The organism is Pseudomonas sp. CCC3.1, from assembly GCF_034347405.1.
In the GTDB taxonomy this organism is placed as follows: Bacteria; Pseudomonadota; Gammaproteobacteria; order Pseudomonadales; family Pseudomonadaceae; genus Aquipseudomonas.
This window is the reverse complement of sequence record NZ_CP133778.1, coordinates 2931852-3047194: the sequence shown is the minus strand read 5'-3', so window position 1 is coordinate 3047194 and position 115343 is coordinate 2931852. Positions and strand designations below refer to the sequence as shown.

Annotated in this window: 87 protein-coding genes and 3 pseudogenes (2 of these 90 cut by a window edge); 49 read left to right on the top strand and 41 right to left on the bottom strand. The window is 57.0% G+C overall.

What is annotated here, in order from left to right; all coding sequences use genetic code 11:
• From RHM56_RS13385 to RHM56_RS13370, 4 genes are all read left to right on the top strand, one after another.
• On the top strand, positions 1-229 hold the 3' portion of the coding sequence (locus tag RHM56_RS13385) for a RidA family protein (RefSeq protein ID WP_322232809.1). It extends 170 nt beyond the left edge of the window; only the last 229 of its 399 coding nucleotides appear in the window; its start codon lies off the left edge, out of view; it ends in the stop codon at positions 227-229.
• 84 nt (positions 230-313) lie between these two features.
• A complete protein-coding gene (locus RHM56_RS13380; RefSeq protein ID WP_322232807.1) occupies positions 314-1240 on the top strand; it encodes an alpha/beta hydrolase in 927 nt (308 codons plus the stop codon).
• A 149-nt stretch (positions 1241-1389) separates the two neighbouring features.
• A complete protein-coding gene (locus RHM56_RS13375) occupies positions 1390-2709 on the top strand; it encodes an MFS transporter (protein ID WP_322232805.1) in 1320 nt (439 codons plus the stop codon).
• Between the two features lie 128 nt (positions 2710-2837).
• Complete coding sequence (locus RHM56_RS13370) at positions 2838-3545, top strand: ribonuclease activity regulator RraA (protein WP_322232803.1); 708 nt, start codon at positions 2838-2840, stop codon at positions 3543-3545.
• Positions 3546-3798: 253 nt separating this feature from the next.
• Here the strand turns inward: RHM56_RS13370 and RHM56_RS13365 are convergent, their stop codons facing one another.
• Entirely contained in the window at positions 3799-4584 is a 786-nt protein-coding gene (locus tag RHM56_RS13365; protein ID WP_322232801.1) for an SDR family oxidoreductase, read from the bottom strand.
• A 176-nt stretch (positions 4585-4760) separates the two neighbouring features.
• Here RHM56_RS13365 and RHM56_RS13360 point away from each other — a divergent pair, with 176 nt between their 5' ends.
• Positions 4761-5657 carry a LysR family transcriptional regulator gene (locus RHM56_RS13360; protein WP_322232799.1) on the top strand — a complete coding sequence of 299 codons (897 nt, stop codon included), beginning with the start codon at positions 4761-4763 and terminating at the stop codon, positions 5655-5657.
• Positions 5658-6169: 512 nt separating this feature from the next.
• Here RHM56_RS13360 and RHM56_RS13355 read toward each other — a convergent pair.
• Positions 6170-7756, bottom strand: a complete 1587-nt coding sequence (locus RHM56_RS13355) for an ABC-F family ATPase (RefSeq protein WP_322232796.1) — start codon at positions 7754-7756, stop codon at positions 6170-6172.
• 20 nt (positions 7757-7776) lie between these two features.
• Positions 7777-8082, bottom strand: a pseudogene (locus RHM56_RS13350) (site-specific integrase); the annotation flags it as partial.
• A gap of 246 nt (positions 8083-8328) precedes the next feature.
• Here RHM56_RS13350 and RHM56_RS13345 point away from each other — a divergent pair.
• Positions 8329-9240: a GGDEF domain-containing protein gene (locus tag RHM56_RS13345; protein ID WP_322232794.1), complete on the top strand. Its 912-nt coding sequence runs from the start codon at positions 8329-8331 to the stop codon at positions 9238-9240.
• A 1041-nt stretch (positions 9241-10281) separates the two neighbouring features.
• Here the strand turns inward: RHM56_RS13345 and RHM56_RS13340 are convergent.
• Positions 10282-11199, bottom strand: coding sequence for a LysR family transcriptional regulator (locus tag RHM56_RS13340; protein ID WP_322232792.1), 918 nt, complete (start codon positions 11197-11199; stop codon positions 10282-10284).
• Positions 11200-11330: 131 nt separating this feature from the next.
• On the opposite strand from RHM56_RS13340, the gene RHM56_RS13335 reads away from it, so the two are divergent.
• The gene (locus RHM56_RS13335; protein WP_322232790.1) at positions 11331-11606 is read left to right on the top strand and encodes a DUF2798 domain-containing protein; all 276 of its coding nucleotides are present in this window, start codon (positions 11331-11333) and stop codon (positions 11604-11606) included.
• A gap of 11 nt (positions 11607-11617) precedes the next feature.
• Here RHM56_RS13335 and RHM56_RS13330 read toward each other — a convergent pair whose 3' ends face one another.
• Positions 11618-12118, bottom strand: a complete 501-nt coding sequence (locus RHM56_RS13330; protein WP_322232788.1) for an HPP family protein — start codon at positions 12116-12118, stop codon at positions 11618-11620.
• A 103-nt stretch (positions 12119-12221) separates the two neighbouring features.
• Between RHM56_RS13330 and RHM56_RS13325 the strand changes: the two genes are divergently transcribed.
• From RHM56_RS13325 to RHM56_RS13300, 6 genes are all read left to right on the top strand, one after another.
• Complete coding sequence (locus RHM56_RS13325) at positions 12222-12779, top strand: helix-turn-helix domain-containing protein (RefSeq protein ID WP_322232786.1); 558 nt, start codon at positions 12222-12224, stop codon at positions 12777-12779.
• Positions 12780-12988: 209 nt separating this feature from the next.
• On the top strand, positions 12989-14026 hold the full coding sequence (locus tag RHM56_RS13320) for a zinc-dependent alcohol dehydrogenase family protein (protein ID WP_322232785.1): 1038 nt from the start codon (positions 12989-12991) through the stop codon (positions 14024-14026).
• A 287-nt stretch (positions 14027-14313) separates the two neighbouring features.
• The gene (gene hdeA / locus RHM56_RS13315; RefSeq protein ID WP_322232783.1) at positions 14314-14628 is read left to right on the top strand and encodes an acid-activated periplasmic chaperone HdeA; all 315 of its coding nucleotides are present in this window, start codon (positions 14314-14316) and stop codon (positions 14626-14628) included.
• Positions 14629-14878: 250 nt separating this feature from the next.
• Positions 14879-15337 carry a hypothetical protein gene (locus tag RHM56_RS13310; protein WP_322232781.1) on the top strand — a complete coding sequence of 153 codons (459 nt, stop codon included), beginning with the start codon at positions 14879-14881 and terminating at the stop codon, positions 15335-15337.
• Positions 15338-15503: 166 nt separating this feature from the next.
• Positions 15504-15872, top strand: a complete 369-nt coding sequence (locus RHM56_RS13305) for a hypothetical protein (RefSeq protein WP_322232779.1) — start codon at positions 15504-15506, stop codon at positions 15870-15872.
• Positions 15873-15890: 18 nt separating this feature from the next.
• Positions 15891-17039: a PQQ-dependent sugar dehydrogenase gene (locus RHM56_RS13300; RefSeq protein ID WP_322232777.1), complete on the top strand. Its 1149-nt coding sequence runs from the start codon at positions 15891-15893 to the stop codon at positions 17037-17039.
• A 54-nt stretch (positions 17040-17093) separates the two neighbouring features.
• Here the strand turns inward: RHM56_RS13300 and eco are convergent, their stop codons facing one another.
• Positions 17094-17576 (bottom strand): serine protease inhibitor ecotin, encoded by a 483-nt coding sequence (gene eco, locus RHM56_RS13295; protein WP_322232775.1) that lies wholly within the window; start codon positions 17574-17576, stop codon positions 17094-17096.
• 237 nt (positions 17577-17813) lie between these two features.
• Between eco and pgm the strand changes: the two genes are divergently transcribed.
• Positions 17814-19454, top strand: coding sequence for a phosphoglucomutase (alpha-D-glucose-1,6-bisphosphate-dependent) (gene pgm, locus RHM56_RS13290; RefSeq protein WP_322232772.1), 1641 nt, complete (start codon positions 17814-17816; stop codon positions 19452-19454).
• 65 nt (positions 19455-19519) lie between these two features.
• Here the strand turns inward: pgm and RHM56_RS13285 are convergent, their stop codons facing one another.
• The 3 genes from RHM56_RS13285 to RHM56_RS13275 form a co-directional block, all read right to left on the bottom strand.
• The gene (locus RHM56_RS13285) at positions 19520-20002 is read right to left on the bottom strand and encodes a YbaK/EbsC family protein (RefSeq protein WP_322232770.1); all 483 of its coding nucleotides are present in this window, start codon (positions 20000-20002) and stop codon (positions 19520-19522) included.
• An 82-nt stretch (positions 20003-20084) separates the two neighbouring features.
• Positions 20085-21095 carry an NAD(P)-dependent alcohol dehydrogenase gene (locus RHM56_RS13280; RefSeq protein ID WP_322232768.1) on the bottom strand — a complete coding sequence of 337 codons (1011 nt, stop codon included), beginning with the start codon at positions 21093-21095 and terminating at the stop codon, positions 20085-20087.
• A 54-nt stretch (positions 21096-21149) separates the two neighbouring features.
• Complete coding sequence (locus tag RHM56_RS13275; protein WP_322232766.1) at positions 21150-21446, bottom strand: metalloregulator ArsR/SmtB family transcription factor; 297 nt, start codon at positions 21444-21446, stop codon at positions 21150-21152.
• Positions 21447-21727: 281 nt separating this feature from the next.
• Between RHM56_RS13275 and hemB the strand changes: the two genes are divergently transcribed.
• Positions 21728-22702 (top strand): porphobilinogen synthase, encoded by a 975-nt coding sequence (hemB, locus tag RHM56_RS13270; protein ID WP_322232763.1) that lies wholly within the window; start codon positions 21728-21730, stop codon positions 22700-22702.
• Positions 22703-22771: 69 nt separating this feature from the next.
• The gene (gene surE / locus RHM56_RS13265) at positions 22772-23548 is read left to right on the top strand and encodes a 5'/3'-nucleotidase SurE (RefSeq protein ID WP_322232761.1); all 777 of its coding nucleotides are present in this window, start codon (positions 22772-22774) and stop codon (positions 23546-23548) included.
• Here surE and RHM56_RS13260 read toward each other — a convergent pair.
• Positions 23545-24480, bottom strand: a complete 936-nt coding sequence (locus RHM56_RS13260) for a LysR family transcriptional regulator (protein WP_322232759.1) — start codon at positions 24478-24480, stop codon at positions 23545-23547. The two genes, surE and RHM56_RS13260, sit on opposite strands and share 4 nt — an antisense overlap.
• 267 nt (positions 24481-24747) lie before the next feature.
• Here RHM56_RS13260 and RHM56_RS13255 point away from each other — a divergent pair, with 267 nt between their 5' ends.
• On the top strand, positions 24748-26094 hold the full coding sequence (locus tag RHM56_RS13255) for a Wzz/FepE/Etk N-terminal domain-containing protein (protein ID WP_322232758.1): 1347 nt from the start codon (positions 24748-24750) through the stop codon (positions 26092-26094).
• On the opposite strand, the gene modC is transcribed toward RHM56_RS13255, so the two are convergent.
• The 6 genes from modC to RHM56_RS13225 all read right to left on the bottom strand — a co-directional run bounded on the left by modC (position 26086) and on the right by RHM56_RS13225 (position 30059).
• A complete protein-coding gene (gene modC / locus RHM56_RS13250; RefSeq protein WP_322232756.1) occupies positions 26086-27174 on the bottom strand; it encodes a molybdenum ABC transporter ATP-binding protein in 1089 nt (362 codons plus the stop codon). The two genes, RHM56_RS13255 and modC, sit on opposite strands and share 9 nt — an antisense overlap.
• Positions 27175-27176: 2 nt before the next feature.
• Positions 27177-27857: a molybdate ABC transporter permease subunit gene (gene modB / locus RHM56_RS13245; protein ID WP_322232754.1), complete on the bottom strand. Its 681-nt coding sequence runs from the start codon at positions 27855-27857 to the stop codon at positions 27177-27179.
• Positions 27858-28625, bottom strand: coding sequence for a molybdate ABC transporter substrate-binding protein (modA, locus tag RHM56_RS13240; RefSeq protein WP_322232752.1), 768 nt, complete (start codon positions 28623-28625; stop codon positions 27858-27860).
• A gap of 254 nt (positions 28626-28879) precedes the next feature.
• The gene (gene alkB / locus RHM56_RS13235; RefSeq protein ID WP_322232750.1) at positions 28880-29536 is read right to left on the bottom strand and encodes a DNA oxidative demethylase AlkB; all 657 of its coding nucleotides are present in this window, start codon (positions 29534-29536) and stop codon (positions 28880-28882) included.
• Positions 29537-29542: 6 nt separating this feature from the next.
• Positions 29543-29719: a hypothetical protein gene (locus RHM56_RS13230; protein ID WP_322232748.1), complete on the bottom strand. Its 177-nt coding sequence runs from the start codon at positions 29717-29719 to the stop codon at positions 29543-29545.
• Positions 29720-29756: 37 nt separating this feature from the next.
• Positions 29757-30059: a DUF1883 domain-containing protein gene (locus RHM56_RS13225; RefSeq protein ID WP_016780934.1), complete on the bottom strand. Its 303-nt coding sequence runs from the start codon at positions 30057-30059 to the stop codon at positions 29757-29759.
• Positions 30060-30249: 190 nt separating this feature from the next.
• Between RHM56_RS13225 and RHM56_RS13220 the strand changes: the two genes are divergently transcribed.
• The gene (locus RHM56_RS13220) at positions 30250-30603 is read left to right on the top strand and encodes a hypothetical protein (RefSeq protein ID WP_322232746.1); all 354 of its coding nucleotides are present in this window, start codon (positions 30250-30252) and stop codon (positions 30601-30603) included.
• A 38-nt stretch (positions 30604-30641) separates the two neighbouring features.
• Positions 30642-31026, top strand: a pseudogene (locus RHM56_RS13215) (c-type cytochrome); the annotation flags it as partial.
• A gap of 70 nt (positions 31027-31096) precedes the next feature.
• Here the strand turns inward: RHM56_RS13215 and RHM56_RS13210 are convergent.
• Entirely contained in the window at positions 31097-31378 is a 282-nt protein-coding gene (locus RHM56_RS13210; protein ID WP_322232744.1) for a hypothetical protein, read from the bottom strand.
• A gap of 26 nt (positions 31379-31404) precedes the next feature.
• The gene (locus tag RHM56_RS13205) at positions 31405-31593 is read right to left on the bottom strand and encodes a hypothetical protein (RefSeq protein ID WP_322232742.1); all 189 of its coding nucleotides are present in this window, start codon (positions 31591-31593) and stop codon (positions 31405-31407) included.
• A gap of 284 nt (positions 31594-31877) precedes the next feature.
• Between RHM56_RS13205 and galU the strand changes: the two genes are divergently transcribed.
• Together galU and gorA are read left to right on the top strand one after the other, a co-directional pair.
• Positions 31878-32717 (top strand): UTP--glucose-1-phosphate uridylyltransferase GalU, encoded by an 840-nt coding sequence (gene galU / locus RHM56_RS13200; protein ID WP_322232740.1) that lies wholly within the window; start codon positions 31878-31880, stop codon positions 32715-32717.
• Positions 32718-32852: 135 nt separating this feature from the next.
• Complete coding sequence (gene gorA / locus RHM56_RS13195) at positions 32853-34211, top strand: glutathione-disulfide reductase (RefSeq protein ID WP_322232738.1); 1359 nt, start codon at positions 32853-32855, stop codon at positions 34209-34211.
• 85 nt (positions 34212-34296) lie between these two features.
• Here gorA and metH read toward each other — a convergent pair whose 3' ends face one another.
• Positions 34297-38007 carry a methionine synthase gene (gene metH / locus RHM56_RS13190; RefSeq protein ID WP_322232736.1) on the bottom strand — a complete coding sequence of 1237 codons (3711 nt, stop codon included), beginning with the start codon at positions 38005-38007 and terminating at the stop codon, positions 34297-34299.
• Positions 38008-38159: 152 nt separating this feature from the next.
• Between metH and RHM56_RS13185 the strand changes: the two genes are divergently transcribed.
• On the top strand, positions 38160-40469 hold the full coding sequence (locus tag RHM56_RS13185; RefSeq protein WP_322232735.1) for a fatty acid cis/trans isomerase: 2310 nt from the start codon (positions 38160-38162) through the stop codon (positions 40467-40469).
• Between the two features lie 111 nt (positions 40470-40580).
• Positions 40581-41165, top strand: coding sequence for a Fe-S biogenesis protein NfuA (nfuA, locus tag RHM56_RS13180; RefSeq protein ID WP_019409695.1), 585 nt, complete (start codon positions 40581-40583; stop codon positions 41163-41165).
• 148 nt (positions 41166-41313) lie between these two features.
• Here nfuA and cobM read toward each other — a convergent pair whose 3' ends face one another.
• From cobM to RHM56_RS13165, 3 genes are all read right to left on the bottom strand, one after another.
• The gene (gene cobM / locus RHM56_RS13175) at positions 41314-42060 is read right to left on the bottom strand and encodes a precorrin-4 C(11)-methyltransferase (RefSeq protein ID WP_322232733.1); all 747 of its coding nucleotides are present in this window, start codon (positions 42058-42060) and stop codon (positions 41314-41316) included.
• A gap of 76 nt (positions 42061-42136) precedes the next feature.
• Positions 42137-42598 (bottom strand): cobalamin biosynthesis protein, encoded by a 462-nt coding sequence (locus RHM56_RS13170; protein ID WP_322232730.1) that lies wholly within the window; start codon positions 42596-42598, stop codon positions 42137-42139.
• A gap of 42 nt (positions 42599-42640) precedes the next feature.
• A complete protein-coding gene (locus tag RHM56_RS13165; RefSeq protein WP_322232728.1) occupies positions 42641-43027 on the bottom strand; it encodes a response regulator in 387 nt (128 codons plus the stop codon).
• A 187-nt stretch (positions 43028-43214) separates the two neighbouring features.
• Between RHM56_RS13165 and RHM56_RS13160 the strand changes: the two genes are divergently transcribed.
• From RHM56_RS13160 to RHM56_RS13140, 5 genes and pseudogenes are all read left to right on the top strand, one after another.
• Complete coding sequence (locus RHM56_RS13160; RefSeq protein ID WP_322232726.1) at positions 43215-46685, top strand: response regulator; 3471 nt, start codon at positions 43215-43217, stop codon at positions 46683-46685.
• Positions 46686-47494: pseudogene (locus RHM56_RS13155) on the top strand (CheR family methyltransferase).
• Entirely contained in the window at positions 47491-48099 is a 609-nt protein-coding gene (locus RHM56_RS13150; RefSeq protein WP_322232724.1) for a chemotaxis protein CheB, read from the top strand. Before RHM56_RS13155 ends, RHM56_RS13150 begins: the two are co-directional and overlap by 4 nt.
• Entirely contained in the window at positions 48090-49286 is a 1197-nt protein-coding gene (locus tag RHM56_RS13145) for a hybrid sensor histidine kinase/response regulator (protein WP_322232722.1), read from the top strand. The genes RHM56_RS13150 and RHM56_RS13145 overlap by 10 nt, the downstream gene beginning before the upstream one ends.
• Positions 49287-49352: 66 nt before the next feature.
• Positions 49353-49730 carry a response regulator gene (locus RHM56_RS13140; RefSeq protein ID WP_095000393.1) on the top strand — a complete coding sequence of 126 codons (378 nt, stop codon included), beginning with the start codon at positions 49353-49355 and terminating at the stop codon, positions 49728-49730.
• Positions 49731-49823: 93 nt separating this feature from the next.
• On the opposite strand, the gene RHM56_RS13135 is transcribed toward RHM56_RS13140, so the two are convergent.
• The 4 genes from RHM56_RS13135 to mexE form a co-directional block, all read right to left on the bottom strand.
• On the bottom strand, positions 49824-50879 hold the full coding sequence (locus RHM56_RS13135; protein WP_322232720.1) for a tetratricopeptide repeat protein: 1056 nt from the start codon (positions 50877-50879) through the stop codon (positions 49824-49826).
• A gap of 322 nt (positions 50880-51201) precedes the next feature.
• Positions 51202-52611 (bottom strand): TolC family protein, encoded by a 1410-nt coding sequence (locus RHM56_RS13130; protein WP_322232718.1) that lies wholly within the window; start codon positions 52609-52611, stop codon positions 51202-51204.
• Positions 52608-55787: an efflux RND transporter permease subunit gene (locus RHM56_RS13125; RefSeq protein WP_322232715.1), complete on the bottom strand. Its 3180-nt coding sequence runs from the start codon at positions 55785-55787 to the stop codon at positions 52608-52610. The genes RHM56_RS13130 and RHM56_RS13125 overlap by 4 nt, the downstream gene beginning before the upstream one ends.
• Positions 55788-55802: 15 nt before the next feature.
• The gene (gene mexE / locus RHM56_RS13120) at positions 55803-57047 is read right to left on the bottom strand and encodes a multidrug efflux RND transporter periplasmic adaptor subunit MexE (protein ID WP_322232712.1); all 1245 of its coding nucleotides are present in this window, start codon (positions 57045-57047) and stop codon (positions 55803-55805) included.
• A 370-nt stretch (positions 57048-57417) separates the two neighbouring features.
• On the opposite strand from mexE, the gene RHM56_RS13115 reads away from it, so the two are divergent.
• Entirely contained in the window at positions 57418-60348 is a 2931-nt protein-coding gene (locus RHM56_RS13115; protein ID WP_322232710.1) for an RHS repeat-associated core domain-containing protein, read from the top strand.
• An 87-nt stretch (positions 60349-60435) separates the two neighbouring features.
• On the opposite strand, the gene RHM56_RS13110 is transcribed toward RHM56_RS13115, so the two are convergent.
• From RHM56_RS13110 to RHM56_RS13095, 4 genes are all read right to left on the bottom strand, one after another.
• Positions 60436-64785, bottom strand: a complete 4350-nt coding sequence (locus tag RHM56_RS13110) for a SpvB/TcaC N-terminal domain-containing protein (protein WP_322232708.1) — start codon at positions 64783-64785, stop codon at positions 60436-60438.
• Positions 64782-69575 carry a neuraminidase-like domain-containing protein gene (locus RHM56_RS13105; RefSeq protein WP_322232706.1) on the bottom strand — a complete coding sequence of 1598 codons (4794 nt, stop codon included), beginning with the start codon at positions 69573-69575 and terminating at the stop codon, positions 64782-64784. The genes RHM56_RS13110 and RHM56_RS13105 overlap by 4 nt, the downstream gene beginning before the upstream one ends.
• Positions 69576-69609: 34 nt before the next feature.
• Positions 69610-72513: a Tc toxin subunit A gene (locus RHM56_RS13100; protein WP_322232704.1), complete on the bottom strand. Its 2904-nt coding sequence runs from the start codon at positions 72511-72513 to the stop codon at positions 69610-69612.
• Between the two features lie 134 nt (positions 72514-72647).
• Positions 72648-74837 carry a TonB-dependent siderophore receptor gene (locus RHM56_RS13095; protein ID WP_322232702.1) on the bottom strand — a complete coding sequence of 730 codons (2190 nt, stop codon included), beginning with the start codon at positions 74835-74837 and terminating at the stop codon, positions 72648-72650.
• A gap of 137 nt (positions 74838-74974) precedes the next feature.
• Between RHM56_RS13095 and RHM56_RS13090 the strand changes: the two genes are divergently transcribed.
• The 5 genes from RHM56_RS13090 (at position 74975) to RHM56_RS13070 (ending at position 82872) form a co-directional block, all read left to right on the top strand.
• A complete protein-coding gene (locus tag RHM56_RS13090; RefSeq protein ID WP_322232701.1) occupies positions 74975-76000 on the top strand; it encodes an alpha/beta hydrolase in 1026 nt (341 codons plus the stop codon).
• Positions 76001-76568: 568 nt separating this feature from the next.
• On the top strand, positions 76569-78704 hold the full coding sequence (mtlD, locus tag RHM56_RS13085; RefSeq protein ID WP_322232699.1) for a bifunctional mannitol-1-phosphate dehydrogenase/phosphatase: 2136 nt from the start codon (positions 76569-76571) through the stop codon (positions 78702-78704).
• A gap of 126 nt (positions 78705-78830) precedes the next feature.
• Positions 78831-79367 (top strand): sigma-70 family RNA polymerase sigma factor, encoded by a 537-nt coding sequence (locus tag RHM56_RS13080; RefSeq protein WP_322232697.1) that lies wholly within the window; start codon positions 78831-78833, stop codon positions 79365-79367.
• A complete protein-coding gene (locus tag RHM56_RS13075) occupies positions 79364-80344 on the top strand; it encodes a FecR domain-containing protein (protein WP_322232695.1) in 981 nt (326 codons plus the stop codon). The genes RHM56_RS13080 and RHM56_RS13075 overlap by 4 nt, the downstream gene beginning before the upstream one ends.
• A gap of 104 nt (positions 80345-80448) precedes the next feature.
• Positions 80449-82872 (top strand): TonB-dependent siderophore receptor, encoded by a 2424-nt coding sequence (locus tag RHM56_RS13070; protein ID WP_322232693.1) that lies wholly within the window; start codon positions 80449-80451, stop codon positions 82870-82872.
• A gap of 39 nt (positions 82873-82911) precedes the next feature.
• Here RHM56_RS13070 and RHM56_RS13065 read toward each other — a convergent pair whose 3' ends face one another.
• Together RHM56_RS13065 and RHM56_RS13060 are read right to left on the bottom strand one after the other, a co-directional pair.
• Entirely contained in the window at positions 82912-84297 is a 1386-nt protein-coding gene (locus tag RHM56_RS13065) for an ATP-binding protein (RefSeq protein ID WP_322232691.1), read from the bottom strand.
• Positions 84294-85004 (bottom strand): response regulator, encoded by a 711-nt coding sequence (locus RHM56_RS13060; protein ID WP_322232689.1) that lies wholly within the window; start codon positions 85002-85004, stop codon positions 84294-84296. The genes RHM56_RS13065 and RHM56_RS13060 overlap by 4 nt, the downstream gene beginning before the upstream one ends.
• A 189-nt stretch (positions 85005-85193) precedes the next feature.
• On the opposite strand from RHM56_RS13060, the gene RHM56_RS13055 reads away from it, so the two are divergent.
• Genes RHM56_RS13055 through RHM56_RS13035 form a run of 5 tightly spaced genes read left to right on the top strand, consistent with a single transcriptional unit; the run spans position 85194 to position 91262 of the window.
• A complete protein-coding gene (locus RHM56_RS13055; RefSeq protein ID WP_322232687.1) occupies positions 85194-87584 on the top strand; it encodes a TonB-dependent siderophore receptor in 2391 nt (796 codons plus the stop codon).
• A gap of 24 nt (positions 87585-87608) precedes the next feature.
• Positions 87609-88289, top strand: coding sequence for a Fe2+-dependent dioxygenase (locus RHM56_RS13050; protein ID WP_322232685.1), 681 nt, complete (start codon positions 87609-87611; stop codon positions 88287-88289).
• Positions 88290-88345: 56 nt separating this feature from the next.
• Positions 88346-89431: an ABC transporter substrate-binding protein gene (locus tag RHM56_RS13045; RefSeq protein ID WP_322241771.1), complete on the top strand. Its 1086-nt coding sequence runs from the start codon at positions 88346-88348 to the stop codon at positions 89429-89431.
• The gene (locus RHM56_RS13040) at positions 89428-90489 is read left to right on the top strand and encodes an iron ABC transporter permease (protein ID WP_322232683.1); all 1062 of its coding nucleotides are present in this window, start codon (positions 89428-89430) and stop codon (positions 90487-90489) included. Before RHM56_RS13045 ends, RHM56_RS13040 begins: the two co-directional genes overlap by 4 nt.
• Complete coding sequence (locus RHM56_RS13035; RefSeq protein ID WP_322232681.1) at positions 90486-91262, top strand: ABC transporter ATP-binding protein; 777 nt, start codon at positions 90486-90488, stop codon at positions 91260-91262. Before RHM56_RS13040 ends, RHM56_RS13035 begins: the two co-directional genes overlap by 4 nt.
• A gap of 6 nt (positions 91263-91268) precedes the next feature.
• Here RHM56_RS13035 and RHM56_RS13030 read toward each other — a convergent pair whose 3' ends face one another.
• Entirely contained in the window at positions 91269-92429 is a 1161-nt protein-coding gene (locus tag RHM56_RS13030; protein WP_322232679.1) for an MFS transporter, read from the bottom strand.
• Between the two features lie 122 nt (positions 92430-92551).
• Here RHM56_RS13030 and RHM56_RS13025 point away from each other — a divergent pair, with 122 nt between their 5' ends.
• The gene (locus RHM56_RS13025; RefSeq protein ID WP_322232677.1) at positions 92552-93454 is read left to right on the top strand and encodes a LysR family transcriptional regulator; all 903 of its coding nucleotides are present in this window, start codon (positions 92552-92554) and stop codon (positions 93452-93454) included.
• A gap of 82 nt (positions 93455-93536) precedes the next feature.
• On the opposite strand, the gene RHM56_RS13020 is transcribed toward RHM56_RS13025, so the two are convergent.
• Positions 93537-94256, bottom strand: coding sequence for a murein L,D-transpeptidase catalytic domain family protein (locus RHM56_RS13020; RefSeq protein ID WP_322232675.1), 720 nt, complete (start codon positions 94254-94256; stop codon positions 93537-93539).
• 143 nt (positions 94257-94399) lie between these two features.
• On the opposite strand from RHM56_RS13020, the gene RHM56_RS13015 reads away from it, so the two are divergent.
• Positions 94400-95956, top strand: coding sequence for a L,D-transpeptidase family protein (locus RHM56_RS13015; protein ID WP_322232673.1), 1557 nt, complete (start codon positions 94400-94402; stop codon positions 95954-95956).
• 198 nt (positions 95957-96154) lie between these two features.
• Entirely contained in the window at positions 96155-97240 is a 1086-nt protein-coding gene (locus tag RHM56_RS13010) for a nitronate monooxygenase (RefSeq protein WP_322232671.1), read from the top strand.
• Here the strand turns inward: RHM56_RS13010 and RHM56_RS13005 are convergent.
• The 6 genes from RHM56_RS13005 to RHM56_RS12980 all read right to left on the bottom strand — a co-directional run bounded on the left by RHM56_RS13005 (position 97213) and on the right by RHM56_RS12980 (position 103268).
• Complete coding sequence (locus tag RHM56_RS13005) at positions 97213-98526, bottom strand: MFS transporter (protein ID WP_322232669.1); 1314 nt, start codon at positions 98524-98526, stop codon at positions 97213-97215. The genes RHM56_RS13010 and RHM56_RS13005 overlap by 28 nt on opposite strands.
• 76 nt (positions 98527-98602) lie before the next feature.
• The gene (dmpG, locus tag RHM56_RS13000; protein WP_322232667.1) at positions 98603-99625 is read right to left on the bottom strand and encodes a 4-hydroxy-2-oxovalerate aldolase; all 1023 of its coding nucleotides are present in this window, start codon (positions 99623-99625) and stop codon (positions 98603-98605) included.
• Positions 99626-99635: 10 nt separating this feature from the next.
• Positions 99636-100565 carry an acetaldehyde dehydrogenase (acetylating) gene (locus tag RHM56_RS12995; RefSeq protein WP_322232665.1) on the bottom strand — a complete coding sequence of 310 codons (930 nt, stop codon included), beginning with the start codon at positions 100563-100565 and terminating at the stop codon, positions 99636-99638.
• A gap of 21 nt (positions 100566-100586) precedes the next feature.
• Positions 100587-101378 (bottom strand): fumarylacetoacetate hydrolase family protein, encoded by a 792-nt coding sequence (locus RHM56_RS12990; protein WP_322232662.1) that lies wholly within the window; start codon positions 101376-101378, stop codon positions 100587-100589.
• Between the two features lie 117 nt (positions 101379-101495).
• Positions 101496-102269: a glucose 1-dehydrogenase gene (locus RHM56_RS12985; RefSeq protein WP_322232660.1), complete on the bottom strand. Its 774-nt coding sequence runs from the start codon at positions 102267-102269 to the stop codon at positions 101496-101498.
• Positions 102270-102287: 18 nt separating this feature from the next.
• Positions 102288-103268 (bottom strand): flavin reductase family protein, encoded by a 981-nt coding sequence (locus RHM56_RS12980; protein ID WP_322232658.1) that lies wholly within the window; start codon positions 103266-103268, stop codon positions 102288-102290.
• Positions 103269-103448: 180 nt separating this feature from the next.
• Between RHM56_RS12980 and RHM56_RS12975 the strand changes: the two genes are divergently transcribed.
• The 7 genes from RHM56_RS12975 to RHM56_RS12945 all read left to right on the top strand — a co-directional run bounded on the left by RHM56_RS12975 (position 103449) and on the right by RHM56_RS12945 (position 114322).
• Complete coding sequence (locus tag RHM56_RS12975; RefSeq protein WP_322232655.1) at positions 103449-104897, top strand: coniferyl aldehyde dehydrogenase; 1449 nt, start codon at positions 103449-103451, stop codon at positions 104895-104897.
• 116 nt (positions 104898-105013) lie between these two features.
• The gene (locus RHM56_RS12970) at positions 105014-106579 is read left to right on the top strand and encodes an amidase (protein ID WP_322232653.1); all 1566 of its coding nucleotides are present in this window, start codon (positions 105014-105016) and stop codon (positions 106577-106579) included.
• Positions 106580-106982: 403 nt separating this feature from the next.
• Complete coding sequence (locus RHM56_RS12965) at positions 106983-108170, top strand: acyl-CoA dehydrogenase family protein (RefSeq protein ID WP_322232651.1); 1188 nt, start codon at positions 106983-106985, stop codon at positions 108168-108170.
• Positions 108171-108288: 118 nt separating this feature from the next.
• Positions 108289-110034: an FAD-binding protein gene (locus RHM56_RS12960; protein ID WP_322232649.1), complete on the top strand. Its 1746-nt coding sequence runs from the start codon at positions 108289-108291 to the stop codon at positions 110032-110034.
• Entirely contained in the window at positions 110031-111725 is a 1695-nt protein-coding gene (locus tag RHM56_RS12955) for an FAD-binding protein (protein ID WP_322232647.1), read from the top strand. The genes RHM56_RS12960 and RHM56_RS12955 overlap by 4 nt, the downstream gene beginning before the upstream one ends.
• Before the next feature lies 1 nt (position 111726).
• On the top strand, positions 111727-112758 hold the full coding sequence (locus tag RHM56_RS12950) for a ferredoxin--NADP reductase (RefSeq protein WP_322241651.1): 1032 nt from the start codon (positions 111727-111729) through the stop codon (positions 112756-112758).
• 19 nt (positions 112759-112777) lie between these two features.
• Positions 112778-114322 (top strand): FadD3 family acyl-CoA ligase, encoded by a 1545-nt coding sequence (locus RHM56_RS12945; RefSeq protein ID WP_322241649.1) that lies wholly within the window; start codon positions 112778-112780, stop codon positions 114320-114322.
• 484 nt (positions 114323-114806) lie between these two features.
• Here the strand turns inward: RHM56_RS12945 and RHM56_RS12940 are convergent, their stop codons facing one another.
• Positions 114807-115343, bottom strand: partial view of an enoyl-CoA hydratase gene (locus RHM56_RS12940; protein WP_322241648.1) — the 3' portion only. The gene runs 249 nt beyond the window's last position; 537 of the gene's 786 nt are visible here — the last part of the coding sequence; the start codon falls outside the window, past its right edge; the stop codon is at positions 114807-114809.

The window sequence follows — 115343 nt, the reverse complement described above, 5'->3', positions numbered from 1 at the left end:
GGCCACGCTGGATAACCTTGCAAAAGTGCTGGAAGAGGCGGGCACCTCATTGAGCAATGTCGTAAAGATCACAGTCTATCTGACGGATTTGACGCTTTTTCCTAGGTTTAACGCCGCCTACGGCTCTAGGTTTCTAGGCTTGAAGCCTGCGCGTACAACTGTTGAATGTGGACTTCAAGGTGTACTAATCGAAATCGACGCGGTGGCCTACGTTGGGACTGGCGACTAACCCTCATACATCGACCGAATTTAATGACTGTGAAAAGGCGGTCTGCACCGTACCCGACACGAGGCAAATTCAAAGGTAGAAAACATGACATTGATCGATAGCGACACCCACTCTATCCCGTTTGTGGATTGGCACAGTTTCTGGCGAACGTTCAAACATGGCACGGCTGTCGTCAACGGTACTCAACTTCACTATGTGGAAGGCGGCAGCGGAAAGCCAATCCTGTTGATCCCTGGATGGCCACAGAGCTGGTATGCCTGGCGCTATGTGATGCCGCGTCTGGTTGCTGAAGGTTATCGCGTTGTGGCGGTCGATCCGCGAGGTATGGGGGATTCGGATCATCCTCTGGAAGGCTACGATCTTACGACTCTTGCCTCGGATATGCATGGTCTGGTCGAAACATTGGGTTTGACTGCCGATGGGCCTATTCAAGTAGCTGGCCATGATATAGGCACGTGGATTGGCTACGCGTGGGCGGCTGATTGGCCGGATGATATCGCCAAGCTGGCGGTCATGGATGCTCTAGTCCCGGGGATCTCGTCGCCGCGAACAGATCTGGACGCAGAAGAAGCTAACTTGCGCAGTTGGCACTTCGGCTTCAATCGCCTCGACGACCTACCAGAAGTCTTGTTGCGCGGGCGGGAAGCTTTGTTTCTGACATGGCTGTTTCGGGCCAAGTCCATGCGGCCGTGGGCGATTGGTGCGCAGGCGATAGAAGAGTACGCGCGTCAGTTGGCTGCACCAGGTGCCATACGCGCTGTGACCGCCTATTACAAAACGGTCTTCGAGCCCGAGGGGTTGGAGAAAAACCGTCAACGTGCGAAAACCCCTCTCACCATCCCGGTGTTGGCATTGGGGGGAGAGCGTGGCTACGGCCCTCATCTGGTGAGTGCCATGCGCGCAGTCGCGAACAATGTGACGGGAGGAGCTGTACCTGGAGCGGGTCATTACCTACCCGAGGAAGCCCCTGATCAAATCAGTGATGAGTTGATTCGCTTTTTTGCTGACTGAATATCTCTTTAAAAAGCTATCACCGCAGTAGTTTAAAAATAATAAGGACTCCTTGATTTGGCCAACCGCCCAATGGATGGCCAATCAACAAATTTGACCTTATCGACTGCCCTTTAAAACTACAATTCTATATATGGGAGCTAGATAAAATGATCGACCAAGGCATCGTTTCGCCCTCAGAAATCTCGACCGAACCTCGTGATCGTGTTTATAGAAGAGTTGCACTGAACGTAGTGCCATTTTTGATGCTTTGCTATGTTGCCGCGTACTTGGATCGCATCAATGTGGGATTCGCTAAGCTGTCCATGCTTGATGACTTGGGCTTCAGCAATGCCATATACGGACTCGGAGCTGGGTTGTTCTTTGTTGGCTATCTAATATTCGAGGTTCCTAGCAATTTGTACATGCTTAAAGTAGGGGCTCGTAGAACAATCTCCCGCATTATGGTGCTGTGGGCGGTCATCTCAGCCTGCTTTGTATTTGTCCAAACACCTACTCAGTTCTACATCGCACGCTTCTTATTAGGTGCTGCCGAAGCCGGTTTTTATCCAGGCGTCATGCTGTATCTGAGCTTGTGGTTTCCAGGTACGCACCGAGGTCGAATCATTGCGCTTTTCGCTAGCGCGATTCCATTATCCGGACTGATCGGCGCGCCATTGTCGGGAGCTATCTTATCCGCAACCCATGGCGCATATGGCTTGTCCGGGTGGCAATGGATGTTCCTGCTGGAGGCATTGCCTTCGCTCGTGTTGGGTCTGCTGTGCTTGAAGCTGCTAGTAGACAAGCCGCAAGACGCCACTTGGCTATCGGCGTCAGATAAAGCGCTGGTAATCAGTGATCTGAAGCAAGAGTGCGCAGCAAACAGTGATGACGCCACTGCTCATTCGCTGGGTGCCACTTTAGGAGATAAGCGTATCTGGTGGATGGTTGCCATCTGCTTTTGTCAAGCTGTCTGCACCTATGGAATATCATTCTGGCTACCCACTTTGGTACAGCAGCTTCATGTAGGTGATGCATCGATGGTGGGTTATGTGACGGCCATTCCGTTCCTTGCAGCAATCATTGTTATGAACCTGACAGGCCGCAGCTCGGACAAGCGGCGTGAGCGCCGCTGGCACCTTGCCGTGCCGTTCATGTGCGTTGGCACCGGGCTGACTGCAAGCACCTTATTCGGCACATCCATTGGTATGTCGTTACTGTGCCTGTCATTAGCCGCTGCTGGAGCGTACACCACAACGGCCATTCTTTTTTCCATCCCTGGGCTGTTTCTAACCGGCGTCGGTATGGCGGCCGGTATTGCCATGATCAACTCGCTTGGCGGGGTGGGGGGCTTTATCAGCCCTTATATCGTTGGGCTTGTTAAAGATGTCACGGGTAGTACGGATTATGGTGTCTATCTAATTTCCGGTATTGCGCTGATAGGTGCTTTGTTCACACTGATGTTGCCAAAAAGTCTTGTAAATAGATAACAGGTTTATTGTTGTCGGTAGGAAAGTCTGATTTGCGAACAATATTTAAGCGTTCTTTTTTGTATAACGTGCAGGCCAACCCGTCTGCGCGAATTTAGTAATTGGATAGTATTGCAAGGTGCACTTTCATGGAAAATCTACGACCTAAAGAAATAGAGATGTTGACCCAAGTGTCTACGGCGACTTACACCACTGTTTTGCTCAAGATGGGCTTGCGCAATGTTTGGATTCGCCATGCCAAGCCACTCGTATCAGACTGCCGGCGCATCGCCGGGCGTGCCTTCACGGTGCGTTTCGTTCCTGCGCGCGAAGATCTGGCGACTCCAGCTTCGTGGGCTTCGCCAATCTCCAGCAGAGGCGCAATCGAGCAAATGCCCAGCGGCTGTATCGCTGTAGTTGACGCTATGGGAGTGACAGATGCTGGCGTGTGGGGCGACATCCTTTGCGAGCGTATGGTTTATCGCGGTGTAGCAGGCATGGTGACAGATGGGGCAGTTCGCGACCTCGCCGGCGTTCAGGGCACGGGCTTGCCAATATGGGCAGCCGGTACAGCTGCTTCGCCCTCAGTTGCTAGCCTCACCTTCGCTGATTGGCAGCTGCCGGTGGCTTGTGGTGGTGTAGCCGTGATCCCGGGAGACGTTATCGTCGCAGATATGGATGGCGCGGTGGTTATACCGGCAGCTCTGCTCGATGAGGTGCTTGAGTTAGGCCTAGAACAAGAGCGGCTGGAAGGTTGGATGATGCAAGAGGTGGGACGGGGTGTTGCACTCCCAGGGCTCTATCCTCCGAACGAGGCAACCCGTGAGCGCTACGAAGCATTCAAGGCTTGGCAGTAACGCTTGGAAGATCGTTGCTGCATGATTAATCCTGCGCTGGCCTTTTGATCAAGGTCAGCGCTTTTTCCGTTTCAATCCGGCATGCGAGCACGAACTTGCGTACGGCGAGCCCACCTCCTGTTCGTCGGTTCGCAATGTGTTGGGCGGAGCGATCATGACCCCGGCAGCGCCCTGAGCCATTACCTCGTGGGTCAGTGCGCGCATGGCTGAAAAAGCAGCCATGTGAGCATGGCTGCGCGGAGGCCAGGGGAGGTCAGATGCTGCTGATCAGTCCGCCGTCGATGCGGATTACGGAGCCGGTTAGATAGCCAGCCTTTGCACTGGCGAGAAACGCTACTACGTCGCCATATTCATGCGGCTGACCATAACGCCCCACGGCAATCGCTGCGGTGCTTTCCTTGCTGACTTCCTCCACGGAGCGCCCCTCCCGTTTTGCCTTGGCTTCGTCCAGAAAGGTAATTCGGCCGGTTGCGATTCGACCTGGCAATACGATATTTACAGTGATGCCATCCCCGCCTACTTCACGCGCCAAGGTTTTAGACCATCCTACAAGTGCCAGTCGCAACGAGTTCGAGATACCGAGATTCGGGATGGGAGACACCACGCCGGATGAGGTGCTAGTGATGACTCGTCCCCAGCCGCGTTGACGCATGCTTGGAAGCACTCTGTCCGTAATCTTTATCACGGACAGAACCATGCTATTGAATTGCTCTGACCAGAGGCCCGCATCTTGACTATGAGAGGTTGTGGGAGGCGGCCCTCCTGTGTTGTTCACCAGAATATCGACCGGGCCGTACTCTGCTTCGATGGCCTTGATATTGGGATCAATAACATCCAGGTGCGCCAGATCCCAGGCCAACGCGAAGGCTTGAAAGCCGGCTTCAGTAATCAGCGCTACCGTTTTCTGCGCTGCGTCCAAACTGATGTCGGCGACCGCGATTCTTACCCCTTCCTTTGCCAGTGACAGTGCAATGGCACTGCCCAATCCACCGCCGCCACCCAATACAAGCGCGGTTTTGTTACTCAACTCCAGATCCATTTCATTGCCCTGTTTCAGACTCGATTATGAGCCAAGTGAATCGGATAGTGATCGGCCCGAACATGATGTGCTCTGCTCAAACCCACTACTTTCATGCGATGCACTTCAATGTAACGCCGTGGAGTTGATAGGATATAATCAAATTTTTCAGTGCTAATTGATAGAAAGGATCGATCATGCGGTTGTCGTTACAGCAAATTGAAACCTTCTACTGGGCTGCGCGTCTTGGTGGCTTTCACGCAGCCGCGCGACACCAGCACCTTACACAACCGACCATCTCGGCTCGCATTCAGGAGCTTGAGGCGCAATTGGGCGTCAAGCTTTTTGATCGAGAGCGCGCACGTAGCGGCTTGACCCTCATTGGGCATGAAGCTCTCGCTCAGGCGGAGCAGATTCTCAATCTGGCAGACAAGTTCAGTCGTCTTGCCGAAATCAGCGATCCTATGCGCGGGCTGCTGCGGGTGGGCGTGAATGAGAGTGTTGCGATGTTTGGTCTGTCCGAAATTCTCACTCAGGTCAAAGCTCGATACCCAGACCTGCACATTGAAATCACTGTGGATGTAGGTGCCCACTTATCTCGCAAAATGGCCGCGCGCGAATTGGACATCGCCGTACACAACAACCCCTCCAACGTCAGACATGTGGTAGAACGCACTATTGGCACCTCAAATCTGCACTGGGTGGCCTCCCCAGCCCTGGTTTCTGGCCATGCAGTAGCTCCAGAGCAACTGGCTACACTCCCAGTTATTACGGTGTCGGAGCCGTCCACCAATCATGCTCTGGTCATGAAGTGGTTCCATGACGTCGGAGTTGTGTGCCGGAACGTCAGTTCGTGTAATTCGCTGTCCACGATGCTACAGCTTGTGGCAGGGGGTCATGGAGTGGCCGTAATGTCCTCCGCATTCCTTTCCCAACCGCTGAGTGCTGGTGAGGTACGAACTCTCAACCTCAAACAGAAATTGAAGCAGGAAAAGTTTTTGGTGGCATATCAGGAGGAGCGCTCGGGGGAGGGGGTTGATTGGATGGTCGGGATGATCGAGGAGGTCTTGAAAAAGAGCGCTGTGGTGCTTTGAGTGGCTCGGTAGCTAGGCTGCTAAAAGTGCTGCTTAGGCACTGTACGAAATTTCGCGAATGGACTCAATCAGAGGGGCTACTAACTTTTCGTAGTCAACACGCATGTGTTTTGTGTCTTCGCGAACTAATTGCGGGTAAACCTTAGCCATTATCTTAAAGCGCATTTTTATTACTCGGTCAAAACTTCAAATAATTAACAAAGACATGTGCTGCTGATATAACTCAGCGCTGCGTATATTGACTTGTTTGTGATTTTTCAAATACCACGAGTGTTAAGTGTTCAATTTTTTTGGTAGTCAGTCGGGCTTCAATAGATTTATGCAGGAGGCTGTCAGTTATCTCGTACTGAGTCGCGAAGTCTGCCAGATCCTTGAGAGATCGGTGTTTACTCTGTTTTAAGCTAACGCCAATGACGTAGCCCGCGCAGGCAAGGCACAGAAACGAAAAACCCCGTCACCAGGGCGGGGTTTCTCGTTAAGACGTCTGACTCAGCGATACGCGGTGTCTGAAATCAGAACACGACGCCTTGGCTGCGCAGGTAGTCATCGTATGTGCCGCTAAAGTCGATCACACCGCTTGGGCTCAACTCGATGATGCGAGTGGCCAGCGACGATACGAACTCGCGGTCATGGCTGACGAAGACCAGAGTGCCAGGGTAGTTCTCGAGCGCCAGGTTCAGCGCTTCGATGGATTCCATGTCCAAGTGGTTGGTTGGTTCGTCCATGATCAGCACGTTTGGCTTTTGCAGGATCAGCTTGCCGAACAGCATACGGCCTTGCTCACCACCGGAAATCACTTTGACCGATTTCAGGATGTCATCGTTCGAGAACAGCATGCGGCCCAAGGTGCCTCGAATCATTTGCTCGCCTTGAGTCCATTGCCCCATCCAGTCAAACAGGGTTACGTCGTCTTCAAAGTCATGAGCGTGATCCTGAGCGTAGTAGCCCAGTTCAGCGGACTCAGTCCACTTGATCGTGCCGGCATCCGGTGTCAGCTCATTGACCATGGTGCGCAGCAAGGTCGTTTTACCGATACCGTTCGGGCCAATGATTGCGACGCGCTCACCGGCTTCGACGGTAAAGCTGAAGTCTTTAAACAGCGTCTTTCCATCAAAGCCTTTAGCCATGCGTTCAACAATGACGGCCTGGCGGTGCAGCTTTTTAGTCTGCTCGAAACGGATGAACGGGCTGACACGGCTCGAAGGTTTGACCTCGGCCAGCGTGATCTTGTCGATCGCCTTGGCGCGGGAGCTGGCCTGCTTGGATTTAGAGGCGTTGGCCGAGAAACGGCTGACGAACGCTTGCAGTTCGTTGATCTGAGCTTTCTTCTTGGCGTTTTCTGACAGCAGTTGTTCGCGTGATTGGGTCGCGACAGTCATGTACTCGTCATAGTTGCCCGGGAACAGGCGCAGTTCGCCGTAGTCCAGGTCGGCCATGTGCGTGCAGACGCTGTTCAGGAAGTGTCTATCGTGAGAGATGATGATCATCAGGCTGTTGCGCTGAGTCAGAACGTTTTCCAGCCAGCGGATAGTGTTGATGTCCAAGTGGTTGGTCGGTTCGTCGAGCAGCAGCACTTCAGGATCGGAGAACAATGCCTGAGCCAGCAGAACACGCAATTTCCAGCCGGGCGATACTTCGCTCATCGGGCCGTTGTGTTGCTCAATGCCAATACCCAGACCCAGAAGCAACTCGCCTGCACGGGATTCAGCGGTGTAGCCGTCCATTTCAGCGAACTCGGTTTCGAGTTCGGCAACGGCCATGCCGTCCTCTTCAGTCATTTCTGGCAGCGAATAGATACGATCGCGCTCAGCCTTGACCTTCCACAACTCTTCGTGGCCCATGATCACGGTATCGATCACGGTGAATTCTTCGTAAGCGAACTGATCCTGGCGCAACTTACCCAGACGCACGTTCGGCTCCAGCATGACCTGACCGCCGGACGGTTCAAGGTCGCTGCCGAGGATTTTCATGAAAGTAGACTTGCCGCAGCCGTTGGCACCGATCAAACCATAACGGTTACCTGCGCCAAATTTTACTGAAACGTTCTCGAATAGCGGCTTTGCGCCGAACTGCATCGTGATGTTAGCTGTAGAGATCAATTACTTTACCTATCAATAGCTTAGAAAGCGCGTATTTGGGCTGGGATCATTTTGATACCCATTTGGAGCTTTTCAAGCTCACTCCAATCTGAGCTTGAGTTGATCCATCGCGCATAACTCGACAGCAACATTTGGACGCTGTGGCCAAGCTGCTGAGAAATAAATGCGGGGTTCATGCCAGACATGGCGCGCATTGTCGCATAGGTGTGACGACAGTTGTATGGCGGTCGGTGCCGGATAGTGAGTAACTTGAAGATCGTTGTCCCTTGTTTGGGAAGGTCGAACATCTGCTTTACGTACTCTGCGTTCGTTGTCGGGCGGAAAACAGCAGCCATCGAGAGCAAGTCCGATCCCACAGGGGATGTGCGTTAACTGACTGGCATTAGCCTTTGTGGCTGCTTTCCTTTGCCATTTTTCCGACGCTCTGCATGTATTCATGCCAATTCAAGCGCCTGCGATGCTCGCGACAAAGGGCGTCGAACGGCAGTCACTGCGGCTAGAGCAATCATTCTATGAGTGATGGCTAAATGGTATCGTTGGCATTGTTCGCCACTCATTCTACGGTTCCGACGATGAGCTTAATGATCAGCTTTGAGCAAATGGCTTTAATCCTTGAAGCGTTACCTGATCCGGCATTTATTTTGTCGCGCACTGGACGATACGTTGCGGTGCTTGGTGGGCGTGATGCGCGCTATTACCACGATGGGACCGGACTGGTCGGCTTGTATATTTCAGATCTGATCAAGCCTGAGAAGGCTAACTGGTTTCTCGAACAGATTGCTAAGGCGCTGGCCTCTCAAACGCTACTGGTGGAAGAGTACGAGCTGAGTAATCAGGATGTTAAAGGGCTGCCAGATGAAGGTCCCAAGGAGCCGATCTGGTTTGAAGGGCGCATTCAGGCCCTGAGTTTTCTCGTGAACGACGAGGAGGTGGTGCTCTGGGTCGCGAGTAATATTTCGGCCCGGCACAACCTGGAGCTCAAACTGAGGGAACTCAGTGATACCGATCAGTTGACCGGCCTTTATAACCGAAGAAAACTCGAGCATGACCTGGCGCTCCACTACGAGTCATTAGCGCGGTTTTGCATACCGACTTCCATCTGCATGTTTGATCTGGATAACCTCAAGCAAATCAACGACACAAAGGGGCATCACGTAGGGGATGAGATGATCCAGGCGGTCGCCAATATTTGTCGTTCGACGCTGCGCAAAAGTGACACGGCATGCCGCTTTGGGGGGGATGAGTTTGTGGTTGCTCTGCCCAATACAGGGCATGAGCAGGCTCTGCAGTTCGCCGAGCGTATGCATGATCGCTTCAATCAGGAGCTAGGGCGGTTTTCATTGGAAGCGACAGCCGTCACCGCGAGCATTGGTGTTACAACGATGATGCTCGAAGACCGATCCTATGAGGACGCGCTCAAACGAGCCGATCTTGCCCTGTACAAGGCTAAGAATATGGGCAAAAACAGAATTGTCTCGACCTGACGCTTCGTCGTCAGTCATTACCTGTCCTGCCTGTGAGCTGAGCGATTAGGCCCTGTACGACATGTATCTGCGCCAGGTTATGAAGCATTTTTGTGGTCTAAGGCTGTTTTTTAGTGCGTTATTGACGACTGATAGTTTGTCAGTAGTCATTTATGGCTGTGTCGTTTTATTGATTTAGATCCCGTACGAGTAACTCAAAAGTGCCTCTGTTAGAGCGATTAATGAATAGTGGCTTTCAAAGGGTTATAAAGCCAAAAGCGCAGGCGCGTGGTGTGCGCTATTTATTAGTGTATACACACTAAATTGTGTTTTTAACCAAGAAGCACCGAGTGTTAAACATCTGAGTTGAGCGTTTTTAGGGTCGTTGATAACGACTGTCAGCCAATAGCATTCGGTAAATACGATGGCGTCTAAAGGCTGAAAGAGGCTGTTTTCTCTGGCACAGCTTGGTTTTTTTCTGGGCCGGCAATCGTTAAAACACGGGGTTTCATCAGTATGAAGCAGCAAAAACGGGGCGAACACGGTCAAGCTTCGTCACATTCTTCAATGGGGCCGATAGCTGCATGCCTATGTTGTTACGTGTGAGGGCTGGCCGATTTTAGTGGAACTTATCGACGAATACGGTTTTTCTGCCAACTAATATTGCTGTGAAATGTTCCCGTATCGCCTCTCAAAACATAGAGTGTCGCTCTGTAAATGGCGGTAAGTCTGGAGCATTGTAAGCTGCGGATTTTGCGGTAGGCCCATACCCAACCGCGTTTTGGTTTGTTCTGCATTTTATCTGTCTCACAAGGACATTATCGTTTGCTCAGATGCTAGCGCCGGAAGATTACACTTATTGGTGCGTGTCAATCCAGACTTTAGCTATCTTTACAAAGTGATGGTGTAATAGCTACGTTATATATTGTCTGGCTTGTTCGGCGGCAACTAATTAGGGCTGTTAGTTGCTCTAGTCTTGAATGCTATTAGCAGTGACCAATATGTGAGATTTCAGCGGGTTAAGGCGTGAATGAACTGAGCATTCAAATACCGTCAAAATAGTTATCCAGGCCAGCGCATTTTCAGGTGTTCGGTCAGGTAGTTGATGAAGGCGTTCACTTTTGGGGTCATGGCAGCGCGATCTTGCACGCAGGCATAGATGTCGAGGGGCTCAGCCCCGGATTCTGTCGGCGCATGGCTGTGCAGCAGAGGGATCAGTTGGCCCGATTCAATGTACGGCGCTGCGATGTATTCAGCCACGCGCGCAATGCCTGCACCGTGTACGGCCATCTGTGCGAGGGCATCGATGTCGTCGCTGATAGCCGTTATGTTGAGTGCCGCGTAATAGTGTTGCCCATTGTTGAAAAACCCCCAGCGCAGAAATCGTCCGTCCAGAGGGTAGCGAAACCCAAGGCAGGCGTGTTGTTGCAGTTCTTCGGGGGAACTGGGCCAGCCAGCGCGTTCGAGGTAAGCGGGGGAGGCGCAGACGATAAACGGTACTGATGCGATTTTGCGCGCAATGATTGCGTCTTCCAGTTGTGGCTTGATGCGCAGGCTTAGGTCTATGCCGTCCTGGATGTGATTGATTCTATTGTCGGTGGTGCTGAGTTCGATTGTCAGGCGCGGGTAGCGTGTCGCGAAGCCTGCAATCAGAGGCGCCAGTACGTGTCGGCCAAAAGCTGTGGTCGATGCGATGCAAAGTCGTCCTTGAAACTCGGCATCGTTGTGGCTGATGGCTCTGTGCGCGGACTCCAGATCCGAAGCGATGTGCTGCACTTTTGCGTAATACACCGCACCGTTTTCGGTGAGCGCCATGCTACGGGTGGTACGTTGCAGCAGACGCGTTCCCAGGTGTGTTTCCAGGCGATTGAGGGTCTGACTGACGGCGGCGGCACTGATGCCCAGGTTTTTTGCGGCCCCTGCGATAGAACCCGCTTCAACCACTTTGATAAAGCTGGTAATTGCCGCGAACAGATCCATGTTTTGATCCCCAAATAAATGTATTCGTAAGATCTGCTTTATAAACAAACTGGAAATGGCCGTCTAGTTCAGTGTTTTTGATCTTGTTATGGTGGAGCTTCCCCGAAAAACAAAGACTCAAAAGGCCTGAAATGGACTCTAAAAACACCTCAAACACCCTGTTGTCTAGCCGGCCACGGCTTTCCGTTCGAACATCTCCGTATGTCTTTGCGTTTTACATGTCCGCCATCATGGCCTTTTTGATGTCGCTGGTCATTACGGCCGCAAACACTGGGATTGATGCGGATTACCTAAGCAATACGTTGAATGCCTATCGGCTGGCGATGCCTGTCGCTTTCCTGTGCATTCTTGTGGTGCGTCCCATCGTTGTCAGGCTTGTAACCATGACGGTTCATCCGCATCGTTAAACGGTGTTGTTTTAAAGCCAATATTTGGGATAGCTGCCCTTGTTGCGTGCGTTGTTCAGGCACACAGCAATGGCAACTATCACGATTGAGCCGACCAATACGGGTGTGATCAAAAAGCTCCAGGGCGCACCGGCTGTGATAACGACCAACGGGTTGGCTCCAGCGGGGGCATGCACTGTGCGTGTTTGCTGCATGGCAACCAACGCCAGCCCCACGGCCAGTGCGCAAGCCCACCATTCATTACCCAGCGTGTGTAACACCGCTAACCCGACCACTGTAGAAATGAGGTGCCCGCCAATAATGCTGCGTGGCTGGGCCAAGGGTGAGTCAGGCACGCCGAAGGCAAGCACGCAACTGGCGCCAAAAGAGGCCATCAACCAAGGTGTCCCGCTAATCAGGCTAAGCCAGCCTGTTGCGCCAATGGCCATGACTACACCCATAAATGAAATAGCGCTGAATCGCAGGCTAGGCGCTGGCGGTGCGCTTGATTTAGGCAGACGAATGATAGGCATAGCAGTGACTCGCTGAGGATGTTGCACAAGGATACCGATCGGTTTACCTGCAAGTCAACCGTTCGGTATACACTCGGCGTACTTACTTGAAAGGGATGGCGTCATGAGCACTTCAGATGTGATCACCAGGGCAGCGCTGGCGTTGTTCTATCAGCAGGGGTTTCATGCCTCAGGGGTGGAACAGTTGAGTCAGGTGGCAGGCGTTACCAAAAAGACCTTGTATCGGCATTTTCCAAGCAAGGAGCACTTGGTTGAAGCGGCTTTGCAACTGCGTCATGTGGAGTTTATGGGCCAGATGCGAAACGCCGTAGAGTCAGCGCCGGCACTGGAGCAGCCGCAGGCCTACATTGACTACATTGCGAACTGGGTTGAGTCGTCAGGCTTTAATGGCTGTGCTTTTATCAATGCCTCAGCCGAATACAGTGCTCATGCCGCAGCCCCTCACTTGTTGGCCAGTCAGCACAAAAAAGAAGTACTGGCTTACTTGGAGGGTGTTTGTTCGCAAGCAGGTTTAAATCAATCGCCTCAGGTTGCATTGCAACTCTTTATCATTGGCGAGGGTCTGATTGTTGCGACACAAGTGAGTGGCATATCGCCAGAACGGCTGTCGGCGGCGAGAGAAATGGTAGCGCTGCTGTGCCACAGGGCGTCGGCTAAGTAATCTTTCTGGTTCGATGAACAGCTAAAAACCTCTGCCGTGGTTGATTCAATAACGGCCTGCTGCCTGTCGGTTACAGGCATTTTTTGACCTGCAACAAGAGCGCTTCAGTAAAAGGCTGCTTAACTGCTTCAAGTAATTTGAGGGCTGCTGGTCACGGAGTACTGATTGGTAGCCGCTGCTGATTCTTGAACTGCTAAAGGAAGGCTGTCATGAAAGCGCTCACCTATCAGGGCCCCGGCAAAAAAGACTGGGCCGAGATCCCAAAACCAGTCGTCGATAAACCCACCGACGCCATTATCCGCATTGTGCACACCACTATTTGCGGCACTGATTTGCATATTCTCAAGGGCGATGTGCCTGAGGTCACGGCGGGCAGGGTTTTAGGGCATGAAGGGGTAGGGATCGTAGAAGAAGTGGGCTCTGCGGTTCGCAACTTTAAAGCCGGCGACCATGTGCTGATTTCTTGTATCACCTCGTGCGGCAGTTGTGCCAATTGTCGCCGTCAAATGTACTCGCACTGCGCCGATGGCGGCTGGATCTTGGGGCATTTGATCGACGGCACCCAAGCCCAATATGTGCGTATTCCTCACGCGGATAACAGCTTGTACCCGGTCCCTGCGGGTGCCGATGAAGAAGCGCTGGTCATGTTGAGCGATATTTTGCCAACCGGTTTTGAGATTGGCGTTCTGGCGGGCAAAGTCAAACCGGGCGACAGTGTGGTGATTGTGGGGGCAGGGCCGGTAGGCATGGCTGCTTTGTTGACGGCACAGTTTTACTCGCCTGCGACCTTGATCGTGGTGGACGGTGACGCCAACCGGCTTGAAGTTGCCAAGCGGTTTGGGGCCACGGATGTCATCGATATCAATACAGAGAATGCCGTTGAGCGGATTTTCGAGTTGACTGACGGTGTGGGTGTCGATGTGGCTATTGAAGCCGTGGGCATTCCCGCTTCCTTTGACACATGCCAATCGGTGATTGCACCAGGTGGCAGTATTGCTAACGTCGGTGTGCATGGCAAAAGCGTTGAACTGCACCTCGAAAAGCTGTGGATCCAGAACGTCACTATCTCGACCGGCCTGGTGAATACCAACACCACACCCATGCTGTTGAAGACACTGCAGTCGGGCAAGATTGATGCGGGGCAGCTCATCACGCATCGCTTTGAGCTGAACGACATTCTTAAGGCGTACGAAGTGTTTGGTAATGCGGCCAAGGAAAAAGCCATGAAGGTGATCCTGACTCAATAACCCTTCAGGTTCACGCCTTTAATAGTGTTTGGCTTTTATATTGAAGGTGTGAGCCCGTGGAGAGGTAGAGGCCGTTTAATTATTAAATCGGGTGATTATTTAGTTGCCGGTTTAACGGTGCTTGGCAACTATTAATGGATTGTTTTATCGGCTTTCCAGTGCTTTGTTTTATATGGGTTTTAGGCAGTATTAATGGCCATCGGTTTGACAGATTCGGTATCGGAACCTATGGTTTTCGGCGGCAGAACACACGTAACTTTCATCTTTGAAAATAGGGAAATATTCATATGAAAAAGCACATTCTGATGATTGGCGCAGCCGGTTTGGTAGCGATGTCGACCTTGGCTCAGGCGGATGCCAAACAACCCGTCTCGAAGTGGACTTGCGCCGATTTTCTGGCCATCGATGAAAGCTTCCGACCTACCGCTGTGGGCTTGGGCGAAGCCGTCAACAAAAGCGGCAAGGTAGAAGATGCTGTGCTGGACGTTGATGGCGTTGCAAAAATCACCCCGCTGGTGGTCACTGCTTGCGAGAAAGACAAGAGCACAGGCTTTGTGCAAAAGCTGAAAGAAGAGTGGAGCAAGGTCAAAAAAGACGTCTGACATCCTCTCAGCCTGCACTTTCCTCAAGTGCAGGCTCCTTCCTCTGTCGGCCTGAACGCTCGCTCGAGCCAAAAACATCGGCACTTTTCTTGAATTTCCTGCGCTGCTCGCCCTCTACATAAAAACCTGACCGCATTGTGCGGCCGGATGACGTAGTAGACTGCCTTCGTTTTATCTCTTTTTGTTGGGGAATCTTATGTTAATCAGGTCATTAGCCGAGCTTGATCGCATTCGTGACGAATGTAAGTCCATGGTCACCAAACGCTCGGCCGTTTCGGCTGGGGCTGCGGCTATCCCGTTGCCGGGCCTTGATCTGGGCACCGACGTGGCGTTGCTGGTGGAGATGCTGCCCGCGATCAACAGCAAGTTCGGTCTGACCCCGCATCAAATCGAGCAGATGGACTCGCGCTCAAAGCGTTTGATTGTGGTGGCGGTCAGCAGCATTGGCAGTGAAGTGATCGGCAAGTTCATCAGCCGCACGCTTGTCATGTCATTGGTGAAAAAAATGGGCACCAAAGTGGCGACCAAGTCAGTGGTTCGCTTCGTCCCGTTTGTGGGGCAGGCGGTGGCTGCGACCATCAGCTTTGGGGTGATGAGAATGGTCGGCAACGGCCATATCGAGGACTGTTACCAGGTTTGCCGCCAAGCCTTGCTGGAAGAGGCCAGGCAGTCGACCGTGATCGTTATCGGGCCTGAAACCGACGACTGATCAGGGCGGGGCAACTTCAGGGCGGTGTTAACTGGCCGTTGCCGCCGTCCGGCAACAAGATGTGACATTTAACTCTTCGTGTATTGCATGCTCGCTGGATTAAAAACGAACCGGATTGGCAAACTGCACTCCAAGCCGTACAGGTTTTCTGGAAATGGAGCATGTGATGATCCGCTCGCGATTCAGTGTTTTAGGGCTATTAGTACTGTCTGGCCTGGCCGTTCACGCAGTGGCTCAAGTGCAGCCAGACGTTTTTTCAGGCCATGACCGTTTGCCAGCCACAGTCTTGCTCGCGCAGAACGGGTTAACGCCCGGTGTGACGCCAAACGACACTGCAATTCGGCGCATAAACCCCAACAGTCGGCAGGGCACCGGCCCCGATCCGGCCACTGTGCCCGGGCTGCCTACCGTGCCACGTGCGGCCAGGCCTTCTATCGAGAACGGGCAAATCGGCAATGGTTACCCGCGAAACCCTCCCATCCCCAAAACCCTTCAGCCCACGGCACCTTCGTTACAGCCCAGAGATCAGCGTTAATCGAAAAAGGACAATCGGATGTTGAAAAAGACCGTTCTGGCCACGTTACTGGCTTCTTCTTTAATAACGCTCACGGCTCACGCCCAGACAGGGGCTGAGCAGTCATTCAAGTCGGACCTCGGAACCGTTACCGCCACCACCGTGGCTCAAGGGCTTGATCATCCTTGGGCGCTGGCTTTTTTGCCCGGCAGTCAGGGCATCTTGGTCACTGAGCGCCCCGGCAATCTGCGCTGGGTGAGCCCGCAAGGCAAAGTCTCGGCTCCCTTGTCGGGTGTGCCTCAGGTCTGGGCCAATGGTCAGGGTGGTTTGCTGGATGTGGTCTTGTCCCCGGATTTTGTTAAAGACCGGATGGTGTATTTGTCGTTCGCCGAGGGCGGCAAAGACGGTAAGGCTGGAACCGCCGTTGGCCGGGGGCGTTTGTCTGCCGACTTGAGCAAACTGAACGACTTTGAAGTGATCTTCCGCCAGGAACCCAAACTCTCGACCGGCAACCATTTCGGTTCTCGGCTGGTATTTGATCGCGATGGTTACCTGTTTATTGTCTTGGGGGAAAACAACCAGCGGGCGACAGCCCAAGACCTCGACAAACTGCAGGGCAAAGTGGTGCGCATTTACCCCGACGGGCGTATTCCGGATGACAACCCTTTTGTCGGTCAGACGAATGTGAAGCCCGAGATTTGGTCGTATGGTCATCGCAACCAGCAGGGGGCGGCCCTGAATCCCTGGACCGGCACGCTCTGGACGCATGAGCACGGCCCCAAGGGCGGTGATGAAATCAATCTGATCGAGCGCGGCAAAAACTACGGCTGGCCGCTTGCTACCCATGGCATTGATTATTCCTCTGCGCCGATCCCGGAAGCGAAAGGCAAAGAGGTCGAAGGTACTGTCGGCCCCCATCATGTCTGGCAGAAGTCGCCCGGCATCAGCGGGATGACGTTTTACGATGGAGACCGCTTCAAGCCTTGGCAGCACAACCTGTTTATCGGTGCCTTGGCTGACAAAGATCTGATTCGGCTACAACTGGAGGGGGACAAGGTGGTGCACGAAGAGCGCTTGCTCGGCGGCTTGAATGCGCGTATCCGCGATGTTCGGCAAAGCCCGGACGGTTATGTGTATGTGCTGACCGATGAAGACAATGGCGCGTTGTATCGCATTGGCTTGCAATAGACGGTGCTGAAAGCGGCCAGACTGCTGCCTGGCCGCCCCGCGGATTTACACGGGTTACTCGCGGGCAGCCTGTTTGACCTGCTTGGAAGCCGACCAGATCCGATAGCGCACCTCAATGTCCTTGGGGACGTAGAGCACAATCGGCAACTTGCTGTTGTAACGCAGCATAAAGCCATCACCGACCACCGGTACAAAATCCGGGTGTGGCTTGCCATCCGGGCAGGCCATCATGGTACTTAGCGGCCCGCTGACTTTATTGAGGCGGTACATCGGGTAGCCCCAGCCCTTGAGCGTCTTTTCTTCCAGCTTGCCGCTCAAACGCTGCTGATTGCAGTCAACCTGGAGTGTTTTGCCCGCGATGATCTGGACCTTGTAGTCGTCTTCATTCTTTTGCGAGGGCAGGTGAATGACCTGGCGGCTGAAGCCCGCCTCGGCTTTAGGGTAGGGCGCCACATCTTCCAGTTTGGCGGCGTTGGCCACGCTGCACAGCGTACTCAACGAGAGTGTCAGGGCCGCGCTGATAACGAGTGGTTTCATGCTGCTTCCTTTTTCCAGAGCTTAAAAATACGCATCCTTTGAATCATTGCAGACGCACTGAATTGACGCATTTTTGCCATGAGCGGGAACAGGATGCAAATTCCGCCGTCAGACAAACCAGAGAAATCTGACAAGAATCAATTGATACGTAGTGTCAGGACAATTGCTTCGCGCCAATCTCGAAGTGCCAGTAAACTGCGTTTTTTCCTCCGAATCATTTATTTCCCGAGGTTTTGCATGACACTCAGTCCTCTTGCGGGCAAACCGGCTCCAGTTCAACGGCTGGTAGACATTCCGCGACTGGTGACCGCTTATTACACCGGTCAACCCGATGCAGCGATCTCCACTCAGCGTGTCGCCTTTGGGACCTCCGGGCATCGTGGCACTTCGTTTGAGCTGAGTTTCAATGAGTGGCATGTGCTGGCCATCAGTCAGGCCATTTGCCTGTACCGTCAGTCCAAGGGTATCAATGGGCCGCTGTTTGTCGGCATCGATACCCACGCACTGTCGACGCCGGCAGGTGCTAGCGCGCTGGAAGTGTTTGCCGCCAATGGCGTCGACACCATGATTGCTGCAAACGACGAGTACACCCCGACTCCGGCCGTTTCTCACGCGATCATCTGCTACAACCGTGGCCGCACGTCAGGGCTGGCCGATGGCGTGGTGATTACCCCGTCGCACAACCCGCCGGAAAGCGGTGGCTTCAAGTACAACCCGCCCAATGGTGGACCGGCGGACACCGATGTCACCAAATGGATCGAAGCCAAGGCCAACGAACTGCTGGCGGCCAAGCTCGCCGGGGTTAAACGCATCAGCTATGAGCAGGCTTTAAAAGCCAGCACCACGCATCGCCACGACTACCTGAACACCTACGTCGCTGACCTGAAAAACGTAATCGACATGGACACCCTGCGCGGTGCCAACTTGCGCCTGGGTGTTGACCCGCTGGGCGGTGCAGGTGTGCGTTACTGGTCTGCCATTGGCGAGCAATACGGCCTGAATCTGGAAGTGGTGAACACCTCGGTCGATCCGACGTTCCGCTTCATGTGCATGGATTGGGATGGACGCATCCGCATGGACCCGTCCTCCAGCTATGCGATGCAAGGCCTGATCGGTCTCAAGGATCGTTTCGACGTGGCTTTTGCCTGCGATCCGGACCACGATCGCCACGGCATCGTGACACCATCGGGAGGGCTGTTGGCACCGAACAACTACCTGGCGGTGTCGATTGACTACCTGTTCCAGAATCGCCCGAACTGGCGCGCGGATGCGGCTGTGGGCAAAACCGTGGTCAGCAGTGGTTTGATTGACCGTGTGGCTGCGCGTTTGGACCGTCGCCTGTACGAAGTACCGGTGGGTTTCAAATGGTTTGCCGATGGTCTGTTCGACGGTTCGCTGGGTTTTGGCGGTGAAGAAAGCGCTGGAGCCTCGTTCCTGCGTCTGGACGGCAGCGTCTGGTCGACTGATAAGGATGGTTTGATCCCGTCGTTGCTGGCCGCAGAAATGACGGCGCGCACAGGCCGCGATCCTTCGCAGCTGTATCAGAAAATGACCGAAGAGCTGGGCCTGCCGTTCTCGACCCGCGTTGACGCCAAGGCGACGGCGCAGCAGAAGGCCTTGCTTGGCAAGTTGTCACCGGAGCAAGTCAAGTCGACGACGCTGGCAGGTGAAGCGATTACCCAAATCCTCAGTCATGCGCCGGGCAATAATCAGGCGATTGGCGGGCTTAAGGTCATGACTGAGAACGGTTGGTTTGCTGCTCGTCCTTCGGGCACCGAAGACATCTACAAAATCTACGCCGAGAGTTTTATCGGCGACGAGCACCTCGGCCGTCTGGTTGAAGAAGCTCAAGTGCTGGTCGATAAAGCCATCAGCTAAGGCAACGCCTTAAAAGACTGGCCCCGCAATGGGGCCAGTCCGGCTTTATCCCGATCAGGCTCGTGCTACACCGCGCACGGCGCTTCGATTTCCTGACAGGCATCCACCCACTGCGCATTAACCAGCTCTGCCATACGCATCGGACTAATTCGCACAGCCGTGTGAGTGTCGCCCGCAGCGGGCATCACTTCAGTAAAGGCTTGCAGGGAAATATCGCAATACACCGGCAGGTCAGTGGCCAAACCAAATGGGCAGACGCCGCCGACGGGGTGGCTGGTCAGCGCGACGACGGTTTCGGCATCGAGCATCTTGGCTTTGCTGCCTAACGCGTTTTTGATTTTCTTGTTATCAATGCGCGCATCGCCGCGTGCCACCAGCAGCACATTGCGCTCACCGACACGAAAAGCCAGGGTTTTGGCAATTTGCCCGGGTTCAACCCCATGTGCTTCAGCCGCCAAGGCAACGGTCGCCGTGCTGGTAGTCAATTCGATGATGTGCAAATCAGGGGCGTTGGCGTTGAAGAACGCGCGTACCGATTCAAGGCTCATTGGGGTCTGCTCGCTGGGCAAAACCTTGAATCTAGTAAAGCTGATGGCGCACTGTCAATGCGCCATCGGGTGGGGGCAGGTTTTAGATGTCCAGTACGATCTTGCCGAAATGCTGGTTGGTTTCCTGGTATTGGAACGCCGCAACAATCTCGGTCAGCGGGAAGTGACGATCAATGACCGGGCGCATGCCCGTGGCATTGATGGCACGCACCATGTCTTGTTGCTGGCTGCGGCTGCCGACCAAGACGCCTTGTAGGCGTACTTGCTTGATCAATGCGGGTACGAAGTTCATTTGGCCTGCCACGCCGCTCAAAATGCCAATGATCGAGATATGCCCGGCGACGCGCACGGCAATCATCGACTGCTCAAGCGTCGAAGGGCCGCCGACTTCAATCACGTGATCCACGCCGCGGCCGCCAGTCAGTGCGCGGGCAGTCTCGCCCCAGTTCGTGTCTTTGCGGTAGTTGACCACGTGATCAGCGCCCAATGCTTTCAGGCGCTCGAGTTTCTCGTCGCTGGAGGAGGTGGCAATGACTGTCGCACCTGCCATTTTGGCGAACTGCAACGCGAAAATCGAAACACCGCCCGTGCCTTGGACCAGAACGGTGTCACCCGGCTTGAGCGAATCATCGGACATCAGCGCACGCCAAGCGGTGAGGCCGGCGGTGGTCAGCGTGGCGGCTTCAGCATGGCTGTAACCGATTGGCGACAAAGTGAAAGACGTGGCCTTGGCCGTCACCTGTTCACGAGCGTAGCCGTCAATGCCGTCACCGGGCACGGTGACAAAACCTTCGACCAGCGGCGTGCCATCAATCCACTCCGGGAAGAAGGTGCTGACCACCGAATCACCGACCTTGAATTCGCTGACCTCAGTGCCGACCGCAATCACTTCGCCCGCGCCGTCAGCCATGGGAATGCGCTGCTCAGTCGGGCCCCACATGCCGCTCACAACAGCGAAGTCATGGTAGTTCAGCGAGTTGGCGTACAGGCGCACAGTGATCTCGTCACTCGCTGGGACACGTACTTCACTGTTGCCGACCACAACATTGTTATAGCCGCCGCCAGGTTGGACGAAGATAGTTTTAGTGCTCATGGGGCTTCCTCATATTTTTACATTGCGCGAAATAACGAAATGATTGGTTAAAAATTACAACTCGATTTTCAGCCTAGCGGCAAAGTCAGCTATCGCCTGTTCATTACGTCGGTAGTAAGTCCATTTGCCGATGCGCGTCGTCAGCACGAAGCCGGCGCGTTGCAAAATGGCCAGGTGTGCAGAGGCGGTAGAAGGGGATAGCCCGGCTTTGTGCTGCAAATGGGTCACGCACACACCAATCGCCGGATCACCGTGATCCTGAGGCGGGAAATGACTGAGCGGGTCTTTGAGCCACTCCATCATTTGCATGCGAGTGTCATTACCCAGTGCTTTGAGCTGTTCGAGAATCATGGGTGGCGATATTACGCTTTTTTACGAAATGATCAACCCGCGATGCTGCCAGGCTCTTTGTAGCCGCTGCCGCAGGCTGCGATAAGGGCCGCAGGGCCTTCGCTTTTGAGGGCTGTTCCCCACCTCAGCAACGATTACCTTTGCCCGCGACAACCCGCCGCAGGTGGGCCGCAAGTTTTGCAATTGCAGGATCAATCCTGTATTTGTGGCGCCATTGAGCCTGGGTCAAGGCTCGTCTGCTTATGCCGTTCGTTTTATGAACCTGCCCATCAGGAACCATGATGCCTAACCAGTTCCCTTCCGTTCGTCCCCGCCGTCTGCGCCGTACCCAAACCTTGCGCGACCTGTTCCAGGAAACCGAATTCAGCCTGAATGACCTGGTGTTGCCGATTTTCGTTGAAGAAGAAATTGACGACTTTGTGCCGATTACCAGCATGCCGGGTGTGATGCGTATTCCTGAGTCTAAGCTGGCTGGCGAAATTGAGCGTTATGCCCGCGCTGGCATCAAGTCGGTCATGGCGTTCGGGGTATCGCATCATTTGGACGCGACCGGTAGCGACTCATGGCGCGAAGACGGTCTGGTGTCGCGCATGGCGCGCATCTGCAAAGATACCGCCCCGGAAATGATCGTGATGAGCGACACCTGTTTCTGTGAGTACACCTCTCACGGCCATTGCGGCGTGATGCACGACCACGGCGTGGACAACGACGCGACCCTGATCAATCTGGGCAAGCAAGCCGTGGCTGCAGCAGCGGCGGGCGCTGATTTCATTTCGCCATCGGCGGCCATGGACGGTCAGGTGCAAGCGATCCGTAGCGCCCTGGACGCAGCCGGATTTATCGACACCTCGATCATGGCGTACTCCACCAAGTTTGCTTCGGCGCTTTACGGCCCGTTCCGCGAAGCAGGCGGCAGCGCACTCAAAGGTGATCGCAAGTCGTACCAGATGAACCCGATGAACCGCCGCGAAGCCATCCGCGAATCGTTGCTCGACGAGCAGGAAGGCGCAGACGTGCTGATGGTCAAGCCTGCTGGCGCGTATCTGGACATCATTCGTGATGTACGCGAAGCCTCGCGCTTGCCATTGGCGGCGTATCAGGTGAGCGGTGAATACGCGATGATCAAGTTCGGCGCATTGGCCGGTGCCATCGACGAAGACCGTGTGGTGCGTGAAAGCCTGGGCTCGATCAAGCGCGCTGGTGCTGACATGATCCTGACGTACTTTGCGATGGACCTTGCGCTGCAAGGGATTTGAAATCAGCAGCAAGTACCCACGGCGCTGCGGCGTGAGTCGCAGCGCCATCCCTAAACAAGGAGATTAGGCATGCAGAGCGCTCGACTCGAACGTATTTTGATCACCAATGACGATGGCATTGATGCGCCAGGGCTTGAAGCGCTTGAGGCAGTGGCTCGAGAACTGGCAGACGAAGTCTGGGTGGTTGCACCCGATCATGACCAGAGCGGTATTTCCACGGCCATCAGCATTCATCACCCGTTGCGGGTGACGGCGCGCGGCGAACGGCGCTTTTCGGTCTCCGGAACACCTGCCGACTGTGTCGCTGTAGCCTTGCGTCAACTGATGGATACACCGCCGCAGTTATTGCTTTCGGGCATTAACAAAGGCGCCAATCTGGGGGTTGAAACCCTGTTCTCCGGAACCGTGGGGGCCGCGATGACCGGTCTGTTGATGGGGGTTCCTTCAATCGCCCTGAGCCAGTTTTTTACCCGCCGCGATTCCGTGCGCTGGGACACGGCACGTACGCTGGCACCCGGGGTTATTCGTCAGTTGCTAGGCAAGGGCTGGGAGCAATCGGCCTGCCTGAACATCAACTTTCCAGACGTGCCGGCCGCCGACGCCGGGCCGTTGCAGATAACCCGCCAGGGTATTGGCCGCATGGACGGGGTGAATGTGCATGAGCGCGAGGACTATCGCGAAGCCTACTACTATTGGCTCAACATCACTCGCCATGGTCATCCCGAAGCCCAGGACACTGAAACCCAAGTGGTCACCCAAGGCGGTATTTCAGTGACCCCCCTGGAGTTCGATCGCACCGCCTTGAGTTTGCGCGAGCAACTGCAACAGGCCATTAAACCTGACTAAGCCCAGTGTGCCGGGTCATCTGCGATGGCCTGGTGCTGTTCCAGCATTTGCGGGATTTCGGTTTTCAAAAATTCGACCCAGGTTTTGACTTTGGCATCCAGAAAGCGGCGCGAAGGGTAGAGCGCATAGATGCTTTTTTCATGCAGGCGGTGATGGGGCAGCAGGCGTACGAGCGCGCCGCTCAGATAAGAGCCCATGGCCACATAGTCGGGCATCAGGCACACACCAAGCCCGGACTCTGCTGCTTTGGCCATGGCCTCGGCAACGTTGACGCGAAACACCTCGCCCGGACGAATCGATTGCTCGCCTTGTTCCGTGCGAAACGTCCAGCTGTCCGTGAACAACGGGTCAACCAGATGCAGACAGCGGTGCTCGCTTAGCTCTTCGGGTGTCTGCGGAATGCCGTGCTTGTGCAGATACGAAGGGGCGGCACTGATCACGCTGTAAATACTGCCCAGTTGCTGGCCTACCAACTCAGAGTCGGGGAGTTGGGCAGACAGGGTAATCACCACATCATGGCCTTCCTCCAGCAAGTCGGGCTGACGCTGAGACAGGGTCAAGTCGACGTTGACCTGAGGGTACAAATCCGCGTACTTGGCTATCAACGGTGCCAACAGCTGGATACCGATACCGGTGGTGGACTGCACGCGTAAATGACCGCGTGGAATCAGATGTGCGCCACCGGCTTCGGCGTTGGCATCATCGACCTCTCCCAGAATCAGGCGGCAGCGCTCCAGGTAACGCATGCCGACTTCGGTCAATGCCAAACGGCGTGTGCTGCGCTGCAACAGCCGCGCTTGCAGTGAAGATTCCAATTCAGACAGTAAACGCGAGGTTTGGGCGGTGGAGTATCCCAGCGCCTGAGCGGCTGCGGTAAAACTGCCCGTTTCGACCACGCGCACGAAAACTCGCATTGCCTGAAAAATATCCATGCTTATTGTTACTCCACACGTAAGCGTGTTGTTGTGTGAGGGCGATAATTACACAGACTGCAGAAACGCCATGATTATTCTTTTACATTCTGTAATGAACTTTATGGAAAACAATAGGTTAGGGGCGTGTTTTGGTCGGATCAGCTTTGCACGTTGTTCTAGATGCCTTGATTTATCCATCGTATGTGCTTGATTCTTAAGCGCTGGGATCTTTTCCTACGCGGATTTGTCAGAAATCTACACTAAGATGGCCAGTGTATTAACCTCATGCAGTGTCAGAGTGCAATTGGCCAGATGTTCAACTCACAAGGCGACTATTTTTTGAAAAGCAGTGAACGTCCGCAGTCGAGTCCCTCCAGCTCTGAAATTGATCTGTTAGATCTGTTCCACTCCTTTTGGCAACAAAAAAAGCTGATCGCTGGAACCATGGCGGTCGCAGGCGCCATTGCCTTGGGCTACGTGTTGATCAAGCAACCCATCTACCAAGCCAGCACGGTATTGCGTCCCGCAGAGATTAATGAGTTGGATGCACTGAACCGCTCTGAGGTTTACAAGCTGCCGCCAGCAGAGGCTTTGCTGAAAGTGGGGGCCGCGCTCGATTCTTATGGGATTCGACTCGATTTCTTTCGCAGCCATCAAGAATTGTTTAAGCCGTTGGAAAGAAGTGGTCTGTCACCAGAGCAAAGCTTTGAGGTGTTTAACCGCGACGCGATCAACTTGACGCAAATCGACCTAAAAAAACCGGAGGCTTTAAGTCCGTCTCTCACGTTAGAACTGACCTACCCGAGCTCAGTTAACGGCGTCGAGATCATCAATGGTTTTGTTGATTATGTGATCAACAACCAGCGCGAACAGATCAGCTCTGACCTCAAGGTCATCATTAATAATCGTCAGAAAGAGCTCAAAGAAAAAATCAATGCCGCGCGTCTGGGTTATCAGTCAGACAAAGAGGCTAAAATTGCAGCGTTGGTAGAAGCCGACGCTTTGCAGCGCGTCACGTTGACGGATGAGTTACAGGCGTTGCGCCTGCAACTCAAGGCTGCGCGAGAGGCGCGTATTGATGAGCTTAACGAAGCGATCACCATTGCGAGTTCATTGGGCATCACCCGTCCGACAACACCCTCTGCAATGGGCGATGACCGTACCGGGTCTAATCGCGTCATTCGCACCGAAATAACCTCGCAAGATGCGCCGTTGTACTTTTTGGGTACTCAGGCCCTTCAAGCCGAACGTGCGGTGCTGCTAGCGCGGACTTCTGACGACTTTACCGATAAAAGGGTTCAGGCGATCAATAAAAAGCTCAAACTGCTTGAGGTCAATCGCCAGGTCGAAATGCTCGGTAAGCGCTCAAACGAAGACGTCTATCTCAAGAACATCGAGCCCTTGCGTGCAGAAATAGTGCGTCTGGGCAATCTGGACACCGACATGAGACACCTGGGGCTGGTCAGTATCGATCGCATGGCCCAGCCCCCAATCAGTCCGATCAAGCCCAAAAAGACCCTGACAGTGGTGCTGGGCTTGTTCTTGGGCGGCTTGCTGGGGCTGGGCATTGCCACCGTGCGTTACTTTAACAGTCGACGCCGTGAAATCGTTCAGGCCAAGCGCTCAAGCTAAAACAGCGACTGATTTGATCTGCAGCCAGATGATTTGTCCGGGCTGCAGAGCTAGCTGGTCACATGAATAGCGGGTGATTCGGGCCAGCAAGGCTGTACCGGCGATGTCGAAGCGCACCAGTACGTGGGCTTGATTATCGGCCGCTGTTTCACCGATCACAGTGGCCTGCAAGCTGTTGAGAATGCTGCTGTGCTCGTTGCGGTTAAGGCTCAGGCTGATGTCGCGGGCCTGTACTTTCACGCGCAAGGTTTTGCCGATGGTCAACGGCGCATGGGCAACCCTTATGCGTTGAGCGCTGCGCGGCAGTTGCAGGGTCAGCAACTGGTAATGCGCATCGTAGTCACAGACTTCGCCTTCGATCACCACGCCCGCATCGTCACCTTGCGACAGCGGCAAGTCCAGCCGGGCCAAGGTTTCGCCGGTGGGGCCGCTCGCCAGCACCTTACCTTCGCTGAGCAGCACAATATGGTCGGCCAAGCGTGCCACTTCATCGTGTGAATGGCTGACATACAACACCGGAATATCGAGTTCTGCGTGCAGACGCTCCAGATACGGCAGGATTTCAGCCTTTCGCTGACTGTCCAGTGCGGCCAAGGGTTCATCCATCAGCAATAGTTTCGGGCTGGTCAGCAAGGCGCGGGCGATTCCGACCCGCTGGCGTTCACCGCCTGACAAGTGATCAGGCGCGCGCTCCATCAGATGAGTAATGCCGAGCAAGTCAGCGGCGTGCGCGAGCTCAACACGTCGTTGTTGACGCGGGATACGCCGCAGCCCGAACTCAAGGTTGGCGCGCACCGAGAGGTGAGGGAACAGGCTCGCCTCTTGGAAGATGTAACCCAGTGAGCGCTTGTGAACCGGGACAAACAGATGGTTTTGGCTGTCTTGCCAGACTTCGTCATTGATCTGCACGAATGCCTGACTGGCGCGTTCCAGGCCCGCAATGCAGCGCAAACAGGTGGTTTTGCCTGAGCCTGAATGGCCAAACAGCGCGGTCACGCCTTTGCCAGGTAACTGCACGTCCAGGTCCAGTGAAAATCCTGAGTAACTGAGCTGCAGCCGAACAGTGATCTGCGAGCTCATCTTCAACTCCATGTGCTTTGAGATTTACGGCTTGAGTACAGCGCCAACAGTACCAGAAATGAAAACACCACCATTGCACCCGCCAGCCAGTGAGCTTGCGCGTATTCCAGTGCCTCAACGTGATCGTAGATTTGCACCGATACCACGCGTGTTTTTTCCGGAATGTTGCCGCCGATCATCAGCACCACACCAAACTCGCCGACGGTATGGGCAAAGCCCAGAATCGCGGCGGTGATGAAGCCAGGGCGTGCCAGCGGTAGAACCACGGTAAAAAAACAGTCCCACGGATTGGCCCGCAAAGTGGCCGCGACCTCAAGTGGTCTGGGGCCGATGGCAGTGAATGCGTTTTGCAAAGGCTGTACGACAAAGGGCATGGAATAAATCACCGAACCGATCACCAGTCCGGCAAAACTGAAGGTCAGCGTCCCCAAGCCCATGGCCTGGGTCAGTTGGCCGACATAACCATGTGGCCCCATTGCCAGCAGCAGGTAAAAACCAATCACCGTAGGAGGTAGCACCAGCGGCAGCGCCACGATGGCCCCGATGGGGCCGCGCAACCGAGAGCGGGTATGCGCGAGCCACAGGGCTATCGGAGTGCCGACCACAAGCAAAATGGCCGTGGTCAAGGACGCCAGCTTGAAGGTCAGCCAGATGGCGGCAAAGTCAGCACTCGAGAGCGGCATTTACAGCTGATAACCATAGGATTTGATAATGGCGGCCGCCTTTGGCCCTTTGAGGTATTCAACCAGCGCCTTGGCAGCGGGGTTGTTTTCGCCTTTCTTGAGAATCACTGCATCTTGCTTGATCGGATCGTGCAGGGCATCAGGGACGATCCAGGCGGAACCGCTGGTGAGTTTGCCGTCTTTGTAAATTTGCGACAGAGCAACAAAGCCCAGTTCTGCGTTACCCGTGGAGACAAACTGATAGGCCTGAGTGATGTTCTGGCCCTCGACGATCTTGCTTTTGACCTTGTCAGTCAATCCCAGCTTTGCCAGCACTTGGGTGGCTGCCAGGCCGTAAGGCGCCGCTTTGGGGTTGGCGATGGACAGGTGCTTGAACTGGTTTTCCTTCAGAACTTGGTCGGTTTTATTGATGTAGCCGACTTCAGCCGACCACAACGCCAGCGTGCCGATGGCGTAGGTGAAACGAGAACCCGGGACACTGTTGCCTTCCTTTTCGAGCTTTTCGGGCGTGGTGTCATCGGCGGCCAAAAAAACTTCAAACGGGGCGCCGTTTTTAATCTGGGTATAAAACTGGCCAGTGGCACCATAGGCGGCGATCAGCTTGTGCCCGGTGTCTTTTTCAAAGTCGCTGGCGATCGCCTGAATCGGCGCAGTGAAGTTGGCTGCCACGGCCACCTGCACGTCATCAGCCTGAGCCGCTGTAAAAGCAAAGCATCCGATCAGTGCTGCGAGCGCGGAAGGGGCAAAGTGTCGAGCGCGAAGATTCATGGCATAACTCCATTTCCATTAGAGGCGAGGGCTGGCCCGTCTTTATTGATTCACTGTTGTTCGGGCGCCAGGGTCTGTACGAAATGTTTTCGAGCGAAGGTTAGGCAAGGCGAAAACAGGCGAGGAAGCGGAGTTTACGGGCTGCAAATGAGCATTCCGAGCCTGTTTTCAACGCTGCATAACCGAGCGCAGATACTTGTCGTACAGAGCCTAGGAAGATAATCGGTATATAAAAAAATATACAGCCCTTTGCCTCAACCGGCCTTGCGCAAGGTGATGTTGATGCGTTGCTCGCCCAGCACGGGATGTTGTCCAGGTTTTATCGGGAGTACGCCATGGAAGCGCAAGCGATCAACGCCGCCCCATACCACGACATCGCCATGAAACAGAGAAATACGCTGTGTCGGGTCACTGCGCTCAAAACCGCCAAATTGGAAAATGGCGGGCAGGCCCAGCGAAATAGAGACGATAGGAGCGTCGTAATTGCGTTCGTTTTTATCCTGATGCAACGACATTTTTGCGCCGGCAGCATAGGTATTGATCAGCCCTGCATCCGGTACGAACCCGTTGAAGCCTGCAGCGCTGGCGGCCGCTTCGGCTAATGCCAGAAAAGCGGCCGGCATGCGTGGCCAAGGCGTGGTGCTCAATGGATCAAGGGGGCTGTAACGGTAGCCGTTGCTGTCAGAGGTCCAGCCCAAATCACCGCAACTACTTAAACGCGCCGACATGGTGAAGCCGCCGGGTGTCTGCATGTGCCGAAAGGGTGACTGGATCAAAATGGCGTCCAGGGCGGCTAACAGCGCCCCGGCCCAAGGCAGGGCAAACCCGCGAAGCACAAACGTCTGGGGGCAGATGCGTTCGGCCCGGGCGGGTTGTTGCAGGTCTTCTTCGCCAAACAGATCGAGCGTCATGGAGGCTTAGAGCGCTTTGCTGACCTTGATGTCGGTGATGACCTCATTCTCAGCATGCAGCTTTGCCAGCGCCGCGCGGGCTTCTTCTACGGAGCTGGTCTGCAGTTGGGCAAACTCAAAGCGCCGCTCGCCGTCGAGCTTGTAATTGATGACGTATTTGGTGGTATTGCCTGTAGTGTTCACAATAATTCCTGTCTGTGAGAGGTCGCAGGCGTCAGTTTCAGCGCAGTTTCGAGCTTGAACGACGCACGATCTTGATGGTCGGCTTGAAGGATGGCTTGCGGGTCACGCTGATGGCGCGCGTGGTCACGGTATCGATGGTGATATTCCAGAAACCGGTGCTTGGTGCCGTGATGCGGGCCGGGAAATCTTTGAATGCGCCACCGTGGTAGGAGTGACGGCCGCCGTTTTTGAAGCTGCGAAAGTGTGCATCGCTCATCAGGCGGATGTTGCAGGGCTGGGAGCATTCGATAACGACAATGTCGTCTTCGTTAAGGTGCTCGCGCTGGTGGATAAACTTCATGGGTGCTCCAAAAGGGGGGCTTTTGCCAAAAAATCAGCAAGATAGCAGGTGCTTGGCCGGTTATTATGCCGTCATGAAGGTGAGTCTGACGCAAAAGGCAGATAATTCGCCACAATTGAATATTTATTCCCTCTGATCGGGGAGAAATCTTGGAGATCTACTGTCGTAGGATCTTTAGCGGAGGAATTGTATGAAGTGGGGCGTTTTGGTGGCGATGCTGGTTTTGGGCGGTTGTGCTTCAGTGACAGACATTGAAAAGACCCTGCCGACCCTGAGTGTCATCTCGGGCAAGAAGCCTGATGTCTACGCGCAATGCTTGGTTGCGCAACTGTCCAAGACTCGAAAAGCACCACAGATTGAGCCGCATAAAGATGGCTTGAGGATTATCGTCCCGCAGAAATTGACCTCCAATCCCACGGCGGTCATTGATATTGAAGAGCGCTCCGGTGGCAGCAGCATCAAGGTTTTTGAAAGCATGTCCAATGTGCCTGTTCGCCCGGGCGACATTCGCAAGGCCGCAACACACTGTATTTCAGGTGAATAGCGCAACGGCTTGATCGTCCCGCGCCACCTGCTGCTGACTACAACGTTAAGCGTGGCGCGCTGGTGTACAAAGATCAGTGCGCGATTTGCCATGGCGACAATGGCCAGCGGCAAAAGGTGGGGATGGATTACGTGATGCCGCCATTGTGGGGCAAAGAGTCTTACAACTGGGGCTGGCATGCACAGCATTAATACCGCCACCTCATTTATCAAACACAACATGCCGCTGGGCCAAGCCAACAGTTTGACCGATGAGCAAGCGTGGGATGTTGCTTCGTACATCAATACCCATGAGCGGCCGCAGGCCCCGCGTCTGATTGATGGCTCAATTGAGAAACCCCGGCTCAAGTTTCATGCCAATGATGGTGTAAATGCATACGGGCATACCATCGATGGCGTGTTGATAGGGGTGGGTACCCCTTAAACAGGGTTTGCAGGAGCGAGCTTGCTATTCAGATCGCGCAGTTCGCTCCTGCAGTTGTAAGAGGCCAGAATTACTTGCAGACCACGGTAATGGCTCTGCTGTTGAAGTTTCCAACATCAACGCCCAGCGTCTTGTCCCGATCCATCACCGCAGGTGAGCCATCGGATCCTACGATGGTGTACCCCGTTCCGGCACAAGAAGCGTCGGCCTTCTCGTAGCATTTACCCCATGACATGGCTTCGCCAGAACAGTCTATGCTCAGTCCCTGCTGGCCATCGGCCAAGTAAGTATTGGACGCTGTGGCACAGCCACCCAGCGCCAGAAGTGCAAGCAAAGCCAAGTATTTGTTCATGCGGGCAGTCTTCGCGAAGTTGAGAATCAGGATTTACTGTTGCGACGGCGTGCGGGTGGTTCAGGTTGATCCTGAAAAACCGAAGCCACCTCAATCACGGTTTGTTCTGAGGTGAAAGGGCCGGCCACTTTTTCTTCTGATGAGTCGACAATCCACCATTCGCCTGGGCTGACATTTTTTATCAGATAACCGTTGGTACTGTTTGTGGCTGACATCGAAAGTGAAACCTTAGTAATTGAAAAACGGCGGCAATAATAACGCCAATCAAGGTCTTTAGGCTCGTGATATGGCAGTTTGCCTCAACTCTTGCAGAAGACCGGCGGACGCATTAATAGGTTCATTTGAGTCATCAGGTATTTGAAAAGTACGCAATTAATGAACTTGTTGGCTAAAAATTTATCTAGGTTGGCATCAGTTTGCTATCCGGGGCATTGTAAGCTCGATGCCGCCTGATTAGACTGCGCCAAAATTCGAACGTACAGCCCTTTTAAGGACTCATATGATCAAGAAATGTTTGTTCCCAGCAGCCGGTTACGGCACTCGCTTTTTGCCAGCGACCAAGGCCATGCCCAAAGAAATGCTGCCGGTGGTAAACAAGCCACTGATCCAGTACGGCGTTGAAGAAGCACTGGATGCTGGCTTGACCGAAATTTCCATCGTTACCGGACGCGGCAAGCGCGCACTGGAAGACCATTTCGACATCAGCTATGAGCTGGAAAACCAGATCAAAGGCACAGACAAGGAAAAGTATCTGGTCGGTATTCGTCGCCTGCTGGATCAGTGTTCGTTCTCGTACACTCGTCAAACCGAAATGAAAGGCCTGGGCCACGCCATTCTGACTGGCCGCCCGCTGATCGGCGACGAGCCGTTTGCTGTAGTCCTGGCAGACGACCTGTGCGTCAACCTGGAAGGCGACGGCGTGCTGATGCAAATGGTCAAACTGTACAAGCAGTACCGTTGCACCATCATCGCCATCCAGGAAGTTGACCCACTAGAAACCAACAAGTACGGCGTCATCGCTGGCGACCTGATTGGTGACGACCTGTACCGCGTGCGCAACATGGTTGAGAAGCCAGCACCGGAAGATGCGCCTTCGAACCTGGCGATCATTGGTCGCTACATCCTGACCCCGGACATCTTCGACTTGATCAAACAGACCGAGCCGGGCAAAGGTGGCGAGATCCAGATCACTGACGCACTGATGAAGCAAGCTCAGAACGGCTGCGTGATTGCCTACAAATTCAAAGGCCAGCGCTTTGACTGCGGCGGCGCTGAAGGCTACATCGAAGCCACCAACTTCTGCTTCGAAAACTTCTACAAAACCGGCAAGGCTTACTGATACAGCCGGTCTGTAAAACGTTTCAAGACAAAGCCACCTTCGGGTGGCTTTTTCGTTTTTTTGCCTTCAGCAAACGCTCAGCGCTGGTCAATCGCGCTGGAGCGATTATGCTGTTGGCCTGCCTAGGAGAGAGAAATGGCCTACGAATTTGATTTGTTTGTGATTGGTGCGGGCTCGGGTGGCGTGCGTGCTGCACGCTTTGCTGCGGGTTTTGGTGCCAAGGTCGCGGTGGCTGAAAGCCGTTACTTGGGCGGTACCTGCGTCAACGTCGGTTGTGTGCCTAAAAAGCTGCTGGTGTATGGCGCGCACTTTGCCGAAGACTTCGAGCAAGCGTCGGGTTTTGGCTGGAGCCTGGGTGAAGCGAACTTTGATTGGGCGACCCTGATCGCTAACAAAGACCGCGAGATTAATCGCCTGAACGGCATCTACCGCAATCTGCTGGTAAACAGCGGCGTGACGCTGATCGAAGGTCACGCCAAGCTGACCGGGCCCAACGAAGTTGAAATCAATGGTCAGCGCCACACGGCCAAACACATCTTGATCGCCACGGGCGGCTGGCCGCAGATCCCTGAGATCCCGGGCCACGAGCACGCGATCAGTTCCAACGAAGCGTTCTTCCTCAAAGAGCTGCCAAAACGCGTACTGGTTGTGGGGGGTGGCTATATCGCCGTGGAGTTCGCCGGTATTTTCCACGGCTTGGGCGCTGAAACGTCCCTGCTGTATCGCGGTGATATGTTCTTGCGTGGCTTCGATGGCGCGGTGCGCAAGCATTTGCACGAGGAACTGACCAAGCGCGGCATGGACGTGCAGTTCAATGCCGACATTGCGCGGATCGACAAACAGGCCGATGGCAGTTTGAAAGCCACGCTCAAGGATGGTCGCGAGCTGATTGCCGACTGCGTGTTCTACGCCACAGGTCGTCGCCCGATGCTCGACAACCTGGGGCTGGAAAACACCGGCGTCAAACTCGACAAGCGTGGTTTTGTTGAAGTAGATGATCTGTACCAGAGCGCCGAGCCGTCGATTCTGGCGATTGGCGACGTGATTGGTCGTGTGCAACTGACGCCGGTGGCCTTGGCCGAAGGCATGGCCGTTGCGCGTCGGCTGTTCAAGCCTGAGCAGTATCGCCCGGTCGACTACCGCATGATCCCGACGGCGGTGTTCAGCTTGCCGAACATCGGTACGGTCGGATTAAGCGAAGAGCAGGCGATTGAAGATGGGCACACCGTGCAGATTTTCGAAAGCAGCTTCCGCCCGATGAAATTGACGCTCACGGAGTGTCAGGAACGCACGCTGATGAAGCTGGTGGTAGATGCCGACACCGACAAAGTGCTGGGCTGCCACATGGTCGGTCCGGAGGCGGGAGAAATCGTGCAGGGGTTGGCAATTGCCTTGAAAGCAGGCGCAACCAAACAGCATTTTGACGAAACCATTGGCGTACACCCAACGGCGGCAGAAGAGTTCGTCACTATGCGCACCCCGTCAAAATCCTAAATCCCTTTGTAGGAGCGAGCTTGCCTCGCGATCTTTTAAACAATCAAAAGATCGCGAGACAAGCTCGCTCCTACAGGGTTTTTACTCAGTTGTCGTAACCCAAGTTGGGTGCCAACCAGCGCTCTGTCACGCTCAGCTCTTGGCCTTTGCGCGCTGTATAGCTGTCGATCTGGTCCTTGTCGACCTTGCCTACGGCAAAGTACTGCGCTTGTGGATGCGCGAAATACCAGCCGCTCACAGCGGCTGCCGGGAACATGGCATAGCTTTCCGTCAGGAACACGCCGCTTTTGCCCGCTCGCATTTCTTCGGCTTCAGGGTCGAGCAATTTGAACAGCGTTGCCTTCTCGGTATGGTCTGGGCAGGCCGGATAGCCAGGAGCAGGGCGGATACCGCTGTATTGCTCTTTGATCAGGTCCTCGTTGCTCAGGTGTTCGTCCTTGGCATAACCCCAGTAGTTGGTGCGCACTTGTTGGTGCAGCCACTCGGCACAGGCCTCGGCCAGGCGGTCAGCCAGCGCCTTGACCATGATCGAATTGTAGTCGTCGCCCGCATCCTGATAAGCCTTGGCCACTTCTTCAGCGCCGATACCGGCGGTGGTGATGAAGCCACCCACGTAGTCGGTTACACCGCTGTCTTTTGGCGCAACAAAGTCGGCCAGTGAGAAGTTGGGCTTGCCGTCGGTCTTGATGATTTGCTGGCGCAAGTGATGCAGTCGGGCCAACGGCTTGCCGTCGTCACCGTACAGTTCCAGATCATCATCGTTCACTTGGTTGCTCGGCCAGAAGCCGAAGACCGCCCGTGCACTGATGAGCTTTTCATCGATCAGTTTTTTGAGCATTTCCTGTGCGTCGGCGTACAGCGCGGTTGCGGCTTCGCCTACTACCTCGTCGGACAAAATGCGCGGAAACTTGCCGGCCAAATCCCACGAGATAAAGAACGGCGTCCAGTCGATGTACTCGGCCAATACCTTGAGGTCAATGTTGTCCAGCACCTTGGTCCCGGTAAACGTCGGTTTGACCGGCTGGTAGCTGGCCCAGTCGAACTGCGGTTTTTTGGCAATCGCTGCGGCGTAGCTCAAGCGCTCGGTACGCGCACTGCGGTTGGCGGTGCGTTCGCGAACCTCGACGTATTCCAGACGGGTTTTCTCGACAAACCCGGCTTTCAGTTCCTTGGACAGCAACTGCGTAGCCACGCCCACGGCGCGTGAGGCGTCGGTGACGTAGATCACGGCATCATTCTGATACTTGGGCTCGATCTTGACCGCCGTGTGCGCCTTGGAGGTTGTGGCACCGCCGATCATCAATGGCAGGTGGAAGTCCTGACGCTGCATTTCACGGGCCACGTGAACCATTTCATCCAGCGACGGGGTAATCAGGCCGGAAAGGCCGATGATGTCGCACTTCTGTTCTTTGGCCACTTGCAGAATCTTCTCGGCAGGCACCATCACGCCCAGGTCGACGATGTCATAACCGTTACAGCCCAGCACCACGCCCACAATGTTCTTACCGATGTCGTGAACGTCGCCTTTGACAGTAGCCATCAGGATCTTGCCCTTGGCCTCTGGTTTATCGCCTTTTTCCAGCTCGATAAACGGAATCAAGTGCGCCACAGCCTGTTTCATCACGCGGGCGGACTTGACCACTTGTGGCAAGAACATTTTGCCTGCGCCAAACAAGTCGCCAACGATGTTCATGCCGGACATCAGCGGGCCTTCGATCACTTCGATCGGGCGGCTGAACGAGAGGCGCGACTCTTCAGTGTCTTCAACGATGTGGGTGGTTATGCCTTTGACCAGCGCGTGTTCAAGGCGCTTGTTCACTTCCCAGCCACGCCATTCTTCGGTCTCGGCTTCCTTGACGCTGCCATCACCCTTGTACTTGTCGGCAATCGCCAGCAGGTTGTCGGTGGCGTCAGGCGTGCGGTTGAGCACCACATCTTCGACGGCATCACGCAGTTCGGTCGGGATCTGGTCGTAGATCTCCAACTGCCCGGCGTTAACGATGCCCATGGTCAGGCCGTTACGGATGGCGTACAGCAGGAACACGGAGTGAATGGCCTCACGCACCGGGTTGTTGCCACGGAACGAGAACGACACGTTGGACACGCCACCGGAGGTCAGGGCATACGGCAGCTCATCGCGGATGTAAGCGCAGGCGTTGATGAAGTCCACAGCATAATTGTTGTGTTCTTCAATGCCGGTGGCCACGGCGAAGATGTTCGGGTCGAAGATGATGTCTTGCGGCGGGAAGCCGACTTCATTGACCAAAATGTCGTAGGAGCGTTTGCAGATTTCTTTTTTACGCGCCTCGGTATCGGCCTGGCCGGCTTCGTCGAAGGCCATCACCACGACCGCCGCACCATAACGCTTGCACAGCTTGGCGTGATGAATGAACTGCTCGACGCCTTCTTTCATGCTGATCGAGTTAACGATGCCCTTGCCCTGGATGCACTTGAGGCCAGCTTCGATCACGTCCCATTTCGAGGAGTCGATCATGATCGGCACGCGCGAGATGTCCGGTTCACCGGCAATCAGGTTGAGGAAGGTGACCATCGCCTTCTTCGAGTCCAGCATGCCTTCGTCCATGTTGATGTCGATGATTTGCGCACCGGCTTCAACTTGTTGCAGGGCCACTTCCAGGGCTTCGGTGTAGTTGTCTTCGCGGATCAGGCGGGCGAAGCGGGCCGAACCGGTGATGTTGGTTCGTTCGCCGACGTTCACGAACAATGAGCTGCGATCGATGGTAAACGGCTCAAGGCCCGACAAGCGGCAAGCCTTTGGAATGTCCGGGATCTGGCGCGGCGCATAAGGCGCAACGGCCTGGGCAATGGCGTAGATGTGATCCGGGGTGGTGCCGCAGCAGCCGCCGACAATGTTGAGGAAGCCGCTTTGAGCGAACTCTTCAATCACCTTGGCTGTTTGGGAAGGCAGTTCGTCGTACTCACCAAATTCGTTAGGCAAGCCAGCGTTGGGGTGAGCAGAAACAAACGTGTCGGCCTTGTTCGACAGCTCTTCGAGGTACGGGCGCAATTCACTGGCACCGAGCGCGCAGTTCAGGCCGACCGAAATCGGTTTGGCGTGGCTCACGGAGTTCCAGAACGCTTCGGTGGTCTGGCCCGACAGGGTGCGGCCGGAGGCGTCGGTGATGGTGCCGGAAATCATGATCGGCAACTCAACGCCCAGCTCTTCGAACACGCCTTGTACGGCAAAGATTGCGGCTTTGGCGTTCAACGTATCGAAGATGGTCTCGATCAGAATCAGGTCAGCACCGCCTTCGATCAGGCCTTTGGTGGCTTCAGTGTAGTTCTCAACCAGCTCATCGAAGGTAACGTTGCGGTAGCCGGGGTTGTTTACGTCCGGCGACAGCGAGCAGGTGCGACTGGTAGGGCCAAGCACGCCCGCCACAAAGCGAGGTTTTTCCGGTGTTTCGAGGGTCTTGGCGTCAGCCACCTTGCGCGCCAGACGAGCGCCTTCTACGTTTAATTCGTAGGCAAGGGCCTGCATGCCGTAGTCAGCTTGTGAAACTTGGGTGGCGTTGAAGGTGTTGGTTTCAAGAATGTCGGCGCCGGCATCCAGGTAGGCTTTTTCAATCGAGCCAATCACGTCCGGACGGGTGAGGATCAAAAGGTCGTTGTTGCCTTTGACGTCGCTCGGCCAGTCAGCAAAGCGTGTGCCACGATAGTCGTGTTCCTCCAGACGGTAGCTTTGGATCATAGTACCCATGCCGCCATCGAGAATCAGAATGCGCTCTTTGAGGGCTTGCTGAAGTGCTTGGATACGAGCGCTGCGGTCAGACATAGGACTACCTGTTAAAGCCATGCAAAAGATGTCAGATCATAACAAACCTGCGCCGGATTTGAGCGTTGGAAGATTTGCATGAATTTCGCTCATGTTTAAGGGCGTGTAGCGCAGGTAGAATCTCGACATGTTTAATATCAGGACAATGGCACATGTTTTTTCGCCTACTCACCGGCGCCGTGACGCTGGTGATGTGCAGTACAGCGCTGGGACAAACCCCGCTCGCCAGTCCGGCTATCTCTCCCACTGTTTCTTATGTGCGAGACATTCAGCCGATCCTTACCGAAAAATGCGTAGCCTGCCATGCCTGCAACGACGCCGCTTGCCAGCTCAACCTGGGGAGCGCAGAGGGCGCGACCCGCGGTGCCAGCAAAGTGCCTGTTTATAAAGGTGATCGCACTTCTCCCGTTGCGCCGACGCGGATTTTCTACGATGCCAGTGGCCCGGATGAATGGCGCCGCAAAGGCTTTTACTCGGTGCTCGACGCGCAAGGTGCGCAAGCAGCTCTGATGGCGCGGATGCTTGAACTGGGCCATAACACGCCACTGACGCCCAATGCCAAGTTGCCTGAAGAAATCGTCCTGGGGCTCAATAGAGAGAACTCATGCCCGGCGCCGGGTGAGTTCGATGCCTACGCACAAAAGCACCCCAAGGAAGGCATGCCCCTGGCCGTGACTGGCCTCACCGACAAGCAATACCAAACCGTGCAGACTTGGCTCAAACAAGGTGCCCCGGTTGACCAGAACGCCATCAAACCCAGCGCAGGCGAAGCCGCGCAGATTGCTGAATGGGAAGCGCTGCTCAATCGTCCGGGCTCAACAGAGGCTTTGGTTGGGCGCTGGCTGTTCGAACACTTGTTTCTCGCCCACACCTATTTTGACAACGGTGTCCCAGGGCATTTCTTTCAGTGGGTACGTTCTCGTACACCGAGCGGTCAGCCGATTGACCTGATCGCCACCCGCCGTCCAAATGATGATCCGGGCACCACGTTCTATTACCGGCTGATGCCGGTGCAAGGCGTGATCGTGCATAAAACCCACATCACTTACCCGATGGGCAAGCAAAAGCTCGAGCGAGTCAAACAGTTGTTCTATAGCGGCAACTGGCATGCCGCTTCGCTTCCGGGTTACGGGCCGCGCAGCCGCGCCAACCCGTTTGAAACGTTTGAAGCGATCCCGGCCGTGGCGCGCTACCAGTTCATGCTCGATAACGCCGAATATTTTGTGCGCACGTTTATTCGCGGACCGGTGTGCCGCGGGCAAATCGCCACGGACGTGATTCGAGACAACTTCTGGGCCATGTTCCAGGAACCTGCGCATGATCGCTATATCACTGATGCCGCTTATCGAGGCGAGGCAACGCCGCTACTGGCAATGCCGGGGCAGATTGATGACGTCGGCAGCATTCTCTCGCTGTGGCACAGCTTCCGTGACAAGCGCAATGAATACGCGAAACTGCGTCAGGACACCTACGCCGATATGCCGCCACCTGGCTGGGCCACTCTGTGGGCGGGCAATGACAACGCGTTGCTGACGATCTTCCGGCACTTTGACAGCGCCAGCGTGACCAAAGGCTTGATCGGCGAAGTACCGCAGACGATGTGGCTGTTCGACTTCCCGTTGCTGGAACGTACCTACTATCAGTTGGCGGTCAATTTTGATGTGTTCGGCAACGTCTCGCATCAGGCCCAGACGCGTTTGTATTTTGACTTGATCCGCAACGGCGCTGAGGTCAACTTTTTGCGCCTGATGCCGGCAGATTCGCGTGCCAGCATCCTCAGCGACTGGTACCAAAACAGCGGCAAGCTGAAAATGTGGCTGGACTACCAGAAAATCGACACCAGCACGCCCACCGGGATGATCCTCGATCCGGCTGATCCCAAGCGCGACTTTGCACTCAAGTTGATCGAGCGGGCTGGCACCCTGAATGCGAACCCGGATCCGATCAACCGCTGTACCGGTGCTTATTGTTCGCGGCCACATATTGCTCAGGCGTTCCAGTTTGCCGAGCAAGCGCTGAGCCGCCTGGCGTCGCGTCCGGCAGCAGGTCTGGCAGTCATCAATCAATTGCCTGAAGCGACGATGCTGCGCATTGAAGGCACTGACGGCCAGCGCGAGATGTACAGCATGTTGCGCAACCGTGCCCACAGCAACGTGGCCTTTATGCTCGGTGAAGCCTACCGCCTGCAACCCGGGCTGGATACGCTGACTATCTTCCCGGGCGTGCTCAGCAGTTATCCGAACTTTATGTTCAACATTCCGGCAGATCAGGTCGAGGCGTTTGTCGAGGCGATGGAGCAATGCAAGGATCAACAAGCCTTTGATGCCATTGTCGAGCGCTGGGGTGTTCGGCGCAGCAACCCTCATTTTTGGCAGTACTTCCATGACATCGGCCAGTACATTAGCGAAACCGACCCGGTTGAAGCGGGCGTGCTGGACATGAACCGCTACGAAAACCTGTAGTCGGTCCGGGAATTTTGAATAAGAAAGGGCAGGTTTCCTGACAAAAATACTAGGACTTTGTCAGGCGCGCCGATTGGCGTAAACTGCCCCACATGTCTGCGAGGAGATTCCATGAGCGCCATAACCATTACCGACGCCGCCCACGATTACCTGGCTGATCTGCTATCCAAGCAGAACACGCCGGGCATCGGCATCCGCGTCTTTATCACCCAGCCCGGCACCCAGTACGCTGAAACCTGCATAGCCTACTGCAAGCCGAATGAAGTGAAACCTGAAGATACCGCCATCGGCCTTAAAAGCTTTACGGCGTGGATCGATTCGTTCAGCGAAGCGTTCCTGGAAGATGCGGTGGTGGATTACGCCACTGATCGCATGGGTGGTCAGTTGACCATCAAGGCGCCCAACGCCAAAGTGCCGATGGTCAATGCGGATAGCCCGATCAACGAGCGCATCAACTACTACCTGCAAACCGAAATCAATCCGGGTTTGGCCAGCCACGGCGGTCAGGTCAGCCTGATCGAAGTGGTTGAAGACGGCATCGCCGTGCTCAAGTTCGGTGGTGGTTGTCAGGGCTGTGGCCAGGCCGACGTGACCCTGCGCGAAGGCATCGAGCGCACGCTGCTGGAGCGCGTGCCCGAGCTCAAGGGCGTACGTGACGTGACCGACCACTCGCAGAAAGAAAACGCCTACTACTGAGTCATCAGTAACAGGGTGTTCACTGCGCAGTGAATGAAAAAACGGTGCCCCGTGAGCACCGTTTTTTTATGCCTGCACTTTGTAGGAGCGAGCTTGCCTCGCGATCTTTTGATCTTTTAAAGGGCCCATCCCTACAGTGCGGGCGGGCTCAAGGCCGATACAAATGCGCATGCCCGGCGCGATACAGCGACGAATCCGAAAAAGTGTCACTGGCCAGCACCCGACCCACCAGAATCAGCGCCGTGCGCTTGAAACCCTTGGCCTGAACTTTTTCCAGAATGTCCTCCAGCGTGCCTTGCACCCAATCCTGATCCGGCCAACTGGCACGATGGATCACTGCAATCGGGCAATCGCTGCCGTAATGCGGGGTGAGCTCGCGAATGATGTTTTCAAGGTTTTTAACCCCGAGGTGAATCGCCATGGTCGCTTTGTGCTGCGCCAGACTGGTCAGTTCTTCACCCGCAGGCATCGCCGTTTTTTCTGCGTAGCGGGTCAGAATCACTGTTTGCGAGATGTCCGGTAGGGTCAGCTCTGCACCCAAAATGGCTGCGCAGGCGGCGGTGGCTGTGACTCCGGGGATGATTTCAAACGCGATGTTCAGCTCGCGCAAGCAGCGGATTTGTTCGCCAATCGCGCCATACAGGCTCGGATCGCCGGAGTGCACGCGGGCAACGTCCTGGCCTTCTGCGTCAGCGTCTTTGATCAGTTCGATGATTTGTTCAAGGTGCAACTCGGCGCTGTTAATCACCTGCTCGGCACGATGGCCTTGCAGAACCGCTGCGGGAACCAGCGAGCCGGCATAGATAATGACTGGGCAACTGCGGATCAAGCGCTGGCCTTTGACAGTAATCAGCTCTGGATCGCCGGGCCCGGCGCCGATGAAGTAAACAGTCATGGCAGTCTCTGGAAAAGGTCGAAATAGAGCGTCTCTTGAAAAGCGCTCATAGTGAAGCGAGGGATTATCGCGTTATTTACCCGCCGCAAGCCAATGCAAAGGTCGCCACTGACGATTTTTGTCGTGTGATCAGCAGTCGTGCAGGTCCATTACCCAGTTGTTCGGCGAGGGCCAATGCCACACTCTCGGCGACGCCCCAGCAACCCGAGTGCTCAAATGCGATGGCTGAGCGATGGCTGAGACGGGGCTCATAGGCCGCAAGTTCATCGGCGCGAAATACCGCTAACGGGATGCCTAGACTGGCCGCTAACTGAATCAATCCCGGCTCGTTTCGCTTGATATCAAGGCTGGCCACCGCGCGAACATCGCTCAATGCAAGCCCGGCGCTCGCCAGTGAAGGGGTAATCAGAGCCAATAAGTCTTCGCAGCTAGAGCCTTGTCGACAGCCCAAGCCAATCACCAGCAGTGGCGCTGGGTATTGACGTGCAGATTGACGGCAGTCAGGCGCAACGGCGCAGTGGTTGGCGCGAATGGGCATAGCCTTGCCTCTGAATTGACGATGGGCATTTTAAACCCAAGGTCAATTGACGGCTACGGTGGATGGGGCCGGGTCAAGCATGCTGTTCACCTTCTCGCGCAATTGATCAATAGAGAAGGGCTTACCAATAACCGCCATGCCATCAGGAATCACCATGGTATCGGCGTAGCCGCTGGCAAACAGAATGGGCAAATGTTGATGCAGCTCACGGGCTTTTTTCGCCAATTCCTTGCCGTCTATATCTGGCAACCCGACATCGGTCATGAGCAGGTCAATGCGCTGGCTCTTGTCTTCAAGCAGTTCCAGTGCGCGTTCGCTGCCTTCAGCTTCAAGCACGTTGAACTCCAGCTCTTCCAGAACGTCAACGATAAGCATACGAACAATGTCATCGTCTTCGACCACAAGGATGGTGGAGGGTGTTGCGGACATAATCATGCTCTCGCTAAAAATTTAAAACTGCGGCCAGTAACACCTGCGCCAATGGGTAAGGATAGCGTTGCACTACTTTTGTGTGCGTATTTTTGTAAGAAAAATCTTTATTTGATGCAAGAAAATACAACTATTTAGCTGGATTCCTTCAAACTCCACTCATTTATGACGTCCACAGGCCAGAAATATGAACGCACCTGCATCCATCGATGAGCGAAGTTTTCGCAAGCTACTGAGTCGTAACGTTGGCTTGCCCTTGGCTGTCGGTGTGCTGAGTGCCGTGTTGTTTGTGGTCATGATCAGTTACTTGCTATCGGTCATTAAGTGGGTTGAGCACAGTGATCGGGTGATCAGCAACACCAACGAAGCGGTCAGGCTGACGGTTGATCTGGAAACAGGTATGCGCGGTTTTCTGATCACCGGCGACGAGCATTTTCTGGACCCGTATGCGGTGGCCAAGCCGCAGATCCTCGCTCAGCTTCAGGGGTTGCAAGAGCTGGTCATTGATAACCCGCAGCAGGTTGATCGCCTCAAGCGTATTGAAGCCTTGCAAAACGAGTGGGCGACATATGCCCAGGCGATGGTCGATATGCGCCGTCAGGCTGGCGATTACCGTGCAGCGGTACAGTCCGGGCGTGGCAAGAGCCTGACTGACCAGATTCGCCAGGAATATGCCGACTTCATACAACTTGAGCAGCAACTGCGGGTTGCTCGCAACAAAGAAGCCAGCACCACGACGTTTATATGTGTCGGTCTTTATCTATTCTTTGTCTTGGGTTTGAGCGGCTTTTTGGCGTTTGTGGGGCGCCGGGATTTAATAAGCCTTTCAAAGAGTTATCAGCATAACTTCGAGTTGCAGGTGCAAGCGGCGCAACGGCTGGAGCGCCAGGCATGGCTGCGCAACGGGCAGACAGAACTTGCAGAGCAAGTGCTCGGGCGTCTGACCCTCAACATGCTGGGTCGCAATATCTTGCAGTTTTGCGCCCAGTACCTGGGCTCAGTGGTCGCTGCGGTGTATGTCCGTGAAGACCACGGCGGCCTAAGACGTATTGCCAGTTATGGGGCTTCGCGTGAACAAGAAGCCCGTAATGAGGTGATCCACGATAACGAAGGCATTGTCGGGCAAGCCGCTCAACAAGATCAGCTGATTCGTCTGGACAATGTGCCTTCGGACTACTTCTTTAAAGTCAGCTCCGGGTTGGGCGAAGGCACCCCCCATAGCGTGCTGGTGATACCGACCAGTGACGATGATCGGGTTAACGGGGTGATCGAGCTGGGCTTTCTCAGGCCGCTTGAAGACCGTGATATCGAGTTGTTCGAGCTGATTGCCGACAACATCGGGACCTCCATCGAGGCCGCGCGTTATCGCCAGCGTTTGCAAGAGGTATTGGCCGAAACGCAGCAACTCAATGAAGAGCTGCAAGTTCAGCAAGAAGAACTCAAAACGGCTAACGAAGAGCTTGAAGAGCAGTCGCGGGTGCTTAAAGAGTCGCAGACCAGCCTTGAGGCGCAGCAGGCAGAGCTTGAGCAGACCAATGAAGCGCTGGAAGATCAGCGCGATGCCATGAACCGCAAGAACAGCGAGCTCAATCAGGTTCAGGTGCAGCTTGAAGAGCGCGCTGATGAGTTGCAGCGTTCCAGCAAGTACAAGTCTGAGTTCCTGGCCAATATGTCTCATGAACTGCGCACGCCGCTGAACAGTTCATTGATTCTGGCCAAACTGCTGTCAGAAAATCCGCAACAAAACCTCACAGGCGAGCAGGTCAAGTTTGCCGAGTCGATTTACTCGGCGGGCAACGACTTGCTCAACCTGATCAACGACATTCTGGACATTTCCAAGGTTGAAGCCGGCAAGCTTGAGGTTCGCCCCGAGAACACCAGCGTGGCGCGCATGATCGACGGGTTGCGCGGTCTGTTCCAGCCACTGGCGACCGATAAGTCGCTGGATTTGCAGGTCGAGGTGCAACCGGGCACGCCATCCTTGATCTATACCGACAGCCAGCGTTTGGAGCAGGTGCTTAAAAATCTGCTGTCCAACGCGATCAAGTTCACTGAAAAAGGTCGGGTAAGTCTCACGGTTTCGCGCCATCCGGGAAATGCGATTGCGTTCACGGTGGCCGACTCCGGGATCGGCATTGCCCCGGAACAACAGGACAGTATTTTCGAAGCGTTCCGTCAGGCAGATGGCACCACCAACCGCCGTTATGGCGGCACCGGGCTTGGCTTGTCGATCTCGCGGGACCTGGCGACCTTGCTCGGGGGTTCCATCAGCGTCAGCAGTGAACCGGGGCAGGGCAGTATCTTTACCCTGATCATGCCGGAGCAGTTTGTTGAAAACGCCGAGCCGCACGCACCGCTACCGGCCAGTGCGGCAACCCACGCTGTGCCAGCCAAGCCGCTGGCATTGCTGCCCTCTGATGCCCCGCTGGAGATTCCGCGCTTTGCAGATGATCGGGAAAAAGCCCCGTTCACCACGCGTTGTATTTTGGTGGTTGAAGATGAGCCCAATTTTGCACACATCCTCTTCGATCTGGCCCATGAACTGGGTTATCACTGCTTGGTCGCCCATGGTGCGGATGAAGGTTTCAGCCTGGCTGCGCAGTTTATTCCCGATGCCATTTTGCTCGACATGCGCCTGCCCGATCATTCCGGGTTGACGGTGTTACAGCGCTTGAAGGCGCTGGCGCCGACCCGGCATATCCCGGTGCATGTGATTTCGGTGGAAGACCGTGTTGAAGCCGCGATGCACATGGGCGCCATCGGGTATGCGGTCAAACCGACCACCCGAGAAGAACTCAAGGACGTCTTTGCGCGCCTGGAAGCCAAGCTCACGCAGAAGGTCAAACGTGTCCTGCTGGTCGAGGACGATGATTTGCAGCGCGACAGCATTGCCCGCCTGATTGGCGACGATGACATCGAAATCACGGCTGTGGGCTTTGCGCAAGAGGCGCTGGACCTGCTGCGCAGCACTATTTACGACTGCATGATCATCGACCTCAAACTGCCCGACATGCTGGGCAACGACTTGCTCAAGCGCATGTCTACCGAAGACATTTGCTCGTTCCCGCCGGTCATCGTCTACACCGGGCGCAACCTGACCCGCGATGAAGAGACTGAGCTGCGCAAGTATTCGCGCTCGATCATCATCAAGGGCGCGCGCTCGCCGGAGCGCTTGCTGGACGAGGTGACATTATTTCTGCACAAAGTTGAATCTCAGTTGTCCCATGAGCGCCAAACGATGCTCAAGACCGCCCGCAGCCGCGACAAAGTCTTTGAGGGCCGCAAGATACTGTTGGTGGATGACGATGTACGTAACATTTTCGCACTCACCAGCGCGCTGGAGCACAAAGGCGCGGTTGTGGTCATTGGGCGAAACGGGCGAGAAGCGATAGAACGCTTGAACGAAGTCCCAGATATCGATCTGGTGTTAATGGACGTGATGATGCCCGAGATGGACGGCTACGAAGCCACTGTCGAAATTCGCAAGAACCCGCGCTGGCGCAAGCTGCCGATTATTGCGGTCACGGCCAAGGCGATGAAGGACGATCAGGAGCGCTGCTTGCAAGCGGGCTCGAATGATTACCTGGCGAAACCGATTGATCTGGATCGACTGTTCTCACTGATCCGGGTTTGGCTACCGAAAATGGAACGACTCTAAGTGCAACGAAACACCGACATCGAGTTACGGCTACTGATCGAAGCGATCTACCTCAAGTACAGCTATGACTTTCGCGATTACTCCGGCGCCTCGATCAAGCGCCGGGTGCAGCATGCCTTGCGCCAATTCGACTGCAAGACCATTTCGGCCTTGCAAGAGCGGGTGCTGCATGACCCGACGGCCTTTATGCAACTGTTGCAATTGCTGACGATTCCGGTGAGCGAGATGTTTCGCGACCCCGAGCACTTTTTAGCGATTCGCCAGGAAGTGGTACCGATTCTCAAGACCTACCCGTCGCTGAAAATCTGGATCGCCGGGTGCAGCACCGGCGAAGAGGTGTACTCGATGGCCATTTTGCTGCGCGAAGAAGGGTTGCTTGATCGCAGCATCATCTATGCCACCGACATCAACCCGCGCTCGCTGGAAAAGGCCAAGCAGGGGATTTTTTCGCTGGAAAATATTCGCGCCTACACCCACAACTATCAGAAATCGGGTGGTCAGCGCTCGTTTACTACACGGCCGCTTATGACTACGCGATTTTTGACAAGAGCCTGAGCGAAAACGTGACCTTTGCCGATCACAGCCTGGCAACCGATAGCGTGTTTTCAGAGACTCATTTGATTTCGTGTCGTAACGTTTTGATTTATTTCAATAAAACCCTGCAAAACCGAGCGTTTGGGCTATTCCATGAGTCGTTGTGCCATCGTGGTTTCCTGATGCTGGGCAGTAAGGAAACCCTGGATTTTTCGGATTACAGCAAACAGTTTTCGCCTTTGCTCCAGCAAGAACGGATCTATCGAAAGCTATGACAGTCAAAGACTTTGAAATCGCCGTCTTGCGGCCCGTGAACGCTGTTGTTGTAGGCGCTTCGGCGGGAGGTGTGGAGGCATTGCTGGCGATTTTCGCTGATCTGAAGCCAGGTTATCGGCTGCCAATTATTGTGGTTCTGCACTTGCCGGACGAGCGTCGCAGCCAGTTGGCCGCCGTGTTTGCCCGGCGCCTGCCGATACCGGTCAAAGAAGTTGATGACAAAGAGACGATTGAGCCGGGCACCTTGTATTTTGCCGCTCCCGGTTACCATGTTTCCGTGGAGCACGATCGCAGCTTTTCGCTGAGTCGGGAGGAAAGGGTGCATTACTCGCGGCCCTCGATCGATTACCTTTTTGAATCCGCAGCCGACGTGTATCAACACGCACTGGCTGCGGTCTTACTCACGGGTGCCAATCAGGATGGTGCGCAGGGGCTGGAAACGGTCAAGCAGCAAGGCGGTTTGACCATCATTCAAGACCCTGACGAAGCACTGGTATCGACCATGCCGCAAGCGGCGCTGGATCGCTTCCAGCCGGACTGCATCCTTCCTTTGCGCGGTATAGCCCGTTTGCTAGTTGAGCTGGAAAGAATCAAATGCAACTAAGTGATATTCAAGCCAAGCTGCTGATCGTTGATGATCTGCCAGAAAACTTATTGGCGCTCGAAGCGCTGATAAAACGCGAAGATCGCACGGTGTATAAGGCCTTGTCTGCGGACGAGGCGCTTTCGTTGTTGCTCCAGCATGAGTTCGCAATGGCCATTCTGGACGTGCAGATGCCGGGCATGAACGGCTTTGAACTGGCCGAGCTGATGCGTGGGACAGATCGCACCAAGAACATTCCGATCGTCTTTGTCAGCGCCGCAGGGCGCGAGATGAACTACGCCTTCAAGGGCTATGAGAGCGGCGCCGTCGACTTTTTGCACAAGCCGCTCGACATTCACGCGGTTAAAAGCAAGGTCAATGTCTTCGTTGATCTGTATCGGCAAAGCAAGGCCATGCAGCAGCAGGTCGAAGCGCTGGAGCAAAGCCGCCGCGAGCAAGAAACCTTGCTCGCCCAACTGCAACTGACTCAGGTTGAACTTGAACATGCCGTGCGCATGCGTGACGACTTTATGTCGATTGTCTCGCATGAGGTGCGAACGCCGCTCAACGGGCTGATTCTGGAAACCCAATTGCGCAAGATGCACCTGGCGCGCAATAACGACGCGGCGTTCACCATGGACAAGATGCACGCCATGGTTGAGCGTGATGAACGTCAGATCCAAAGCCTGATTCGTCTGATTGAAGACATGCTCGATGTGTCGCGCATACGCACCGGCAAACTGTCGATTCGGCCAAGCGAGTTTGATCTGTCACGAGTTGTTGCCAATCTGCTGGAGGTTTTTTCTCCGCAAATCAGTGCTGCGCAATCGAGCGTCAATTTCAGCGCCGATCAGCCAGTGGTCGGGCAGTGGGATGAGTTCAGGATTGAACAGGTCATTTCTAACTTACTGACCAATGCCTTGCGTTATGGTGCTAAAAAGCCGATTGATGTTGCGGTCTATACCGAAAATGATTGTGCCGTGGTGGCGGTGCGCGACCAGGGCATTGGGATCAGTCAAGACAATCAGCAACGGATTTTTCAGCAGTTTGAGCGGGTTTCCGGTAGCCATGTGGTGGCGGGACTCGGGTTGGGGCTGTTTATTTCGGAGCAGATTGTCGCTGCCCACAGTGGCAAAATTACCGTGCAGAGCGAACTGGGCGAGGGTGCCTTGTTCACCATTCACCTGCCGCTGGTACAAAAGACATAAATAGGCCGCAACCTATGACCCTGGCCGCGGTCGTATTGGCAGCAATTGTCCGGATTAAGGTTTCCCATGAGTGAAGATGCGCAAGATGTTGTTTTGATTGTCGAAGACGATCCCTCGATCCTGATGGTCCTGAGTGCCTACCTTTCAGGGGAAGGCTATCGAGTGTTGCAGGCCGAAAATGGTGAACAGGCATTCGAAATTTTGGCGAGCAAGCCGCACCTGGATCTTATGGTCACTGACTTCCGTCTACCGGGTGGCATTTCGGGGGTTCAAATTGCCGAACCCGCCTTGAAGCTACGGCCCGATCTCAAAGTGATTTTTATCAGTGGTTACCCGGCAGAGATTCGTGACACTGGCAGCCCTATTACGCTCACCGCCCCCATTCTGGCCAAACCGTTCGACCTCGATACCTTGCAAGCGCAGATCCAGAAGCTGCTTGCGTGAAAGCAATCGTTATGTAGGAGCGAGCTTGCCTCGCGATCTTTTAAAAGATCAAAAGATCGCGAGGCAAGCTCGCTCCTACAGGGGAAGGGTTTGTCACAATCCTTGTTGCAGCGCCGGGTCATCCGGGTTTTGTTGCTCCAGTTGAGCCAACAGAACTTGTACATTTTGTAGCTGCCCGGCTTCTTTCCAGTAGCGGATCAGTAACAGACGCGCTTTGCGATTGGCCGGCTGACGTTGCAGCAACTCTTCTAGCTGACGCTGCGCCGGTTCCAATTGCTCAAGGTCATGCAGAGCGATTGCCAGTCTGTAGCGGTATTCGCTGTTTTCCGGCTCCAGCTCAACGGCCTTGGCCAGGCCCAGCAATGCATACTCCGTTTGCCCGTGGTTGAGCAGCCAAATCCCTAAAGCATGTTGCAAGTAAGCAGAGTCTGGGTGTGCTTCTAGCTGCCTGGCCAGGAGTTCACGTGCCTGGTCGGTTTTACCGCGCTTGTCCAGCAGGTCAATTTGGGCGACCACGGCTTTGAGGTTTTCCGGGTCCAGTGCCGTGACTTTCTCCAGTGCCGCCTGCGCTTCGTCCAGTTGCCCTTCATGCAGATACAAACGCGCCAGCTGGCCTTGAGCTTGCGGGTCGTCGGGCTGGGTCTTGAGGTTGCGCTCGTACTCGTCGACCACTTGCTGCAATGGGCCGAAATACAGGCCTTGCTCATCGGGGGACAAACCCAGCAGCGCGCTGGCGGCGGCAAAACGCACGCTTTGTTCGGGGTCTTCGAGCAATGGGCCGAGCAACAGCGTGCGTTGCGCGTTGGGCACCAAGCCCGCAATGCTCTGAATCGCCGCCTTGCGCACGAGAGGCGAGGCATTTTGCAAATCTGCATCTGCCAGCTTCAGCGCTTGTGGGCTGGGGTAGTTGGGCAATTCGGCATGCAGGCTGGCGCGGCGAATATCTGACAGATCAGTACGCGCCAGTTGTTGGTACAGAACCCGCGCGGCGCCAGGCAGGCCGTTATGCGCTTGTTCAAGGGATTTGGCATAGCTGTGGTTGACGGCGGGGGGCGTCACGGTCGGGGCAGGGCGCATCCAATACCAAAGGCCGACTGCGATGAGTGCAGATAACAGGCTGACAGCGAGGTAACGGCGAGGCTGGGACATGCAATATCCAGAAACAGGCGTACGGATGAAGTGCAAGATTGGGACAGTCGGCGTCTTGAGTCAAACCTGATGCGCAATTGGCCCAAAACCCGTAACCGCTGCCGCAGGCTGCGAGAAGGTCCGCAGGCGCTTGGCTTTAGATTCAAAAGCAGGGTCGCTGCGCACCCCATCGCAGCCTTCGGCAGCGGCTACAAAGTGACCCGCGTGCAGTCATTCGGGCAAAAAAAAGCCCCGCGACCGAATGAGCGCGGGGCTAAAAATTGGCTGGATGCGACCAACCAAAGGAGCTCGTTAAATCATGCTGCTAGATCATGTATCTGGATCAGTGTGCGCTAGCGACGGTCTCGGCTTGCCAGCCACCGCCCAATGCTTTGTAGATCGCAACTACGCCTTGGTACATCTCAACCTCGGCCTGAGCCTGGCTGTCTTCGGCGGCCAAACGTTCACGCTGGGCGTCAAGCAGAACCAGGAAGTCAACGGTGCCTTCGCGGTAGCGAATCGCTGCCAGGTCGGCTGCGGCTCGACTGGACTCACTTTGACGAATCAGCGAGACCAGGCGCTGCTGACGTTTGCCGTAGTCGCTAAACGCGTTTTCTGACTCTTCAAGGGCCAACAGCACTTGCTGCTCGTAGCTGGCCAGTGCGCCATCGGCTTCGGCGTCGGCACCGCGCAAACGTGCCCGCACGCTGCCCAGGTTAAACGCCGGCCAGGTAATGCTCGGGCCCAGCGCCCAGGCATTGGCGGCTGCCGAACCGATTTGCGATCCACGTCCGGCGGTAAAGCCGAGAAAGCCGCTGAGGCTGACCCGAGGGAACAAATCAGCTTTGGCCACGCCAATACGGGCTGTAGCCGCTGCCAGTTTGCGTTCGGCACTCATGATGTCCGGCCGCCGTTGCAGCAAGTCACCCGGGTTGCCGATGTTCAGCGCCTTGGCGATAGCTGGCAATTTGGCCGGGCTCAGGTCAACGCTGAGTGTGTCAGGGCGCTCGCCCAGCAAGGTGGCGATGCGATTGCGCTCGCGCACCTGCTCGGCTTGCAGTTGCGGCACGCTGGCCTCAACCGCCGCCAGGCGGGCGTCAGCGCGCATCACGTCCAGTTCGTCGCCGACGCCTGCATCACGCAGGCTTTCGGTGATGGCTTTGGAGTCCTGCTGATTTTTCAGGTTGTCGAGTGCGATGTGCTCGCGAAGTTGCGCACCGCGCAGTTTTCCGTAAGCGTCGACCAATTCGGCAATCATCGTGACTTGCAACTGGTACAGGTCAGCAGCAGCGGCTTGTTCGTCAGCGTCGCTGGCTTCCAGTTCGCGCTGGATGCGACCAAACAGGTCGACTTCCCACGCCATATCCAGGCCCAGGTCGTAGCGCTCACTGTTGACGCGCTTTTCAGTGGTGCCTGGCACCTGGCCTTTGCCTACATTGCTGCTGGCACGGCTGGTGATGGTCGGCATGGTCTCGGTGCTGACGTCATCACGAATGGCCCGGGCTGCGCGCAGACGGGCAAAGGCCACGCGCAGTTCACGGTTGCCCGCCAGTGACTGAGTCACCAGCTGGTTCAGGGTCGTGTCGTCAAACTGCTGCCACCAGATCCCTTCAAAATGTGCCCGGTCAAAGCCCTTGAGGTTGTCAGCGCTGATGTTTGCCGGTTCTGTGGCCGGAGTTTTGTAGTCCGGGCCAACGGCGCAGGCACTCAAGGCCAGCACCAGCAGGCTCGGGAGGAAAACTTTCAGGCTCATTGTTGCGACTCCAACTTGAGGTGCTTGGCCGCTTTGCGCGCTTCACTGCGCTCCACATAACGACGGATCAACACATAGAACACGGGCGTCAACAGCAGGCCGAAGAAGGTCACCCCAAGCATCCCGGAGAACACCGCAACACCCATCGCGTGGCGCATTTCAGCACCGGCACCGCTGGACAGTACCAAAGGCACCACACCCATGATGAAGGCGAAAGAGGTCATCAGGATCGGCCGCAGACGCAGGCGGCAGGCTTCCAGTACGGCCGCCAGCGGGCTCATGCCTTCTTCCTGCTTATCCTTGGCAAACTCGACGATCAGAATCGCGTTCTTACAGGCCAGTCCCACCAATACGATCAAGCCGATCTGGGTGAAGATGTTGTTGTCCCCGCCTGAAGCAATCACCCCGGTGATGGCCGACAGCAAGGTCATCGGTACGATCAGGATCACCGCCAATGGCAGGCTCCAGCTTTCGTATTGAGCGGCCAGTACCAGGAAGGCCAGCAATACGCAGAGCGGGAACACGAACAGTGCGGTGTTACCCGACAGGATCTGCTGATAGGTCAGGTCGGTCCATTCGTAGGTCATGCCGTTCGGAAGTTCTTCCTTGAGCAGTTTCTCGATGGCTTTTTCGGCCTGGCCAGAGCTGTAGCCGGGGGCTGCTGCACCGTTGATTTCAGCGGTGATGAAGCCGTTGTAGTGCATCACGCGGTCCGGGCCCGAGGTATCGCTGACCTTGATGAAGGTCGCCAGCGGGATCATCTCGCCCTTGTTGTTACGCACTTTCAACTGACCGATCTGATCGGGCTCAAGGCGGAACTGTTGCTCGGCCTGAACGTTGACCTGATAAGTACGGCCGAAACGGTTGAAGTCGTTGGCATACAGCGAACCCAGATAAATCTGCAGGGTGTCGAAGATGTCACTGACCGCCACGCCGTGGGTCTTGGCTTTTTCGCGATCGATAGCCGCATCGACCTGTGGCACGTTCACGGTGTAGCTGGTGAACAACCCGGCCAGTTCTGGCACGTTGTGGCTCTTGGCAATGATGTTCATGGTTTCTTTGTACAGCTCGTCGTAGCCCAGGTTGCCCCGGTCTTCGATTTGCAGGCGGAAACCACCGATGGTGCCCAGACCTTGTACCGGCGGCGGTGGGAAGATCGCCATGTAGGCCTCTTCAATCCCGCCGAACTTGCCGTTCAATGCACCGGCAATCGCGCCCGCCGACATGCTCGGGTCTTTGCGCTCATCAAAAGGCTTGAGCGTCACAAACACGATGCCGGAGTTCGGGCTGTTGGTGAAACCGTTGATCGACAGCCCCGGGAACGCCACCGCACTTTCCACGCCTGGCTGTTTAAGGGCCAGGTCAGACATGCGCTTGATCACGTCTTCGGTACGGTCCAGGCTCGCGGCGTCAGGCAGTTGAGCGAAAGCCACCAGGTATTGCTTGTCTTGCCCAGGCACGAAACCGGTCGGCGTGTTGGAGAAACCGAAGAAGGTCAGCACCATCAAGCCTGCGTACACCAGCAAGGCGATACCACTGCTGCGGATCACTCGGGCAACAGTCGCCACATAGCCATGGCTGGCGCGCTCAAAGAAACGGTTGAACGGACGGAACAACCAGCCGCCAAACAGTTTGTCGAGCACCTTGGAAAAGCGGTCTTTCGGTGCATCGTGGCTCTTGAGCAACACCGCCGCGAGGGCGGGCGACAGGGTCAGCGAGTTGAAGGCCGAGATGACTGTCGAAATCGCAATGGTCAAGGCGAACTGTTTATAGAACTGCCCGGTCAGTCCGGAAATGAACGCGGCCGGGATAAACACCGCACACAGCACCAGCGCCGTGGCAATGATCGGGCCGGTCACTTCACGCATGGCACGCTTGGTCGCGTCCACCGGGTTGAGCCCGAGTTCGATATTTCGCTCGACGTTTTCGACCACCACGATCGCATCGTCGACCACGATCCCGATGGCCAGTACCAGTCCGAACAGCGACAGGGCGTTGAGCGAGAAGCCAAACATGTGCATCACGGCAAACGTACCGATCAGCGACACGGGTACAGCGACCAGCGGAATGATCGATGCACGCCAGGTTTGCAGGAACAGAATCACCACCAGCACCACGAGAATCAGTGCTTCGAACAGGGTGTGAACCACCGCCTCGATGGAGCCGCGGACGAAGATCGTCGGGTCATAAACGATGCTGTAGTCCATGCCCTGCGGGAAGTTCTTCTTCAGCTCGTCCATCTTGCCCCGAACTTCGTTCGAGATTTGGATGGCATTGGAGCCTGGACGCTGGAAGATCGGGATCGCCACTGCTGGCTGGTTGTTCAGCAAGGAGCGCAAGGCGTACTGGCTGGAGCCCAATTCAACGCGAGCAATGTCTTTCAAGCGAGTGATCTCACCGTCATCGCCTGCGCGAATGATGATGTTTTCAAACTCTTCCTCTGAAACCAGACGCCCTTGAGTGTTGACTGACAGCTGGAAGCTGGTGGCATTCGGGGCAGGGGGCGCGCCCAAAGCACCGGCCGCGACCTGGCGGTTCTGCTCGCGAATGGCCGTGACCACATCAGTGGCAGTCAGGTTGCGTGAAGCGGTTTTATTCGGGTCCAGCCATACGCGCAACGAGTAGTCGCCCATGCCGAACAACTGCACGTCGCCCACGCCGCCCAGGCGTGCCAGCTCATCCTTGATGTTGAGGATCGCGTAGTTGGACAAGTACAGCATGTCGTAGCGCTGGTCCGGGGAGGTCAAGTGCACCACCATGGTCAGGTCGGGCGACGCCTTGTCCACGGTGATACCAATGCGCGTCACTTCCTCAGGAAGCTTGGGCTCGGTACGGGTCACGCGGTTTTGCACCTGCACCTGCGCGTTGTCCAGGTCGGTGCCCAGGGCAAAGGTAATGGTCAGGGTGATCTTGCCGTCAGCGGTGGACTGCGAAGACATGTACAACATGTTTTCAACACCGGTGATGGCTTGCTCCAGTGGCGCGGCTACCGTTTCGCCGATCACTTTAGGGTTGGCACCCGGGAAGTTGGCGCGCACGACCACGGTCGGCGGAACCACTTCCGGGTATTCACTGATGGGTAATTGGAACAGCGAAATACTGCCCGCAATCAAAATCAACAGCGAGAGTACGGCTGCGAAAATCGGCCGCTGAATGAAGAACTGGGAAAAATTCATCGGAGTTTTTGTCCCTTAACCGCGAGGAGTCGCAACGCTGGCCAGCTTCGCCGCAGAGTTTGCGGGCGTAGCAGGGGACAGGTTGCTGGCTTCCAGCGCTTGACGTTGTTGTGCCAGTGCGGCGAGGGTTTTTTCAGTGGCCATCGGGATCACTTCAGGGGTGACCGGTGAGCCTGGACGAACCCGTTGCAGACCCTTGACGATAATCGTGTCGTCTTTGTTCAGGCCACTGCGAACAATGCGCAGGCCTTCGATTTTCGGACCCAGGTCCACGGTGCGGTAGGCGGTGTTGTTATTGCCGTCCATCACCAGCACGAATTTTTTGCCCAGGTCGGTGCCGACGGCTTCGTCATTGATCAAGACTGCGGCGTAGGTGCCGCTGCCGACCAGCTTGAGACGTGCATACAGACCTGGGGTGAAACTGCCGTCGGTGTTATCGAACACCGCGCGACCACGAATGGTGCCAGTTTTAGGGTTGACCTGGTTGTCGACGAAGTTCATCTGGCCCAAGTGCGGGTTGCCGTCTTCGTTGGTCAAGCCGAGGTAAACCGGAGTGGTTTGACCCCGTTTGCCATCGCGGGCGAGTTGGCTGTACTTGAGGAACACGCGCTCGTCAGCATCGAAGTAGGCGTACACCTTGTCAGTCGAGACCACGCTAGTCAGCGGTGTCACATCAGCAGTCACGATGTTGCCCGCGGTGATTTCAGCGCGGCTGACGCGGCCACTGATCGGTGATGTGACGCGGGTGAAGCTCAAGTTGAGCTTGGCCAAATCAAGCTGGGCCTGAACGGCAGCAACACCGGCGCGGGCAGCTTGGGAGGCAGTGGAACGCGAGTCAGCCAGTTCGGCGGAGATCGCATTGCTTTGGCGCAGACGCTCGCCGCGCTGGGCTTCGTTTTCACTGCGGGTTGCGTTGGCGCGGGCTTGTTGAAGTTCGGCTTCAAGTTGACGGACTGCCGCCTGGAACGGGCGCGGGTCGATCTGGAACAACAGATCGCCTTTTTTTACCAGCGCGCCGTCGGTAAACGCGACCTGGTCAATCTGGCCTGACACGCGTGGACGAATTTCAACAGTTTCCGGCGCTTCAAGGCGGCCGGTGAATTCGTCCCACTCGTTGACGGGCTGTTCAATGACTTTTGCCACGCTGACTTTGGCAGCCGGCGCTGGAGCAGTCGCTTGTGGAGTTTTGCCGCATGCGCTCATCACTACGATGGCCAAGGCCGCGAGTGGAAAACGCAAATGTTTAAGTGACTGTTCCATGGGGGGGCGTCCGCCAATCTATTGAGATGGGGCGGATAATGCTGGCGCGCGTGTCGGGGCACGAATCGAACCTGACGAAGGTTAATATCATTCAGAATGATACAAAGCCTGGCCAAGCCCTCTAGCCTGCGCTTTTTGTTAGGGCGCTATCAATTGAATTTGTGTTCACAACGCGTGAAAGTCTGTTGCGTCAAAGGTAATTATTGCTGACCGATGTAGGTGCTCGCAGTGTTACAGGTAGGTTTTGCCTCCTTGGACAACGGCAAAAGCACTGCACTTGTTTTGATACACATAACCGCGAACATGCCTGCCTATCTCAAAGCCTGATCACTACGCTTTTTGAATCATTGTGTAAATCAGGTCACCTTTTATGTCGTCTTTACATCAATACACCCCGTCATTAATGGCCATCGACCCACGGGGGCTAACCTTGCGCACTGTGGGCTATCACCGAGTCCGCGAACAAGATGAGTCACGTGCTCGCGTTCAACGCCAAGTGTTTGGTACTACCGGTTTTTTGCAACATCAATGGGACGCCCGGTTGCAGGCTTTGCATGAAATGGACAGCAGCGTGCAGGCCAATAAAAGTCAGCGCCATAGCCTGACGGGGCGCGTGCTGCGCACTCGCAGCGTAGATGCCGGATGGCGCGTTGCTCTGAGCGGAAATGCAGGTCAGGTGTTGCAAGGCTGGGATAGTCGCGGGTCACAACAACGCTACGAATTTGACTCATCACTCAGGCCGGTAGCCGTGTTTGAACAAGCCGTCGATGAGCCCCATGAGCGTTGTATCGAGCGCCTGAGCTATGCCGGGATGAATGCCGAGCACGCGACTCACAACCGATGCGGGCGGCTGATTCGTCACGATGACCCAGCAGGCTCCGTGATGCATGAGCAATACGGGTTGTCGGGTGCCATGACCCAGCACGTCCGTGTATTTTTACGTCCGGATGTGACAACTGACTGGTCTGAGGACACACGCCTGCGCGAGGCGCTGCTGGAGACTGAACGCAATGTCAGCGCTTGGCACTACGACGCCTTGGGCGGTCTGCTGGAGCAAACCGATGCCAAGGGTAACCGCCGACAATCGCAGTACGGACCTGAGGGCGAACTGACCCAGACTGTTCTAGTGTTCAAAGGCGGTGCGCGCAAGGCATTGCTAGACCAACGACGGTACAACGCACAAGGGCAGGTCGAGTCCGAGCGGGCGGGTAATCAAGTGCTCACGGAGGCGACCTATTCGTCTCTTGATGGGCGTTTGCAACGGCTGGTGGCACACACTGGCGGGCAGAAGAAGACTGTCCTGCAAGACCTCACTTATACCTATGATCGTGTCGGCAATGTGATCAGCATCCGGGATGCCGCGCAGCCGACTACGTGGGCCAGCAACTCTAAAATCGAAGCCACGGCCACCTTCGGCTACGACACGTTTTATCAGTTGATCAAGGCGACGGGCCGGGAAAGCGCTCAGCAGGCCAACGGCCCGGCGTTGCCCGCGCTGGCGCTCTTTGGCGCAGCGAACAGCACTCTGATGCGCAATTACACCCGTCACTATCAGTACGACGAAGGTGGCAACTTGATGCAGATGCGGCATGTTCCCTCTACGGGGCTGGGTTATACCCAGACCATGAACATCGCGGCTAACAGTAATCACAGCGTGCAGGACGGGCTGGGTACGCTTGCAAGCCTGGGCAATAGTTTTGATCAAAACGGCAATCTGCGAGCCCTTGCTCGTGGACAGACCCTGAGTTGGAATGTGCGTAATCAACTGGCACGGGTTACGCAAGTGATGCGCGAAGACGGTCATCACGACGAAGAAACCTACCGCTATGACGGTGCCGGGCAACGGGTGTTGAAGTCGCGCGTGAGCCAGGCAAAAGCGCAGCAGTTGCGTGCTGAAGTCCGCTATCTGCCAGGGCTGGAATTGCACCGAAATCATGTCAGCGGCGAACAGTTCAACGTGCTGTCAATCGAGGCGGGTTACATGCGCGTCAGAGCGTTGGTGTGGGAGCACGAGCGCCCCTCTGGGGTTGCCGACGAGCAACTGCGCTTCAGCCTTTGCGATGCAACGGGCAGCAGCAGTCTTGAGCTTGATGAGCAGGCTGCGCTGCTGAGTCAGGAGGGCTATTACCCGTATGGCGCGACAGCGTGGTGGGCGGCAAAAAACCAGGTCGAAGCGACATTCAAGACGGTGCGATATTCCGGCAAGGAGCGTGATGCAACCGGGCTTTACTATTACGGCTTCAGGTATTACGCGCCGTGGTTGTTGCGCTGGATCAGTGCTGATCCGGCAGGCGATGTCGACACGCCCAATCTGTATGTGATGGTCAGCAACAACCCCGTCTCACTGGTTGATCCCTCGGGGATTGTACAAGTCGGCATGCTTGAGCGTGCCGTGTTGGGGCTTGCGGTTACCGGCATGCTTGCCTTTTTAGGGTTCGCCGCAGGTTGGGTGCTCGATTCTTCGGTGGAAGGAGCGGTGGGGGGGGCAATGATTGGTTTTGGGTTGACGTTCATGGGGTTGCTCGAAGGGTATGGAAACTACCGACGCCGTGCGCAGCAGCCCACCGCCGACGAACTTGAGCGCCGCAGCGCCGAATGGCTCACACATGAAGCGATAAGTCTTGCCGAGCGTCGGGGGTTGAATAGAGGCGAAACTGACGCTCTGGTTAATTTCTTTTATGCACATCGTCATCAGTACGCCGATGAAGGCTTTTCAATTCGGACCTACAACACCCGTTCTGGCGCCATTTTTGGGTATGTTGGCCCTGAGAGGGCTGAAAGACGGTTAGCCGGTCTTATCGAAAAAGGGACCCCTACGCTCAAGGAGATAAGGCGCTTGGGGTACAGCACTATCGAGCTTCGCCCCCCTGAGCGCACGCGAGTGTCAACCCCTTCAGTGCCGATGCAAACGTCAGCTTCGGGCATAGCCAGTCAATTTGAAACACAGGCAACGACACAACTGACAAGGCGCAAAACAGGCAGCACAGGGTCACCAGAGCAGGGTGGCGAGCCTTCAGCCTTGACGGTAGCGGTGCCCGAGGCGCGTTTCAACATTGACGAAACAGCGGTTGGGCATTTGATGCAGGGCCGTGAAGGTATCAGCATTGGTATTGCAATCGGCCATGTCATGGAAGGCCGGTTTGCCGCTGTTCGATGGCATCAGCATCGTGATCGACTCTGGTCTGCGGACTTGCCCGGCTATCCAGGCTCGACCGGGCGAGGTGCTCATCGGCTTATGTTCGAGCACTTGGGCGGGCGTGCTTACCGAGTCGTGGGTGTCCGTGACCCCCATCGACGCTGACAAACACTCATTAAACCTGCGGGCGCTGGTGAACCAGACGCCCGCAGGTGTGTCTCCAAGGCTACGGTCTTGTTTCGCGAATGCTCATCAAGGCGCAGTGGGTGGAGGTTCGTAAGTATCGTTTTCGTCTTCGCTGATGGTGTACCACGTGCAATAGGTTTGGCGGCTCATATCGCCGCTGGCATTTAGGGTTTTTGTGAGTCGCCCCAGTGGGTCGTAAAACAGCTGGTCGCTATAACCCCCTTCGCGCAGTGACGCGTCGTTGATCGAGTGCCAATGATCGGCAAAGTAGGGGCGATAGTTACGAATCGCCAGGCCCTTGTTGTTGTATTCGACTCTGGCGCTGACTCGCCAGCGTTGGTTGCTTTCAAGCGTGAGTGGTTTTCCCGTGGCGTCCAGTCTCAATACCCCGCCAGGGTCGACCTGATAAGCAGGTCCGGGCACTGTCTTCTGCTTGTTTTGCAAGACTCGCCCGGAGCCGTCGCTGGAGGCCACGCTGATTCTGATGATCGGTTCAACACCATCCGTATCTGTGGGGTAACGATCTGCCTGCAACACGGCGACATGCACCGGCTCGCGTTTTTGCATCCAACTGAAGGGGGCGTAAAAACAGGCGCTGGCGGCTTTCATCAAGGCGCTCGCGGGGTTGGCGATGGCCGTCTCAGGGGTGTCGTTGGCAGGGCGAACGTAGTTGTCGAGTGTCTCGAATCCAACCGCTTTACCCTCTTCGTGCCCGTAAAAGCTGGTCGCTAATAATTGGCCAAAAGCGTTATAGCGTGCTTGCTGTACGGTGCCTTGTGCATCGGTAATCTGTATCGGCATCAAGGTTCGATAGTCGTACACCGCCGTGGTTGTACAGCCATCAGCCGTCTTGACCGAGCTCATCAAGTATTTATATCGGTCATGCGCGACCACAGTGACGCCATGGCACTCAGTGGCACGAAAATAGTTGGCTCGATAAAACTCGGCGGCATCGTCATACACCGCAAATCCCTGTTTGAGTGACCACAGGGTAGTTTTTGCGTTCTGCTCGGGCACGCTCGGCTCAGGGGCTGGCAGGAACAGGGTCATGGGGTGATAGTGCGCACGGGGCAGTTCTTTCTCCAGGTCAAATGGCTCGGCTCCCGGCATCTGGGGCACATCGTCATAGACTGCCAGCGCGGGCTCATCCAGTTCAGCGCTTTCAACATGGTGAGGCAGGGCCTCAAAACTGGCTTGGCCAGCAGGCAATGGGTCAGCACTTTGCGCAAGGCAGTAATGTTGCACCGATGCGCCCGCCAACACCCATCCAGCATTCACCCCCACGGGGTTGTTCGGCGTGCGGGCAATGAAATGCTCATAGCTGATATGGCCAAGCGTGCCTTTGTCTAGCACCAGCGCGTTACTGCGCTGGCGATAAGGCAATTCCAGACGCCAGCGCTGAGGGGCGTCCAGATGTATGGCTTGAGCCCGGATCTCCGTTATGTAGTCAGCCTGTTGCGCCGCGTCATGGGTGTCTCGCCACCATTTTTGCTGATGCGGATCACTGAATGGCGGCGCATCCGTTGCTCGCTTGCGACGTGCGCAATTAACCGTCATGCCATGCACAAGGCTGCCGTAAGCATCCCTGATCAGGTTGAGGGTGTGGCTACAGGCCGGGTCGTCAGGCTCGCGCTCATATCGATAACTCACCGACTCAAGGGGCAACAACAACACGGAGTCAGTTGATTCAAGCTGCCGTACCAGATAGCGCTGTTGACTGACTGAGTAAGGCACGGCAGTGGCCGCGGGATCGTCAGCGGCGTAGATTTCCTCGCGCAGGGGTGAGCCACTGAGGGCTTTTTTCATGGCGCGCAAGACCGTTGCGCTGGGTGCCTGGATTAACGTGTCGTGCAGATTGCCAGGCTCCAGACGGCCCAACAGCGTTAGCCCAAGCGTTTTGGCACTTTTATCGGACTGATTGTAGTCCGAGCGAGGCATGTCGAGGTCTTTGCCGGTGTGAAACCAGGATTTGCGCAGCAGCGCTCCGGTATGGCCAGCATCAAGCGTATCGTCTGGGCTGGTTTGGGCATCGGTCTCGAACAACAGCCCAAATCCCTGGAATTTCCGTTCCCGAGGGTCGTAAAAGCCTTCGCGGTACTGGAACCGCTGCGCGATTTGGTTGCCGCTGATCAAATCGAACTGCTGTTGCCGGGTGACCAAGTGCAATGGGAAGGGTAAGCCGCTGACCTGTGGCTTATTGGCCTGCTGGCGTTCACGTTTTTCATCCAGCCATTCCTGAGCGCTGCTGCGGTAATTCAACTCACCTCTGGCCCCCATGTTGTTCTCGGTGGCAGTCAGCAAATAAGGCTTTTGGCTGACGAAGTCGTAACGCCAATGCCGCGTTGTCCCTTGCGAGGTGGTCATCACAAGGCTTGAGCAGCCAAGGCCTTGCAAGTCCGCAGTCGTGACTTGGCAGAAACGGTCATAGCGCACTCCGTCAGGCCACTTCAATGGGACTGGAGGCTGTAATCCGTGCCCAAAACGGCTCATGAAGATCAGTACCTTGTCGGGTTCCAGGTACAACAGATCGCTGGCGCCAGAGCCGTCCAGGTCTGCAAGGAGAATGCGTGCAGGGTCGAAGCTGGCGTAGGAAAACGGCAGCGAAGCAAACTCAAATCCCTTGCCAAAATGCCCGCCCCCCAAGTTTGGCCAACATTGGATATGGTCATGACGGATACGGATCAAGTGTTGCTGGCCGCTGCCCAATATGTCGCTGAAGGCCACCAGCTCGGTTGCGGTGCTTCCTGGTTGCGGCAGCGCAGTTTCGGCGGGTATGTGCGGGATCACTTGGCCTGCTGCAAAGCCTTCTGTGCCCTGATTAATGTAGATCCGCACACTGTGGCTGCCGATCAGTGCAAGGTCGTAGATCCCATTGCCCATCAAGTCGACCCATTGGCTGGCAGGGTGAAAAAACTCTTGGGGGAATGCCGCAAATGGAACAAACCCCGACCAGCTTCGATCGCCCTTGAGGGTGAAAAAACCGCTCATGCCTGGCCGTGCAAGGATCCAGTCCAATTGGCCGTCGCCGTTCAAGTCACTCAGTGTTTGCACGGCGGTCTGGTTTTGATCGGCGACCGGAATGTTGGCCAAGAGTTGTGTCTCACCGTAGTCCACAGCATCCCCCTCGGCGGGTAGCGGGGCTCTTGTCGGCTCGCGGTAATACCAGCTTTTCTCTGCGCGGCTGAGCACGCCAGGCAGTCCATCGTTGTACAGGTCGACCAGTTGATAGCCCGCAGCATTGCCTGGAACGTTCAGCGCTTCGAAAGGCTGAAATTTCTCCGGCGCGGCCTCCAAGGTGAAGGGGCTGTACGTCAGTACCATGGGTGGCCACTGAGCAGGGGCTTCACCTGCGTCAAACGCCTGGCTAAGCAAGGCGCGTAACAAATTGCCTGCACCCTCTGTCCATCGGTATTGCAGCAGCAGGCGTCGGACCAGCACCGGATCAGGTCCCATGGCGGCTTCATCGGGGAAATAGTGAAACATCAGCACTTGGCGGCACAGGTACTGATTGCCCAGTTCAAAACCATAGGCATAACTGAAGAAAGGGTCCTTGCGTGGCTGCCAGGGCCTCAGCTCGGCATAACCGGGTTTTTCGAGACGTCTGTATGTGCGCTCCCCATAGTCGAGCACTAACTCAAAGTGCCACTGCTTGTCTGCTGGGGTATCAGTCGTCCAGAGCATCAACTGCGTTTGAGCCCGAAGGTTGGCGTAGCACACCCGTGCCAGATAACGCTGGGCACGAAAGTCACGGATTGCGGGCTGCGAACTGTGTTGTTCGGCGCTTTTGTAATGGTAGTAAATCTGCTCACCATGGGCAGTCAGGCTTTCTTGAAGGAGCCATTGCGCGACATGCTCGGGTGCAGCCGGATCTGCACAACGCCCTGCTGTGGTTTTGCCAAACAGATGAGTGCTGCCATCCGGGCTCTGGACCAGCCAGAAACCCGCTGGATCTTCGGTTGTGGACCAATGCTCGATGCGCTCGAACGTGCTCTCGACACGTGGTAAATAGCGCACAACGGTGTGGGCTGCACGCAGTTGCACACCGTTGTAGTGACTCACTGTGGTTGTGTTAAGAGCCCCTTGGGCTGTGCGCTCGGGGATCAACTCTGAGCCGGTATGGCTAATAAATTCGTCCTTATCGGTATAAGTCGGCACGCCCTTGAGGGTATTGCGAACAATGGCGCCTGCCGATAAATCCCAGCCAATGCCAAATGGCCCATTGCCTAACGTGCTGCGATAACTGAGGCTCAACGCAGGGGTAAACGTGCGACCTGGAGAAAGAGGCAGCGGTACATCGAACGATGCCTGACCTGTCATGCCGACTGCGCCCCAGCCGGTACCGATGCTTTGAATGGCGCCACCGCCCTTGGGCAAGGACGGGGTGATCACCTCGGTGTTGTTGGCCTGGGTTGTCATGCCTTGGCTCCGGCGCTGGACGTATAGTGCACGTGCACAATGATGTCGGTCAGTGACTCAAGCATGGAGAGCTGAGCGTTATGATTAGGGAAAAACAGCTGCCAGCGGGACACCGCACCGGTGTATTCGAAAGGTAAATAACGTGAATCGTTGTCGAAACTGAGCGTAAACAGGCCGCTGTCATTCACCCCGGACGAAAGTGCTATCTGCTCGCGCACGTGCAGGTTTTCAGTGCTTTCGTCCGGCTGTTCGCTGTGCTGGATCTTGTTGTAGGTTTGCGTCAACGTCGCCCTGATGTCCTCGTATGGCCCCAGCGTAGCGGGCAGTGACACGCTGATACTTTTGATCCGGCGCAGGTGATGCCCAGGGTAGTCAGCATCAAACAGCGCCTGGGTGAACTCGAAATTCACGGTGCCGCTGCTTATCAGATCGGTTTTCAAGACGTCCCACTGTTTGTTCAACGTGGCGCTGCTGTCTTTATCGGGCAGTTGGCGCAGTGACACGGTTTTTCTGATCTCCAGTGCGCGCGCATTGTGCTGCAAGTACGCAGCATCCATTTGCAGCAGGTTCAACTTGAGTGCTTCACCCGCAGAGAGCCCCCTGTATTGATTGTTCCAGTGGCTGCTTTGGATAAAAGTCTTCTTCCAGTCTGCGCGTTCGTATTGCCAGCACGCTTGAGCGGCCAGACACAATGAATGGGTGACGTCATAGGCCAGAAAATAAAACGCCGACAGCTGGCTGTTCAGCCATTGATAGAGCTGTGAATTAGAGAAACGTTTACTGAGTATTTCGTAGCTCGACATGGCTTGGGCCAATGCCGTTTCGGTGTGGCGCAGTTGCAGGCGGGTGTTGGTCACTTGCTCGGCATAGGTTTCAAGCTGTGCATCTATTTGACTGAGCTCAAGTCGGGCTTGATCCAGAGAATATTCCCACTCTTGATTTCGGCGGTTGAACTGCTCTGTGCGATCAAGGTGGGCAGCGCTGGCGCGTTTTTCGTGGGCTACGCCCTGGATGATTGCTTGTACGGCATACATTGAGCCTTCTAGACGTATACCGCCATTTGAAGTGCCGAAGATATTGGGCAGCATCATTAACGCCCCGGCAGCGGCTTGAGCGCCATAGGCACCAATTTCCAGATTGGCACTGTCCTGAAATTGCTGACTGGCCTGGGCTTCTCCTTGGTTGATACCTTCCAGAAGTTGTTTTGAGAAGTACTTGACCCGTGCTTCGACGGATTTGCGTCCAGCGCGCAATGCCGCCTGGTTTTTCTCATCGATGAGCAACGCTTGAGATTGCTGTTCCACCGAAATTTTGCTCAGATCCCACGCTTGTGCGTGTTGAAGTGCCATATGTTCAGACTGATCTTTGCGTTCAATCAGCGACAGCAAGGTCGTGCCGAACTGAATCAGGTTTTCGGTCGCGGCCATAGCGTGCGCCTGGATCACATGAAAACGGTAATGGCTGGCTTGGGCTTGTAATGAAGCCGCGGATGGCGTGTTGCCCACATTGCCTCCTTGTAACGCTCGGGCAATAAAGGCATGGGGGGAGAGTGGCGATGCAAACAGCGAAACCTGGAGAGGTTTGCCGACCAGATCCAGGTGATGGCGCAGGTTGTGCAAACGGCTATCGATTTTGTCCCATCGGGCCATCAGGCTCGGGTTTAACGGTCGACGTAAATACGATGTGTCGGCCATGAGTGCGGCCAAATTCTCAACCGAGGCCAGGCGGGTGACGAGGACCAGTGCTGAGTCTTGATTGCTCGCCTGACGCTCCAGGTTGCGCAGTTCGCTGGACGGTGCCGCGCTGAGTTCCCCGAGGGTGATGCTGGTCCATGGGTCAATCGAGGTCACCGTTGGCCGTGGTCCGAGTAGACTTTTGACGCGCACGTACCAGAGCTTGGCTTCCGCGAGGCTATCTGCGGTTGCTTGTCGGTAGGCGGCGTCACCGCGGTTGATCAAAATGTCCAGGTACAACTGGAACAAAGCCCGACGAAAGTGAACCGGAGCGCTCAGTGCGATCTGATTCGGATCGTGAGGGTTGTCCTGTGCGTAGCTGAGGTCAGACAGTGGCGCACTCAGTACATTCAGCCGCCAGTGACGCTGGGTTTCATGGCTAACGGTAGCGTTATGCGCCGGATCAAACAGGTAGTGCATCCAGGCCTGGGCCTCGGCATAACGTTGCTCCAGGTTCAGGCGATGAGCAACAAGCCAGGGCAGGTACAGGAACAGCTCCCAATAGTACTTGCCATGGGCTCCGTGAAAATCCAGGGGCTGATCTGGGCCGCCTTCGATTAGCGAGGGTTCTAGCCATGCTGTCGGGGTCAGGGTGAACAACGTATCGAGGCTGACGCTGGCTGCTTGAGTGAGTTTTTCGGCAAAACTGGTGTTCATCCGGATCGGCGCGCGCAGCTTGTTTTGTGCGGAGGCGTCGCTGTGTTTAATCGCGGACTCGCTGAAGTCAATACATTCAGCAGCACCATTGTTCTTCGATGCGATGCGCTTCAGGCGTGGGGCCAGAGGAATGAGGGGGTTGGCATTTTTGTTCAGCGTGATCTGTGAAGATTTGAGGGCGTAACCCATAAGGTGAGAGATGTCGCCTTGAACATCGGTGTCATGGATTATCACGCCGTGCAAAAGGGTGATGGTAGAAAGCGAGGTCTGCTCGTCTGAAGTTAACGCTTGCTCAATGTTCGGGCGCAGTGTCTTGGGGTTTATCTGTAATTGAACGGTTATTTTCTGTGCAGCCTTAAGATCAGAAGCGCTACCTCGAATATATCGACGGGAGAAATCCGTTGCGCCAAGAATCAGGGTGTTACTGCGCAGGATACGTGGTGGTGTGGGGTTTTCTTGATCAAGTAGAAGAAGGATGACTTGTTTGTAAGAACGCTCCATTGGCGTGCTGACGACCTTCTCAAATGTCAGTGTCTGGTTATCGTTCAGATTGACAGTAATCGTGTACGACGGGTTTTGGGCGTAGAAGAATTCATTGAATGTATCTATATCAATTTTATTGTCCGTTAGCTTTTGCGTGGCTTCATGGCCTTTATCTTCAATGGAGCCGTTGGACGATACGTTGAGCTTCGATGAAAACTGTGAGAATGACACAGATGTGCCGTTGTTAGAGATCGATATGCTGGAGATACTTTCGGGGGGCGTTTTTAGGTGCCTTAAAGTGATTAACGACTCTGAGTGAAAATCAACAAGTTGCGTGGTAGACGATGCCAGATTGAGCGCCAGTTTCATTTTTATTTTCACGCCGTTGTCATTGGCTTCGAATGACAAACTCTGGTGCTTGTTGAAGTCTGCGGTCAAGGTGGACGATATTTCAAGGGCGGAGGTGGTGGTGTTGAATTTAATATCCTGGTTTTTTACAAGATCACTGATGCGGATTTGTTGGTTGTCATAGTTCCAGTGATGGTGGTTGGTGTGTGGCTGTGTATTGGTCAACGCATGAATGTCTGAAAACTCGCTACGAGGCGCATGAAAGTTAAAGTTTAAATGGTTGTGCATGACAAAAATGGACCAGTGGCGCTCGGCGACTGCTCGCTGATGAGGCCATGTTAAATAGTCCTCAACTGTTCCAGAGGAAAACAAACGTTCGATTCCAAACTGCAAGTCGAGCCGTACTGCTTGGTAAAAATCGCTGGAGAATATGTTTTCGTTGTGTTTGGTGTTGTTCTGGTTTTTCTGGATGCTTAAGCCCAGAAAAAGTGAGCCGGGCTGTGTGGTTGAGTCCAGTGTGGCAATAGTGGTAGTGGCGGCATTTATTTCATCAGTGCTCATTCTGAGCGCGCAGTATTCATCGATGCAAACTTGCGGCATGCTCCAGCTGCCATCATATTTCTGGAAAATAAAATTTAAACTGACCCTTGTAAAATTTGATTTTAGATAAGGCTCCAAGCGCATTTTATAGAGCTTTTCATCTTCGTCTATTTCACGTCCGGAGAATACGGTGTTTTGGCTGGCGGAGGACGTAGGGCTAATGATTTGAGCCCAGGTGATAAATACACGGTTATTGAAGTAGACGGGGCGAATGCTGCGGTCTGGTATGTTGGCCGACGCCGGGATGGGAATGCTTTTCCAGTCCGACCAGGCAGTCGCTTCTGGAGCGTCTTGCTTGAAGTTGCTCAGGTCGTGTGTTGCCGGATACAGGGCGCGCTTGGACATATCCAGTGAGCGCCAGTAGTAAGTGTTTTCGGCTCTGGATTTACCCACGAAGTAATACATGCTGTCGGCCATGCTATTGATGTCGCCATCAATGTAACCGCTCAGTGTTGTCAGATTGGCAATATCCTCAAAGCGATTCAGGTAGTTCTGAACGGCGGACAAAATGGTACTGGGTTGGATGCGACATTGATTAATATCGTTTTCAAGTTTTTGGAAGTTTTCTGTCTTGTGACTGCGTAATTCAGGGCTTAAATAGGTAGAGGGGAAATAGCGAACCTGCTGGCTGGCGTGCCAAACCGAGTAGTTATGCAGCGTGTTATGCCATTGATCAAGTTGCGTGCGCGACATGCCCTCCGTTTCATATCCGGGTTCAAGGCCCAGTGTGATTGCGTTGATATATTGTTGCAGGCTGGCTATGGCGCAGGCCACTCGGCTGGTAGGCACCGCTTCACTGACCAGTACGTCCAACAACCAATACGAATAAAGCTCATCGGCTGTTTTGATACCTCCGGCCTGCTTCACGTTCGACAGTACGGGGTCTGAGGGCACCGCGTGGGTCAAATAGAGTGCCAATTGCGCATCGCGCAGTTTTTCATTGAGTTGTTGATCGAGTGTTGGGGACATGGTCATTCCTTGATCCGTTCAGAGATAAAAAACATCATTGTTTTTGTGTCGCAATAACGGCTTTGCCGACCAGACCCCAATCATCATTGGCAATTTCGGCATGCAAATCGGTGGCGGTCAGTAGCACTTTGGCCGACAGCCCCGTGGTATTGGCGGTTTCATGGCAACGCATGAGCCAATCCAGCTCCACCATTGAGCGCACCCGTTTGGTTTCAAGGCGATTAACCAGCAGCTCAATTTCTCGAGAGTCCCAATTGAACATGGCACCCAGTAACGCGTTGGTGGACGACGATAGATCGCTTGACTCGCCAGCGATGGCTTTGGGATTTGATGTTTCGAAGAAGCCCAACAGAATATCTTGAGTGAGTCCATAGACGTTGATGCACTTGTTGAACTGCGTGAACAGATACAAGGTACTGAACGTTAACTTGAGCAGTGAACCTGGCGTCTGTTTATCATCCAGCCAACGAGGATTGAGCAAGAATTTATGCAGCGCCTGACGGGATAAAGGCAACTGCAACGTATTTTCAGCATCGGTCAGCAATAACAGTAAGTGCTTTAATTCGTGGGAGGAACTTGGACTTCCGAGTGCTTTGCCAAACTGGCGGCTGACATGTTTGGTGGTGTGCCTCAACAAAAGTGGAGTTTGAGAAACGTGGGACGTGTCTTTGAACAGGTGTTCGACCTTGTCTTTAAACGGTTGCAAAAGCTTATAAGCCTCTAGCAAAAGTCGTTCAAGTTTGTGTGTGATCTCGGTTTTAAGCTGTTGGTTGGTATCCGGTTTATTGCTCATCGTTACATAGTTGTTGATCGCCTCGGTCAGACCTTGCTTCAGTGCTTCTTCATTTACCTCGAGGGGCAGTTGTGAATGGGCTTTCAAAATTCCCTTGGTAATTAATACACGCCATGAATACGGCAAAGGAGGGGCATCTGTATCGGGTTGGGGAAGGTCAAGTGCGTCAATCTCCGCTTGAGGTATGAGCCGATTCTGCAGGTCGTCAAACAGCGCGTTTATCTGAGCCAATTGCTCACTGACGATGGCTTTTTGCGGGGCGTTGTCGAGCAGTAAATGATGATGGATCTGCTGCACACTGCTGCCGCTGGCGTTAATCCAGTTGACCGCCCAGTCCATCTGCATCAGTACATCGAGAAAGTCCGCCGGGGCATTCTGACCCGAGCCTCGCAGGGAGGGTTTCACCAAGTATTCCAGGTAGGTGCCATCGCCAAGCAACTCAAGGAGGTGTACGCACTCCATCACCGAAAGGCCGAATAGGCTGGCAATCCGAGCCTGTCGGTAAAAGGATGAAAATGTTTCCAGATTTCTGCTCAGCGGCCCAATGAATTTGCGCGTTTGAGTCGCCACCAGACCGAGTGAGTCAGTGGTCGGGCTCAGACCTAGTGCCGCACACACCTGGTACACCGTGGTGTGTGTTGAAGAGTCGGCTGCATCCGGGTCCAAAGGGCTGCCATCCAGTTGCAAGGGGTGGTTGAGTAACTGCCTGCTGTTGAAAACACGATCAAACAAAGCGTCGCTATTGCCACAGGCGTGCACGGGCAATTGGTACAGCAAGGCCGAGAACTCGTCAGCCTTGAGGCCGTATCGCAGGTTCAGATACCGGTAAACGCCCAGCATTCGCAGGGTGTTGTCATTGATCAGAAGCTCTCGGTTGGTGTTTTTCTCACAATGCATGGCACTCCATAGCAGGGTGTCCAACTGCGTAAACGAGATACCTAGCCAACGTTGGAGGCGGATCATTCGCTGTAGCCGGTCAAAGCGCGCAGGTGAGGTGTTGAGCAGTACAACTTTGCCATTGTCGTCGGTTTTAAGGCCCAAGCGCTGAGGGGTATCTGCGTGCGGACCATTAACGTAACGCGCGCCGCCCGGTTCGTTTGCAGGGCGCTCCGAGGTATTAAGGTTGATATGCCCGCTCATTCTGGGCTGGTATTTGTCCCGGGCCAGCAGTTCATCCACCTGATCGGTTGTCAGCCCTGTTTGCAGCATGAAGTGCGCGAGCTTTTTCAGGGGTTCTTCGTGACTGGCATAGTGGGTTTTGAAAAGTGCTTTGCCGGGGATCCAGAGCGGTGCATTCAACAGGATTTGTTGTTGCGGGCTTAGCCCCGATAACAACCGTTGCGCCTCGTACGCAGGGTGCTGAATCACGCCGTAAACGTTTTTTGAAAGGTTTGCGAGTGGCAGTTTCAGACTCAAGCGGTAGTTCAGCTCACCCAAGGCGGGTTTATCGCCTGTCAAACCCAGCAGGCATTGCTGATGCGCCAGATCAAAAGGCAGTTCGAAGGGGAAAAGAGTGACCGCCAGCACCTCATTCACCGACTTGTTTTTGTAAATATCGGCGTTCTGGCTGATGTAGTCCTCAAGATGCTCGTTCAAGGTTTCATTGACGATGCTCAGTAGCGGTATTTCTCGGGTCAGGCTTTGATTGTCGATAATCAGATTTTTGAGCAAGGGACGTCGAATATCTAACGTGATACGCCTGGAGGTGCCTTGTCCGGTGCTCTCGACCTGTTGCGCAAACAAGTACAAAGCCCGCAGGTAGGCCGCCGGTGAGTCAAGCGCGGCAGGCGATGCGGCAGCGCAGTAGGTGTCCCAGTTTTCTTCGAAGAGCGCGGCGTAGGTAGGCCCTGGATGCAAGTCGGCCGCCGGGGTGCGTTTGACGGGCTGATTGTCAGAATGTGAACGGTCTTGCTCGCGATGCAGAAAATCAAGCTGGGCCGCATAGCCCACGGCCAGGTCGTAGGCCTGGGCGCCATCGTCATCGCAGTGCACCGCCAGTTGCTCAACAAATTGGTTTTTGGAGAGACGGATGACGTCAAATACTGACGTAAGGTTGAGCAACCCCATGGCTGCTTTAAAGTCGACTTTCCCTGAAACGGGCAGCTGGCCGGGGACCGCCAGTGTGTGCAGCAAAGGTTGAGGCATGTCGATAACTCCTGAGCGCCGGGTGGTCATCCACCGGGCTTTCAGAAGCTAACAAGGCCTGGATCCGTTATCGGCCAGACCAGGCCCATTGAGTACTAGGAGATATCGCTAAATGTTGAGGGGAGGGTGCACGATCAAAAGTTGATCGACGCACTCAGACGGGCTGTCAGCGGCGCGCCCTGGAACAGATAGTTGTCCCCCATGTATTCGCCTACATCACGCCAATAGCGTTTATCAAACAGGTTGTCTACGGTCAGCCGAAACACCGTGTCGTAGCCCTCGATACGGGTGCTGTAGCGGCTGCCGATGTTGAAGATTGCGTAGCTGTCTGCTTGAGCGTCGCCTGATTGGCTAGCGTATTTTTTGCCACTGTATTGCACCCCCCCCAGCAGTGACAGGCCGTCGACCCAGGGCAGGGCATAGTCACCGTACAGGCTTGCGCGCAGGGTCGGGACATTGAGGGTCTGGTGTCCTTCGTAGTCCGCAGTACCGCTGCCGGTGACCCGGGCACGAATCGCCGCCACACTGGCTGAAATCTGCAAGCGCTCACTGGCCCAGCCATTGGCTGCCAGCTCCAGACCGGTATTTTTCTGCTCGCCCTGCTGTTCATAGATGAATGAGCCATCGGCTTGCGGGCGCGAGTACTGATACCCCTGACGAATCTGGAACAGGGTGGCGCTGAGGCTCATGCGGCGCCAGTCGTACTTGATACCGGCCTCGATCTGGCGCGACACCGTGGGCGCGAGAATTTCAAAGGCATTGCTGGCGAACCATGGCGCTTCACCCCCCAGCGACAAGCCTTTGCTGTAACGGGTGTACAACGAAACATTCTGCACCGGTTTATAGATGAGTGCGGCTTGGGGCAGGAACTCATAGCGTTGGGTATGGCGGGTGGTATCGCCCTGGGCATCGAACGTGCGTTCATCCAGGCGCACTTCACGCCCGCCCAGAACGGTCTGCCAGTGTTCGTTAAAGGTGATCCGGTCATTGAAAAACAGCCCGTACTGACGGCTGTCGAGGCGACGATAACTGTCAGTGACCGGGCCGTCGTAACGCGCAAAGTCTTCGGGCTCACGGTTGATATTGCCGCTGCCGATCATCTCGTTGATCAGCTCTCGCTGGTCCACTACGCGCCGGAATGCGCTGGTGCCAACGGTTAATTCATGGCCAATGCCGCCGGTGTCGAATTGCCCGCTTAGAGCGGCCTGAACCTCATCATTACGACGGGTGTCATCCGGGCTGCGGAAGTCATAGATGTCGTAGTTGCCTTCCGGGCTGAAGTAATTGGGTACGGCCGCATTGGCGCAACTGTCCGAGCCATAACACCCCCAGGCAAACGAGCTGTAGTCGTCGATCACAACCTTGCTGCGCGAGGCGCTGAGGCTGCCTTTCCAGTTTTCGCTGAAACGGTACTCAAAATTACCGTTGAGGTTGAGCGAATCAATGGTCACCGGTTTGGAGCCACTCTGGTGAGCCAGCAACTTTTTCGGTGAGGCGTGGTGGGGCAGTTCAGTGCCACCGAGCAGTTGATAGCCCGGCACTGAGCGCTGTTCCTTGTTCTGGTATTCGACATCCAGTTGTAACAGCGCATTGGGGCTGATGTTCCAGTCGAACGCCAGCGACACGAAATCGCGCTGGCCATTGGCGTGTTCGACGTAGGAATGAATGTCTTCATGGGCGACGTTGGCGCGCAGCCCGAATTGCTGTTCGCTGCCAAACCAGCCACCGACATCGGCAGCCATGTAGCCACTGCCGCGATCATCGGTCGAGACCGTCACAGAGCGCACATCGGCGGCCCGTTTGGTGACGTAATTGACCACGCCGCCCGGCTCGGAGACACCGCTTTGCAGGCCGGACAGGCCCTTGAGCAGTTCAACCTGCTGTTTGTTTTCCAGGCCTGTGTTCTGTTCGCCGGTGATGGTACGGCCATTGATCTTGTAGCTGCTGGCCGAATTCAGCGAAAACCCGCGCACCACAAAATTTTCGTAGTAGCCGATGGGCGCGTAGCTTTCGCCCACCGAGGCGTCATTTTTCAACACATCGCTGAGCAAGCGGGCCTGTTGGTCCTTAATCAGGGTGTCATTGAACACCGAAATCGCTGCGGGCGTGTCAATCAAAGGCGCGGGCTCGAAGCCGCCGACCCAAGCGGTGTCAGCCTGATAATCGCGCTTGTCGCTGCCCGTCACGGAAATCGCCGGCAGTTCGGTTTCAGCCGCATCGGCCATCGACACGGCGCTGCCGAGCAACAAGCCGAGGGTCAGTGCATTGAGTGCGAACCGGGGTGCGGACTCTCCCTCGTTGACAGTCCGGTAAAGCATGTTCATGCAAAGCTCCTAAACAATGGCTGACCCGTGATAGACGTAAATCCCCGGGGCTTTTTTATGCGCGCCATCATACAGGTGGCTATTAACCTTGGGTTAATCGTGCAATGTGACGCTCCAGAACTTTTGAGGAGCGGCCTATGTCATTTATTAAGCGATCGTATGCAGGCCTGTTGGTTGCGTGTGCCTTGCCGTTACTGGCAGTTGCTGCGCCCGAGCCGTCCACCCCCAGTTATGGCGAACAGCTGCAAGGCTTTGAATACCCATATCCATTGCATCATTACAATTTCCAGTCCCAGGGCCAGTCGTTACAGATGGGCTACATGGACGTAGCGCCCACCGGCGCAGCCAATGGCCATACGGCGGTGTTGCTGCATGGCAAGAACTTCTGCGCAGCGACTTGGGGTGACAGCATCAAAGCCTTGAGCGCAGCGGGCTATCGAGTCGTGGTGCCGGATCAGATCGGCTTTTGTACTTCAAGTAAACCGGCGAATTACCAGTACAGCTTTCAGCAGTTGTCGGCCAACACCCACGCTTTATTGGCCAGTCTTGGTATCGACAAGGCCAGTGTCATCGGCCATTCCACAGGTGGCATGCTGGCCACACGCTATGCACTGATGTACGCGCCGCAGACCGAGAAACTGGTGCTGGTCAATCCCATCGGCCTGGAAGACTGGAAAGCCCTGGGCGTGCCATGGCGCAGCGTCGACCAATGGTACGAACGCGAGTTGAAACTGGACGCGGCAGGCGTGCGCAACTATGAACAAAGCACCTATTACGCCGGGCACTGGAAGCCTGAGTACGACCGCTGGGTCGACATGCTCGCAGGGCTCAACAAAGGCCCGGGGCACAAGCGAGTGGCGTGGAACTCGGCGTTGATCTACGACATGATCTTCACCCAACCAGTGTTCTACGAGCTGCCAAACCTGAAGGTGCCAACGCTGTTGCTGATAGGCGACGCAGACACCACAGCCATCGGCAGCGACATCGCGCCGCCGGAAGTCAAAGCCAGGATCGGTCATTACAACGTGCTGGGCAAACAGGCCGCTGCACTCATACCAGGTGCCAAACTGGTTGAGTTTCCGGGCATGGGCCATGCGCCGCAAATGGAAGATCCGGCAGGGTTTAACCGGGTATTGATCGAGCAATTGAAGCCGAGTGACTGACACCTGTGGGAGCGGGCTTGCCCGCGATTGAATGGATGCAGTGTTCACTGTCCGATCGATCCGTTTGCATCGCGGGCAAGCCCGGCTCCCACAAGACCGCGCAAGGCGCTCACTTTAGGTAATCAACGCCTCAGGCGCATGCGATCTCGCGTGTCGGCCCCCTCGACGCTGCATAGACAAACCTTGATCTAGAGCCTCCAAGTGCGTTATAGCTAAAAAGGCATTCAATCGTATTACAGGAAATGACAAGCCCATATGGATGGAATCACACGTATCAATCGCCAGTTCGGCTCACAGCCCGCATCCCTGATTGCGAGCTGTGGGCCTCACGTCAAACGCCGCGTCAGCGCATCCACAGGGTTTATTTCTCGTCTCTTTGCAAACGTTGCTTTACCCCAGTTGATCCCGTGCTTCTCGGGTAACTGCGCCAATTGGCGCCACTGTTACATCCCTCCGCCTGATTGATTCCGATAACTCGCCCAACCGGCGCGTCCACTGTGCGTGTTCAACAGTGCGTTCTGCTGCCCGGCTTTTTTATCTGAACCTCGCGGTACAAGGAGTAACACCCATGATCTATTTCCAGGGCAAGAGAATTTTTAGTGCCATCTTCGACATGGATGGCACCATGTTTGACACCGAACGCCTGCGTTTTAAAACCCTGAAACAAGCGGCCATCGAAATTTTTGGCACACCCCTGAGCGAAGAAACCCTCATCGGCTCACTGGGTTTGAGTGCCAAGAAGGCCGAGGCATTGGCCAAGGCGAATCATGGCGAAGACTTCCCCTACGCCGAAGTCCGAAAGCGCGCTGACGAGCTGGAGTTGGCCTACGTGCGTGACCATGGCGTGCCGATCAAGGATGGCTTGCTCGAAGTGCTGGAGCGCTTGCGCAAGTACGGCTTGACCATGGCCGTGGCCACGTCCAGTCGGCGCGCGATTGCCGAGGAGTACCTGATCAATGCCAATGTCTTGAAGTATTTTGATGTCACTGTGTGCGGAGATGAAGTGACTCAAGGCAAGCCGCATCCAGAGATTTTCCTGGCGGCGGCCAGCGCACTTAATTGCCTGCCACAGCACTGCCTGATGCTTGAGGACTCTGAGAACGGTTTGCTATCGGCGATTCGTGCCGATGGTCAGCCGATTCTGATCGAAGACATCAAATCCCCGGCGCCTGAGGTCAAGGCGGGAGCCTTGAAGGCTTATCAAAGCATGCATGGGTTTCTGGGTGATTTGAACGACTGCATGCCCGACCTTGGCACGCCTGAGCTGACCGAGAGTTTCCCGCAGGCCCTGAACCAGTTCAGTGTCGGCATTCATGGGTTTGGTGCCATGGGCGGCGGTTACCTGACGCAGATTTTCTCGCACTGGGATGGCTACACCCGGCCGTGTGAAATCATTGCGGCGACCCGCTCGCGGATGTTGCGTGAAACCATTCAGGCGTTCGGCCGATTCAGCGTGCGCTATGGCGCCACCTCATTCGACCAGACCATCGAAAACCTCAGAATGATCGACATGGACGACGCCGACGCGGTGATTCGCATGTACGACACGGCTGAAATCGTCGGCCTGAGCCTTCCGGAACCGGCCATACGCAATCAGGCACCGGTGATTGCCAAAGGCCTGATTCGCCGCTTCGAGCGTCGTGGGCGCGAACTGACCATCCTGATTGTGCTGAATAAAGTCGGCGGGGCGGATTTTGTTCGACGTCACGTACAAGCGCAGTTGGAGCTGCTGGCGTCGCCGCAGATCGCACAGAAAATTCTCGATAACACCCACTTTGCCGAAACGGTGGTGAGCCGCATCGTCTCCAAAATCTCCAACGAGGCGCTGGTGCGGCAGTTGCGGATCAAGTCGAATATTTTTCAGAACAGCTTGAGTGAGCAACCCGCCGTCCGCAAAACCTCGCCCAAGGTACCTGTGCCAGAGTACGAGCGTCTAATCGCTCGATTTCGACCTTTCGCCCAGTCGAGCAACGCCCTCAGCCAATTGCACTTGATTTTGTTCAACAGCGAGTCGGACATGCCGTTGTATGCAGAGCGTTGCAGCAACCTGCTGGAGCGCCTGCGCCAAGTTAAAACCGTAGACGACATCACACAGACGCAGGTCATCAAGAACCTGCTGTGGAACGGCCCGCACGCGATCATTGCCTGGTACGCCAGCCTGTTGGGTTATTCATGGTTGGGGCAGGGCATGGGTGACCCTCGGGTCAGTGCCTTGGCGGAACGACTGATTCGCCAGGAAGTCGGTCCGGCGCTGGTGGCTGAGAACCCGCAACTGGCCGACGCCGTGGCTGACTTCTCGAAAACCTTTCTGGAGCGTTGCAACACCTCATTCAAGGACCCGTGTGCGCGTGTGGGGCGTGATCCGCTGCGCAAACTGCAACGTAATGAACGGATATTTCGCAGCATCGATATGGCCAAAAAACACGGAATTGACAGCAGCGCCCTGGAGTTTGGCAGTGCTCTGGCCCTGCATTACGCACTGAAGTGCACAGACAAAAAAGACCAGGAAAGCCAATTGATCCGCACGGTGTATGAGGAAGCGGGCAGCATAGAAGCGGTGTTGACCTACACCGGAAACTACAACGGACGGCCGTATCCGGGGTTGGACCCGGTCAAGGATGCGGCCCTGGTTGCGGCGATCAGCGAGCAGTTTCAGCGCCTGCATGAGCTTGGTCCGCAAAGCCCCGAGCTGGCAATTGCCTGAGTAATGGCCGTCAGGGAGTGCCACCTTTAAGTAATCAGTGACGGTCGGGCAAGTCGAGCAGACGGGTTGTGGCCTTTTGAGTTACAAATTATGATTGGTAACAATTATCATTTGTTAAATATTCTCATGCCTCGATCTAGCGAACCTGTTGCTGACCCGTGCAACGTCGGCGGCCTCTACACGACCCACCATGGGTGGATACGCAGTTGGTTGGCCCGCAAACTGGGCAATACCAGCGATGCCGCCGATTTGGCTCACGATGTGTTCGTGCGCCTTCTGATTCAGCCGCGGGCTTTTACCAGCGAGGGGCATGCGCGGGCTTACTTGAGTGCGATGTCACGTCATGTGTTTGTCGACTTCTGGCGGCGCAAGCAGGTTGAACGCGCCTGGGTTGAGGTACTGGGCAGTCGCGATGAACACTGTTTGCCGTCCGAAGAGCACCGTGCGCTGGTGCTTGAGGCACTGCAACAGTTGCAGGCCATGCTGGATCGTTTGCCAGGCAAGGTCGCACAAGCGTTTTGCCTGGCTCAGCTCGAAGGGCTGAACTATCGACAGATCGGTGTACGTCTGGGCGTGAGTGAACGCACGGTGACCAAATACATGGCGCAGGCCATGTTGCAGTGCGCACTGCTCGAAGCTGAACTCGACGGTGCGCTGCGGTGAAGCGCCAGGATACCCCGCTGGACTACGCCACGCTGCAACAGGCAGCCGACTGGTTCGCCCGATTGACTGGCGAGCCCCATGCGGGTGACCTGCACGAAGCCTGGCGCCAGTGGCATGCCTTGAGCGAACAAAATCGATTGGCCTGGTGCTATGTCGAGCGCGTCAGCCAGCGCTTCGCGCCCTTGCAAGAAGACGTTGCGGGCGCTGCCAAAACGCTGGAAAACCTTCGTCATACCCAACGTTCCCGGCGTCAGGTATTGCGCAACCTGTCGGTAGTGATGGGCGGCGCGATGCTTGGCTGGGCCAGTTGGCGTCAACGCTGGCTCCCGGATTCATTGACTGCCTGGACGACCGACTACCACACCACGACCCAGGTGCTTGGCGAGCAACGCTTGGCCGATGGCACCCGGTTATGGCTGAACAGTGGCACTGCATTGGATGTTGATTTCAGCCCGCAACAGCGCACATTGCGGCTCTATAGCGGCGAAATACTGATCAACACCGGCAGCGACTCCCGACCTTTTTTCGTTCAAACCGAACAAGGCTTGTTACGCCCATTGGGCACGCGATTCAGCGTGCGAGAGGGTGAGGGCATTACCCGGCTCAACGTGTTTGAAGGCAGTGTTCAAGTGACCTCGACTGCAAGTGCCCAGACTCGCGTGGTACCTGCCGGGCAGGGGGTTGCGTTCGATCGTCAGCAGGTGTTCGCCACTCAGCCAGCGCAATCCGGTCGCGAGGCGTGGGCGCAGGGTTTGTTGTTGGCCAACGATACCCGTCTTGGCGACTTCATCCGTGAACTGTCGACCTATCGCCATGGGCATCTGGGGATTGACCCGAGGGTGGCTGGTTTGCGAGTGATGGGCACTTACCCGTTACGTGATACCGATCAAGTGCTCGCCATGCTGGAGCAGGCGTTGCCGATCCGCGTCGAACGGCATTTCCCGTGGTGGGTAACCGTGGTCCCGAGAAGCGCGTGAAAATTTTTTGGCTGAAAGCTTCCGGTTTTTAATTCTCATTCGAATTAACAGGTGACTACGGCTTTATGCCTCCTCTCGACCGGGACTCATCAATGTCACTACGCATGCCTGTTTCACCACACTCTGCGCGCCACGACCGCGCACGCCCCTTGGCGCTAGCCATCGCTTTGGCCATTGGCTCGCCTTTGTCCATGATCATGGCATCGGCAGCACTGGCCGCCGAACAGGTGCAAAGCCGCCACTATGACTTGAGTGCGGGGCCTCTGGCCAACCAGCTCAATCAACTGGCGGCTGAGGCGGGTGTGTACCTGGCCGGTGATGCGGCCTTGACCGCCGGTAAATCGAGCCCGGCGCTGCACGGCACCTACACGGTGGAGCAGGCATTGCAGGTGTTATTGGCCAATAGCGGTCTCATCGCCGTGCCGACCGCAGAAGGGCGCTACCAGTTAATCGCGCAGCCGCAGGCTTCTGCTGGCGGGGCGCTGGAACTGGGAAGCACGATGATTTCCGGCAAAGCGTCGGGCTCAACCACCGAAGGCACCGGTTCTTACAGCACCTATTCGTCCAGCAGCTCGACGCGCTTGAACCTCGCACTCAAAGACACGCCGCAGTCGATTACCGTGATGACCAGCCAGCGCATCAAGGATCAGAAGCTGGCCAACCTCACGGATGTGATGGAAGCCACGCCTGGGATTGCCGTTTCACGGGTGGGCGTTGGCGCCGAAAACGACACCTATTGGTCGCGTGGTTTCATGATCAACAACTTTGAAGTCGACGGCGTGCCGACTTCGGCGCGGTTGGCGAACTTCTCGCAGAGCACCGCCATGTATGACCGGGTCGAGATCGTGCGCGGCGCCACGGGTTTGATCAGTGGTTCGGGGACGCCCTCGGCAACCGTCAACATGATTCGCAAGCGCCCGACCTCCGATCTGCAGGCCAGTGTCACCGCCGAAGCCGGGAACTGGGATCGCTACGGCCTGGGCCTCGACGTGTCAGGCCCGATGACCGAAACGGGCAATGTACGCGGGCGTCTGGTGCTCGATTACAAGAATCAGAACTCGTGGGTTGATCGTTACAAGCAAGACAACCAATTGGTCTATGGCATCACCGAGTTTGACCTGAGCGAATCGACACTGCTGACCGCAGGCTTTAGCTACCTCAAGACTCAGGCGGATTCACCCTTGCGCACCGGGTTCCAGGTGTTTTTCGCTGATGGTGAGAAAACCCATTTCAAGCGCTCGGCCAACAGTGCGCCGGACTGGTCTTACTACGACGTCGCCAAAACCAACCTGTTTGCCTCGCTGGAGCATCGTTTCGACAGCGGCTGGAGCGCCAAGGTTGAAGTCGGGCATACCGAATACCAGTTCGATGAACTGATCAACTACATGAACGGTGAAATTGATGCCGCCACCGGCTCCGGCGCCTACATGTTCCCCAATCGCTGGTCGGGCACCCCGCGTGAAAATACCCTGGACGCCTACGTCACCGGGCCTTTTACCCTGTTGGGCCGCGAGCATGAACTGATTACCGGCGTGACTCTGTCGCGCTACCGCGAGAGCGTGCCCGAGCATGGCGGCTGGTATGGGCCGTGGACCGGATATGACGGCACTATCGATAACATCTTCATCTGGAACGGTAAGGGGCCGCAGCCCGATACCACGGCGCAGGGCAAGAACTTGATCGTTGAAAATCAATACGCGGCCTATGCCACCACGCGGCTGAACGTGACGGATGACCTGAAAGTGATTCTTGGCACGCGGGTCACAGACTGGAAGCGCAACAGCGAAAGCCGTTCATACGCTGGCGCTGGCAGCCAGAGTGATGAAACCCGCAACGGCGTGTTTCTGCCGTATGCCGGTGTGGTGTACGACCTGAACGAGACGTGGGCGCTGTACGCCAGCTACACCAAAATCTTCAACCCGCAGGCCTATGGCGTTAAAGATAAAAACGGCAAACCACTGGACCCGCAGGAAGGCACGGGCTACGAGACCGGGCTCAAGGGCACGTTTCTCGACGACCGCCTGAACGCAAGCCTGGCGCTGTTTCGCATCGAGCAAGACAACCTGGCGGTGTATGCCGGTGAGTTCGACACCTATACGGCAGAGCAGGGCACCACCACTCAGGGCCTGGAGATCGAACTGAACGGCGAACTCAATGAGAACTGGCAAGCCTCGGCGGGTTACGCCTACAGCGTCAGCACCGATCAGGACGATCAGCGCATCGTGACCAACATCCCTCGTCACAGCCTCAAGACCTTCACCTCCTATCGCTTGCCGGGTGCCTGGGACAAAGTCACGGTCGGTGCGGGTGCGAATTGGCAAAGCAAAATTGGTCAGGACTTGCATGCTTTCGAGCAAGGCAGTTATGCGCTGGTCAACCTGATGGGCCGTTATCAGGTCAATGATCACGTGAGCGTTGCCCTGAACGTGAACAACCTGTTCGACCGGACTTACTACAGCTACGCCGACAACTGGAGCGTCTATGGAGCGCCACGTAACCTGATGACCAGCTTGCGCTACGACTTCTGACGATGTGCCTAATCCTGTAGTCGCTTCGCTCCTCAGCGACTACAGGTGCGTGCGTAAGGTCAGCACGGCGTCCAGCCCGCCTTGCGTGCGGTTGTGCAGCACCAACGTCCCGCCATGCGCGGCCGCCACGGTCTGGGCGATGCTCAGGCCCAGGCCGTAACCTCCGCTGGCGTTATTTCGCGAGGCTTCCAGCCGGTAAAAGGGCTCCAGCACGTGCGTCAGTTGCTCGGGCGCAATGCCGGGGCCACTGTCGCGGACTGTAATCGTCAGGTGCTCGGGCTGTTCATCAATGATCACCTGCACATCACGGGCATAACGTACGGCGTTTTCCAGCAGGTTTTGCACGCAGCGCTTGAGGCTACGGGCATAGCCCGACACTGGGCGTGTCGCGCGACCCACCAGGGTGACGTGTTCACCGATGTCTTCCAGGTCAGCTTGCAGGCTTTGCAGCAGGGCGTTGATGTCGATGTTTTGTCGGATTTCGTTTATTTCACCACTGCTGACGAATTCCAGCGTGGTCGACACCAGCCCTTCCATGTCGGTCAGGTCTTTGCGAAAGCGCTGCTTTTGTTGCTCGTCATCAAGCATTTCAGTGCGCAGCCGCAAGCGGGTGATGGGCGAGCGCAGATCATGCGATACCGCCGCCAGAAATCGCGTGCGCTCAGCCAGACTGTCCAGCAGGCGTTGCTGCATCAGGTTGAACGCCTCGGCAGCGCGCCGCACTTCAACCGGCCCTTTGACGTGCAGAGGTTTACGCCGAATATCGTTACCCAGCGCTTGTGCCGCCTGCGCCAGTTCATTCAAGGGGCGGATGGCCAGGCGCACCGCGAGCAAGGCGATGATTGCCAGCACAATGATGCGCACCAGATAGATACGCCAAAAGTAGTCGAGCATCACGTCGGCGGGCGACAAACTGGTCCAGCCCTGATCTTCACGGGCTTGAACATGCAGCCAGCGACCATCTGCAAGGCGTAACTCCAGGGTGAACTGACCCACCACCGGGCTGGACCCGAACAAGGTGTCGACCCCGGCTTTTTGCCCTTGCTCATCGAGCAGGGTCAGGTTGAGCAATCTCAGTGGTGTCTGGGTGCCGGTCTTTTCATTGATCAGGTTTTTCAACAGGTTTTCAGTTGCCAGATCCTCGGGCGTCAACCTGGGTTCTGCGCTGGCGGGTGTGCTGTGTAGCTGCAATTGGAAAACGGGGGTGCTTAAGCTGTTCAGCACTAGATCGGTGTTGTGCGGGTCGGTCTTTGACACGCGCACAATATCGGCCAAACGGCTGGCAATCAGCCGGGTCGGGATCTCCAGTACCTGGCTGTGACGCACGTCATACCAGATGCTGCTGGTTGCCACCTGCGCAGCCAGCATTCCGGCCACCAGAATGATCACCAGCCGCCCATACAGGGTGCGGGGTATCAGCCTCATGCTTCGTTTGTCACGTTGATTGAGGTGAGCATGTAGCCTTCGTTGCGCACGGTTTTGATCAGCTCAGGTGTCAATTGCTGGCGCAAACGGCTCACGCACACGTCAATCGAACGGTCAAAAGGCGTGCTGTCTTTGTCGAACACATGATTGAGCAAAAAGTCTCGGCTCAGTGGGCGGTTGGGGTGCTGTAACAGCAAGCGCAGTACGCGATAGTCCGAGTTGCCCAAGCTGATCACCACGCCGTCCGCCGACAACACCTGCCGGGCGCGGGTGTCGAGGCGCCAACCGTCGAAGTTCACAAAAGGCGCTTCATCCACGCGGGCACGCTCTGGAAAACTCTGCGCCCGGCGCAACACCACTTTGATCCGCACCAGCAATTCACGTGGGTCAAAGGGTTTGGGCAGGTAATCGTCCGCACCGATTTCCAGCCCGACGATGCGATCAATCAGGCTGCCGCGGGCCGTGAGCATGATCACTGGGGTATTGGAGGTCACCCGTAGCGTGCGGCACAGGCTCAGGCCGTCTTCGCCGGGCAGCATCAGATCGAGGACGATGAGGTCGATGACGTTCATTTCCAGACGCCGGTGCATTTCCTTGCCGTCGCAGGCCGTCGAGGTCTGATAGCCCGCGTCGCGCAGGTATTCAGCCAGCAGTTGGCGGATGTCGGGGTCGTCATCGACGATTAACACATGATCTTGCTTGGACATGGGGGTTCGAATAGGCCTCAGGATTTGCAGCAATAGCGGATTTCACAGGGTGGAGACAGACAAAATGTAATGAAATGTTGTGGGTGATGTTTTTCGTGCATCAGCAATACAAAGTCCGGCGATCCGTTGCTATGACGCTCTTTAGAATGGCGAATCTAAATGCGATTCATTGTAATTAAGGAAAGTCCGATGCCATCGTCACCCGAGGCGGCTGTAGTTCGCAATACCCCTTATGCATTGAGCAGTACGCTGGCGCCCGTGGTCGGCATGATGGCGCTCGGGGTTTTCAGCCCGGGTGCCCATGCGGCAGAGCAACCGGCAGCGGGTCAAGGCACGACGCTGACCCTGCCGGAATCGAATGTTCAGGGCACCTACATCTCGCCGTTCAAGGTTGACGAGGTGTCATCGCGCAAAGTCATGACGCCGCTGCTGGATGCGCCGCAAAGCATCACCATCGTGCCCCAGCAAGTGCTTAAAGAGCAGAACGCGCAGAGCTTGCAGGACATTCTGCGCAACGTGCCGGGCATCACCTTTATGTCCGGGGAGGGCAATCTGGGCTGGGGCGACCTGTTTTCGATCCGTGGTTTCTCGTCCGAGCAAAGCCTGACTGTCGATGGTGTGCGCGATGCGGGCATGTCAAGCCGCAACGATACCTTCAACTTGCAGCAAGCCGAGGTGTTCAAGGGTACGGGCGCCATTGAATCGGGTATTTCGGCGGTCGGTGGCAGCGTCAACCTGGTGACCAAGGAAGCCCATCTGGGGGACGCCAATCGGGTCTCCGCCGGCGTCGGCACTGACGGCTATCGTCGCCTGACCGCAGATATCAACCATGAGCTGAACGACACCAGCGCCGTGCGCATTAACCTGATGAAGCATGACAATCAGGTGGCCGACCGCGATGAGGTGGACTACGACCGCTGGGGCATTGCCACCTCGCTGGCTCTGGGGTTGTCGACGCCAACCCGCGCCTACCTCGATTTTTACTACCAGAAAGACAACAACACCCCGGACGGCGGCCTGCCGATTTTGCGCGGCACCGATGGCAAACGCATGCCTGGGGTCAAGCGCAGCAATTGGTATGGCGACTCCAGCCTGTACACCCAACAGACTGAAACCACCTCGCTGACTGGGCGTCTGGAGCATGATTTCGACAATGGCGCACTGCTGACCAACCAGCTGCGCTGGCAGCGCACTGACAACTTTTCAGTGCTCTCTCCGGCACGTTTCACGGCTGCCAACGCTGACGGCTCAAAAACCTGCACCGGCACCCGCTGTGCCACCTTGGGGTATGTCGGCGTCGGCCCCTTGTCGACGGTCAACGGGGTCAAGGTCTATACCGACTACACCAACAACGGCAGCACGGCGAATGGCATTTTGCGCGGCTCTGATTTCGGCCTCTCCAAGCGTTACACCATTCTCGACAACCAGACCGACCTGACGTTTGCCTTCGACACCGGGTCCATCAGCCACAAAGCCGTCGCCGGACTGGATGTGTACCACGAGACCTACGGCGGTCTGGACCGCAACGCTAAAGTCCCGGCATCCGACATGACGTTCGATATGAACGACCCGCAGCACCATTTTGATACGGTCTACACCACCAAGGGCGTCGGTGAGCCGCGCTCCATCGTCGACAACGCAGGGTTGTTTTTTGGCGACACCCTGACCCTCAATCAGTGGTGGCAAGTGATGGGCTCGCTGCGTTATGACCACTGGACCGCCGAGTCCACGCAGCGTGGGCAGGCCGACACCAAAGACTCTTCCGGGGCCTGGAGCGGGCGTGCCGGTGTGGTGTTCAAGCCGCAGCCCAATGGCACGATCTACGCCTCATACAGTGAATCGACCCAGCCTTCGGCCCTCGGCGTCACGACCAATAACCAGATCTACGGCGCGGCCAGCACCAGCAATTACACCCCGGCCAAGTCCAAAACCTACGAAGTTGGCACCAAGTGGGACCTGCTGGATAAAGGCATCAGCGTGACAGCGGCGATCTTCCGCACCGAACTGGACAACTCGTGGGAATACGCCGAAGGCGATACTTCCCCGGTTCGAGCACTGCCCGCCAAACGTGTCGACGGTGTCGAGTTGGGCCTGCAAGGCACAATCACTGATCGCTGGACCGCCTACAGCGGTTTCTCGGCCCTCAAAAGCGATCAAACCAAGGGCATCAACAAAGGCGAGGAGGCGAAGAACGTCCCGGATTTGACCGCCAACCTGTGGACCACCTACGCCATGACCGATGACCTGAGCCTGAGTTACGGCGCCAACTATGTCGGGCGCAGGCGTTACACCGACAACAAATACGTGGGTGGCCTGAATAACAACAGCAGCTATGCCGACGGCCCGTCGGGCGTGTACGCGATCTACGCCCGTGACAAAGAAAAAGCGCCGGGTTATTGGGTGCATTACGTTGCGGCGCAGTACAAGGTCAACCGCCAGACCACGGTCAACCTCAACGTCGACAACCTGTTCAACACCTTCTACTTCAGCCGTATCGGCGCTTCGCTGGATGGCTTCCAGTTATATGGCGTACCGGGGGCAGGGCGCACGCTGACCGCCAGCATCGATTATGACTTTTAAGCCCGATCGGGACGGGAGCGCGGCATGCTGATCGAGATTGGCGATCTGTTTCGCCCCGAAGAAGTCAGTGACATGCGCACGCGGCTGCTGGAGCAGCCGTGGGTCGATGGCAAAGTCACGGCCGGGCAGCGCTCGGCCCGTGACAAGTGCAATCGGCAACTGGCCGAAGACTCGGCGTTGGGCATCCTGCTCGGCCAGCGCATCCTCGCGCGGCTCTCTGATAACGCCCTGTTCATGTCGGCGGCGCTGCCCAAGCGTATCTACCCGCCGTTGTTCAATCGTTACAGCGGCGGCGAAGCGTTCGGGTTTCACATCGACAACGCCATTCGCGGCATCAAAGGCATCCGCGAGCGGGTGCGTACCGACCTGTCCGCCACGTTGTTCCTGACCGACCCCGAGACCTATGACGGCGGCGAACTGGTTATCCGCGACACTTTTGGCGAACGCAGCGTCAAGTTGCCGGCCGGGCATCTGGTGCTGTACCCCGGCACCAGCGTGCACAAGGTCAACCCGGTGACACGCGGCGAGCGAGTAGCGGCCTTTTTCTGGATCGAAAGCCTGGTTCGTGAAGACAGCCAGCGCAGCCTGTTACTGGACATGGACGTGGCCATTCAGCGTTTGACCGCGCAACAGGCCGATGACGAATCGCTGCTGCAATTGAGCGGCGTGTACCACAACCTCTTGCGCCGCTGGAGCGACGTGTGAGCCCTTTATTCAATGGGAGATTCCCTGTGTTCAAATCGTATTCGCGCGCCTGCGCAATGATGCTGGTTCTGCTCGCCGGTGGGCTCGGCGCTGTATCGTCGGTCTGGGCCAAAGACGTTACCGATGTGCTGGGGCGCGTGGTCGATGTGCCGGAGCACGTGCAGCGGGTGGTGCTGGGTGAAGGGCGATTGATTTCCACGCTGGCCATCCTCGACCGCGACCAGCCGTTTAAACGCATCGTGGGCTGGCAGAACGACCTGCGCAAACTCGACCCCAATACCTATGCCGCCTACGTGGCGAAATTTCCCGAGGTCAAGGATATTCCGCTGATTGGCCAAGCGTCCGAGCAGAGCGTCAGTGCCGAGCAGATCTTGGCCCTCAAGCCGGATTTGGCGGTGTTCAGTATTTCCGGGCACGGCCCGACCGAGCACAGCCCGGTGGCCGATATTTTGGAAAAAGCCGGTATTGCGGTGCTGTTTGTCGATTTCCGGGTCAACCCGGTGCAGGGCACCCATGACAGCATGACCGCGCTGGGCAAAGCGTTGGGGCGCGAAGCCCAAGCCAAAGCCTTTCTGGATTTTTACCAGCAGCACCTCAACACCCTCAGCGACACGCTGGGCGTGATCGACGACAGCAAACGCCCTAGCGTGTTTCTTGAATTGCTGGCCGGGGTGTGGGCTAACCCTGGGCACACCACGGGCAAGGGTGGCATGGGCGAGCTGATCAACCTGGTCGGCGGGCGCAATATTGCGGCGGGCGTCGTCCCCGGTGCGTTGGGTGACATCAGTGTTGAATACGCGCTCAAGGCCGACCCTGATGTGTACATCCTCACGGGCAATCAAAAGCCCGGCGTGATGATGGGCGCCGGGGTAGACCGTGCGACTGCGCAGGCTTCGTTGAAACAGGTACTGACCCGTCCGGAATTCGCCGATTTGCGGGCGATTCGCGAGGGCAATGTGCACGGCCTGTGGCATGATTTTTACAATTCGCCGTACAACATCCTGGCGATTGAGGCCCTGGCCAAGTGGATTCATCCCGAGAAATTTGCCGCCCTTGACCCGCAGCACACCCTGGATGAAATCAACCAGCAGTTCCTCGGCACGCCGCTGGCGGGCCAATACTGGATCAGTGAACAGAAATGACGGCGTCCCTGAACCCCGCCGTGGTGGCTGCCAGCCATGGTTATCGGCGCCTGCTGGCGCGGCGCGTGGCACTGCTGATCGGGATCGGCCTTGCGCTGATCGGAGCGGTGTTGCTTGACCTGTCCACCGGGGCTTCGGGGATGAGTCTCGGCGCCTTGATCGACGGCCTGCTGCACCCGCAAACCCTGGCGGTGACTGACCGGGTGATCATCTGGAATGTGCGCCTGCCGTATGCGCTGATGGCGGTACTGGTGGGCGCGGCGCTGTCGCTGGCCGGTGCCGAAATGCAGGCCATCCTCAATAACCCGCTGGCCAGCCCGTTCACGCTCGGCGTGTCGTCGGCGGCGGCGCTGGGCGCCTCATTGGTCATCGTGTTCCCGGTGAGCAGCGCCTTGTTGAGCCGCGATTCGATGGTGGCGTTGTCGGCCTTCGTGTTTGCCTGCGGTTCGATGTTCCTGCTGCATGGCATGTCGCGCTTAAGAGGCGCCGGAGTCGAAACCCTGGTGCTGTTCGGCATTGCGCTGGTGTTCAGTTGCAACGCGCTGGTGGCGCTGTTGCAACTGCTGGCCACCGAAGATGTGCTGCAACAATTGGTGTTCTGGAGCCTGGGCAGTGTGGCGCGGGCCAACTGGGACAAACTGAGCATTCTGGCCGCAGTGATCGCGCTGACGGTGCCGTTTTCGTTGCAGGCCAGCTCGCGCATGACCCTGTTGCGGATGGGCGAAGACCGCGCACACAGCTTTGGTGTTGACGTGCGGCGGCTGCGTTTTTTCTCGTTGCTGCGCATCAGCCTGTTGTCGGCCACCGCTGTAGCGTTCGTCGGCACCATCGGCTTTATCGGCCTGGTAGGCCCGCACATCGCGCGCATCCTAATCGGCGAAGACCAGCGCTTTCTGTTCCCGGCCAGCGCCTTGGTGGGCGCGTTGTTGCTGTCACTGTCCTCAGTGGTCAGCAAAATCATCATGCCGGGCGTCATCGTGCCGGTCGGTATCGTCACCGCGCTGGTCGGCGTGCCGATTTTTGTGGCGCTGGTGTTCAAGCGAGGTCGGCAGCTATGAGTGCCCAAGGATTAGTGGTCAGCCACGCCCAAGTGACCTACGGCCGTCGGGTGGTGATTCGCGATGCTTCGCTGCCCGAGTTGCAGCCCGGCACCCTCACGGCGTTGATCGGACCCAACGGCGCAGGCAAATCGACCTTGCTGCGCGGGCTGGCGGGCCTTGAAACCATCAAGGGCTCGGTCAGCTTGCAAGGTCGGCAACTGGGGGCGATGTCAGTTGCGGAGCGCGCCCGGTTGATCACCTACATGCCCCAGGACCTGCCGCCGGGGTTGGGGCTGAGCGTCATTGAAAGTGTGATGGCGGCCTTGCGCGTAGGGGGTGGCGGTGGCGATTACCTCGAACAGGGCTTTGGCGCCCTGCAACACATCGGCATCGCCCACCTGGCAGATCACATGCTCAATGCGTTGTCCGGTGGTCAGCGGCAATTGGTCAGCCTGGCGCAACTGATTGCCCGCCGTCCCAGCGTCATGCTGCTGGATGAACCCACCAGCGCACTGGACCTGAGCTACCAGTTGCGGGTCATGGAATGCGTGCGCGACAAGGTTCGTCAACACCAACTGATCGCCGTCATCGTCATGCACGACATCAGCTTGGCGGCGCGTTACGCCGACAACATCGCCGTGTTGCGCGAAGGCCAGGTTATGGACTTTGGTGCCGCCCACGACGTGCTGACCCCGCAACTGTTTGCCGACGTGTACGGCGTTCAGGTCCGGGTCGAGCGCTGCTCGCAACAGACCTTGCAGATACTGGTGGATTGCCCGCTGCCTGTGTAAGAGCGGTCAATCAGACTTGATTACCACCACGAAGCTTGCCACCAACAGCACCAGCAAGGCGGGGGCGAATGCGCCCACGCCGAGCTGTTCCAGTAATAGCCCGCCGAGAATGCCGCCGCCTGCAATGGCGCTATTCCAAGCCGTTACCAGCATTGATTGTGCGACGTCTGCAGCGTCTCCAGCGGTCTTGGCCACAGCGGTTTGAAACAGCGTGGCTGCGCCGCCGAATGCCAATCCCCAGGTGCCTACCGCCAGATAAACAATAATCGGGACCTGACCGGCAATGCCCAGCGCCAGCGCCGCCAGACCGAACAGCGCGATGCTGGCTAACGTCAGCGTTCGCAGATGGCGGTCAATCAGCACGCCGATCACCCAGATGCCGAGCAACGAGGTCAGCCCAAACGTCAGCAACACCAGGCCGGTGCTTTCAGCCATCCCCGCAGCACTGAGGAAAGGCGCTATGTACGTGTAGAGGATGTTGTGCGCAAGCACGAAGGCCAGCACCACGAACAACACCGAACGCACGCCGGGCAGCATAAATACTTGGCGCAGCGCCAGTCTTCGTCCTTGTGGTTGCCCGGCGAAATCCGGCACGTGCAGGCGCACCCAGAGCATGAGTACCAAGGCCAGAACACTCATGATGCCAAAGCAGGCGCGCCAACCCACCAAGGCCCCGAGGAAGGTGCCAGCCGGCACCCCCAACGACAATGCCAGCGGTGTGCCGACCATCGCCACGGCAATTGCGCGGCCCTGTTGATGGGCAGGGACCATACGCGCGGCGTAACCGGCCAGCAGCGCCCACAGCAACCCCGCCGATACGCCTGCCAGAAAGCGCGCGACCATGGTCAGCGAATAGCTGGATGACAAGGTGGTCACTGTATTGGCGATCACAAAACCGGCAATTGCCGTCAGCAGTAACGAGCGCCTGCGCATGCCCTGCGTGGCAGCGGTCAACGGGATCGCCGCCACCAGCGAACCGATGGCATAGATCGTCACGGTCTGGCCAATCCAGGCTTCAGACACCGCCAGGCCTTGGGCCATTTGCGGCAGCAATCCTGCGGGCAGGGCCTCGGTGAGAATAATGATGAATGCGGTCATGGCCAGCGCCAGCAGCGGCGCTAATGGCAGGCGGTCATTGATGGTCTTGGGGCAGGTGGAAGAGGTCATGACAGTTCCTGAGTTAGATCATTCATGGCCTGACGATAGAAATTTCCTGATTAAAGAAAAAGCGGGATACAGTTCCTCGTTGTGCGGACGGTTATGTCCGCAATTGAGCAGCGAGGTAAGCAATGGACAGCCTCAATGGCTTCGTAGTGTTTGTTCAGGTTGCCGAAACCCGCAGTTTCGTGGCGGCGGGCCGCCTGTTGGGGGTGTCGGCCTCGGCAGTGGGTAAAAGCGTGGCGCGGCTTGAAGAAAAGCTTGGGGTGCGGCTTTTCCACCGCAGTACGCGCAGTGTGACGTTGACTGCTGAGGGGATGCTGTTTCTGGAGCGCAGCCGCCGCATCCTGGCCGAAATTGAAGCTGCGCAGCAGGAGTTGTCACACGCTTCATCTGCGCCACGGGGGCGCCTGCGCGTGAGTCTGCCGTTGGTGAGCTCACTGGTATTGCCGGTGCTCGGCGAGTTTATGCGTGCCTACCCTGAGATCGAACTGGACCTGGATTTCTCTGACCGCATGGTCGATGTGATCGAAGAGGGTTTCGACGCCGTGGTGCGCACCGGAGAGCCTGTCGACTCAAGGCTGTCAGCCCGCCGTCTGGGGACCTTTGAGATGCGCGTAGTGGCCGCGCCCGAGTACCTTGCGCAGCGCGGGACGCCACAGGTACCTGCCGATTTGCTGCATCACACTTGCATGCATTACCGCTGGCCCACCAGCGGCAAGCTGCAAACGTGGGCGCTGCGTCAGGCGCCCGGCGAGCCCGAGTTGCAACTGCCAACCTCGATGATCTGCAACAACATCGAGACTCGCGTGTGTTTTGCGCTGCAAGGGCTGGGCATCACCTACCTGCCAGAATTCGCCATCCATGAGCCGCTGGCCGATGGCCGCCTGACGCTGATTCTGGGTGATTATGTAGCGTGCAGCGGGGTGTTCCATGTGCTGTGGCCTGCCAGTAAACACCCTTCACCCAAGGTGCGGGCGCTGGTGGACTTCCTCTGCGCACACGTGTTCCCCAACGCCGTTGCTGCGGGTTGACTCAAATCCACAGGTCGTTGGGGGGCTGTGCGATCGCCGCCTTTATGGCCGGCATTACAACGACCGCCTCGGTAACGCCTGCTCAGCTCCCTTTCGCGGAAACAATACTCGCCACCAAGTGCGGCTTGCAGTTCAGGTAGGCCGAGGATTTCAACCAGCGCTGATCGGGATACCAAGCAAACATGAACTGTCCGTCCTTGAGTGTGTCTACCACTTTGCGCGCGACTTGCGGGCGCACGGCAGGGCAGCCCTGGCTGCGGCCGATGCGGCCCTGACGCTGGCTCCACAGCGGGTTCACATAGCTGGCGGCATGAATCACGATGTCGCGATCACGGGCGCGGTCGTTGATGCCCGGCTCTAGTCCGTCCATGCGCAGGGAGTAACCGTTGGCGCCTTGATAGCTTTCCTGGGTACGAAACAAGCCCAGGCTGGATTGATAACTGCCTTCGCTATTGGAGAACTGAGTGGCGAAGTTTTCACCGGAATTCTGTCCATGGGCCACCAAGTCACGCAGCACCAGGGTCTTTTTATGCAAGTCAAAAATCCACAGTCGTCGTGCTGTGGAGGGTTGCGAGTAATCAATTACGGCCAGGTGCTCGGCCTGGCTGGCGCCATTATTGACGGCGCATTGCATGGCGCTGAGAGCGCTTTTGAGGGCTTGGGGGTTGAGTTCGGGGGCCGCTTGGGCAAGGCTGGAGAACAATACCGGTTGAAAAGAGCTGGCGGTGGCAGCGAACACCGGGCTTGAAAATGCGCCCAGTGTCGCGGCGGCCAAGCAAAGCCGTCGCAATAAAATCAGCATAAGTTAAGAGTTTCCACTGTTGAGTTGGCTCCTGACATTCCGTCGTTCTAAAGGCGACCCTGTTTTAGGTGCTAGCCTGAGGGGTGCCGCGACAAGTAATACGGTGACCCTCAACATAAAGGCCACGGACTGGAGTAAAGCAGTTGATCAAAAAACACGCATATTACTTGACACTTGTCTTGCTCGCTGCGCCGCTGGTCGCACTGGCCGATGAGCTGCCAGTCGAGCCCTTGAACCCGGTGCAAGTGGCATTGGCGCAATTGCCGCAGGCATGCCCGACCTTGGCCGTCAGTATCAACGAGCCTTCAAAGGCCCTGTTGCAGGCTTTTTACCAAAGCCAGAATAACCAGCCAATCTGGGCCGACAAGGGGCGCCTGACCGCCTTGCAAGGTGCATTGGCTACCCTGGCTGACGATGGCCTTGACCCGCAAAACTACCCTTTGCCCAACACACAGGACCTGTGTGCCGACATCGACACCAGTCGCCAGTACCTGCAAGCCTTGCAAGACCTGCACTACGGCCGTTTGCCGCAAGCCCGTTTCGAGCCCGTCTGGCATTCCAATGAAATGACGCCAGATCGCAGCCAGATTCTGGCAATTGCCGGGCCGGGGCTGCACGATGTGGCCCAGGCGTTTGCCTTGGCCCGTCCGGGGTTTGAGCTTTACCAGAACCTGCGCAACGTTTATGCCCGCCAGCGTCAGTTGCCGTTGCATAAATGGCAGTCAATAGCGGATGGCGCCTTGCTGCGTCCCGGTATGCAAGACCCGCGGATCCCCGCGTTGGCCCAGCGCCTGCTCAGTGAAGGCTATCTCGATCACTTGCCGGCAACGCCCAATAACGTGTACAGCAATGAATTGGTGTCTGCGGTTAAAAGCTTTCAACTCAACCACTCCTTGCAGGCCGATGGGGTCGTCGGCGCGGGCACGGTGAAAGAACTGAATGTCAGCCCGGCAACCCGGCTTGAGCAACTGCGCATCAACCTGGAGCGTTTTCGCTGGATGGCCCAGGATTTCGAGCCTTCGATCTTGCTGATCAACGTGCCAGCAGCGCAGTTGACGGTCTACCAGAATGGCTCGCCGGTGTGGCAAACCCGCACTCAGGTCGGGCGTGCGGATCGCCAGACGCCGTTGCTTAAATCGCGAGTGACCCGTCTGACCCTGAACCCGACCTGGACCATTCCGCCGACTATTTTCAAAGAAGACAAACTGCCGCAGATTCGCCGCGATTCGTCCTTCTTGAGCCGCCATGACTTGCAGGTCATCGACAGCAATGGTCAGCCGCTGTCGCCGCAGAGTATTGACTGGGATCGCCCCGGCAATATCTTGCTGCGCCAGGGCGCCGGGCCTAGAAACCCCTTGGGCCGGATCGTGCTGCGTTTCCCCAACCCATTTTCGGTGTACCTGCACGACACGCCGAGCCAGGCGCTGTTCAGCAAAGGCCCCCGGGCATTCAGTTCGGGGTGTGTACGGGTTGAATCAGTGTTCCAGTTACGAGATTTGCTGGTCACGCCTGCAGAAAAAACCCGCACTGAAGACTTGCTGGCCACCGGCTTGACCCATGAATTTCGGTTGTCCAATCCGATGCCGATCCTGATGAGCTACTGGACGGCGCAAGCCGACAAAAATGGCAAAGTGGTGTACGCCCCGGACATCTACAACCGAGACCCGGCGTTGATAGCCGCATTGGCCAATAAACGCTGATTAGACATCGTTTTACGCTGCCTGAAATCTGTAGGAGCGAGCTTGCCTCGCGATCTTTTAAACGATCAAAAGCTCGCGAGGCAAGCTCGCTCCTACAGGGAATGTGAAGTCGCGCAAACGCTGGCAAGCCAGGCTCCCACAACGCCGCTCCCTCCGTTACTATCCGTTTCCCGTTTATTGATCGTAGAGAACATCCCTATGTCCCAATGGCCTGACTCACGCTTTATCGACTTGGTAGGCATTACCAACCCCATCATTCAAGGCCCTATGCTCGGCGCCGGGGCTGATGTGATGATCGGCGTAGCGAAAGCGGGCGGCCTGGGCTCTCTGGCCTGTGCCACCTTGAGTCACGACGCGATTCGTGCAGAGGTTTCAGCCTTTCGCGCCGAGAGCGAACAGCCATTCAATCTGAATTTTTTCTGCCATCAGTCCCCTGAATACGACGAAGCTTGCGTGCAGCAGTGGAAGTCGCTGTTCAAGCCTTATTACGACGAGTTGGGCGCCGACTATGACGCGCCAACCCCGGTTTCGAGCCGGGCGCCTTTTGATGAGGCCACCTGTGCTCTGGTCGAAGAGCTGCGCCCGGCAGTGGTCAGTTTTCACTTCTCGCTCCCAGCCCCCGAACTGATCGCGCGGGTCAAAGCCTGTGGGGCAAAGATTCTCAGCGCCGCGACCACCGTTGAAGAAGCCCAATGGCTTGAGCAACACGGCTGCGACGCGATCATTGCGATGGGCTACGAAGCCGGTGGTCATCGAGCAATGTTTTTAAGCACTGAACTGACCACCCAAATCGGCACCTTTGCCCTGGTGCCGCAAATCGTCGATGCAGTCTCGGTGCCTGTGATTGCTGCAGGCGGCATTGCCGATGCGCGAGGGATTGCCGCCGCGTTTGCCTTGGGCGCCAGCGCGGTGCAAATCGGCACCGCGTACTTGTTTTGCCCGCAGGCAAACATAGCCAAGCCGCATTACCGGGCACTGCGCGAAGCCAGCGCCAGTGACACCGCGCTGACCAACCTGTTCACCGGGCGTCCAGCGCGCGGAATTATGAACCGGGTCATGCGCGAGCTCGGCCCGATCAACCCGCAGGCCCCGGCTTTCCCGTTGGCAGGTGGGGTGCTGCTGCCACTGAAGGCCAAGTCCGAGCCTGCCGGTTCCGGTGATTTCATCAACCTGTGGGCGGGGCAGGCATTTCCCCTGAGCCCTGGCCGAACTGCCGAGCTATCGTCCTATGAGCTGACCCGCAAGCTGCTGGACGATTACGCCGCACGCTCCACCGGTAAATAACGGCTTTGAGTGACGTGGCTGCTGGTGCGAATCAGCAGCCCGATCGCCGCCAGCACCGGTATGTTCACCAGGAGCAAGGCATAACGCAGCGACTCAACCCCAAACACCGGTTGCAACGCATCACTGAACAAACCTGCCAGCAACGGTCCGACCCCAACCCCCAGCAGCGTCGAGATAATCGTCTGCAAGGCCATGGCCGTGCCTCGGCGATTGCCCGGCACCAGTTGCGTGACCAGGTTGAAAGACGGCGCCACACACCACGTACAAAAAAAGCTGTAGAGCGCACACCAGAGCATCGCACTGGGAATGGGCAGCCCGCCCAGATGCAGCCAGACCGTGTTCGGCCACAGCAGATAAGCCACCAGGGCGCTGAGCGCCATGACATGGCCGATGATTGGAATGCCAATTTGCCAATGCGCATTACGCGGTGTCAGGTGATCGCTTAACCAGCCACTGAACAGCGCGCCGATCCCTGCCACGCCTCCGCAAATGAACCCCGCCAGCAAACCGGCGTGTTGCAGTGACAACCCGTGCGAGCGCACCAGAAAACTGGTGTTCCACATGCCAATGGCATATGCACTCAGGGTGGTCAGGCCGCCAGCCATGATCAGGCAGCGATAAGCGGGCAAGGCCCAGAGCTTGCGCGCTTCGATGCCCAGACTTTGCAGGGGGTGTGCCGCGTGGGCGCTGGCCAGATCCCAGCGTCCGCGTGCCGGGTCTTTGACCATAAACCCCAGCAGTGCTGAAAATCCCAGCGCCGGGATGCCAACCAGCATAAACGCCATGCGCCAGCCGTAGTGCTCGACCACCCAAGCGCCGAGGCTCAAACCAATGACGGCCGAAAACGTCGGCGCAGCGGTAAAACAACTGATGGCAAACGAACGTCGATGCGGCGGGTACAAATCGGCAATCACCGACATGGACGCCGATGTGGTGGGTGACTCGCTTACCGCGACCGCCATGCGCGCCAACGCCAGCATCCAGAAACTCACTGCCAGCCCGCAAAGCATTGTCGCCAGCGCCCATAGCAGGCAAGCCATGGCTAACAGCCGAGTCCGCGACATGCCATCGGCCAGGCGTCCGGCGGGCAAGGCGAGCAGGGCATAGACCCCAGAAAACGCCAGGCCCGATACCAGGCCCATGGCCGTGTCACTGACCCCGAATTCGCGTTTGATTGGCTCGATCATCACCGCCAGAATCTGCCGCCCGACAAAGTTGTCGGCAAACACTGCGGCCAGCAACAACAGCAATCCGTGGCTGCGCCAGCCGACGTGTGGGTTGGACATATTCGATTCCCTATCCGCTAAAAACGCCAAAGGCGCTGACGCACAGAGCGCCAGCGCCTTTGGCAATAAACCGCTGTCAGGCGCGCTGGCGAGCCAGGGTCATGGCAGTGTCTTCGATCATGTCTTCCTGACCACCAACCATGCCGCGACGGCCCATTTCCACGAGAATTTCCCGGGCCGGAACGCCGTACTTTTTCTCGGCGCGCTTGGCGAACAGCAAGAACGAGCCATAGACCCCGGCGTAACCCATGGTCAGGGCATCGCGGTCGCTGCGGATCGGGAAGTCCATGATCGGCACTACCAGATCTTCGGCCACGTCTTGAATGCCGAACACGCTGACCCCGGTTTCGATGCCCATGCGGTCGCACACCGCGACCAGGATTTCCATGGGGGTGTTGCCTGCGCCCGCGCCCAAACCCGCGGCCGCCGCGTCAATCCGGGTGGCTCCGGCTTCGATGGCAGCGATGGAGTTAGACACGCCCATCGACAGGTTATGGTGGCCGTGAAAACCGATCTCGGTGTCCGGGTGCAGCACTTCACGCAAGGCCGCGACCCGCGCCTTGATGTCGTGGGGCAGCATGTAGCCCGCCGAATCGGTGAGGTAAATGCAGTTGGCGCCGAAGCTCTCCATCAGCTTGCCTTGCTTGACCAGCCCTTCGGGGCTGTTCATGTGCGCCATCATCAGAAAGCCCACGGTGTCCATGCCCAGTTTGCGGGCATACGAGATGTGCTGTTCCGACACGTCGGCTTCAGTGCAGTGGGTGGCCACGCGAATGGTGTTGACCCCCAGTTCGTAGGCCATTTGCAGGTGGTCGACGGTGCCGATCCCTGGCAGCAGCAAGGCTGACACCTTGGCCTTTTTCATCATGGGGATCACCGCCGAGAGGTATTCCTCGTCGGTGTGTGCCGGAAAACCGTAGTTCACCGAACTGCCGCCCAGGCCATCGCCGTGGGTGACTTCAATCAGCGGTACGCCCGCCGCATCAAGCCCACAGGCGATGTCTTTCATCTGTTGCAGGCTGATCTGGTGACGCTTGGGGTGCATGCCATCGCGCAGGCACATGTCATGCACGGTGATTTTTTTGCCGCGAAGGTCCATGGGGTGCTCCTTAAACGAGGGCAGGCTGTGGGGCACAGGCCTTGAGTTGCAGTTCGCCCTTGAGGATTTCCTCAGCGAACATTTCGGCGGTGCGCGCGGCAGCAGCGGTCATGATGTCGAGGTTGCCGGCGTACTTGGGCAGGTAATCGCCCAGGCCTTCGACTTCCATGAAAATCGACACTCGATTGCCGTCAAACACCGGACCATTCACCAGCTTGTAGCCGGGCACGTAGTGCTGGACCTGCTCGATCATGTTGGCAATGGCCACGGTGATGGCGGCTTGATCGGGCTCGGTTTCGGTCAGGCAGTGCACGGTGTCACGCATGATCAGTGGCGGCTCGGCCGGGTTGACGATAATGATCGCCTTGCCTTTCTTGGCGCCGCCGACCTGTTCGATAGCACTGGCCGTGGTGCGGGTGAATTCGTCGATGTTTTTGCGCGTGCCCGGGCCTACGGATTTGGACGCAGCCGTGGCGACGATTTCGGCATAGGCCACGGGTTGCACACTGGACACCGCAGCCACCAGCGGAATCGTCGCCTGGCCGCCGCAGGTCACCATGTTGACGTTCATCGCGCCGCGCTTGAGGTTGGCCTTGAGGTTCACCGGCGGCACGCAGTACGGGCCGATGGCCGCCGGGGTCAGGTCGATCATCAGCACGCCCAGCTCATTGAGCTTGCGGCTGTTCTCGGCGTGCACGTAGGCCGACGTTGCATCAAAGGCGATTTGAATGTTGTCTTCCAGCACGTGTGGCAGCAGTCCGTCGACCCCGTCGCTGGTGGTTTTCAGGCCCATGTCGCGGGCGCGGCTCAGGCCTTCGGAGGTGGCATCGATACCGACCATCCACACCGGCTCCAGCACGTCACTGCGCAGCAACTTGTACAGCAGGTCAGTGCCGATATTGCCCGGCCCGATCAGGGCGCATTTAATCTTTTTGCTCATGGGAAGGCTCTCGAACGGGGTTTAGGGCACAAAGCGCAGACGGGCAGAGCCCAGGCCACTGAGGGTCAGGCTGACTTCATCACCGGGTTGCACCGGCACCAGCGGCGCCAGGGCCCCGGAAAGAATGATTTCGCCCTTGCGAAACGGAATGTCGAACTGGCCCAGTGTGTTGGCCAGCCAGGCCACCGCCGCACACGGATGGCCTTGCACCGCAGAACCGAAGCCGTGGCCTGCGGGCTGGCCATTTTTCAGCAGGTGCAACTCGACCTTGGCCAGGTCCAGGTCACGCGGGTCGATCCGTTGTTCACCCAAGGCAAACACCCCGCACGAGGCGTTATCGGCCACCGTGTCCTGAATGCGGATTTTCCAGTCAGCGATGCGCGAGTCGACAATTTCAAAGCACGGCACTACCCACTGGCTGGCGGCCATCACGTCTTCGGCCGTAATGCCGGGGCCGTGCAAGTCTTCACCGAGAATAAATGCAATCTCGCCTTCAGCCCGTGGCTGCACCAGCGTGTGGGCGGCGAAACTCACATCGCTGTCATCGGCAACCTGCATGCGATTGGTCAAAAAACCGAAGTCGGGCTGATGCACATCGAGCATGTCCTGCACGGCACGGCTGGTGACGCCGATTTTTTTGCCAATCACCTGTTCGCCCAAGGCTTCGCGGCGCTGCAAAAAGCGCAGGGAAATCTGATACGCCGTGTCCAGGGTCAAGTCCGGGTAACGCTGGGTCAGCGGTTGCAGGCTGCGGCGCTCGCGCAAGGCATGAAACAGCTCATCGCCCAGGGCTTGAATCAACTGTGTGTCCATAACCACTCACTCTAAAATTGGCAATTCCCTGTGTAGGAGCGAGCTTGCCTCGCGATCTTTTAAACGATCAAAAGATCGCGGGGCAAGCTCGCTCCTACAGGAGTTGTTAGGGCAATCTCAGCCCGGCCAGACGCTCGACTCGGCGCCGCCATCCACTTCAATGATCTTGCCCGTGACCCAGCGTGACGCCGGGGTCGCGAGGTACAGCGCGGCAGCGGCAATGTCTTCAACCTCGCCCAGGCTTTGCATCGGTGTGGCCTTGATCATGCCGTCGCGCATGGCGACCGGCAGCACGCGGTTCAAGGCGTCGGTGAGGATCGGGCCGGGGGCAATTGCATTGACCCGTACCAGCGGGGCGAAATCCTGGGCCAGCAAACGGGTCATGTGGCTCAACGCAGCCTTGGCCGAGCCATAGGCGCTGAACTGGGTTTGCGCATAGCGCGCTGCACCCGACGTGATGTTGATGATGTTGCCCATACCGGCCTCGCGCATATGCGGCACGCAGAGCTGGCACAGGTGATAGGCCGACGACACGTTGAAGCGCAGGATTTCCTCAAAACGCTCGACGCTCAGGGTCAGCGGGTCGTTGGGGCCCGCGCCGCCTGCGTTATTGACCAAGTGGGTAATGCGCCCCATCTGTTCGCGGGCCTGGATTACCACGGCGCTGCGCTGTTCGGCATCATTCACGTCGCAACTCAATGCCAGGGCTCGACGGCCCAGGTTGCGGACTTCTTCGGCAACCGCTTCCACGTCACTCAAGGTGCGGGCCGCGAGGACCACATCGGCCCCGGCTTCGGCGTAGGCCAGGGCGATGCCCCGGCCAATACCGCGGCCGCCACCGGAAATCACCGCCACACTGCCGGTCAGGTTGAAGCGCTGGAGAATAGTCATACATCGTCCTTTTATGGATTAGCGGGGGGCCCACAGATCGGGCAGGCCAGGGTCGCTGGCGGCGATCAGGCGTTTGAGCAGTACCTTGAGCGCTTGCGCATCACCGGGGCCAAGCTTGGCCGAGACGTTTTCTTCCACGGCCTTGGCCAGTGCCAATTGCTGCAATGAGGCTTCGCGGCCATTGGCCGTCAGCACATAGCGCGGCGCCTGCACGGTGCCTTCTACTGCTACCAGGTTTTGTTTTTCCAGAAAACGCATGCTGGCGACTGTCACCACGTGCCCGGTGTAGCTGGTGAAGGTGTTGATCTCGTGCAAAGACAGGTTGTCGCGGATACACAGCACCGAGAGGATGAAAAACGCATGCTCATCCAGTTGCTGATTGCTCAGCAGGCGGTGCAGGGCGTCCAGCAGTTGGTAGTGCGCACGGCCCAGCAAGTAACCCAGCAAGTCTTCGGTGTAACTGCATTCCGGTGGCGGCGGGGTGGTGGCCAGGCGCAACTCACTGCGTGGCTTGCGCGTTGCCAGGGCGTACTGGCCGCTCTGGAACGCCAGCGGTGCGCGATCACTGTGGTCGAAGGCGAGCACTTCACCGACAAAAATCACGTGATCGCCGCCTTCATATTGAAAGGCCGTGCGGCACTGAAAGCGGGCTGTGCAATCTTGCAGCAGCGGTGCTTCGCTGATGCCGTTGTCGAGTTCGATTTCGGCAAACTTGTCTTCGCCCTGCATGGCAAAGCGACCGGACAGCGGCTCCTGTTCGGTCGACAGCACGTGCACGTTCCAGTGTTTGCCGGAGCTGAACACCGGCAGACTGCGGGCGGATTTGGCCAGGCTCCACAACACCAGCGGTGGGTTGAGCGAGACCGAGTTAAAGCTGTTGGCGGTGATCCCGATGGGCGAGCCATCTTGCGCCTGAGTGGTGATGATCGTCACCCCGGTGGTGAAGGTGCCCAGCGCGGTGCGGAACGCCTGCGGATCAAAACTGCTTTGCACTGCCATGACGAACCCCATGGATTGAATTTTCGTGCTCGCAGTATTCGCCGCCAGGCCGCGCGCTACATCGTCTTAATGGACTAACGAATTCAGCCGATCATGGTCCGATTGGACGAGGCGCCAGTCCGCGGGATTGGCTAGCTTCGGCGCATCCTTCAGCCCCTTTAGCCTTAGAGAGGACGCGCCATGAGCACCCCGCACACATCCACCCAAACTGCCCCCGAGCAGCTATCCAGCCTGTTGGCCGCCCAAAAGAAGGCGTTTATTGATGCGGGCCCGGTCAGTGCCGAGCAGCGCCGCGAGCGCATACAACGGGTGATTGATCTGTTGGTGCGTTATCAGCAACCCTTGATCGAAGCCATCGACCTGGACTTCGGTGGCAGGCCGCAGGGCTTTTCGTTGATGAATGACGTGCTGGGTTCGCTGGCCTCGCTTAAATATGCCCGCGACCACCTTGAACACTGGATGGCGGACGAGCCCCGCGAGGTGTTTGCACCCTATGACCAGCTAGGCGCCAAAGCGTGGGTCATGCATCAACCCAAAGGCACGGTCGGCATTATCGGTACGTGGAACGCGCCGCTGTTTACGGTGCTCAGCCCGCTGGCCTGCGTGCTGGCGGCGGGTAACCGAGCGATTCTCAAGCCGTCAGAAGTAGTGCCGTTGACGTCCAGTGTGCTGGCACAAGCCTTTGCCGAGCTGTTTGACCCGCTGGAAGTCGCCGTGGTGACCGGCGATGCGCAGTTGGCACAGGCTTTCACGGCGCAACCGTTTGACCACCTGGTGTTCACTGGCAGCACCGCGGTGGCGCGCTCGGTGATGCGCAATGCCGCCGAAAACCTGGTGCCGCTGACTCTGGAATTGGGCGGCAAGTCGCCGGTGATCATTTCCCGCACGGCTGATCTGGCCAAGGCCGCCTTCAGCATCGCGGTGGCCAAAACCAACAATGGCGGGCAGATTTGCATCACCCCGGACGTGGTCTACGTACCCAGTGAGCAACTGGAAGATTTTGTGGGCGCGCTGGACATGGCCTACAGCGATCTGATCCCCCGTGTTGAGGGCAACCCGGATGTGATCGCGGTGGTCAATGCGCGGCATTTGCAGCGTGTCGAAGGTTACGTGCAGGACGCCCGTGAGCGGGGTGCGCGGATCGTCAGCTTTCCGCACGCACTTAAGGCGGATGCACAGTCACGCCGGCGCCCCTTGCAGGTGGTGATTGACCCGCCGCGTGATAGCCAGATCCTGCGCGAAGAGATCTTCGGCCCAGCGCTGGTGGTCTTGCCTTATCAGCAACTCGATCAGGCCCTGGCCGACATCCACGCCCGCGAACGGCCATTGGCGCTGTACTACTTTGGCCAGAGTGAAGAGGAGCAGCGGCATGTACTGGGGCACACGCTGTCGGGCGGGGTGACGATCAACGATGTGTTGATGCATGCCGCCTTGCACGATGCGCCGTTTGGCGGGGTCGGTGCTTCTGGCATGGGCCACTACCACGGCCGCGAAGGCTTCCTGGAGTTCAGTCATATGCGCACCGTGTTCAAGGCCCCAGCCCATGACCCGCGCCGCGAATGGGGTTTGCTGCCACCGTACGGCGAGCACTTCCTGCCGACCATGCAATCGATGGTCACGCCTGATTAACCCGTAATCCCACCCTGTAGGAGCGAGCTTGTCTCGCGATTTTTTGATCTTTTAAAGATAGCGATGCAAGACGGCATGTTTCCTTATAAAAACAAGATCTTGCCCGGAGAATTATTGTGCAAAAACCTGTCGCGACACCTGAAACCCAAGATGGCTGGCCGCGTCGCCACGTGCTCAAGGCCGGTGCCTTGGCCGTGGGCGCCGGTTTGCTCGCACGTTATGCCACAGCTGCCACTGGCAGCGGCGTATCCCCGGCGCAATACCAGGCCATGGATGCCTGGGACATGGCTGACGCCGTGAAAAAAGGCGAAATCAGCCCGGAACACCTGCTGGCTGCCGCCATCGCCCGCTGTGATGCCGTCAACCCTAAAGTCAACGCCGTCAACATGCGCCATGACGAGTACGCCCACGGGCTGCTCAAGGCTCGACGTGCGGGCGGCGAAGCCACCAATGGCGCATTGGCCGGGGTGCCCATCCTGCTCAAAGACCTCAACACCTACCTTGAAGGCACGCGCACCACCAATGGCAGTCGCCTGTACAAGGACGCGCCGGCTGCCGAGCAGACCAGCACCCTGATCACCCGTTATCAGGCGGCCGGTGCGGTACCTTTCGGCAAAACCGCGTGCCCGGAATTTGGTCTGACCACCACCACTGAATCCCTGCTGTGGGGGCAAACCCGTAACCCGTGGAACCTCGCCCGCAGCGCAGGCGGTTCATCCGGTGGTGCGGCGTCAGCGGTCGCCGCGGGCATTGTGCCGGTAGCGCATGCCACCGACGGCGGCGGCTCGATCCGCATTCCTGCGTCGTACTGCGGCGTGGTCGGGCTCAAGCCCAGCCGTTACCGGACCCCAAGTGGGCCTGGCAAATACGAAGGCTGGTTTGGTGCCAGCGTCGGCAACGTGGTCTCGCGCAATGTGCGCGACATGGCGTTGTTTCTCGATGTGGGGCAAGGGCATGAAAAGGGCAGCCCTTATTGGGCAAAACCGCTGGTGCGTCCTTACATCGAAGAAATACGCACGGCCCCGGGCCGCTTGCGCATTGGCCTGGTGCGGACCTCACTGACCGGCTCGCCACTGGACCCGGCAGTGGCCAAGGTGCTCGACGACACCGCCAAGCGCCTGGCAGGCATGGGGCACAACGTTGAAGAATTGCGCCTGAGCGTCGACCCTCGGCAGTTGTTCGGCGCCCATGGCTCAGTCGTCGGCGACGCGTTGCTGACCATGATTCACGACCGTGAGCAAGTGCTGGGGCGGGCGGCGACCCCGCAAGACTTTGAGCGCATTACCGAGGTGGTGTTGAGCAATGCGCAAAAAGTCACCGGCGAAGGGCTGTACCGGGCGCGACAATCGTTTGAAACCATCGGTGGCTACATGGAACAACAGTTCGACACCTATGACGTGATCTTGTCGCCGGTCACGGCCAACGTCACCCCGGAACTGGGGGTGCTCAGCCTCGACCAGCCGTGGGACACCTACGCCCACAACGCCATGGGCAGCGCGGCGTTTACCGTACTGGCCAACGTCAGCGGCCAACCGGCCATCTCACTGCCGGTAGGCATGAGCGACAACGGTTTGCCGATCGGCATGATGTTCACCGGGCCTCTGGGCGGTGAAGACGTACTGTTGCGTTTGAGCGCGCAAATCGAGCAAGACCGGCCGTGGGCGAAATTACCGACTCTGTAGCACTTCACACTCCCGCGGGCTGCGATCTATGGGTCTTGAATATCAAAAGATCGCCGCCTGAGGCAGATTCACAGATCTATGGCGCGCGAACACGTAGCAGTTGCCGAGCCTGCGAGGCTACGTCCGGCTGCGAAGCGATCGTAAAACCCTGGGTGCAGGGTTTAACTGACACACCGCAGTGCTTGATTTTACGACTGCTGCGCAGCCGGACGTAGCCTCGCAGGCTCGGCAACTGCTACGAAATCAGCTTGCTGCACACCCTAGAATCTCCATGCCAGTGGATATGTCCCAAATCAAAACACCCTAGTCCGCTTTGACGATGATCCCCAACGCGCCAAGTCCGAATATTGCTCACACACCGCCCGCGCATTCGCGCAGCGAGAGACTGACGGAGAACAGACGGATGGATCAGATACGAGAGAAAAGTCCGATAGAGCTTGAGCTGCTGGAACGCGCGCGCAACCTGATACCTGCGCTAAAAAGCCGTTCGGCCCAGGCGGACAAGGACTGCAAGCTGCCAGACGAAACCATTCGCGATATGCAAGAAGCCGGGCTCTTTCGCGCTTTGCAGCCGAAAATCTGGGGCGGGCACGAAGTCGATCTGCGAACCTTTTTTGAAATTCAGATGACCCTGGCCGAAGGTTGCATGTCGACCGCCTGGGTGTTTGGTGTGGTGGGCGTTCACCCGTGGCAATTGGCGCGCTATCCGGTCGAAGCCCAGCGTGATGTGTGGGGCGAAGACAGTTCGGTGCTGGTGGCCTCGACTTATATGCCTGTGGCCAAAGTCACACCGGTCAAGGGCGGTTATCAAGTCAGCGGACGCTGGGGCTTTTCCAGCGGCAGCCAGCATGCGCAATGGTGTCTGCTTGGCGGCATCGTGCCGCAAGACGAAACCGGCCCGACCGAACACGGCACCTTCCTGATTCCGGCCAGCGACTATCGCATTGAGCAGAACTGGGACGTACTGGGGCTGCGCGGCAGCGGCAGCCACGACATCGTGGTCGAGGACGCCTTTGTTCCGGCGCACCGGGTGCAACGCACCAACAACTACACGATCGAAGCCACGCCGGGGCGACTGACCAACACCCACCCGATGTATTCCATCCCGTTTGCCCAGGTGTTTGCCCGTGCGGTCTCAACCTCGGCCATCGGTGCGCTGCAAGGCGCGATCAACGAGTTCCGCGACAACGCGGCCAAACACATCGGCAAGCACGGCGCCAAAACCGCCGAAGACCCGGCCGCACAAGCCGCTGTGGCCGAAGCGACCATCACCGTCGACGCGCTCAAGCTGGTGCTGATGCGCAACTACGGGCACCTGATGGCCTTGGCTGCGGCAGGTGAATACCCGGATGTCGAAACCCGCTTGCTGTATCGCTACCAGTCGTCCCACGTGACCAATGTGTGCGCCGACCGGGTCAGCGACCTGTTGCGCTGCATGGCCGCCTCGGGCTTGTACAACACCAACCCGGTGGCGCGTTTCTTCCGCGACCTGCATCAGGCTCGCGGGCATATCGCCAACAACGAGGCCGCTTACCGACGCAGTTATGGCCTGGTGCAATTAGGCCTGCCGAACGCAGACCCCTTTGTTTGATCGAGCAGCCATGGCGTTGATCGAATGAGCCCTGCGGTGCTCGCGCACGGCCGTGTGCGAGCACCGTTGGCCGTTCCGTCAGCATGAATTTCTGACCTCAGCGGATGACATAACAATAATGACGGCTCACGTTCAGTCTCAGTCCACCTATGACGTAATCGTGGTCGGCTCCGGTGCCGGGGCCATGACCTCGGCCCTGTTTGCTGCCGATCAGGGCCTTTCAGTGCTGATCGTCGAAAAAAGCGACAAGTACGGCGGGACCTCGGCCATTTCCGGCGGCGGTATCTGGATCCCGAATAACCATTACTTTGCGGCCATGGGCGGGCAGGACAGCCCTGAGTTGTCGATGCAATACCTCAAGGCCGCGACTGGCAAACATGGCGATCCGCTGCGCTTGCAGGCGTACCTGGACAACGCCGCGCCGATGATCAAAAAGCTGACCGCCAGCAGCCGTGTGCGGTATGCCGTGGCGGCCAAATACCCGGATTATTACCCGCAACTGCCGGGCGCGCTGGCCGGTGGCCGCACCCTGGACCCGGAACTGTTTGACACCAGCCTGCTGGCCGAAGAACTGTCCAACCTGCGCAAGCCTTCGCCCTCGACCCTGCTCATGGGGCGCATCGCCTGGACCGCTCGTGACGCGCACAAGGCCATGGCCCGCAGCTTCGGCTGGCAATGGCTGATATTCAAATTGATGGCGCGCTACAAGCTGGACTTCAAGTGGCGCCGTAAAAGCAAATACGACCGCCGCGCGGCGTTGGGCAGTTCGCTGGTGGCGTCTTTGCGCCGCTCGTTGATGGACCGCAACGTCCCGCTGTGGCTCAACACCGATTTTCAGGACGTCGTGCTCGACGGTGATCGGGTCTGCGGAATCAAGGTCGCCACCGGCGGTAACGTGCTGGAACTGAAGGCGCGGCGCGCGGTGATTTTTGGCTCCGGCGGCTTTGAGCAGAATCAGACCCTGCGCGAGAAATTCCTCCCGCAACCGACCCGCGTCAGCTGGAGCGCCACGCCGCCGGGCAACAACACCGGGGCTGCGCTGGAAGCGGGGATGAACATCGGCGCTGCCACCGCGCTCATGGACTGGGCATGGTGGGCACCGACCATCGCCGTGCCGGGCGAAGAAAAGCCACGCGGCGTGTTTGCCGAGCGTGCGTTTCCTGGGGCCATTGTGGTCAACAGCCTGGGCCATCGTTTTGTCAACGAAGCGGCGCCGTACCTGGAATTTGTCGATGCCATGTACCAGGACAACCGCAAAACCGGGGGCCGTTCGGTGCCGTCGTGGGTGATCTTCGACGGCCATTTCCGTTTTCATTACGCCATGGGGCCATTAATGCCTGCCCAAGTGGTGCCCGACAGTCGCTTGCGCAAAGAGTGGCTCAACAGCGTGTATTGGAAAGCCGACAGCCTGGACGCGCTGGCCCTGCAAATCGGTGTGGATGCCGCCGGGTTGAGCAACACCGTACAGAAGATCAACGGCTACGCGCAGACCGGTGTTGACCTCGACTTTGCTCGGGGTGGCAACGTGTTCGACCGTTATTACGGCGACAGCAACATCAAACCCAACCCGTGCCTGGCACCGCTGCGCAAAGGCCCGTACTACGCCATGCGTTTGGACGCGGGCGACATTGGCACCAAAGGCGGCCTGCTGACCAACCAGCACGCACAAGTGCTGCGTGAAAACGGCCAGCCGATTGCCGGGCTGTATGCAATTGGCAACTGCTCGGCTTCGGTGATGGGCACCAGTTACCCGGGTGCGGGCGGCACCTTGGGCCCGGCCATGACCTTCGGTTACATCGCGGCCAACCACATCGCCCGCCATGTCCAGGCAGTGAGTAAAGCCAAAGCCGAGGCCCTGTCATGAGCCGCGTCACTGACAGCAACACCCGGATCCTGCGGCCTTTGCAGCAGCGTGAACTGGGCAATCGCCCATGGCATTCAAGCTGTGACGTGCTGGTCATCGGTTGGGGCGCGGCGGGTGCCTGCGCCGCCCTGGAGGCTCGCAGTCAGAGTGTCGACGTGATGGTCGCCGACCGTTTTACCGGCGGCGGGGCCAGTGCCAAAAGCGGCGGCGTGGTCTATGCCGGTGGCGGCACCCGTCAGCAACAGGCCGCCGGATTTAACGACAGCCCGCAAGCCATGTTTGATTACCTCAAACACGAAACCCAGGGCGTGATCAGCGATACGACCCTGCGCACGTTTTGCGACGACAGCATCAGCAATCTGCGTTGGCTCGAAGGGCATGGCGCGCAGTACAGCCACAGCTTGCCCCCGGGGGGTAAAACCTCGTACCCGTCCGATGGCTACTTTTTGTATTACTCGGGCAACGAACTGGTGCCGTCGCACGCGGGCCCCCAACCCCCGGCTCCCCGTGGTCATCGCACGGTGGGCAAGGGCCAGTGCGGGGCAGTACTTTACGGGCATTTGAAAGCGGCCTGCCTGCGGGCTGGCGTCAGGCCTTTGTTGCAATCGGCCGCGCAGCGTTTGGTGGTGGATGACCACGGGCGGGTGATCGGTGCCGAGTTCTGCCATCTGCCTGAGGGGTCGCGTGAAGCCAAGCTGCACGCACGGCTCGCAGCACGGGCTGAACGTCTGCAAAACTTTGCCCCCGGTTATTGCGATCGCCTGCGGCAAAAAGTCAGTGACCTGGAGCGTGCTCACGGCCAACTGATTCTGGTGCGGGCGCGGCGTGGTGTGATCCTCAGCACCGGGGGATTCATCTTCAATCGCACCTTGATCCGTGACCACGCGCCTGCGTTTCGCCGCAACTTCAAAGTCGGCGCCACTGGCTGCGATGGCAGCGGGTTGCTGCTGGGACAGTCGGTCGGAGCACAGGCCGAACGCTTGAGCCGGGTTTCGGCTTGGCGTTTCATCAACCCGCCGTTTTGCTGGCCCAAAGGGATTGTGGTCAACACCGCGGGCCAGCGTTTCTGTAATGAAGAAGTCTACGGCGCCACCCTTGGCCAGCCATTGTGTGAAGAGCAGGGCGGCAAAGCCTGGCTGGTGCTGGACGCACGGCTGCGTAAACAGGCGATTCATCAGGCGCTGTTTGGCGGTTACTGGTGGTTCCAGAGCGTGCCCGCGCTGGCCCTGATGCTGTTGCGAGTGCGCAAGGGTCAAACCCCCGATCAACTGGCCACAACCTGCGGGATGCAGGCCGCAGAGCTGAGTGAGTCGTTGCGTGCTTATAACGCCGGTGCCCGTGGCATCGCGCCGGATGCGTTTGGCAAGTCTGAAGGCAGCCGTCAGGTGCTCGATCAAGGGCCGTTTTATGCCTGTGACATCAGTGTTGGCAATCCGATCTTCCCGCTGGGGGCGCTGACCCTTGGCGGCCTCAAAGTGGATGAAAGCAACGGCGCCGTGCTGGATCACGACGGTGAGCCAATTGCTGGGCTGTTCAGTGCCGGGCGCACGGCAATAGGCGTGGCATCGCACCTGTATATCAGCGGTTTGTCATTGGCCGATTGCGTATTTTCCGGGCGACGTGCGGGGCGTGCCGTCAGCAAAAATGTTCCGTCGCACGCACAGAACCCGGCTCTTGTGATGAGTACTTGATATGAACCCACCGGCCTATATCTCCCTGCGTGTGGCGCGCGTCGTCAGCGAAACGGCTGATGCAAAATCGCTGGTATTTGACGTGCCAGACTCACTGCGCGAAAAATTTGCCTACAAATCCGGGCAGTTTCTGACCCTGCGCATCCCCTTTGAAGGCGGCTGGCTGCCGCGCTGCTATTCGTTATCGAGCACGCCGCTGGTTGATGAGCCATTACGGGTCACGATCAAACAAGTGCGTGATGGCCGAGCCTCTAACTGGCTGTGTCAGCACCTGCATGAAGGCGACGAGTTGCAAGTGTTGCCCCCGGCCGGGGTGTTTGTGCCCCGGCATTTCGACGATGACTTGGTCCTGTTTGGTGGCGGCAGCGGCGTGACCCCGGTGCTGTCGATCCTGCGTTCGGCGCTGATCGCCGGCAGCGGGCGGATTCTGCTGATTTACGCCAACCGCGATGAAGCCTCGGTGATCTTTGCTCATGAGCTGAAAGCCTTGGCCAGCGCTCACCCGCAACGCCTGCAAGTGATTCACTGGCTGGACTCGGTACAAGGGATTCCGGCCGTCGAACAACTGGCGCAACTGGCCAAGCCGTATACCCACGCCCAAGCCTTTATCTGCGGCCCCGGCCCCTTCATGGACGCCGCCGTCAGCGCCTTGCAGTCGCTGGGCATGGAGCACGGACGCATACACGTTGAGCGTTTTGTCTCGTTGCCCGTGGAGGGCAGTGTGGCCGCTCCGGCCCCAGTCAACACCGAGGTGATTGGCAGCCAGCTCTCGGTGCGCCTCGACGGCGAAGAGTTCGAAGTGCCGTGTGCCGAGGGCGAAACCCTGCTCAACGCCATGCAGCGTGCCGGGTTGAAACCACCGAGTTCGTGCCTGGTGGGCTCATGTGCCACCTGCATGTGCACCGTGGAGCGCGGCAGCGTCGAGATGCTGCGCAACGATGCGCTGGACCAGCAAGAACTCAATGACGGATGGGTGCTGGCCTGCCAATCGGTGCCCCGCAGCGAACAGTTGCGCGTGTGCTTTCCTGAATAACCAGCCAGACGAGTGAGCAATGACTTCTAGCCTGAACACCATTCCTGAGGTGCTGCTGCATGCCGCGAAGCACCATGCAGGGCGCACCGCCATCGAAGAAAACGGCGTGTGCACCGACTACCAAGATCTTCCGCACCTGGTGTTGGCCGTGACCCGCAGCCTGATGGCGTTGGGCATCAACAAAGGTGATCGGGTGGCGATCTGGGCACCCAATGGCCGGGACTGGATCATTGCCGCATTGGGCATCCATTGCGCGGGTGCGGTGATGGTGCCGATCAACACCCGCATGAAAGGCGGTGAAGCGGCGGACATCCTGCAACGCAGTGGCGCGCGTGTGTTGTTTGTACAGCCTTCGTTTTTGGGGGTGGATTACCCGGCCTTGCTGGCGCCACACCGCCCGGCCAGCCTTGAACATCACGTATTGCTGGGGCAAGCCTGGGAGACCTTTTTGGCCTTGGGGGCAGCCGTCAGCGAGAGCAGTGCCCAAGCGCGAGCGGCTGACCTTCAAGCCAACGACCTCAGCGACCTGCTGTTTACCTCTGGCACCACCGGCAAGCCCAAAGGCGTGATGAGCGCCCATGGGCAAACCATCCGCGCCTTTAGCGAGTACGTAAAGGTCATTGGCTTGCAGGCGGGTGACCGGTATTTGGTGATCAACCCGTTTTTCCATGCGTTCGGTTACAAGGCAGGCTGGCTGACGTGCCTGTTGGCCGGGGCGACGATCTTGCCGCATCCGGTATTTGATGCAGAAGCCGTGTTCCAGCGCATTGCCGCTGAGCGAATCAGCGTGTTGCCGGGGCCTCCGACCTTGTACCTGTCGATGCTGGCGCATCCCAAACTGGCCGAAACTGATCTGTCGAGCTTGCGTATTGCGGTGACGGGCGCGGCCACCATTCCGCCGATACTGATCGAGCGCATGCGCCGCGAATTGGGCTTCTCAGTGGTCACCACCGCTTATGGCCTGACCGAATGTGGTGGCTTGGCCACCATCTGTGATCCGGAGGACGCGGCGCAGACCATCGCGGCCACCAGTGGCAGAGCCATTCCGGGCACCGAAGTCAGCATCCGCGACCCGCACAATCGTGAGTTAGCGGCAGGCGGCGCGGGTGAAATCTGCCTGCGTGGTTTTCACGTGATGCAGGGCTATTTTGAAGACCCGAAAGCCACGGCCGAAGCCATCGACAGTGAGGGATGGCTGCACACCGGTGACATTGGCGTCTTGGATGCGGCCGGTAATTTGCGCATCACCGACCGGCTCAAGGACATGTTTATCGTTGGTGGTTTTAACTGCTACCCGGCAGAGATCGAAGCCGGGTTGATCGAGCATCCGGCCATCGCTCAAGTGGCCGTCATTGGCGTGCCGGATGAGCGCATGGGTGAGGTGGGGTGTGCGTGTGTGGTTCTGCGCCATGAACAGAGCCTGGACGAAGCCGGGCTGATTCTGTGGGCGCGTGAGCACATGGCCAACTACAAAGTGCCGCGAATGGTGCGGTTTTATGAAGCGCTGCCCGTGAATGCGTCGAACAAAGTGGCGAAGAATGAATTGCGGGCGGGGTTTGTATAGGTCCTTACATAACGCTGAAGCACTGCAGCAATCCTTTGTGGGAGCTGGCTTGCCAGCGATTGGGGCGCCGCTGGGCTGGGTACATATCCGTTGCTGCGGTAACGGCTACTTAAGGTTGCGCCCTTACGGCGCGTCCCTTTTAGAAGGACCCAAAAGGAACCAAAAGGTCCTTGCCCCTACCACTCGGTGCCTCGCTATGGCTCGGCATGCCCGCACGCAGGCATTGCTCCGTGGGCCCGCCGCGATCGGCCATCCATGGCCGTGTCGCGGCTAACCCGGCGTCCTGCCGGGTTGCCCTCTGCGCAATGCCCGCGTGCGGCCAGCGTGGTTTAACGGGGCCTTTTAGATCAAAAGCTAGATCAAAAGCTCTGCGACTATTCAACTCGCGCATGAGCAATTGCAGGCTGCGATCTTTTGATCTTTAGGTCGCTGACAAGCTCGTTCTACATGTTTCAGCCAGTACGATGCAGTCCCTTTGATTGATTCAATATCCTTCAAACTTCGCCGGGCGTTTTTCAATGAATGCTTGCATGCCTTCTTTCTGGTCGCGTGATGCAAACAGCAGGGCATTGGCTTTGCGCTCCAGCGCCAGGCCGGTTTCCAGCGGTGCATCGACTCCGGCCAATATCACTTCCTTGATCTGTTCGGCGGCCAGTGGCGGCATGGCGGCGATCAGTGTGGCCATTTGCAGGGCGTGTTGTTGCACGAGCGCATCGTCGACCACTTCACTGACCAGCCCTGAAATCCAGGCTTCTTCAGCGCTGATCGGTTGTCCGGTCAGGGCCATGCGCATGGCTTTGGCTTTGCCCACGGCCCTTACCAGGCGCTGGGTGCCGCCGATGCCGGGCATGATGCCGATGCGGATTTCAGGCTGGCAAAATTTGGCGCTGCGCCCGGCCACGATGATGTCGGCCAGCATCGCCAGCTCGCAACCGCCGCCATAGGCATAGCCGCACACCGCGGCAATCACCGGTTTGGGGCAATGCTGGATCGGCGCCCAGACCCGTTCGGTGTGGCGTTG

Bases quoted from the DNA above. Each gene is read 5' to 3' on its own strand.
- RHM56_RS13100 (WP_322232704.1), bottom strand. From the start codon at position 72,513: ATGCCTCAACCTTTGCTGCACACACTGGCGGTCCCCGGCCAGCTGCCC.
- RHM56_RS13095 (WP_322232702.1), bottom strand. From the start codon at position 74,837: ATGAACATGCTTTACCGGACTGTCAACGAGGGAGAGTCCGCACCCCGG.
- RHM56_RS13055 (WP_322232687.1), top strand. From the start codon at position 85,194: ATGCCATCGTCACCCGAGGCGGCTGTAGTTCGCAATACCCCTTATGCA.
- galU (WP_322232740.1), top strand. From the start codon at position 31,878: ATGATCAAGAAATGTTTGTTCCCAGCAGCCGGTTACGGCACTCGCTTT.
- RHM56_RS13005 (WP_322232669.1), bottom strand. From the start codon at position 98,526: ATGTCCAACCCACACGTCGGCTGGCGCAGCCACGGATTGCTGTTGTTG.
- RHM56_RS13260 (WP_322232759.1), bottom strand. From the start codon at position 24,480: ATGGATATTTTTCAGGCAATGCGAGTTTTCGTGCGCGTGGTCGAAACG.
- dmpG (WP_322232667.1), bottom strand. From the start codon at position 99,625: ATGGACCTTCGCGGCAAAAAAATCACCGTGCATGACATGTGCCTGCGC.
- RHM56_RS13160 (WP_322232726.1), top strand. From the start codon at position 43,215: ATGAACGCACCTGCATCCATCGATGAGCGAAGTTTTCGCAAGCTACTG.
- RHM56_RS13170 (WP_322232730.1), bottom strand. From the start codon at position 42,598: ATGCCCATTCGCGCCAACCACTGCGCCGTTGCGCCTGACTGCCGTCAA.
- RHM56_RS12975 (WP_322232655.1), top strand. From the start codon at position 103,449: ATGAGCACCCCGCACACATCCACCCAAACTGCCCCCGAGCAGCTATCC.
- RHM56_RS13255 (WP_322232758.1), top strand. From the start codon at position 24,748: ATGCAGTGTCAGAGTGCAATTGGCCAGATGTTCAACTCACAAGGCGAC.
- RHM56_RS13050 (WP_322232685.1), top strand. From the start codon at position 87,609: ATGCTGATCGAGATTGGCGATCTGTTTCGCCCCGAAGAAGTCAGTGAC.
- RHM56_RS13010 (WP_322232671.1), top strand. From the start codon at position 96,155: ATGTCCCAATGGCCTGACTCACGCTTTATCGACTTGGTAGGCATTACC.
- RHM56_RS13080 (WP_322232697.1), top strand. From the start codon at position 78,831: ATGCCTCGATCTAGCGAACCTGTTGCTGACCCGTGCAACGTCGGCGGC.
- RHM56_RS13070 (WP_322232693.1), top strand. From the start codon at position 80,449: ATGCCTGTTTCACCACACTCTGCGCGCCACGACCGCGCACGCCCCTTG.
- RHM56_RS13225 (WP_016780934.1), bottom strand. From the start codon at position 30,059: ATGAAGTTTATCCACCAGCGCGAGCACCTTAACGAAGACGACATTGTC.
- mtlD (WP_322232699.1), top strand. From the start codon at position 76,569: ATGATCTATTTCCAGGGCAAGAGAATTTTTAGTGCCATCTTCGACATG.
- RHM56_RS13065 (WP_322232691.1), bottom strand. From the start codon at position 84,297: ATGAGGCTGATACCCCGCACCCTGTATGGGCGGCTGGTGATCATTCTG.
- RHM56_RS13025 (WP_322232677.1), top strand. From the start codon at position 92,552: ATGGACAGCCTCAATGGCTTCGTAGTGTTTGTTCAGGTTGCCGAAACC.
- RHM56_RS12945 (WP_322241649.1), top strand. From the start codon at position 112,778: ATGACTTCTAGCCTGAACACCATTCCTGAGGTGCTGCTGCATGCCGCG.
- hdeA (WP_322232783.1), top strand. From the start codon at position 14,314: ATGAAAAAGCACATTCTGATGATTGGCGCAGCCGGTTTGGTAGCGATG.
- RHM56_RS13030 (WP_322232679.1), bottom strand. From the start codon at position 92,429: ATGACCTCTTCCACCTGCCCCAAGACCATCAATGACCGCCTGCCATTA.
- RHM56_RS13340 (WP_322232792.1), bottom strand. From the start codon at position 11,199: ATGGATCTGTTCGCGGCAATTACCAGCTTTATCAAAGTGGTTGAAGCG.
- RHM56_RS12985 (WP_322232660.1), bottom strand. From the start codon at position 102,269: ATGACTATTCTCCAGCGCTTCAACCTGACCGGCAGTGTGGCGGTGATT.
- RHM56_RS13320 (WP_322232785.1), top strand. From the start codon at position 12,989: ATGAAAGCGCTCACCTATCAGGGCCCCGGCAAAAAAGACTGGGCCGAG.
- RHM56_RS13380 (WP_322232807.1), top strand. From the start codon at position 314: ATGACATTGATCGATAGCGACACCCACTCTATCCCGTTTGTGGATTGG.
- RHM56_RS13325 (WP_322232786.1), top strand. From the start codon at position 12,222: ATGAGCACTTCAGATGTGATCACCAGGGCAGCGCTGGCGTTGTTCTAT.
- RHM56_RS13280 (WP_322232768.1), bottom strand. From the start codon at position 21,095: ATGAGCACTAAAACTATCTTCGTCCAACCTGGCGGCGGCTATAACAAT.
- modB (WP_322232754.1), bottom strand. From the start codon at position 27,857: ATGCCGCTCTCGAGTGCTGACTTTGCCGCCATCTGGCTGACCTTCAAG.
- RHM56_RS13110 (WP_322232708.1), bottom strand. From the start codon at position 64,785: ATGACAACCCAGGCCAACAACACCGAGGTGATCACCCCGTCCTTGCCC.
- RHM56_RS13310 (WP_322232781.1), top strand. From the start codon at position 14,879: ATGGTCACCAAACGCTCGGCCGTTTCGGCTGGGGCTGCGGCTATCCCG.
- surE (WP_322232761.1), top strand. From the start codon at position 22,772: ATGCAGAGCGCTCGACTCGAACGTATTTTGATCACCAATGACGATGGC.
- RHM56_RS13130 (WP_322232718.1), bottom strand. From the start codon at position 52,611: ATGAGCCTGAAAGTTTTCCTCCCGAGCCTGCTGGTGCTGGCCTTGAGT.
- nfuA (WP_019409695.1), top strand. From the start codon at position 40,581: ATGAGCGCCATAACCATTACCGACGCCGCCCACGATTACCTGGCTGAT.
- RHM56_RS13040 (WP_322232683.1), top strand. From the start codon at position 89,428: ATGACGGCGTCCCTGAACCCCGCCGTGGTGGCTGCCAGCCATGGTTAT.
- RHM56_RS12980 (WP_322232658.1), bottom strand. From the start codon at position 103,268: ATGGCAGTGCAAAGCAGTTTTGATCCGCAGGCGTTCCGCACCGCGCTG.
- gorA (WP_322232738.1), top strand. From the start codon at position 32,853: ATGGCCTACGAATTTGATTTGTTTGTGATTGGTGCGGGCTCGGGTGGC.
- RHM56_RS13300 (WP_322232777.1), top strand. From the start codon at position 15,891: ATGTTGAAAAAGACCGTTCTGGCCACGTTACTGGCTTCTTCTTTAATA.
- RHM56_RS13165 (WP_322232728.1), bottom strand. From the start codon at position 43,027: ATGTCCGCAACACCCTCCACCATCCTTGTGGTCGAAGACGATGACATT.
- RHM56_RS13125 (WP_322232715.1), bottom strand. From the start codon at position 55,787: ATGAATTTTTCCCAGTTCTTCATTCAGCGGCCGATTTTCGCAGCCGTA.
- RHM56_RS13345 (WP_322232794.1), top strand. From the start codon at position 8,329: ATGAGCTTAATGATCAGCTTTGAGCAAATGGCTTTAATCCTTGAAGCG.
- RHM56_RS13375 (WP_322232805.1), top strand. From the start codon at position 1,390: ATGATCGACCAAGGCATCGTTTCGCCCTCAGAAATCTCGACCGAACCT.
- metH (WP_322232736.1), bottom strand. From the start codon at position 38,007: ATGTCTGACCGCAGCGCTCGTATCCAAGCACTTCAGCAAGCCCTCAAA.
- eco (WP_322232775.1), bottom strand. From the start codon at position 17,576: ATGAAACCACTCGTTATCAGCGCGGCCCTGACACTCTCGTTGAGTACG.
- RHM56_RS12950 (WP_322241651.1), top strand. From the start codon at position 111,727: ATGAACCCACCGGCCTATATCTCCCTGCGTGTGGCGCGCGTCGTCAGC.
- RHM56_RS13360 (WP_322232799.1), top strand. From the start codon at position 4,761: ATGCGGTTGTCGTTACAGCAAATTGAAACCTTCTACTGGGCTGCGCGT.
- RHM56_RS13090 (WP_322232701.1), top strand. From the start codon at position 74,975: ATGTCATTTATTAAGCGATCGTATGCAGGCCTGTTGGTTGCGTGTGCC.
- RHM56_RS13105 (WP_322232706.1), bottom strand. From the start codon at position 69,575: ATGTCCCCAACACTCGATCAACAACTCAATGAAAAACTGCGCGATGCG.
- RHM56_RS12990 (WP_322232662.1), bottom strand. From the start codon at position 101,378: ATGGACACACAGTTGATTCAAGCCCTGGGCGATGAGCTGTTTCATGCC.
- RHM56_RS13220 (WP_322232746.1), top strand. From the start codon at position 30,250: ATGAAGTGGGGCGTTTTGGTGGCGATGCTGGTTTTGGGCGGTTGTGCT.
- RHM56_RS13140 (WP_095000393.1), top strand. From the start codon at position 49,353: ATGAGTGAAGATGCGCAAGATGTTGTTTTGATTGTCGAAGACGATCCC.
- RHM56_RS13115 (WP_322232710.1), top strand. From the start codon at position 57,418: ATGTCGTCTTTACATCAATACACCCCGTCATTAATGGCCATCGACCCA.
- RHM56_RS13365 (WP_322232801.1), bottom strand. From the start codon at position 4,584: ATGGATCTGGAGTTGAGTAACAAAACCGCGCTTGTATTGGGTGGCGGC.
- RHM56_RS13045 (WP_322241771.1), top strand. From the start codon at position 88,346: ATGATGCTGGTTCTGCTCGCCGGTGGGCTCGGCGCTGTATCGTCGGTC.
- RHM56_RS13275 (WP_322232766.1), bottom strand. From the start codon at position 21,446: ATGATTCTCGAACAGCTCAAAGCACTGGGTAATGACACTCGCATGCAA.
- modA (WP_322232752.1), bottom strand. From the start codon at position 28,625: ATGAATCTTCGCGCTCGACACTTTGCCCCTTCCGCGCTCGCAGCACTG.
- RHM56_RS13335 (WP_322232790.1), top strand. From the start codon at position 11,331: ATGGACTCTAAAAACACCTCAAACACCCTGTTGTCTAGCCGGCCACGG.
- RHM56_RS12965 (WP_322232651.1), top strand. From the start codon at position 106,983: ATGGATCAGATACGAGAGAAAAGTCCGATAGAGCTTGAGCTGCTGGAA.
- cobM (WP_322232733.1), bottom strand. From the start codon at position 42,060: ATGACTGTTTACTTCATCGGCGCCGGGCCCGGCGATCCAGAGCTGATT.
- RHM56_RS13060 (WP_322232689.1), bottom strand. From the start codon at position 85,004: ATGTCCAAGCAAGATCATGTGTTAATCGTCGATGACGACCCCGACATC.
- RHM56_RS12995 (WP_322232665.1), bottom strand. From the start codon at position 100,565: ATGAGCAAAAAGATTAAATGCGCCCTGATCGGGCCGGGCAATATCGGC.
- pgm (WP_322232772.1), top strand. From the start codon at position 17,814: ATGACACTCAGTCCTCTTGCGGGCAAACCGGCTCCAGTTCAACGGCTG.
- RHM56_RS12960 (WP_322232649.1), top strand. From the start codon at position 108,289: ATGACGGCTCACGTTCAGTCTCAGTCCACCTATGACGTAATCGTGGTC.
- modC (WP_322232756.1), bottom strand. From the start codon at position 27,174: ATGAGCTCGCAGATCACTGTTCGGCTGCAGCTCAGTTACTCAGGATTT.
- RHM56_RS13305 (WP_322232779.1), top strand. From the start codon at position 15,504: ATGATCCGCTCGCGATTCAGTGTTTTAGGGCTATTAGTACTGTCTGGC.
- RHM56_RS13210 (WP_322232744.1), bottom strand. From the start codon at position 31,378: ATGAACAAATACTTGGCTTTGCTTGCACTTCTGGCGCTGGGTGGCTGT.
- RHM56_RS12955 (WP_322232647.1), top strand. From the start codon at position 110,031: ATGAGCCGCGTCACTGACAGCAACACCCGGATCCTGCGGCCTTTGCAG.
- alkB (WP_322232750.1), bottom strand. From the start codon at position 29,536: ATGACGCTCGATCTGTTTGGCGAAGAAGACCTGCAACAACCCGCCCGG.
- hemB (WP_322232763.1), top strand. From the start codon at position 21,728: ATGCCTAACCAGTTCCCTTCCGTTCGTCCCCGCCGTCTGCGCCGTACC.
- RHM56_RS13285 (WP_322232770.1), bottom strand. From the start codon at position 20,002: ATGAGCCTTGAATCGGTACGCGCGTTCTTCAACGCCAACGCCCCTGAT.
- RHM56_RS13330 (WP_322232788.1), bottom strand. From the start codon at position 12,118: ATGCCTATCATTCGTCTGCCTAAATCAAGCGCACCGCCAGCGCCTAGC.
- RHM56_RS13020 (WP_322232675.1), bottom strand. From the start codon at position 94,256: ATGCTGATTTTATTGCGACGGCTTTGCTTGGCCGCCGCGACACTGGGC.
- RHM56_RS13135 (WP_322232720.1), bottom strand. From the start codon at position 50,879: ATGTCCCAGCCTCGCCGTTACCTCGCTGTCAGCCTGTTATCTGCACTC.
- RHM56_RS13370 (WP_322232803.1), top strand. From the start codon at position 2,838: ATGGAAAATCTACGACCTAAAGAAATAGAGATGTTGACCCAAGTGTCT.
- RHM56_RS13145 (WP_322232722.1), top strand. From the start codon at position 48,090: ATGCAACTAAGTGATATTCAAGCCAAGCTGCTGATCGTTGATGATCTG.
- mexE (WP_322232712.1), bottom strand. From the start codon at position 57,047: ATGGAACAGTCACTTAAACATTTGCGTTTTCCACTCGCGGCCTTGGCC.
- RHM56_RS13205 (WP_322232742.1), bottom strand. From the start codon at position 31,593: ATGTCAGCCACAAACAGTACCAACGGTTATCTGATAAAAAATGTCAGC.
- RHM56_RS13185 (WP_322232735.1), top strand. From the start codon at position 38,160: ATGTTTTTTCGCCTACTCACCGGCGCCGTGACGCTGGTGATGTGCAGT.
- RHM56_RS13150 (WP_322232724.1), top strand. From the start codon at position 47,491: ATGACAGTCAAAGACTTTGAAATCGCCGTCTTGCGGCCCGTGAACGCT.
- RHM56_RS13035 (WP_322232681.1), top strand. From the start codon at position 90,486: ATGAGTGCCCAAGGATTAGTGGTCAGCCACGCCCAAGTGACCTACGGC.